General features: G+C 56.0%; 85 protein-coding genes, 2 tRNA genes and 1 CRISPR repeat array (1 of these 88 only partly in view). Of the genes, 45 read left to right on the top strand and 42 right to left on the bottom strand.

Going from position 1 to position 115,343, the window contains the following annotated elements:
• The first annotated feature begins 143 nt into the window (after positions 1–143).
• Entirely contained in the window at positions 144–1,130 is a 987-nt protein-coding gene (locus CAUR_RS15810; RefSeq protein WP_012258854.1) for a hypothetical protein, read from the top strand.
• A 147-nt stretch (positions 1,131–1,277) separates the two neighbouring features.
• Positions 1,278–1,985, top strand: coding sequence for a CehA/McbA family metallohydrolase (locus CAUR_RS15805; RefSeq protein ID WP_012258853.1), 708 nt, complete (start codon positions 1,278–1,280; stop codon positions 1,983–1,985).
• A 40-nt stretch (positions 1,986–2,025) separates the two neighbouring features.
• On the opposite strand, the gene CAUR_RS15800 is transcribed toward CAUR_RS15805, so the two are convergent.
• The 7 genes from CAUR_RS15800 to CAUR_RS15770 form a co-directional block, all read right to left on the bottom strand.
• Entirely contained in the window at positions 2,026–3,906 is a 1,881-nt protein-coding gene (locus tag CAUR_RS15800; protein ID WP_012258852.1) for a hypothetical protein, read from the bottom strand.
• Positions 3,907–4,798: 892 nt separating this feature from the next.
• A complete protein-coding gene (locus tag CAUR_RS15795) occupies positions 4,799–5,623 on the bottom strand; it encodes an SDH family Clp fold serine proteinase (RefSeq protein ID WP_012258850.1) in 825 nt (274 codons plus the stop codon).
• 21 nt (positions 5,624–5,644) lie between these two features.
• On the bottom strand, positions 5,645–6,343 hold the full coding sequence (locus CAUR_RS15790; RefSeq protein WP_012258849.1) for a rhomboid family intramembrane serine protease: 699 nt from the start codon (positions 6,341–6,343) through the stop codon (positions 5,645–5,647).
• A gap of 183 nt (positions 6,344–6,526) precedes the next feature.
• The gene (locus CAUR_RS15785; RefSeq protein WP_012258848.1) at positions 6,527–7,006 is read right to left on the bottom strand and encodes an SRPBCC family protein; all 480 of its coding nucleotides are present in this window, start codon (positions 7,004–7,006) and stop codon (positions 6,527–6,529) included.
• An 11-nt stretch (positions 7,007–7,017) separates the two neighbouring features.
• Positions 7,018–7,683: a hypothetical protein gene (locus CAUR_RS15780; RefSeq protein WP_242604944.1), complete on the bottom strand. Its 666-nt coding sequence runs from the start codon at positions 7,681–7,683 to the stop codon at positions 7,018–7,020.
• Between the two features lie 385 nt (positions 7,684–8,068).
• On the bottom strand, positions 8,069–9,367 hold the full coding sequence (locus tag CAUR_RS15775; protein WP_012258846.1) for a hypothetical protein: 1,299 nt from the start codon (positions 9,365–9,367) through the stop codon (positions 8,069–8,071).
• 12 nt (positions 9,368–9,379) lie between these two features.
• A complete protein-coding gene (locus CAUR_RS15770) occupies positions 9,380–10,129 on the bottom strand; it encodes a VOC family protein (RefSeq protein ID WP_012258845.1) in 750 nt (249 codons plus the stop codon).
• Between the two features lie 138 nt (positions 10,130–10,267).
• Between CAUR_RS15770 and CAUR_RS15765 the strand changes: the two genes are divergently transcribed.
• The 13 genes from CAUR_RS15765 (at position 10,268) to CAUR_RS15705 (ending at position 21,283) form a co-directional block, all read left to right on the top strand.
• The gene (locus CAUR_RS15765) at positions 10,268–11,260 is read left to right on the top strand and encodes an MDR family oxidoreductase (protein ID WP_015909335.1); all 993 of its coding nucleotides are present in this window, start codon (positions 10,268–10,270) and stop codon (positions 11,258–11,260) included.
• Complete coding sequence (locus CAUR_RS15760; protein WP_012258843.1) at positions 11,257–11,763, top strand: arsinothricin resistance N-acetyltransferase ArsN1 family A; 507 nt, start codon at positions 11,257–11,259, stop codon at positions 11,761–11,763. Before CAUR_RS15765 ends, CAUR_RS15760 begins: the two co-directional genes overlap by 4 nt.
• A 139-nt stretch (positions 11,764–11,902) precedes the next feature.
• Positions 11,903–12,943, top strand: coding sequence for a phosphate/phosphite/phosphonate ABC transporter substrate-binding protein (locus tag CAUR_RS15755; protein WP_012258842.1), 1,041 nt, complete (start codon positions 11,903–11,905; stop codon positions 12,941–12,943).
• A gap of 72 nt (positions 12,944–13,015) precedes the next feature.
• Positions 13,016–13,801 carry a phosphonate ABC transporter ATP-binding protein gene (phnC, locus tag CAUR_RS15750; RefSeq protein ID WP_012258841.1) on the top strand — a complete coding sequence of 262 codons (786 nt, stop codon included), beginning with the start codon at positions 13,016–13,018 and terminating at the stop codon, positions 13,799–13,801.
• Positions 13,791–14,579 (top strand): phosphonate ABC transporter, permease protein PhnE, encoded by a 789-nt coding sequence (gene phnE, locus CAUR_RS15745; protein WP_012258840.1) that lies wholly within the window; start codon positions 13,791–13,793, stop codon positions 14,577–14,579. Before phnC ends, phnE begins: the two co-directional genes overlap by 11 nt.
• Positions 14,579–15,406 carry a PhnE/PtxC family ABC transporter permease gene (locus tag CAUR_RS15740; RefSeq protein WP_012258839.1) on the top strand — a complete coding sequence of 276 codons (828 nt, stop codon included), beginning with the start codon at positions 14,579–14,581 and terminating at the stop codon, positions 15,404–15,406. Before phnE ends, CAUR_RS15740 begins: the two co-directional genes overlap by 1 nt.
• 4 nt (positions 15,407–15,410) lie before the next feature.
• On the top strand, positions 15,411–15,830 hold the full coding sequence (gene phnG / locus CAUR_RS15735) for a phosphonate C-P lyase system protein PhnG (RefSeq protein WP_012258838.1): 420 nt from the start codon (positions 15,411–15,413) through the stop codon (positions 15,828–15,830).
• Positions 15,830–16,465 (top strand): phosphonate C-P lyase system protein PhnH, encoded by a 636-nt coding sequence (gene phnH, locus CAUR_RS15730; RefSeq protein ID WP_012258837.1) that lies wholly within the window; start codon positions 15,830–15,832, stop codon positions 16,463–16,465. The genes phnG and phnH overlap by 1 nt, the downstream gene beginning before the upstream one ends.
• Positions 16,466–16,483: 18 nt before the next feature.
• The gene (locus tag CAUR_RS15725) at positions 16,484–17,647 is read left to right on the top strand and encodes a carbon-phosphorus lyase complex subunit (RefSeq protein ID WP_012258836.1); all 1,164 of its coding nucleotides are present in this window, start codon (positions 16,484–16,486) and stop codon (positions 17,645–17,647) included.
• Between the two features lie 3 nt (positions 17,648–17,650).
• Positions 17,651–18,520, top strand: a complete 870-nt coding sequence (locus CAUR_RS15720; protein WP_012258835.1) for an alpha-D-ribose 1-methylphosphonate 5-phosphate C-P-lyase PhnJ — start codon at positions 17,651–17,653, stop codon at positions 18,518–18,520.
• Positions 18,510–19,352 carry an ATP-binding cassette domain-containing protein gene (locus CAUR_RS15715; RefSeq protein ID WP_012258834.1) on the top strand — a complete coding sequence of 281 codons (843 nt, stop codon included), beginning with the start codon at positions 18,510–18,512 and terminating at the stop codon, positions 19,350–19,352. The genes CAUR_RS15720 and CAUR_RS15715 overlap by 11 nt, the downstream gene beginning before the upstream one ends.
• 15 nt (positions 19,353–19,367) lie before the next feature.
• On the top strand, positions 19,368–20,054 hold the full coding sequence (locus CAUR_RS15710; protein WP_012258833.1) for a phosphonate C-P lyase system protein PhnL: 687 nt from the start codon (positions 19,368–19,370) through the stop codon (positions 20,052–20,054).
• A gap of 8 nt (positions 20,055–20,062) precedes the next feature.
• A complete protein-coding gene (locus tag CAUR_RS15705) occupies positions 20,063–21,283 on the top strand; it encodes an alpha-D-ribose 1-methylphosphonate 5-triphosphate diphosphatase (RefSeq protein ID WP_012258832.1) in 1,221 nt (406 codons plus the stop codon).
• Here the strand turns inward: CAUR_RS15705 and CAUR_RS15700 are convergent.
• Positions 21,221–21,733: a hypothetical protein gene (locus tag CAUR_RS15700; protein ID WP_012258831.1), complete on the bottom strand. Its 513-nt coding sequence runs from the start codon at positions 21,731–21,733 to the stop codon at positions 21,221–21,223. The two genes, CAUR_RS15705 and CAUR_RS15700, sit on opposite strands and share 63 nt — an antisense overlap.
• 283 nt (positions 21,734–22,016) lie before the next feature.
• Here CAUR_RS15700 and CAUR_RS15695 point away from each other — a divergent pair, with 283 nt between their 5' ends.
• Both CAUR_RS15695 and CAUR_RS15690 read left to right on the top strand, forming a co-directional pair.
• Complete coding sequence (locus CAUR_RS15695; RefSeq protein WP_015909334.1) at positions 22,017–22,433, top strand: hypothetical protein; 417 nt, start codon at positions 22,017–22,019, stop codon at positions 22,431–22,433.
• 165 nt (positions 22,434–22,598) lie between these two features.
• Positions 22,599–25,898, top strand: coding sequence for a sensor domain-containing protein (locus tag CAUR_RS15690; protein ID WP_012258829.1), 3,300 nt, complete (start codon positions 22,599–22,601; stop codon positions 25,896–25,898).
• A gap of 507 nt (positions 25,899–26,405) precedes the next feature.
• Here CAUR_RS15690 and CAUR_RS15685 read toward each other — a convergent pair.
• Positions 26,406–27,434, bottom strand: a complete 1,029-nt coding sequence (locus CAUR_RS15685; protein WP_012258828.1) for an AAA family ATPase — start codon at positions 27,432–27,434, stop codon at positions 26,406–26,408.
• A 66-nt stretch (positions 27,435–27,500) separates the two neighbouring features.
• On the bottom strand, positions 27,501–27,644 hold the full coding sequence (locus CAUR_RS15680) for a hypothetical protein (RefSeq protein WP_157866462.1): 144 nt from the start codon (positions 27,642–27,644) through the stop codon (positions 27,501–27,503).
• Between the two features lie 795 nt (positions 27,645–28,439).
• Here CAUR_RS15680 and dps point away from each other — a divergent pair.
• The 3 genes from dps (at position 28,440) to CAUR_RS15660 (ending at position 30,968) form a co-directional block, all read left to right on the top strand.
• Positions 28,440–28,931 carry a DNA starvation/stationary phase protection protein Dps gene (gene dps / locus CAUR_RS15670; protein ID WP_012258826.1) on the top strand — a complete coding sequence of 164 codons (492 nt, stop codon included), beginning with the start codon at positions 28,440–28,442 and terminating at the stop codon, positions 28,929–28,931.
• Between the two features lie 28 nt (positions 28,932–28,959).
• Complete coding sequence (locus CAUR_RS15665) at positions 28,960–30,252, top strand: sugar ABC transporter substrate-binding protein (protein ID WP_012258825.1); 1,293 nt, start codon at positions 28,960–28,962, stop codon at positions 30,250–30,252.
• Between the two features lie 149 nt (positions 30,253–30,401).
• Positions 30,402–30,968, top strand: coding sequence for a zinc ribbon domain-containing protein (locus CAUR_RS15660; protein ID WP_012258824.1), 567 nt, complete (start codon positions 30,402–30,404; stop codon positions 30,966–30,968).
• Between the two features lie 242 nt (positions 30,969–31,210).
• On the opposite strand, the gene CAUR_RS15655 is transcribed toward CAUR_RS15660, so the two are convergent.
• From CAUR_RS15655 to gatB, 3 genes are all read right to left on the bottom strand, one after another.
• A tRNA-Leu gene (locus CAUR_RS15655) sits at positions 31,211–31,296 on the bottom strand.
• A 41-nt stretch (positions 31,297–31,337) separates the two neighbouring features.
• On the bottom strand, positions 31,338–32,393 hold the full coding sequence (locus tag CAUR_RS15650) for an SH3 domain-containing protein (protein ID WP_012258823.1): 1,056 nt from the start codon (positions 32,391–32,393) through the stop codon (positions 31,338–31,340).
• The gene (gene gatB, locus CAUR_RS15645) at positions 32,390–33,844 is read right to left on the bottom strand and encodes an Asp-tRNA(Asn)/Glu-tRNA(Gln) amidotransferase subunit GatB (protein WP_015909331.1); all 1,455 of its coding nucleotides are present in this window, start codon (positions 33,842–33,844) and stop codon (positions 32,390–32,392) included. Before gatB ends, CAUR_RS15650 begins: the two co-directional genes overlap by 4 nt.
• Before the next feature lie 1,268 nt (positions 33,845–35,112).
• Here gatB and aceB point away from each other — a divergent pair.
• Complete coding sequence (aceB, locus tag CAUR_RS15635) at positions 35,113–36,711, top strand: malate synthase A (protein ID WP_012258821.1); 1,599 nt, start codon at positions 35,113–35,115, stop codon at positions 36,709–36,711.
• 728 nt (positions 36,712–37,439) lie between these two features.
• Positions 37,440–38,363 carry an NAD-dependent epimerase/dehydratase family protein gene (locus tag CAUR_RS15630; RefSeq protein WP_012258820.1) on the top strand — a complete coding sequence of 308 codons (924 nt, stop codon included), beginning with the start codon at positions 37,440–37,442 and terminating at the stop codon, positions 38,361–38,363.
• A gap of 134 nt (positions 38,364–38,497) precedes the next feature.
• Here the strand turns inward: CAUR_RS15630 and CAUR_RS15625 are convergent, their stop codons facing one another.
• Positions 38,498–38,914, bottom strand: a complete 417-nt coding sequence (locus tag CAUR_RS15625; RefSeq protein ID WP_012258819.1) for a DUF3054 domain-containing protein — start codon at positions 38,912–38,914, stop codon at positions 38,498–38,500.
• 21 nt (positions 38,915–38,935) lie between these two features.
• Positions 38,936–40,297, bottom strand: a complete 1,362-nt coding sequence (locus tag CAUR_RS15620; RefSeq protein WP_012258818.1) for an alpha/beta fold hydrolase — start codon at positions 40,295–40,297, stop codon at positions 38,936–38,938.
• A gap of 118 nt (positions 40,298–40,415) precedes the next feature.
• Here CAUR_RS15620 and CAUR_RS15615 point away from each other — a divergent pair, with 118 nt between their 5' ends.
• Entirely contained in the window at positions 40,416–41,255 is an 840-nt protein-coding gene (locus CAUR_RS15615; protein ID WP_012258817.1) for a pyruvate, water dikinase regulatory protein, read from the top strand.
• A gap of 85 nt (positions 41,256–41,340) precedes the next feature.
• On the opposite strand, the gene CAUR_RS15610 is transcribed toward CAUR_RS15615, so the two are convergent.
• A complete protein-coding gene (locus tag CAUR_RS15610) occupies positions 41,341–42,399 on the bottom strand; it encodes a proline racemase family protein (RefSeq protein WP_012258816.1) in 1,059 nt (352 codons plus the stop codon).
• Positions 42,400–43,166: 767 nt separating this feature from the next.
• On the opposite strand from CAUR_RS15610, the gene ppdK reads away from it, so the two are divergent.
• The 3 genes from ppdK to CAUR_RS15595 all read left to right on the top strand — a co-directional run bounded on the left by ppdK (position 43,167) and on the right by CAUR_RS15595 (position 49,187).
• A complete protein-coding gene (gene ppdK / locus CAUR_RS15605; RefSeq protein WP_012258815.1) occupies positions 43,167–45,797 on the top strand; it encodes a pyruvate, phosphate dikinase in 2,631 nt (876 codons plus the stop codon).
• A gap of 222 nt (positions 45,798–46,019) precedes the next feature.
• Positions 46,020–47,516 carry an acyl-CoA synthetase gene (locus CAUR_RS15600; RefSeq protein ID WP_012258814.1) on the top strand — a complete coding sequence of 499 codons (1,497 nt, stop codon included), beginning with the start codon at positions 46,020–46,022 and terminating at the stop codon, positions 47,514–47,516.
• 6 nt (positions 47,517–47,522) lie between these two features.
• Entirely contained in the window at positions 47,523–49,187 is a 1,665-nt protein-coding gene (locus CAUR_RS15595) for a S1 RNA-binding domain-containing protein (protein WP_012258813.1), read from the top strand.
• Between the two features lie 3 nt (positions 49,188–49,190).
• On the opposite strand, the gene CAUR_RS15590 is transcribed toward CAUR_RS15595, so the two are convergent.
• Positions 49,191–49,274: transfer RNA gene (locus tag CAUR_RS15590), tRNA-Leu, on the bottom strand.
• A 149-nt stretch (positions 49,275–49,423) separates the two neighbouring features.
• Between CAUR_RS15590 and CAUR_RS15585 the strand changes: the two genes are divergently transcribed.
• Genes CAUR_RS15585 through CAUR_RS15565 form a run of 5 tightly spaced genes read left to right on the top strand, consistent with a single transcriptional unit; the run spans position 49,424 to position 56,967 of the window.
• Entirely contained in the window at positions 49,424–51,916 is a 2,493-nt protein-coding gene (locus tag CAUR_RS15585; protein ID WP_012258812.1) for a mannose-1-phosphate guanyltransferase, read from the top strand.
• A gap of 45 nt (positions 51,917–51,961) precedes the next feature.
• Positions 51,962–52,792, top strand: coding sequence for a lamin tail domain-containing protein (locus tag CAUR_RS15580; protein WP_012258811.1), 831 nt, complete (start codon positions 51,962–51,964; stop codon positions 52,790–52,792).
• Between the two features lie 57 nt (positions 52,793–52,849).
• Complete coding sequence (locus CAUR_RS15575; RefSeq protein WP_012258810.1) at positions 52,850–55,504, top strand: protein kinase domain-containing protein; 2,655 nt, start codon at positions 52,850–52,852, stop codon at positions 55,502–55,504.
• A 15-nt stretch (positions 55,505–55,519) separates the two neighbouring features.
• Positions 55,520–56,170, top strand: coding sequence for an adenylate kinase family protein (locus CAUR_RS15570; RefSeq protein WP_015909330.1), 651 nt, complete (start codon positions 55,520–55,522; stop codon positions 56,168–56,170).
• 38 nt (positions 56,171–56,208) lie between these two features.
• Positions 56,209–56,967: a 3-hydroxybutyrate dehydrogenase gene (locus CAUR_RS15565; RefSeq protein ID WP_012258808.1), complete on the top strand. Its 759-nt coding sequence runs from the start codon at positions 56,209–56,211 to the stop codon at positions 56,965–56,967.
• Between the two features lie 32 nt (positions 56,968–56,999).
• Here CAUR_RS15565 and CAUR_RS15560 read toward each other — a convergent pair whose 3' ends face one another.
• From CAUR_RS15560 to CAUR_RS15475, 13 genes are all read right to left on the bottom strand, one after another.
• Positions 57,000–57,935 carry a bifunctional riboflavin kinase/FAD synthetase gene (locus CAUR_RS15560; protein WP_012258807.1) on the bottom strand — a complete coding sequence of 312 codons (936 nt, stop codon included), beginning with the start codon at positions 57,933–57,935 and terminating at the stop codon, positions 57,000–57,002.
• A gap of 18 nt (positions 57,936–57,953) precedes the next feature.
• Positions 57,954–60,854 (bottom strand): DNA mismatch repair protein MutS, encoded by a 2,901-nt coding sequence (gene mutS / locus CAUR_RS15555; RefSeq protein WP_012258806.1) that lies wholly within the window; start codon positions 60,852–60,854, stop codon positions 57,954–57,956.
• A 229-nt stretch (positions 60,855–61,083) separates the two neighbouring features.
• A CRISPR array of direct repeats spans positions 61,084–74,367; the repeat unit is 37 nt; unit sequence GTTTCAGTGCTCTACCGTGAGCCGAAATTGTTGAAAG.
• Positions 74,368–74,670: 303 nt separating this feature from the next.
• Complete coding sequence (gene cas4 / locus CAUR_RS15525; RefSeq protein ID WP_012258805.1) at positions 74,671–75,279, bottom strand: CRISPR-associated protein Cas4; 609 nt, start codon at positions 75,277–75,279, stop codon at positions 74,671–74,673.
• Entirely contained in the window at positions 75,266–75,523 is a 258-nt protein-coding gene (gene cas2, locus CAUR_RS15520; protein ID WP_012258804.1) for a CRISPR-associated endonuclease Cas2, read from the bottom strand. Before cas2 ends, cas4 begins: the two co-directional genes overlap by 14 nt.
• Before the next feature lie 11 nt (positions 75,524–75,534).
• Positions 75,535–76,548, bottom strand: a complete 1,014-nt coding sequence (gene cas1 / locus CAUR_RS15515) for a CRISPR-associated endonuclease Cas1 (protein WP_012258803.1) — start codon at positions 76,546–76,548, stop codon at positions 75,535–75,537.
• Positions 76,549–76,872: 324 nt separating this feature from the next.
• The gene (gene cas6 / locus CAUR_RS15510) at positions 76,873–77,874 is read right to left on the bottom strand and encodes a CRISPR system precrRNA processing endoribonuclease RAMP protein Cas6 (RefSeq protein ID WP_012258802.1); all 1,002 of its coding nucleotides are present in this window, start codon (positions 77,872–77,874) and stop codon (positions 76,873–76,875) included.
• 2 nt (positions 77,875–77,876) lie between these two features.
• Complete coding sequence (locus tag CAUR_RS15505) at positions 77,877–80,231, bottom strand: CRISPR-associated helicase/endonuclease Cas3 (protein ID WP_012258801.1); 2,355 nt, start codon at positions 80,229–80,231, stop codon at positions 77,877–77,879.
• On the bottom strand, positions 80,209–80,946 hold the full coding sequence (gene cas5b / locus CAUR_RS15500) for a type I-B CRISPR-associated protein Cas5b (RefSeq protein WP_015909329.1): 738 nt from the start codon (positions 80,944–80,946) through the stop codon (positions 80,209–80,211). The genes CAUR_RS15505 and cas5b overlap by 23 nt, the downstream gene beginning before the upstream one ends.
• An 8-nt stretch (positions 80,947–80,954) precedes the next feature.
• The gene (gene cas7i / locus CAUR_RS15495; RefSeq protein WP_012258799.1) at positions 80,955–82,046 is read right to left on the bottom strand and encodes a type I-B CRISPR-associated protein Cas7/Cst2/DevR; all 1,092 of its coding nucleotides are present in this window, start codon (positions 82,044–82,046) and stop codon (positions 80,955–80,957) included.
• Between the two features lie 26 nt (positions 82,047–82,072).
• Positions 82,073–83,575: a CRISPR-associated protein Cst1 gene (locus tag CAUR_RS15490; RefSeq protein ID WP_012258798.1), complete on the bottom strand. Its 1,503-nt coding sequence runs from the start codon at positions 83,573–83,575 to the stop codon at positions 82,073–82,075.
• A 71-nt stretch (positions 83,576–83,646) separates the two neighbouring features.
• Entirely contained in the window at positions 83,647–84,609 is a 963-nt protein-coding gene (locus CAUR_RS15485; RefSeq protein WP_012258797.1) for a helix-turn-helix transcriptional regulator, read from the bottom strand.
• Between the two features lie 61 nt (positions 84,610–84,670).
• The gene (locus CAUR_RS15480) at positions 84,671–85,681 is read right to left on the bottom strand and encodes a DUF4352 domain-containing protein (RefSeq protein WP_012258796.1); all 1,011 of its coding nucleotides are present in this window, start codon (positions 85,679–85,681) and stop codon (positions 84,671–84,673) included.
• Positions 85,682–85,793: 112 nt separating this feature from the next.
• Positions 85,794–86,003 (bottom strand): helix-turn-helix domain-containing protein, encoded by a 210-nt coding sequence (locus tag CAUR_RS15475; protein WP_012258795.1) that lies wholly within the window; start codon positions 86,001–86,003, stop codon positions 85,794–85,796.
• A gap of 544 nt (positions 86,004–86,547) precedes the next feature.
• On the opposite strand from CAUR_RS15475, the gene CAUR_RS15470 reads away from it, so the two are divergent.
• Complete coding sequence (locus CAUR_RS15470) at positions 86,548–86,907, top strand: hypothetical protein (protein ID WP_015909325.1); 360 nt, start codon at positions 86,548–86,550, stop codon at positions 86,905–86,907.
• Between the two features lie 94 nt (positions 86,908–87,001).
• Here CAUR_RS15470 and hisS read toward each other — a convergent pair whose 3' ends face one another.
• Both hisS and rlmN read right to left on the bottom strand, forming a co-directional pair.
• Positions 87,002–88,318, bottom strand: coding sequence for a histidine--tRNA ligase (hisS, locus tag CAUR_RS15465; RefSeq protein WP_012258794.1), 1,317 nt, complete (start codon positions 88,316–88,318; stop codon positions 87,002–87,004).
• 45 nt (positions 88,319–88,363) lie between these two features.
• Positions 88,364–89,494, bottom strand: a complete 1,131-nt coding sequence (rlmN, locus tag CAUR_RS15460; protein ID WP_012258793.1) for a dual-specificity RNA methyltransferase RlmN — start codon at positions 89,492–89,494, stop codon at positions 88,364–88,366.
• Between the two features lie 108 nt (positions 89,495–89,602).
• Here rlmN and CAUR_RS15455 point away from each other — a divergent pair, with 108 nt between their 5' ends.
• Complete coding sequence (locus tag CAUR_RS15455; RefSeq protein ID WP_012258792.1) at positions 89,603–89,980, top strand: hypothetical protein; 378 nt, start codon at positions 89,603–89,605, stop codon at positions 89,978–89,980.
• A gap of 80 nt (positions 89,981–90,060) precedes the next feature.
• Here the strand turns inward: CAUR_RS15455 and rocF are convergent, their stop codons facing one another.
• Together rocF and CAUR_RS15445 are read right to left on the bottom strand one after the other, a co-directional pair.
• Positions 90,061–90,969: an arginase gene (gene rocF / locus CAUR_RS15450; protein WP_012258791.1), complete on the bottom strand. Its 909-nt coding sequence runs from the start codon at positions 90,967–90,969 to the stop codon at positions 90,061–90,063.
• Entirely contained in the window at positions 90,966–92,171 is a 1,206-nt protein-coding gene (locus CAUR_RS15445; RefSeq protein WP_012258790.1) for an ArsA family ATPase, read from the bottom strand. Before CAUR_RS15445 ends, rocF begins: the two co-directional genes overlap by 4 nt.
• A 172-nt stretch (positions 92,172–92,343) precedes the next feature.
• Here CAUR_RS15445 and CAUR_RS15440 point away from each other — a divergent pair, with 172 nt between their 5' ends.
• The gene (locus CAUR_RS15440) at positions 92,344–92,859 is read left to right on the top strand and encodes a histidine phosphatase family protein (RefSeq protein WP_012258789.1); all 516 of its coding nucleotides are present in this window, start codon (positions 92,344–92,346) and stop codon (positions 92,857–92,859) included.
• An 18-nt stretch (positions 92,860–92,877) separates the two neighbouring features.
• Entirely contained in the window at positions 92,878–93,642 is a 765-nt protein-coding gene (locus tag CAUR_RS15435) for an SIR2 family NAD-dependent protein deacylase (RefSeq protein WP_012258788.1), read from the top strand.
• Between the two features lie 300 nt (positions 93,643–93,942).
• Here CAUR_RS15435 and CAUR_RS15430 read toward each other — a convergent pair whose 3' ends face one another.
• On the bottom strand, positions 93,943–94,608 hold the full coding sequence (locus tag CAUR_RS15430; RefSeq protein WP_012258787.1) for a hypothetical protein: 666 nt from the start codon (positions 94,606–94,608) through the stop codon (positions 93,943–93,945).
• A gap of 198 nt (positions 94,609–94,806) precedes the next feature.
• Between CAUR_RS15430 and CAUR_RS15425 the strand changes: the two genes are divergently transcribed.
• From CAUR_RS15425 to CAUR_RS15410, 4 genes are all read left to right on the top strand, one after another.
• Positions 94,807–95,070 (top strand): PspC domain-containing protein, encoded by a 264-nt coding sequence (locus tag CAUR_RS15425; protein WP_012258786.1) that lies wholly within the window; start codon positions 94,807–94,809, stop codon positions 95,068–95,070.
• Positions 95,071–95,189: 119 nt separating this feature from the next.
• Positions 95,190–96,074: a fructosamine kinase family protein gene (locus tag CAUR_RS15420; protein WP_012258785.1), complete on the top strand. Its 885-nt coding sequence runs from the start codon at positions 95,190–95,192 to the stop codon at positions 96,072–96,074.
• Positions 96,075–96,190: 116 nt separating this feature from the next.
• Positions 96,191–96,610 (top strand): NUDIX hydrolase, encoded by a 420-nt coding sequence (locus CAUR_RS15415; protein ID WP_012258784.1) that lies wholly within the window; start codon positions 96,191–96,193, stop codon positions 96,608–96,610.
• Positions 96,611–96,719: 109 nt separating this feature from the next.
• Positions 96,720–97,163 carry a hypothetical protein gene (locus CAUR_RS15410; RefSeq protein ID WP_012258783.1) on the top strand — a complete coding sequence of 148 codons (444 nt, stop codon included), beginning with the start codon at positions 96,720–96,722 and terminating at the stop codon, positions 97,161–97,163.
• A gap of 211 nt (positions 97,164–97,374) precedes the next feature.
• Here the strand turns inward: CAUR_RS15410 and CAUR_RS15405 are convergent, their stop codons facing one another.
• On the bottom strand, positions 97,375–97,614 hold the full coding sequence (locus CAUR_RS15405) for a hypothetical protein (RefSeq protein WP_012258782.1): 240 nt from the start codon (positions 97,612–97,614) through the stop codon (positions 97,375–97,377).
• A 641-nt stretch (positions 97,615–98,255) separates the two neighbouring features.
• Positions 98,256–98,411 (bottom strand): hypothetical protein, encoded by a 156-nt coding sequence (locus tag CAUR_RS21275; protein ID WP_162015887.1) that lies wholly within the window; start codon positions 98,409–98,411, stop codon positions 98,256–98,258.
• Between the two features lie 842 nt (positions 98,412–99,253).
• Between CAUR_RS21275 and CAUR_RS15395 the strand changes: the two genes are divergently transcribed.
• Complete coding sequence (locus CAUR_RS15395; protein ID WP_012258781.1) at positions 99,254–99,721, top strand: type II toxin-antitoxin system VapC family toxin; 468 nt, start codon at positions 99,254–99,256, stop codon at positions 99,719–99,721.
• Between the two features lie 278 nt (positions 99,722–99,999).
• Here the strand turns inward: CAUR_RS15395 and CAUR_RS21270 are convergent, their stop codons facing one another.
• From CAUR_RS21270 to recO, 5 genes are all read right to left on the bottom strand, one after another.
• Positions 100,000–100,656 carry a hypothetical protein gene (locus CAUR_RS21270; protein WP_015909324.1) on the bottom strand — a complete coding sequence of 219 codons (657 nt, stop codon included), beginning with the start codon at positions 100,654–100,656 and terminating at the stop codon, positions 100,000–100,002.
• A 218-nt stretch (positions 100,657–100,874) separates the two neighbouring features.
• Positions 100,875–103,673, bottom strand: a complete 2,799-nt coding sequence (locus tag CAUR_RS15385; protein ID WP_012258779.1) for a C1 family peptidase — start codon at positions 103,671–103,673, stop codon at positions 100,875–100,877.
• Between the two features lie 74 nt (positions 103,674–103,747).
• Positions 103,748–104,569, bottom strand: a complete 822-nt coding sequence (locus tag CAUR_RS15380; protein ID WP_012258778.1) for a purine-nucleoside phosphorylase — start codon at positions 104,567–104,569, stop codon at positions 103,748–103,750.
• Positions 104,570–104,631: 62 nt separating this feature from the next.
• Positions 104,632–105,321: a PH domain-containing protein gene (locus CAUR_RS15375; protein WP_012258777.1), complete on the bottom strand. Its 690-nt coding sequence runs from the start codon at positions 105,319–105,321 to the stop codon at positions 104,632–104,634.
• A gap of 45 nt (positions 105,322–105,366) precedes the next feature.
• On the bottom strand, positions 105,367–106,122 hold the full coding sequence (recO, locus tag CAUR_RS15370) for a DNA repair protein RecO (protein WP_015909322.1): 756 nt from the start codon (positions 106,120–106,122) through the stop codon (positions 105,367–105,369).
• Between the two features lie 284 nt (positions 106,123–106,406).
• Here recO and smc point away from each other — a divergent pair, with 284 nt between their 5' ends.
• The 5 genes from smc to drmA form a co-directional block, all read left to right on the top strand.
• Positions 106,407–109,967, top strand: a complete 3,561-nt coding sequence (smc, locus tag CAUR_RS15365) for a chromosome segregation protein SMC (RefSeq protein ID WP_012258775.1) — start codon at positions 106,407–106,409, stop codon at positions 109,965–109,967.
• Positions 109,964–110,584, top strand: coding sequence for a nucleotidyl transferase family protein (locus tag CAUR_RS15360; RefSeq protein ID WP_012258774.1), 621 nt, complete (start codon positions 109,964–109,966; stop codon positions 110,582–110,584). Before smc ends, CAUR_RS15360 begins: the two co-directional genes overlap by 4 nt.
• A 68-nt stretch (positions 110,585–110,652) precedes the next feature.
• Complete coding sequence (locus tag CAUR_RS15355) at positions 110,653–111,621, top strand: DNA cytosine methyltransferase (RefSeq protein WP_012258773.1); 969 nt, start codon at positions 110,653–110,655, stop codon at positions 111,619–111,621.
• On the top strand, positions 111,618–112,301 hold the full coding sequence (locus CAUR_RS15350) for an HhH-GPD family protein (RefSeq protein WP_012258772.1): 684 nt from the start codon (positions 111,618–111,620) through the stop codon (positions 112,299–112,301). The genes CAUR_RS15355 and CAUR_RS15350 overlap by 4 nt, the downstream gene beginning before the upstream one ends.
• Positions 112,302–112,694: 393 nt before the next feature.
• Positions 112,695–115,343, top strand: partial view of a DISARM system helicase DrmA gene (gene drmA, locus CAUR_RS15345; RefSeq protein WP_012258771.1) — the 5' portion only. 1,395 nt of this gene lie beyond the right edge of the window; 2,649 of the gene's 4,044 nt are visible here — the first part of the coding sequence; it begins with the start codon at positions 112,695–112,697; its stop codon lies beyond the right edge, outside the window.

Genomic DNA, 115,343 nt, shown 5'->3' with positions numbered 1-115,343 from the left:
GCTGGCTGGCGAACGGTCTCCTCTCTGAAACGTGAGCCTCCAACAGTTGTTCAACTCCCTGTAATCTTTCGGTGGTGAGAACGTCAACCATCATCGTTCGTAGGGATGAAGCCGTTTTGTCGGTGACCCATAAGGAGACTCCTATGACGATGATTAACCGTTCACGCCTTACCATCTTCGCGCTGTTGCTGACCGGTATCCTGGGGAGCATTATCGCTATTTGGAGCTGGTCGGCCAATGCCCAAACCGCCAGTCTCACTGTTTCACCAACTGTTGCCCGGCAAAACACGACGGTGACGCTGTACGGCAGTGGTTTTGTGCCCGGCGAGAAGGTGAGTATCTGGATTACCTATCCCGACTACACGGTCTATGGGGTGACGGTGCTCACCATCGATGAGCGTGGTCAATTCAGTCACCCGTACCTTCCCGATTTTCTCGGCGCAACGTTTACCCCAACCGGGCGCTACACTTACACCGCTCGCGGCTGGCAGAGTGGTCGCGAAGCCTACGCCAGTATCGACGTTGACATTGCCCCTGCACCCGGCACTACGGCCGGTGTTCAATTGACGGTTGATCGGGCAGTACAAACGCAAGGTAATACCTTCACGTTCAGCGGTAGTGGGTATAAACCCGGTGAGCGGGTTGCACTCTGGTTACGGTATCCGAACAACGCAGTTGCCGATCTCGGTGTACAGATTGCCGATGGTCAGGGGCGGATTGGGCTGGCAATAGACAGTAACGGTGTACCGGTCGGTCGGTATGCATTGACGGCACGCGGCTTGCAGAGTGGTGGTAATGGTATCGTTGAGTTTGAGGTACAGGTTGGCGATGCTCTCCGCCCACGCGGTACTGCCGGGTTGGAGGTAGGACCGGGCAGCAGTCAGCAACGCAGTGCAGTGTCATTACGCGGCACCGGTTTTCTCCCCGGCGAGGTGATTACGATTTGGGCTACCCGACCTGACTACTCGACCGAGTGGCTCGGTGATGTGACGGCAGCAGCCGATGGTTCGTTTACAACTGAACTGTATCTGAGTGAGCAGAATCCGGCCGGGCGCTACGCTTTCAGTGCGTATGGTAATCGGAGCGAGCGACGGGCAGTGGCCGAGTATACGTTGCTTCCGGGTCGCTAATTGTTTACCTGTTGTTTATCTGCGCTTGATCCATTCATCACAAGTTCTTGAACAAAGCGGGCTACACTAAGTACGGCAAAGATATCCTGATCGTATGATCAGGGTTGACATGTGTGCCGCATCACAGAACAAGAGGGAGTGTAGCCCGTGGAATCACTACTCACCGCTGCCGATCTCCACATTCATACTACAGCCAGTGATGGTACCGCCTCGCCAGAGGCGGTTTTATCGTATGTAGCAACCGAAACCGATTTGCGGGTGATTGCGATTACCGACCACGATACGCTACGCGGAGCACTCTACGCCCGTGAACGGGCATCGCACTATGGCATTGACGTGATCGTTGGCTGTGAAATCTCGACGCGCAGCGGCCATCTGCTGGCACTGTTCATTGAGCAGCCAGTTCCGGCGGGTCTGAGTGTTACAGAAACCGTCGCACGGATTCATGATCAAGGTGGCATGGCTTTCGCTGCCCATCCTTTCGGCATGCTGGTACCTTCCATTGGACGACGGCACCTGCTTGGCCCGGAGCGGACTGATGTTGATTGGATGCAGCTTGACGGTATCGAGGTCTTCAACGCCAGTCTGTGGAATCCGATGAACAATGAGCGAGCGGCCCGGTGTGCTCAGCGATGGGGGTTGACCCACATCGGCGGTAGTGATGCACACAATCTTACAATGATTGGTGCCGGGCGCACGCTCTTTGCCGGCACCGGCGCAGCCGATCTGCGGCGGGCATTACAGCGACGTGCTACGCTGGTGCACGGCAGGTATTGGGGATGGCGCGGGGTTGCCGGTGTGGTGCGCGAGCGTGTATGGCGACAGTTCGGGCGACCGGTCGAGTCTGTATCATAAATGTATGACCATGGCCCGGCCTGGACGCAGACGCTGTTGTTTAGCGTGCCCACTCACCAATCGCCGGCCCGGTCTCGAAAAAGATATCAGGTAACAGATTCAGCCGTCGGCTCAGCCAGGGCAAGGTAGTTTGCAGCAAGTGACGACGCACCGGCGGCGGGAGCAACGCACCGGTCTTTGGGCCAATGCGCACTACCCCAGCGCTTTGACGGCGAAGCAGCGTGACAATCCAGGCTGCAAGCTTTGCCCGGTGCCAGACCAGGGCAGGTGAGCGTTGCCAGGTAGCGAGAAAATCGGTCAGTTCATCAAGTTCGAGTGGCGGGAAGTCGGTGCGCTCACCCCAGTGTTCCCTGTGGTGCTGGATGGCCGCGACCAATGCCTGCGCCGCGGCGTCGAGTACAGGACGCCGGCGTGATTTCACCGCTGCCGCCAACGGCAACAGGAACGCCCGCGTGCGCCAGGCGATTGTCAGCGCATCGTGCAAATATACGAGACTGGTCACGATCTGTTGGGCCAGAGGGTCCGACGAGGGAGCTGTAGCAGCGACGTGATCGCGAAGACGCTGCGCCTGCTGCACTGCCTGTTCAGCCCGGTTTATCACCGGCTCGATGGCAGTCAGCGATTCGGCAAGGTATACCCAGACCGGCAGCGCGGCTGTGGGATGCATCCACCAGACCCAGAGCAACGAAGGGGTCACCATCCCTTTGACGTTTGTCAATGCCGGTAAGCGTCCGAAATACCACCCCTCTTCGATCAACTGCTCAGAAACGAGATAAGCGGTCGCAACAGCTTCGGCAAATGGCGGACTGTAGTTCGCCAGTCGCTGCGCAAACCAGGTACGCACGAAAGCTTCAGCATCAATATCGGGCTGACGGGCAAGGGCTGCGGTCACCGCACTGCTGACTTCAGTCCAGAGGTTCCAGCCGTTTGGTCCGAGTGTCGCACCCCCGCCACCCCAACCACCGGTGCTGTTCCATGCCCAGATACCCACGCACTGCGGACTGGTTGCTGCGCGGCGGATCGCAGCGCTGTGCAAATGAACCACACCAGCCGGAACCAATCCAAATAACTCATATTCGCGACGATTCTGCACTTCGACCAGTTGACGAGGGCCGGGCAAGCCCAGGGTTGGATTGGGCGGCAAGAAACGAAAGAAATCAGCCGGTGTATGTTTGATCGAAACCAGGAGATGTGGATCATGCTGATCGGCAAATACTGCCGCATAGCGGGCCGGCGATGAGATGAGATCACCCGCCTCACCGATTCCCAGCGTCCAGGTACGTATGACCAGGTGGCGATCAAAGGTTACGCACACCGGGAGTAATGTGGCGATCAGGTGACGGATCGTCGCAACATCGTGATACAGCAGATGGCCGGTATAACCGGCGAGATCATGAGCACCACCAGTCTCACCGATCCGGATTATCACACCCTGCACCATTGGCAGGGCGGAAAAGAGATCGATGAATGCGGCCTGATTGATCGCTGCCAGACGAGGATTATCGGCAGTGAGCGCACCGGCGACCTTGCGCAACTCAGAGGTCATCCACTGCATATCAGTGGTGACGTAGACCGGCATCCCACGGTTCGCCGCCTCAGTGAGAAGTGGCCACAAAGCCTGCCGGTAGGCCAGTGCCCGTAGCCGAAAAGGGCTATCGGGTGCATAGTATTGCCGGGGTGCCTGATCGAAGGTCACCAGGTGCGCCAGGTTGTCGATCACAATACCGGTGTAGCCCTGAGCCTGCACCGCGTCCAGATATGCCAGGGCGCGCTCAACGCCACGTTGCAGGCGAGCCTGATCAACGTAAGGCGGAGCGGGTATATCTATTTGACTGAACGGAAATGACGACCAGTTCCGCACCGGCGCAGACTGATCGACGAATGGACCACTAATGTCTACCAGACGAAGTGCGAGCGGCATTGTCAATCACCGTTACGTCGTAGTTAAGATATTGTTAACTGAGTATTATATTGTGTCGATACCAGATTTCAAGCGGAGATTGCTTATTGAACATTCACAGTTTGTTAGCGGTGTCTTAATGAAGAAGAGTGCTACCGGGTGTGCTATCGGCGAGCCGTTGGTGGGTTGGTGGGGGTACACTGAATGGTTCTGTGCATTCTGTTGCAGTGCCCGGGTGATGGGTGGTGAGCATAGCATGCTGGTGCTGTATCCGGCTGTGATCTGCGACACGCCCCCACCCCAACCCGCCCCCGCTAGGGGAGGGAGTCTGTGGTGCGATCCTACTGTCGCGATCTGATGCAGGGGCGCGAGGCACTGTTGGTGCGCCGGAGGCGCGCACTCCCAGCGTATGCAGACACGCCCCCCAACCCGCCCCCGCTGGGGGCGGGAGTCTGCGGGGCAGGGTGGTTCCCGCTGTTGCGATCTGATGCAAGGGCGCGAGGCACTGTTGGCGCGCCTCCGGCGCGCGCTCCCAGTGTGCCGAATGAATGTGCTCTACGCGCAGGTCGTTCTCGTGGCCCGCAGGGAATCCGCTATGACCTGTACCGGATTATGAGCACGGCTGGCGCGGCAGTATGGCTGCCGCACTCCACACCACGCACTACGGGCAACCCGGTATGGAAACGGCATCCTCCCCGAAACGTGATTTAACAGCGTGCGAAGCGAAAACGCCGGTTCTGCACCAGGATGTGGTAGAAGGGTGATCTCGGATCACGGGTTGTGAACGCTATTACACCAGGTCTGATCCAAGGAGACGATAGTGTTCTCAATACCGGGCGAGAAGGAGCTGGTGAAGAGCGATTAGCGTCTCGCTCTTCACCCAAAGTACAGAAGAAGCCATCACCGATGTGCGTCAAACACTCGACTGACGTGAGCGCGGTGCTGGGATATACTCAACCGATGGCCGGCGCTGAGCCGTTTGTGGGTAGAGCGCCATAATCTGATAAATCTCTTCTGGCACTTCGGTGCTGATCGGCAAACCCAATTCGCGGGCTTCGCTGACCGTAATCGGATAATCGTGTGTCCATACCCCACTGGCCAGGGTGTGAGCCACTTCTTCGGCCCGCTCAACCGGCATCTTGTCACGCAGTAGCTCACAAACGGTGCGCTTCACCTGGCGAATAGCCTTTTCGGCAATATCGGCCATCATCAACGTCTCGTCATCAATCTCGCTCAGTGGTTTGCGTTCAAGAACACTCAGGATCGAAGCTGCCGGATGCTGGCCCAACTGTGGATCAACCGGCCCCAACACGGCATTCTCGTCCATCACAATCTCATCGGCAGCCAGCGCAATCAAGGTTCCGCCAGACATTGCATAATGCGGAACGAAGACGGTTACCTTTGCGGCGTGTTTGGTGAGGGCACGGGCAATCTGTTCGGCAGCCAGCACTAACCCACCCGGTGTGTGCAGGATCAGATCAATCGGAATATCGCGATCTGTCATCTTAATCGCCCGCAATACCGCTTCAGAGTCTTCGATGTTGATATAGCGTACCAGTGGAAAACCGAGCAGACTCATGGTCTCTTGACGGTGGATCAGGACAATCACCCGACTCTTACGCTTGCGTTCCAACTGTTCGAGCAGACGCTGACGTGCGGCGTCGAGCATACGCTGCCTGATCACCGGCTGCAACGATGAAATGATGAAGAACAACCACAGCAGTGACAAGAAATCCATACCACGCTCCTCACATTACACTCACCAGGGATAATACTCGTCCAGATAGTAGCGCCGTACATAACGCCGCTGCCGAAACAATGGTGCCAGCACCAGCCCGGCCACAAATCCACCAATGTGCGCCCACCACGCTACGCCACCCATCTCCTGAACGTCGATGATGATGGAGAAGAGACCATTTGCCAGTTGCGAAATAAACCACAGACCAAGGTACACGATAGCCGGTACTTCGACCAGCCACGGCAAGAAGAAGATCGGTATCAGCGTCACTACCCGTGCCGTCGGGAAGAACAACAGATACGCTGCCAGCACACCACTCAACGCACCACTGGCGCCAACGGTAGGGATCGGCGAAGTCGGATTGAAGAGGATGTGAGCAAATGCGGCGGCTACGCCACACAGCAGGTAGAAGATTAGATAACGCTGACTCCCCATCCGATCTTCCACATTGTCGCCGAAGATGTAGAGGGCCAGCATATTGCTGAAGAGGTGAAACCAGCCGCCGTGCATAAACATTGAGGTGAAAATGGTGAGTAGTTGGGTGGGATCGAGTGGATTGGCAAGAAAGCGCGCCGGTACGAGGGCCAGGGTCGCGACCCAGGCTTCGGTAAGCCGTTCATTTCCGACCATCAACAGGAAGACGATAACATTCGCTGCCAGCAATGCCCAGTTCACTGCCGGAAATGTACGGGAAGGGACGGTGTCTGTAAGGGGAAGCATACGGTTCCTTTCTATTCCATCCAGTACTGGATTGTCATTCAATGATACGACAGGTCTGGCATGGAGATATTGAACGTACAATGAATTGGACGTGAGGAATTGTCCGAAACGCGACGTAATCCGCCCGATACGATACAGACACGCCAGCGATTGTAACAAGTCCTGGATACACGCCCGATCACTTTATGGCTGAAACTGCACAGCCTCTCGCTGCTCACATATCTGACGCAAGCGCACCATTTGGGCCTGGGCGTCCAGCTTCATCAATGGGGCAACGGTCAACGGCCAGATCAGATCAAGCCCGGGGACACGTAACCGATATTCAACCCGGTTATGGATCAGCGTTTGATCGGATCGCTCTTGCCAGGGCAGCCACTGCCAGGCATCGAATCCCTCCCAGAAACCGTCGAATGCCCACAGCACCAGTCCAGGGCGACGTTCCACGACTACGTAACCGGCTTCGAGCAGCGGCCCAACCCCGGTAAGGCGCAGCCGCCAGCGTGCGCCGCGCTCAAATTGCCAGCCATCGAGCGGTGTGAATTGAACTGCCGGCGACATCCAGCGTTTCATCAACGCCTCGTCGGTTATCACTCGCTCAACCCGTTCCATCGGGGCGGTGACAACGACAAACTCCTCAAGCAGATGGGGAAATGGTGATTGCATCGGTTACCCTTTCACGAACCTGATGCCAGCGACCAGATACCGAAATTGTCGAAATGGACTTCGACCCCACCTTCAGCATTGTAACAGGCCGTCGAGACACCTACCCGCCCTGCACCCAGGGTATTGTCGCGCAGATCGGCAGCCAGCGCATCGTTGATAAACAGCCGAATCCGCTCACCCTGTCTGATCACCCGTAACCGATTTTGATCGCCTACCGTCGTGATACGGCGCGGGTCGCCTTCTGCCAGGATGACCGGCTCACCTTCTGCCAGGATGATGGAGAGACGATAGTAGTCGATAAAAAACTCAAACTTGTAGAAACCAACGTTGCGTTGTTGGGCAAAGATCAGGCCGCAACTCCCGTCACCGCCGCCACGAGCAATCCGGCAATCAACTTCACCGATAAAGTCGGTGAATGAACTCAATTCGTACACTTCGTATGACGTATCCTTGCCTGACCATAATACCTTAAAAACCCCATCTTCGATCAGGTTAAGCTCAATGTCCTGGAAGACACCGGTAAACCAGGCATTGCGGTTATCAACAAATTCATCGTAGAAGACGCGCTGAGCATCGGCAAAAAGGGCTGTTAATTCAGCTTGCAGTGCCGTGGCTGTTTGCGTAGCAGCCATTTGCACCAGCGCCTGGGCCGTGCGCGCCTGAGCGGTCTGCGTCACGGACACAGTGTCGGATGAGGGAGATTGACTGTCCACACTCCTGATAGCGGTGGGCGATGGCGGGAGTGATGTCACTGACGCTGTGGGCGCCACCAACGGGGCAACTGGCGAGCGACGGCTCATCCAGGTGACGAGAGCAGTGCCACCTATAACGATCACCAGTATGATCACAACAAGGAGGATTGTTGGTTGCCTGCCGGTGCGGATAAAGGACGGTACCATTGCTGATAACGCCGCGTCAGTTGGAGATGTTGTTTTGTTCGATAGTTGCGTGCCACAGTGAGGGCATACCTGTGCATCGTGTGGCACTGCTGAACTGCATTGTGGACAAGAACGTTCTTGTGACATGGTTTTATGTATACTTGCATCGCACGTGAGTGCTCTTCTACCCGCTGCGCACACTACCCATACTGACACCGGCCAGGCTGCCACCGATAACCGTTACCGGTACGCCGGCCATTGCCTCATATTCCATAGCAATCCGTTTAATATCAGCTTCGGCATCATTACGGGCAAAGACGACCAGTGTTGCCTGTGATGCGGCCACCGGTTGGCGCACACCGAACACGGTCGAACTGCTCATCCGGGCGGCAAGGGCATCGGCGTGGGGGTCGGTCAAACCGAGTGCAGCCTGTTCCCAATGGCTCTGCGTCAGCAACTCACCGATCAACCGCAGATCGTCTTCGCGCTGGGTGCGATTTGCCGCTGCCCGCAGCAGGGCCAGAATAAGCCGTGTACGCTGCTGCTCGGCAAGGGCAAAACCTGCCAGTGCCGGCAAGAAGGAGCCTGCGTTTTGTTCGCCGATCACAGCGGGATGCGCGGTCAATGCAGCGAGCAGACGCTCACGGCCATCGCGAACAAAATCGGTTAGCTTCAGCGCAGCCAGTCTGGTGCCGGGTTCACTGTTGACAATGCCCCCCTCGCCGATGATCTGATCGAGGAGCGCCAGTGCTGCTCGCAACCGTGATGGCAGTTGACGCGCCTCCTCGCCAACGCGCAGCGTCCAGATCGCGCAACCTGGAGGAAGATGGACACTCCCACCAATTGAGGCTGTGTGTGGTTGGACGACCATCACTTCGTTTGCCGGGGCGCAGACGGTGGTCAGCGTACCGATGAGGTCGAAGCTGCGACTGTCGATCTGCCGCAAGCCTTCGGCACAGGTGATCGCCAGTTCGCGTGGCGCGAGATGAACCTGATACGCCGAGACCAGCGCCTGCGCGAACGCGGCGATGACGGTTGCAGCGCTACCTGGCGCCGCCTGTGGCTGTAGCAGGATTCTCGCCCCGCCACCGAAGCGAACAAATTCTTCCCGCATCAAGGCAACCCAGGCCATCAACGCCGGTTCCCACCACGGACTGCGGGGTGGGCAATGACGGTCGATTTCGTTTACTGCGTCGGCGTATTCACGTGGTCCACCTGGCAGGAACAGAGCGGTGCAGGGGATCGAGTCGGTGCGCTGACCAACCCGAATCCGAATGATCGGTTCGGGATCGGGCTGAAGGGCCACCAGCACGCCACCGCCGGTTGGCCAGAGCAAGGTTTGGATACCGGCTTCAGCGACGATCCCACCTGACAGATCAACCCATCCCGGTGCCCGCACCAGGGTAATCGAGCGGTCACGGTCGAAAAATCCACCTCGCTCGGCACGCACCCGTTGGCCGAAACGATCAAACTCAGCAGCCACGCACGTATTATCCTATTCTACACGGGCAGCCATAATCGTCGCCCCGAGCGTCGTCGTGAGATCGGGAAAGTGCAACCCCTTCAACGTGATGGCACAAATGCCTTCGCCGCGACGAGCCAATCGATCAAGTACTTGTTGATCGCCTGAATCAGGGCCGCGCAGCACAATCTCGCTCTCACCCAGCGGAATCCGTGCTTCAGCCGGGGCCGCCTGCGGCGTGATGCCTAACAGCATCGCATAACGACCAGCACTCGCCACCGGATCAACCACCGCCACTATCACCTCGGCAATCCCCCGTGCGCCATTTGTGTGTCCCCAGAAATCGGCATCGGGCACGCGCAGCGAACGGTCGGTTACATCACCGCACAAAAACGGCAAATCAGGGCTGGGTGGCCAGGCCGTCTCCCAGGCCAGACTCAACCCATCGGGGCGGATGCGCCCGCCGGCCACCGGGCCATTCATGATCAGCCCACGGTCGGCTGCCGCAGCGACGGCAATTGTGGTATTGACCGGCAACAGAGCAAAATCGATCAACCCCGGCCCGGCGGCGACGTGTCGCCACCAGCGATGTTCGGGGGCAGGTCGGCGAAATGCGAGTAGTTCGAGGTAGGTACCGTCGGGGAAGCTGATCAGGGCATTGTGGGTCGCACCATCGGCGTGTTCGCCACCCGGCGCAACGACAAATCCGGCAGCGGTGTATGCCGCTACCGCCGACGACAACTGCTCAACCAAAATGACCACGTGATCAAGCGCATGGATCATACGAACTCCGTGACGGGTGATAAGGCGGTTCCAGTTGGCAAAGATTCCTTCCTTCATTATAATCGACAGTACAGCATGCAGATGATGGGTCAAACAAGAGAGTGACTCTCCCCGATGAGGAGCAAAGGAGCCGGCGAGATGAGCGAAGAACGCTTTACAGCACTGGTCGTAGAAGAGGGAGGCGATGGTCGGCGGGTGGAGTTTCGCGAACTACCGCTCAGTGCCCTACCTGCCGGGGACGTTCTGGTCAAAGTTGCTTATTCGACCCTCAACTACAAAGATGGTCTGGCAATTACCGGTAAAGGCAAAATCTTGCGCAGCAGCCCATTAGCACCCGGCATCGATTTTGCCGGTACCGTTGTTGAGTCTGCCGATCCGCGTTACCGTCCTGGTGATCCGGTTGTGTTGACCGGTTGGGGCGTTGGTGAGCGACACTGGGGTGGCTACAGCCAGTATACTCGTGTCAAAGGTGAATGGCTGGTGCCATTGCCAGAGGGTATGAGTCTCAAGCACGCCATGACCATCGGCACAGCGGGATTCACGGCAATGCTGTGCGTGCTGGCGTTAGAGCGGCATGGCTTCATCCCTGGGCGGGAAGTCCTCGTGACCGGTGCCGCCGGTGGGGTGGGCAGTGTTGCCGTTGCTTTACTGGCTAAAGCCGGGCATCAGGTTGTGGCCGCAACCGGTCGTCCTCATGAAGAAGCCTATCTGCGTGAACTGGGAGCAAGTGCCATTCTTGACCGCAGTGTGCTCAGTGGCCCTGGCCGACCACTCGAAAGCGAACGCTGGGGCGGTGCGGTTGATACGGTCGGTGGTGCCGTACTTTCCGGCGTCTTGCGCGCTATGGCGATGCGCAGTGCGGTTGCTATTTGTGGGAATGCCGGTGGCGCCGAGTTTACGACGAGCGTCTACCCCTTCATCCTGCGCGGCGTGACCATGATCGGCGTTGAGTCGGTGATGGTGCCGCGTGAAGAGCGCCTCGCGGCCTGGGCGCGATTGGCGCACGATCTCTCACCCGATCTGCTGGAACGGATGACAACCGTTATCCCCTTCGCCGACCTGCCGGCGTATGCCGAACAGATTACCAACGCCCAGACTCGTGGGCGGGTGGTGGTGGATGTGAACCGATGAATAGTGTTTTTACGCGCATGGCAAACCCACACGATGCGGCAGCGATTGCTGAAATCTACAACCAGGGCATCGCCGACCGCATCGCTACCTTCGAGACCAATGCCCGCACTGCGCAAGACGTGGCGGCCTGGTTCAACGACCGCTTTCCAATCGTGGTGACGATTGTTAACGATCAGGTGGTGGCCTTCGCCGCTACGTTTCCGTACCGGGCCCGTGAGTGTTACGCCGGTGTCGCCGAGTTTTCGGTGTACGTGGCCCGTGAGTGGCGCGGACGAGGTATCGGTCGGCTGACGATGCTGGCCCTGCTCGAAGCGGCGAGCCGGGCCGGTTTTTGGAAATTGCTTTCACGGGTCTTTGTGGAAAATACGGCCAGTCGGGCGATGCTGGCTTCCGTTGGCTTCCGTGAGGTCGGTATCTACGAGAAGCATGCCCGTCTTGATGGTCGCTGGCGCGATGTGGTGATTGTTGAGCGGTTGATCGAAGAAAATGTGAGAGACGAGTGAATACCTCTTAGTCAGACTTTCAGCAATTCTTATTAAAGAGTCTATATATTTATAATCTTTGCATAACATAAGCTGCCTAGACTGCATGAGGCGGTGCAAAGGTATCGCCTGGTTCCCTCTGGTAAGGAGAAATTTCGATATGCGGTCTATGCGGCTTTTGTTCGTGATCCTGGCGGTTGCTGTTGCATTAGCAGCGTGTGGAAACAGTGGGACAGCGTCAAATCCAAATTCACCAATCATCTTCGCGTGGTTACCTAACGAGTCGGGTTCAGAGCTGAGAGATGCTCGTGAGGCTATCGGTGCAGTTGTTAGCGAGACGCTTGGCCGCCCGGTAGAACATCGGACAACAACAGACTACCTTATTGCTGTTGAAGCGTTGGCGAACAACACCGCCCATCTCGGCTTCTTCGGTGCCGAAGCCTACGTACAGGCACACGACAAGAACGATAAAGTCATTCCACTCGTCATTCCAAGCGGCAGTGATGGTCGGTTAGAGACAGCCGTCTACTACAGTTGGCTGGCCGTCATGCGTGGTCAGGAAGGAAACTATCAGGAGAACGGTGTCTTCAAGATTGACAATATCCAGGGCAAGCGCTTCTCCTTTGTGTCGAGCAGTTCGACATCCGGTTTCCGTGTGCCTTCGGCGGACATCGTGCGATATTTCAGCCAGCAGGATAAGTGGAAGGCACTGACGGCAGACGATCTGATTGAGGGTGGTAACGGTAAGTTCTTCAGTGAAGTTCTGTTTGGCGGATCACATCAGGGGTCGGCAGTAAATCTGCTGTCAGGCAAAGTTGACGTGGCTGCATTTTGCGATGCCTGTGTTGCCAACTATGTAGAGCTGGTTGAGGGTGAAGCAAATCGACCCGGTGCTGTGTATCGCGTACTCCCTAACGCTGATGAACCGTTCGATAAGTTTCCCGGCGCTGAGTTTGTACTCATTGCATCAACGCCCGTTCTCAACGCTCCCTTCGTCGCTAACAGCAGTATGTTGAGCGCTGATGAGATCAAGCGTCTGCAAGATGCATTGACCTCGGATGCCGTAGCGAATAACCCTAAAATCTTCGCTACGAAGGAGGAGATAGACGCCGGTTTCAAGCCACTTTTCCGCAAGACCAACGCCGAGCGTTTTCTGGTTGTCGATGACGCCTTCTTCAATCCAATTCGCGAGCTGCGCTAATTAACCAGACGTTCGGATTGAAGCCGACGTTATGTCGGCTTCAATCCCACGTCATTCTAAGAGGAGATAAGCATGCCTTTGCTTGAAGCAGACGCTGTAACCAAGCGCTACGGCACTGAAACGCTGGCTCTGAACGAGATTACCTTTGCGGTGCAGCCCGGCGAATTCGTTGCCATCATTGGCCCCTCTGGTGCCGGTAAATCAACACTGCTCCGCTGTATTAATCGACTTATTGATATTACCAGTGGTGACATTCGTTTCGATGGAGTGAGTGTTCCCAAATTACGCGGTCAGGCGCTCCGCCACCATCGCACGCAGATCGGTATGATTTTTCAGCACTACAATCTGGTTAATCGTCTCAGCGTGCTGGAAAATGTTCTGCACGGACGCCTGGGTTACAAGAATACGATTCAGGGTATTCTCGGTCTTTACAGTGAACAAGAGAAACGAGAGGCTGTGCGTATTCTGGAGATGTTGGGCCTGGAAGAGCAGATGTACAAACGTTGTGACCAGTTGAGCGGTGGACAGAAACAACGAGTCGGCATTGCCCGTGCGCTGGTTCAACAACCCAGAATGCTGCTGTGTGATGAGCCAATCGCTTCACTCGATCCGAGTTCGGCCAAGATCATTATGGATACGTTGCGCGAGATTAATCGAACGTTGGGGATTACTGTTCTGGTAAATCTACACCAGGTTGATGTTGCTCTCCACTATGCAGAACGAATTATTGGCATCAACCGGGGAAAGATTCTCTACGACGGAGTACCCCAGGCCCTGAGTAATGCACAGATTTATCAGATCTACGGTTCGGAGGCCGGTGAACTTATTCTGGATTTGAAAGAGCGCTATGCAGCCTGAAACCTTCTTTCGACGGCGCCGCATGCAGTCGATACTCTTCTTCGCGGCTATCTTCGGCTTCACGTATGGTAGCATCTTGCTTACCCAGTTTGATGTGGTAAAGGGATTGCTTGCTGTGCCGCAATCGTTTGCCTGGGCGGTCAGCAATTTTATCCCCGATGCACGAGCCTGGTCACGTTTGCCGACAATTCTGACCAGATTGCAGGAAACTGTGCTGGCGGCAATCGCTTCTTCGAGTATCGCTGCGGTTTTCGGATTAGGACTGGCGATCCTCGGTGCGAATACGACCCGGCCGCATCGCTGGCTTAGCCTGCCGGCCCGCGCTATCGCCAGTATCTTTCGGAATATTGATGTCTCGGTTTGGGCCCTTATTCTGCTTTTCTCGTTCGGGCAAAGTGGGTTCACCGGTTTTTTCGCGCTCTTTTTTGTCTCGCTGGGCTTTATCACCCGCGTTATGATTGAAACCATCGATGAGGTTGGGACTGAGCCGGTTGAGGCACTGCGGGCAACTGGCGCAAATTATGGTGCCATCATCAGTCAGAGTGTTATTCCATCCTGTCTTCCCCAACTGATTAGCTGGCTGCTCTATATGATCGAGACCAATATCCGCAGCGCCACGCTGGTCGGCATTCTCACCGGAACCGGTATCGGTTTCTTGTTCGATCTCTACTTCAAAAACTTCAGTTATGGCTCGGCCAGCCTGGTCGTGCTGGTGACAGTAGCAGCAGTTTTGTTGATTGAAACGGTATCGAATCACATTCGGAGGATCATTCTCTGATGGAAGCCACTCAACCCGCGCGAATTCGAGTACGTCCGGCCAACAAGGCGAATCTGGTCATCCAGGGAACGCTGATTGTGCTGAGCATATTGACTATTTACGGCTTGCTGACCCTTGACACGCGCAATGTTGATCCCGTAGCCGCATTTGGTGATATGCTCAACAGTTTTCGCATCGTCTTTCTCGAAGCGCGTCTGGATAATCTAAACTGGTTTGAATTACTGCGGGAGCTGCTGATTACTGTCTGTCTCGGTTTGCTGACAACGGTGTTTGGCGCTGGGATCGCCTTTTTTCTTGCACTCATAGCAGCTCAGAATCTTGCCCCACTGCACGTCACTAACGTGGTGAAAGCTGTGATGGCGTTTATACGTGCAGTTCCAACAGTACTTTGGGTCTTGTTTTTTGCCGTAACGACCGGGTTGGGCAGTGTGGCAGCAGTTATTGGCATGACCTTCCATTCGATCAGTTATCTGGTGAAGGCATATGCCGAAACATTTGAAGAGCTTGATCCGGGAATACTGGAAGCCCTGCGCGCCTGTGGTGCCAATTGGTGGCAGACCGTGTTTCAAGCGGTAACACCGTCCACTGCTTCTGCCCTGCTCTCGTGGACATTTGTGCGCTTTGAGATCAACTTTTCAGTCGCGATTGCGATGGGTGCAGTGGCCGGTGCCGGCGGGATCGGATTCGATATGTTTATGGCCAGTGCCTTCTATCTGAATCTCCGCGAACTCGGTATGTTCACGTATGCAGTGCTGATCTTCGCGATCCTGCTCGAATGGGGTGCAACTCACCTGAAAGCGACGGTTGGCAAGATAGAACAGAAGTGATCCCATGCTAACGCTATCGCACATTCTCAGTTGCAGTCCACCGCACCTGGTTTGTGAATTGGCCGATCAGGTGCTGGCATGTTACGACCAGCACGCGATCCGCTTTATCAGCGGTCCCCGCTATGTACTGGTACAGTTGCGTATGCGCGACGGTGTGGCCGAAACCCTGTTCAACGCCGGGGAGATTCTGGTCACCGAAACCCGCCTGGAGCTGAATGGTCAGTTTGGGTTTGGAATGGTCATCGGACGTGACCCCGATCACGCTACGGCCCTTGCCATCCTGGATGCCGCGCTCCGTATGCCGGGCGATCCCCATGCCGATCTCAGACCGAAGATTGCCGCACTTGGTCACCAGCTTGGCACAGCATACGAACGCCGGTTCGCCGCCGCCGCTGCAACGCGGGTAGATTTCGAGACATTCTGATGATGACGATTGTCGCTTCGCCACCAACACCAATTGAGCTGTTTAACAGTCGCGCCTTCCGGGTATTGCTCGATTGTCTGGCCCGTCCAGGGAAGATCGGCCAGCTCCCGCCACCGCCCTATAGCGACTTGCCGCCACTACCCGATGGCAGGCCGCCGAACACAACGGCAGTAGCTGCCTGTATGAGCCTGCTTGATCAGCGAGTGAGTTTCGTGCATGCACATGATAACAGGTGGCTCACTGACGACCAGCCGCTGTCTCGCTGGATTACACTCCGCAGTGGTTCACGAGTGGTTGCACCGGCCATCGCCGATTTTGCTCTGCTGCACGATACCTCCAGTCTTTCGCGCTTGAGCGAGCTACAAGAGGGATCGCTGATCTACCCGGAACAGAGTTGTACGGCGTTTCTCTGTGTGTCAGATCTGGTAGCTACCGGTAGCACCTTCCGCCTGACGGGGCCGGGTATTGCCGGCATTGCCACGGTCGGGATAACGTCTCACACCCCGATCCAGATAGAGCTATTACTTGCCCGGCGAGATCGCTTTCCGTTGGGGATCGATCTCTTTCTGATTGACGACAATGGTCGCTGCCTGGGCATACCACGCACAACCCGGATATTAATACCAACGAGCTAACCAATTCGAGGAGCAACCATGGGATATGTTGCCGTTCGTGGCGGTAGTGAAGCCATCAGCCGTGCCGAGGAGCTTGTCACCTGTTTACGGCTGTTGGGTGGCAGTACACCGCTCCAGTTACCCCAGATTCGCGATCAGTTACGCCACGCGGTGAGCCGGGCAATGCACGAAGGTGCGCTTTACGCGCCATTACTGGCCGCGCTGGCCCTGAAACAGGCCGAGGGAGATAGCATCGAAGCGGCGTTTCTCCTGCGTGCCTACCGCACAACACTCCCACGTGTTATGGCCTCGCTTCCGGCTTCTGGACGCGACATCTCGTGTCTGCGTCGCATTTCGGCTTCTTTCAAGGACATCCCCGGCGGTCAGATATTGGGACCGGCCAGCGATTATCTCATCCGGCTGCTCCAACCTGATCTGGCTCACGAAACGATTGTCGATGTTGCACGAGCGGCTGAGCAGTACGCTGCTCTTGTTGAAAAGGGAGGGATTCGTTCCGGTGAATGGGGGCGGTTTCCCAAAGTTGCCGATTATATGCGGCAGGAGCAGATGATTGTTGATATTCCAGCCGACAGTGAGGAAACGGAACCGTTCGATATTACTCGTGAACCGTTGGTCTTTCCCTGTCCGCGCAGTGCCCGGCTGCAAGCTCTGATGCAAGCCGACACCGGTAGTCTGATGTGTCTGGCGTACAGTAGTGTGCGCGGGTATGGCGATGCCCATCCGGCATTGGTGGAGTTGCGTTATGGCTACCTGGCCATTCAGGTCGCGCACCCGCTTACCGGCGAACCAATAACCATTGGCGAGATTGAAGTTACCGAGACCGAGGTGGCCTCGAAAGCGCATAGCGTTACCAGTCGCACCGGCACCCCGCGTTTCAATGTCGGCTACGGCTTTGCCTTCGGGCAGAGTGAGCTGAAAACCATGAGTATGGCTATTCTTGACAGTGTGCTGACCCAGGCCCGTGCCGGTAGTCTGGCGGGAGAATCAGGCCCTGCTGCCGATGAGGAGTTTGTTCTGCTGCACACCGATGGCATTGAGGCCAGCGGTTTTGTAGCGCATTTCAAGCTACCACATTACGTCACGTTTGCCGCCGATCTCAGCGTGCTTGACCGCGCCCGTGATCATCACGCACAGCAACAGAGTCGCCTGCACCAGTTGGTTGATCAGGCACTGACGGAGTAAGGTATGATGGTGAATGAGTCTGCCGACCAGTTGTACAGTTTCGCGCTTCTTGATGAAGATGCGAAGCGTGAAATTCGACGGAGCCTGCTCAAGGCTGTTGCGCTGCCCGGTCACCTCATACCTTTTGCCAGTCGCGATCTACCGATTGCACGCGGCTGGGGCACCGGTGGTCTTCAGATCACGCTATCAATCATTACGCCAGATGATACGCTGAAAGTCATCGACCAGGGTGATGACGAGAGTGTGAATGCCGTCAACCTGCGGCGATTGATTCACCGCACAACCGGCGTGGCTACCACGACCGATACGGCTGCAGCGAGCCTGATCCAGACCCGTCACCGCATTCCCGAAGAACCGCTACGGGCCGATCAGATTCTGGTCTTGCAGGTGCCGATGGCCGATCCATTGCGTTGGGTTGAACCCAGCCTCGAACGTGCGATCACTATGCACGGTGAAACCGATTACGGCAAGATGTGGGTGTACCTGTACGAGAGTGTTGTCCGGGCCGGTGATTTACGGATTGCCAGCCAGTACCCGGTTATTGTGAATCACCGCTACATGATGGATACAACCCCCATTCCACGCTGGGATGTGCCTAAACTGCATATGGCCGAGACGCTCTATCTGTTCGGTGCCGGGCGCGAGAAGCGGATCTACGCTGTACCGCCACATACGCCGGTCGAACCATTGCAATTTGAAGACTATCCCTTCCGCACCGAATATCGGCCTGGTCAACGCTGTGCGCGTTGTGGTGCCGAAAACACCTTCCTGACGTCACACTTTGTTGCTGATGCAAATGGCGGACGTTGGGAGATGACCTGTTCCGATGTTGCATTTTGTGCTAAACGACAGGGTGAACAACGTGATCGATGAAGACTGGATCTTGCGCGTAGATCATCTCTACAAACACTTCGGCCCAACCTGTGCCGACTGTCACCAGCTTACCGGCCCCACACAGGGACGCTCCCGTTGTCCGCGTTGTGGCACCGTGTGGGCATGTGTGGACGTGAACCTGCAACTGGCAAAGGGCGAAGTACTTGGCATTGTTGGAGAGAGTGGCAGCGGCAAAAGCACACTCTTGCAGATGATCCACCTTACTGTACAACCCGACCGTGGTCACATCTGGTACCGTGCAGACGGCGAGACAGCACACGATCTCACGACTCTGAACCGCTACGAAGCACGGCTGTTTCGGAATACCCACCTTGGTATCGTCTACCAGCGGCCAGAGCTTGGGCTGAACATGCGCTTCTCGATAGGCGGGAATGTAGCCGAAAAACTGCTTCTCGCCGAATGGCGACACTTTGGTCGTATTCGCGCACGTACCACCGAATTGATGGTGAAAACCGAACTTCCCCCTGAGCGCATTGACGATGAACCACCCACGTTTAGTGGTGGGATGCTCCAGCGCGTCCAGATCGCCAAGGCGCTGGCCAGCCGACCCACCATCCTGCTCCTTGACGAAATCACCAGCGGTCTGGATGTGTCAGTACAGGCTCGCATCCTCGACCTGCTGCGTCGGATTCAGTGGGAAGATCGCATCACCATGCTGCTGGTATCACACGACCTTGGCGTCGTTCGCCAACTGGCTCGACGCACGATTGTGATGAAGAATGGTCACATTGTTGAAGCCGGTCTTACCGATCAGATTCTGGAAGACCCGCAGCATCCGTATACACAGTTGCTTGTCTCATCAGCCCTGTAAAGGTGATCTCAATCTATGCAGCCACTGCTCGAAGTAGACCATCTGGTTAAATCCTTCACCCTGCACCTGATCGACGGTCGCACAATTACACCGGTGCGCGATGTGAACCTGACAGTGCATGCCGGCGAACACCTTCTCATTTATGGTCGCAGTGGAATGGGCAAAACCAGCATTCTGAAGTGCATTTATCGCACCTATATCCCCGACGCTGGTCATATCTGGTTTTCCTCAGAACAATTTGGGCGGATTGATCTCAGACTGGCGGCGGACGATGTCATTTTGCATCTCCGCGAACGCGAAATTGGGTTCTGTTCACAGTTTTTGCGCGTTCTGCCACGGGTATCGGCCCTTGACACTATCTGTGAACCGCTCTACCGCCAGGGAATGGATCGCGCCACAGCCAGACACATCGGACAGGAATGGCTGGAACGGCTGGGCATTGCCCGGTCGCTATGGCCGGCCAGTCCGGTCACGTTTAGTGGTGGTGAACAGCAACGGATCAATCTGGGCCGGGCATTCATTGCCCGACCACGGCTGCTACTGCTCGATGAACCTACTGCCAGTCTTGACGAAGGAACTAAACGGATCGTGATTGAGATGATCCAGGCTGCCCAACATGATGGGACAGCGATTATCAGTGTCTCTCACGATCTGGCCGGCCTGGGGGCGTATGCCGACCGTAAGTGGACGTTTAACGAGTGAGGTGGTGTGTGCAGTTTCTGCTAGCGAATGCAACCATCGTATTGCCTGACCGGGTAGTCGATAGCGGATGGGTGCTGGTTGAAAACGGTAAAATCGGCTCCATCGGACAGGGTAGCTATCCACAAACACCGACCGTACCCCAATTCGATCTCAGTGGTTCCTACCTGCTACCCGGCCTGGTCGATCTGCACTGTGACATTATCGAAAAACTGGTACAGCCGCGTCCTGGGGTTGAAATTGAGGTCGGGATTGCGATCCACGCTGCGGATCGGCTCTTACTCGGTTGTGGCGTCACCTGCCAGTTTCATGCGCTGTCACTGGATGATGCTGAATTTGGTGTCCGGAGCGAACGCTTCGTCTACGATTTTCTTCACCGCCTGTCCAGCGAACGGCACTGCGGGGCACGGCATCTGGTACACGCTCGGGTCGAAATCAGCAGTGATCGCGGCCTGGTTGCCCTCAAGACGATTGCCGGTCATCCGTTGTTGCGCCTGGTCTCGATCATGGATCACAGTCCAGGCCAGGGTCAATACACAACCGAAGCTGCTTTTCGGGCCTATGTAGCGCAGACGACCGGACGCAGCGCTGATGAAATTGATGAAATTCTGGCCCGTAAACGGGCCGCACAGGCCGACATTCCGTATCGGATTGATCAGGTGGTGCGCATCGCTCGCGATCATGGCTTACCGATAGCCAGCCACGATGACGACTCGCCGGAGCGTATTGCCCGATGGGCAGAATCCGGCATCCACATTACCGAATTTCCAACGACGATGAGTGCAGCGAAGGCCGCCCATACGAGTGGGATGTCGGTTGGCATGGGCGCACCGAACGTTCTGCGTGGCAAATCGAGTGGCGGAAATCTGAGTGCATTGAGCGCGATTGAAGCCGGTGTCGTCGATTGGCTCTGCGCCGACTACTATCCGGCTTCACTCTTACCGGTTATCTTTCGCCTGGCTGATCGCGGTACCCTGAGCCTTCCTGCCGCAGTAGCCCTGGTCAGCTACAACCCGGCACGGGCGGTCGGCCTCGATCACGTCATTGGCAGTATTCAACCGGGACGCAGTGCCGACCTCATCTGCGTGCGCCTGATGCCAGACCCGGTTGTCCAACAGGTCTTTGTCGCCGGCATACCTGTGTATACGTGGACAGAACAACACAACCCCTTACCCTTTGCTCACCACAACCGGCCTGACAGACCACTGCCGCCACCAGGCCCAAACCTGTAACAAGGCCCAACGAATAAGCCCTTCAGGAGCGAACGCACACAACAACGCAACCGGAATGCCACTGAGCCAGCGCCCCCACTCCGGCGGTGGCATTCCATCAATCGCCAGCATACCGGTGTAGCGAATGCTATAGCCGTTGAAGGTACCGATGGCTTCGATCCCAACCAGGGCCAGCCAGAAGATCAGGGCCGAGACACCCCAGCGGCGGGTCAGCGTACCGGTTGGCCACAAGAGCATTTCAAGCAGGCTAATCAGAACATACCCTACACCGAGCAAGATAATAGTGACGTAACCACTACTCTGTAAGGTAGAAATGAGCCAGATGACAAAACGCTGAAAACCTTCACTATGACCGAGCAGCCATTCGGTTATCAAAACATTGCTCCCGAACCACCATAACCCGGCCAGTGGCAGCAGAAGGACAACCAGAAACGGTTTGAGATAACGCATAGACCTGTGTACACGGTATCAAAAGCATTCATCTTGTATCAGTATACTGCAATACCGGTGTGCGATGATGAGGGTATTGCGAACAGATCTGGTATTAGAACGAATACAATCACAACGAGAGCTTTCCATGCATACCCATCACCCGGATCATCGGATAGATCGCGTTTCCAATATACTTTCGCACACCGGTCACTTGCCCACATCACCCTGCACTGCATTGCAGGAAAACACAGTATAATACATAGTAGAATGTAGTTCATAGTCCGTCTACATAACAATGCCTATGTCAGCGCTTACCGACACCCTTGACCGTGTATTTGACCGATTACTCTTCCTCTCGCCACCACCGGCATCAACCGAAGTACCGCTGAACAATGATGTGGGTGACGAGGAAGAAGTAGTGCCGGCAACGCCAGGCGAGCGAGCCTTTAGTTTCTCACTCTTCATCTCAGCGACCCGCTGCACGCTTCAGTATGTGCTGCTACCGGTGGTATTACCGCTGATCGGGTTGACGACTGATATTTCACTCCCCCTCGTTATTGTGCTTGATCTACTGGCAATAACCATGCTCGTGCGCAGTTTACGCTACTTCTGGCAAACCCGTCACCCGCGCCGTTTTGATATGCTCCCACTCTCCAGTGTTATTCTGTTTATCATTCTCTTTTCATTAGGATTCGATGTGTGGCAACTACTGACCTGATCGCCAGAAATGTAGCTGAGCACACCGATGCCTGCTCCTGCTTGATTAACAATTTATTCATGCAGGAGCAGGTATCTATTTCTGTATACACTCTTGTAACGTCATGCAGTAAAAGCGGTATACTCGTGAGGTCGGTAAAGAAATCAGCACATTATCACTGCCAGTATGACTGACAACACTATCTCGTCTCAATTCGATTATGATGACATCGCAACAACCTGGCGAGGTTTGTTGGAATGTATTGCTGAAATCATTGTTATTCTTGATATTGATCATACTATTCGTTTTGTTAACCAATCCTTTATTACTCTACTCGACTACGAACCGATTGCGCTTCTTAACCGCCACTTCTGCGAATTAGTGCATCCTGACGAATCCACTGCTGTCGAACAACATCTCAGTCAACTGACAGTCGGTCAATATCAATCTCAACCCTTGCGGGTGCGGTTGCAGCATCACGACGGGAGCTGGCGTATCTTTGAATTGCGGTCGTGTAATCGCCAGCAACATCCCGGCATTAACGGCATTGTGCTGAGTGGCTACGACATCACCCCATTGCTGGCTGCCGATTATGCATTACGTAGCCATCATGTGTGCTACCGCCAGCTCCTCGAACTGGCACCAATGATGATTATCATCAGCAGCCTGCCTGATGGAATTATCCGCTATTGCAATCCCGCCGGCGCACGCATTTTTGGTGTGAACACCCCTGAAGAGCTGTTGAACCGTCCGATTACCGAATTTTTGGCTGCTGACGAACACGCGATTATGTGGCAACGCCGGCAGGCATTACGCAACGGTCAACCTCTTCCTCCTATGCTCTATCACATCTATGCCCGCGATCATGTGGTGCGTGCAGTTGAGGTACAGGGAGTTCTGATCGAAGGTGCAGGCGAACCGCAAGTACTGTCTTTTGGCTACGATGTCACCGACCGGATTGAAGCCGAGCGTCGCCTCCACCTGCAAGTCCACGTCTTGTCCCAAATCAACGAGGCGGTGATTGTCACTGATCGCAGTGGTGCAATTGTCTATTTGAATGACATGGCCGCCTATCTTTACGGCGTCAATCCCGCCGAGGTGCTGGATCAACCGCTTTCACGCCTGTTTGTCGCTGAGCCATTACCCGCGCAGACCGTCGAATGGAACCCGCTCAGCCATACGCCAGGATGGCGCGGTGAACTCCTGCACCGCTTACCCGATGGTCGCACGATCATCGTCGATGTCAGCATTGATCCGCTTCACCACGATGAACTGGCAAATGGTGGTACGCTGATTGTTGTCCGTGACATTACCAGCCGCAAACAGGTTGAGGAGCGCCTCCGCCTGCTCGAGTCGGTTGTGATCCATACCAATGATGCTGTACTGATCCTTGATGCAGAGCCGTTATATTCACCCGGGCCATTTATTCGCTATGCGAACGCAGCCTGTAGCCGCCTGACCGGCTATGCCACCCATGAGTTGATCGGACGTAGCCTGCGCATTTTGCACGGCCCCGCTACCGATGTGATGAGCCTGCAAACTCTATGGCAGGCAATGGAACAGCGCAAACCGATTCGCCTTGAATTGCTCTACTACACGCGCATCGGTGAACCAATCTGGGTTGATCTGAGTCTGTCACCGGTCACCGATGATTATGGACAAACTACCCACTTTATCGCGTTACATCGTGATATTAGTGCGCAGAAACTGGCAGCATTCCTCGAACATGATCGCTCAGAAATCCTGGCGCTCCTCCTGCAACATAGTCCAGTAACCACAGTTCTGACCAGGCTGGTGGAGTTGATCGAACGGCAACGACCGCACTGGCTGGTATGGGTAGGCATTGACGGGCATGCAACAGCTTCAAGTGAACGACTACTCGATGAAGCTGAACGCCTTGAAGCACGCATTCGACAATTACTTGCCCATCACCATCGCACCACAACCCCAATCTCGATTAATGTACATACCCACTGGACTGAACTGAGCCAGTACGGTGTTACCGGCTGCTGGCTCTGGCCACTCGCCGGTGATGATGGCGCACTGGCTATCTTCCACACCCAAACCGACTGGATGCCAGAACGTGATCAGTCGCTGCTCCGTGTTATTACCGATCTGCTCAACCTGATCGCCGATCATACCCGACTGAATGCCCAACTCCACTATCAGGTGCGCTACGATCCTCTGACCGGTCTGCCGAATCGCCATCTCCTCCAGGAGCGGATCGAGCTGGCATTGCGTGATGCACGTGAACGCCGACATACGGTTGCTTTGCTCTTCATCGATCTCGATGGCTTTAAACAGGTGAATGACTCGCTGGGCCATCCGATTGGTGATCGCTTCCTGAAACACGTCAGTCAGGCATTTGCCGCCTGCGTCCGTCCACAAGACACCCTTGGTCGGATGGGTGGTGATGAGTTCTTGTTGCTGATGCCCGATTTGCCCGATGCCCGGCTGGCCGATATTGCAGCTCAACGTCTCCTCGATGCATTGCAGACGCCGTATATCCATGAAGGACAGGAGCTGCGTTTGACCGCCAGTATCGGTATCAGTCTTTTTCCACGCGATGGCGTCGATAGTGTGACGCTGCTCAAAAATGCCGACAGTGCAATGCATCGGGCAAAGGAATTTAAACGAAGCGGGTTTTTACACTACCGGCCCGAACATAGTCGCCGTGCTCATACCCGGCTGGCACTGGAAGTTCAATTGCGGCGCGCCATTGAACGTCAGCAACTGATCGTCTACTACCAGCCACAGTACGATCTGGTTACCGAACAGGTTGCCAGTGTCGAGGCACTGGTGCGCTGGCATCATCCACAACGCGGACTGATCCCACCGGGTGAATTTGTCCCTATTGCCGAAGAGAGTGATCTGATCATCGAGATCGGTTCCTGGGTGTTACGCGAGGCATGTCGCCAGGCTATGGCCTGGCACAAGGCCGGCTACCCTCTCTTGCGCATCAGTATCAATGTGTCGGCCCGGCAGTTACTACGACCCGAGTTTGTCTCTGAAGTGGCTGCGATCTTACATTCCAGTGGGCTGCCGGCAAACTGGCTTGAGCTGGAGATCACCGAAGGAGTGATGCTCGATGACCCAATCTATGCTGCCCGCCAGATTGATCAGTTACGTCAACTTGGTATACGTATCGCGCTCGATGACTTCGGTACCGGCTACTCTTCACTGGCCTATCTGCGCCAGCTTCGCCTCGATGCACTGAAAATTGATCAGGCGTTTGTGCGGGCCATCGACGAGCAAAGCAATATGGTCACCAACAGCCGTGCACTCCTCCGCGCAATCATCAACCTGGCCCACAGCCTGGGTCTGGCAGTGATCGCCGAGGGGGTTGAGACACCTGAACAACGCTCGGCGCTGATCAGCATGGGTTGCGACATCCTGCAAGGCTACCTGTTTGCGCATCCACTCCCGGCAGATGAGGTCTGGCCTACCATTTTGCGCTTACAGAATGGTCGTGCCCCGGCAGATTAAGTAGTTTACCAGAAGTTACCGCTCGTGATCGCACCGTCACACTAACGGTGACCTGTGTGCAGAGACAAAGAACGGCGTTTCCACCGGGCAAGCCGTTATGGAAACGAGCAGCACCTGCATCCATCTGCGCTGAAATCATCCACTGGATTGGTTGCCTTTCCCTCTCGTCATGCGCGTGCCGCACAGTTTGGCGTGCGGCAGCCATGCTGCCGCGCCAGCCGTACTCGCGATCCGGCGCCTAGGGTAGCGGTACCGCTGCGGGTCGAGGGTGCATCTGCGCCGGAGGGAATACTGCTGCCCAGACCGGATTGCCTGTGACGCATCATTTGGCGTGCGGCAGCCATGCTGCCGCGCCAGCCGTACTTGCGATCCGGCACAGGTCACAGCGCGAACCATGTCGTTACGTGACTCTCGTCTCAGGCACGGAGACACCACCGCTCTGGCACATGACCGACCGGCCATGCTTCCACATACCCGGTTGGACTGCCGACAAGCGACACACAACCATCACCCCGTCACTCCCTCACCCTCTACCGGCACCGGTATCTGAGCCAGAATCTGTTCGAGAATGGCGGTCGTCGTCTGCCCACGCAGACGCGCCTCGGCGGTCAGAATGAGCCGATGGTTAAGCGCCGGTACCACCATCGCCTTCACATCATCCGGCAACACAAAACTGCGTCCCGCCATCGCTGCTCGCGCCTGTGCCAGATGAGCGAGCGCCAACGAACCACGTGGACTCGCACCGAGTTCGATCTCGGCCCGCTCACGGGTCGCCCGCGTGATCGCCACCAGATACTGCCGTACCGGTGGATTGATCGCAACCCCACGCACCGCTTCCTGCAACCCTCTGACTTGCTCTGCACTCACAACCGGCGCTAACGACAGATTACCCGCTGGTGTCAGCGACCGCTGCACAATCTCTTCTTCTTCCACTGCACTCGGATACCCCATAGCGACCTTGATTAAAAACCGATCAAGCTGCGCTTCCGGCAACGGAAAGGTACCCTCCAGCTCTATCGGGTTCTGCGTCGCAATCACCAGGAAGGGACGCGGCAACGGGCGCGTCTCACCATCAATCGACACCGTCCGCTCCTGCATCGCTTCGAGCAGCGCACTCTGAGTGCGCGGCGTGGCCCGGTTAATCTCATCGGTCAACACAATCTGGGCAAAGATCGGACCGGGACGAAACTGAAACTCACCGATCTTTTGGTTGAAGAACGATAGCCCGGTTACATCAGACGGCAACAAATCCGGTGTAAACTGAATCCGCTGAAACGTACATCCCAACGTACCGGCCAGCGTGCGCGCCAGCGTCGTTTTACCAGTACCCGGCACATCTTCAAGCAGCACGTGACCTTCGCATAGCAAAGCGGCCAGTAACAAATCAATGATCGCTTCCTTACCGACAATAACACGGCCAATTTGCTCACGAATCGCGGTCGTGACCCGATGAATCTCGGCAATTGCTGTTTCGGAAACTGTTGACACAACGAATACCCCATTCCAAATCGAATACCAGGGTTGCCCACAAGACATGCCTGGAGCATCGGCATTATACTCGCTCTTGCGCAATGTGTGCCTCGCTAGTGACAATACCGTATGCTACCTTCCCCACGGCATCGTCACATAGTACCCATCAGTTCCCCCCAAACCGGTCGCAAATATCGGATGACCGGTTGTTACCAGCGCCCGTGAGCCGGCAGGAGTGAAATTCATCGCCACCGCAATCCGATCTGCGGTTATCACTATGTATTCTTTCCAGGTGTTAAGCCGGCCTGATCCAGCACCGGCACCGCAATGCGCTCTACACGGGCCTCTGCCCCCAGCCCACCCCTCAGAGCGAGAGGGTTGCACCAGCGAATCGCATCTTTGCCATCACGACACGTTTCGTTCTTTCCAGATGTTGAGCCGGTTTCATCCAGCACCGGCACCGCAATGCGCTCTACACGGGCCTCTGCCCCCAGCCTACCCCTCAGAGCGAGAGGGTTGCACCAGCGAATCGCATCTTTGCCATCACGACACGTTTCGTTCTTTCCAGATGTTGAGCCGGTTTCATCCAGCACCGGCACCGCAATGCGCTCTACACGGGCCTCTGCCCCCAGCCCACCCCTCAGAGCGAGAGGGTTGCACCAGCGAATCGCATCTTTGCCATCGAAACATGTTCCATACGTGTAACCCAAGTTGCCACCTACACGGTGAGCAGGCACGGAAGCTGACTGCCAGGATCGGCGCTATGTTGCCCTCAACACCGTGTGGCATTACCGCATAAACGATGTGAGGAGCAGCCAGTTCTTATGGACGCACTTCATCACGCCTCATGGTAGCAAACCAGGTTATGCACATCCTCTGTGTCCTCCGTGTCTCTGTGGTGACAAAGGTAGCAACTTGAGTTACGTGTAGTATAACCCCCGGACTGGCAAAACTACCCTTACTCTGGTATGATGAAAGCATCAGTGATGACACCCTTTCCTGCTGTCATCGCCACAACCAACCGTCATCACTACGGTTTTGGGTAAGACGAGAAGAGGAAGGAGGGAAGACATGGCACAGACTACGGAATTTGCTACCCGTATAGACATTCCCGTCGAGCGCCGTCGCTCGCTGATTACTATGCTCAACCAACAACTGGCTGACACCTTCGATCTGATGAGCCAGGCCAAACAGGCGCACTGGAATGTCAAAGGGCCACAATTTCTGGAACTTCACGAACTCTTCGACGAGCTTGCCGCTCGGCTGAATGGGTTTGTCGATCTGCTGGCCGAGCGCATTACCGCATTGGGCGGGATGCCGCTAGGTACCGCTCGCATGGCTGCTGCCGCATCGCGGATACCCGAATACCCCACCGATATTACTGACGGCCTGAGCCATGTGGCGGCGCTCGCCGACAGGTTTGCCGCATATGCCCAAACCACCCGCCAGGGGATCGATTTTGCGACTGAGCTAAGCGATCAGGCAACGGCTGATTTGATGACCGAGATTGCCCGTGCTATCGATAAAGACCTCTGGTTCCTTGAGGCACATCTGCAAGGATAACAGCGTACACCTACGGTCTATCAGTGCCATGACGCTGTTATGCGTCGTGGCCCTGATCTGCTCTGCCTGTGCTGCTGCGCCACCTGCACCAACCGCCACCGCCGTGGCATCTCCTGTCGCGATCCGTTCCACACCAACACCATTTCCAACCAACACCGCGATTCCAACGGCGACACCGGCACCAACAGCAACACCCGCTCCCCGTCAGCTTACTGTTTGGGTGGCAGAACCGGTCGCAGCACAGGCCGTTGTCGCGGATGCATTGCAGCAGGCAGCACAGATTGCAGGCATCGAAGTGCTGATCGTTCCACGCGATCCAGACGGCCTCTTGCTGAGTCTGGCTACCGACCGTTTGCTTGGCTTACCCCCACCTGACCTGATCTGGGCCAATCAAGAGGGGCTGGTCGGGCTGTTAGCCGATCAGTCACTGGCGCCATTGGACATCGATCTCCCCGCCGATCTCTTACCCGGCCTGCGCAGCCTTGCCGGTGAATCCACCACGGTATGGGGTGCACCAATCACAGCCCAAGATATGCTCCTCTTGCTGTATCAGCCCGACCGCGCATTGCCGACAACAGCCACCGATCTCGTCACGGCAGCCCAGACCGCACGCACTCCAGAGCGAGCCGGTTTTGTGCAGGGTTGGGGCGCAGCGCGCTGGATGGCCCCGTGGTTCTACGCTGCCGGCGGCTCCTTCACGACTCCCGATGGCAGCGAACCGACGCTTGATACACCGGCAATGACGGCCACCCTGACCCTGCTGCGCGACCTGTACCGGGCCGCGCCTCGCAATGGTGACAGCTACGCCCGCGGTCAACGTCTGCTGGCGCAGGGAATGGCGGCTTACGCGATTGATGGCGACTGGGCATGGCAGACATATCAGACGATCAGTGACACCTTTCAGATTGGAGTTGCCCCATTGCCGGCCTTTGCCGGCGCTCCGGCCCAACCTTTAATCGGTGGCAGTCTCCTGATGCGCCATCGCGCTGGTCAGGCTACCACCACCGATATTACTGCCCTGCTCAAGACCCTCTATCAACCGGAGGTTCAACTACGCCTGAGTGCAGCACTAGGGAGGCTACCCGCCCTGAGCAGCCTGCTTACCGATACCAGCATTCAATCCGATCCACGACGTGCAGCAGCGGCAGTTCACGCTGCAAGTGCCCCTGGCCTACCACCCACACCGGCAGCGCGTTGTGCTATCTTCGGTGTTGAGTCCTACCTGTACAGCGTCACCATCGGCGACATAGCCCTCAACGAAGCACCCGCCCTGATGCAACGGGAGGCGTTGGCCTGTCTACGGCGAATAGTGCAACCATAGCCGGGCCATGAGCGTCATACTGACAGACATGCCGGACTCTTGCAGAGTGCAGAACGAGGCGAAGCAAACCGGGCGCACGGGCCTTTAGCCCACCTGAGTTGACCGAATCGTGACCCTGCACTTCACGGTAAGCATAGAAAGGGAAGGCTATGCATTGCCCCCGCTGCAACACAGTATTACCCGATGATGCTCGCTTCTGCATCGAATGTGGCACTGCGGTACGTGTAGCAACCGGTGAAACCATTCAGCTACCACCGACGGCTGATGCAGCCATTACTTGCCCGGTATGCAGCACCGCCAATCCACCCTATGCGCGCTTTTGCGTGTATTGCGGCGAAGCCATTCAGCGTAGTGCCGGACAACCAGCCAGCAACGTGCCACGTACCGTCTCCCCACCTCAACCACGACAGGCACGTCTCGACGAGTTTGATGCAGGGATTACCCTGTTGCTCATCGGTGCTGCACTCCTGATCCCGGTCATCTTCCGGCTACCACCGATGATCTGGCCCAACTTTCTCATGGTACTCGGCATTGCCCAGATGATCATTCACCTGCGGCGGGGAACACTTACCTCGGGCATTCGTAACGCCATCTGGCTGTTCGGGCTAGGGGTACTGTTTCTCATACCACGACTACTGTTACCCGGTTTGTTCTTGCTCGTTGGCCTCACCCTTCTGCTGGAAAGCTGGCGCTGGACACGCCGGACTCCTTCGTAACAGGATTGTAGGGGCGGGTTCTAAACCCGCCCCTACCGCACCCGCCCCTACAGCCGGGTTCGCCGGACGATCTGCGTCGTGCATAGACCCGATGGCAGGAAACTGTCATGAAGATTTAACATTACCCTACGCTCAGAGTTGCTCTGATGTCATCGCTCAATAGAATAACCGTGCCATCAGACTTCGCCCCACTCTGAACAGAATCAGAAGAGCGACCATGATGGCCGCTCTTCATCGCACCATGGTGCCGGAGACGGGACTCGAACCCGTAAGGGGTTTCCCCCAGCGGTTTTTAAGACCGCAGCGTTTGCCTTTTCGCCACTCCGGCGCACCATACCGTAACTGTTCGGCTTCCCATTATACCACTATTTACGGTAATGGTTGTAACAACTCTCCGGCACACCATCCCTCAATACCGGCACTCCGCACCTGCCACCACGTCAGTCCATCGCGCTCAACCGGGCCGGCAATAATCTCCACCTCGGTTCCGGGTGCCAGAGCAACTCGAACTGCCGCATTGGTCCCCGGCTCAACCCGAACATTGAGAGCAGGTATTTCGCTACTGACAGTCGCTCTCCTTCCAACTGCCAGTCCTGTCGGAGCAGCAGTTGGTGGTGCTTCAGTGGTTGGCGTAACGTCTGCAAATGCAGGCGACGGCGTTTGTCCGGTAATCGGTGTTTCGCCTGGTGCTAATCCCGGAGCCTGACCGGTCGGTACCGGCGACAACCCGCCAACAGTGACCGTCGGCAACACCGATGGCGTTGGGTTTTGCAGGAAGAGGGCAACTGCCATACCGATCACAAAAATGCTCACAATAATCAAGGTGGGAGCAATCCAGCCCGGCACAACCGGCACACGCTCATTGCGAGCCATCGGATCGGACAGACCCCGATCACCGAGTGCCCGGATCCGCCGTGCATCATCGTACTGCGTATGGCGATCACGGAGACGTACCTGCACCGGCTCATCGTCAGGCAGCGTTGTCCGCGCCTGCAAGGGTCGGGTTGATCGAGGGCGATCCGGTTCGGCTGGCGGTACAACCTGCACCCCATACCGGGGTAACAGCATGACCGCCAGCCGCTGATAGGCCGCCAGAGTCTCACCGGTCACCGCCAGATGCTCGCCACGGGCGATCCGACCACGCAGTCGATGCAGACGCTGGACAGCATCAACCTCCTCTGGACTAAGTGGCGCCTGATCAAGCGTCTGCATCGCCGTCAGGACACCGGCAAAAGGGCCGAGCGCTGCCGATGATCTGATGCGCAAAAGGTGAGCACGCAACGTATCCTCAATCGCACCATGCAGGCTGAGCAGGGCCAGTTCCGGTACCTCGCGACGCGCTCGCGCCAGGGTGTATTTTTCCCGCGCCGACTCCATCAGCGTGAGTGGATTGACTGTAGTAGACTCGTCACCGGCCAGCGTCATTGCAGTTCCGCCTCTAACAATTCACGTACCCGCTGGGCATTCGCCTGCCCCTTTGTTGCCCGCATGACCATACCCACCAGAAACTGGATGGCCGTTGTCTTACCCTTGCGATATTCAGCAATCGCTTTTGCCGCTTTTTCATCGGCCAGCGCTGCACGTACTGCTTCCAGCAAGGCGCCATCATCGCTAATCTGCGTCAAACCACGCTCGGCCACCAGTGCTGCCGGATCGGCGCCGGTCGTAAACACCTCCTCGAAGAGCTGCCTGGCCACGACGCGGGTAATCGTGCCCTGCTGTACCAGATCAATGAGCGTTGCCAATCGCTGTACCGGCATCCGTTCGATCAGCACCGTTGCCGGCTCGCCCCGATCCTTCAGCAAACGGAACCCTTCGTTCAACACCCAGTTCGCAACCTCTTTTGCGCCATCAGGACGGTTAACTGCTGCGACTGCCGCCTCGTAATAATCGGCAATTGCCCGTTCCTGCGTTAGCAAATCGGCATCTTGCCACGATAGGCCGTGGGTTGCCATCAGCCGTGCCCGGCGGGCATCGGGCAGCTCAGGTAATTCAGCCTGGCGAGCAGCGATCCATTCTGGCGAAAGCACCAGTGGCGGAATGTCAGGCTCGGGAAAATACCGGTAGTCATGCGCGTACTCTTTCGAGCGCTGCCCTTCGGTACGGCCAAGATCCTCTCGCCAGCCGCGCGTCTCTTGCTCGACAGTACCACCGGCTTCTAAAATGCGGATCTGGCGCTCGATCTCATACGTCAATGCCCGTTCCACAAACCGGAACGAATTGATATTCTTGATCTCAACCTTCGCCCCAAAGCGTTCAGAGCCTGCCGGGCGGACACTCACGTTGGCATCACAGCGCAATGCACCTTCTTCGAGATTACCACTGTTGGCACCAATCCAGACCAGAATTTGCCGAATCTTCTCGAACGTCAGGCGCGCCTCTTCAGGAGTACGAATATCAGGTCGGGTAACAATCTCCATCAGTGGCATTCCACTGCGGTTGTAGTCAATGAGTGAGGCACCGTCAGGACTGTGAATCAGGCGACCGGTATCCTCTTCGATATGCAGCCGCTCGATACCGATGCGACGCACCTCACCGGCAGCAGTCCGTATCTCGATAGCACCATCGCTACAGAGTGGTTCATCGTATTGGGTTATTTGAAAGCCCTTCGGCAGATCGGGGTAAGGGTACGACTTGCGGGCAAAGATTGAGCGCTCGTTCACCCGACAGCCGAGCGCCAGCCCACAGAGCGCTGCAAGCTCTACCGCACGGGCATTCAGTACCGGTAGTGCACCAGGGAGACCGAGACTCACCACCGATACACGTGTGTTCGGCGGTGCACCGGCATAATCGGTACTGCATCCATCGAACATCTTCGAGGCAGTTAACACATGAGCATGAATCTCAAGACCAATAGTGGCGATATACTCTGGCATAGGCTTCCTCGTGTAATGGTACATCGCCTCTATTGTACCCGGTTTTTCGGCTTATGGCGCGACTACGTGGTATATACGGGTAAATGATTGGAGTGCGGAAGCCGTGCTTCCACACCGACCGTGATCGACGCCACGCGCGTGTCGCACCGAGCATCCTGCCGGTCATAGAGAAGTCTTCCTACCTGTCCCCGCCAGCTTGCAGGGCGGGCAGAACGTTCGAGCGTATAGCAGGGATAGGACTTGAGGACGACCAGAACGTCCTCATCCCCGCTCCTTCTCCTGCAGTGCGGAAGTGGGGAGCATTGAGCGCTGCGCCGGAGTTCCTGGTTGCGGTGGACGTTGTGGTTGCTCAACTCAAGTTGTTACGTATGCTGTGAGCAGACCACGGCGGCTGACTGCCAGGCTGAACAGCACGACCTTGCACGCAACACCATAGAGTGTAACCACATGCGCGATGTGAGGAGCCGCCAGTTCCTGTAGATGTCATACGTCACCCCTCACGGTAGCAATCCGGGTTACACCCATTCTCTGTGTCCTCCGTGTCTCTGTGGTGATAAAGGTAGCAACTTGAGTTAGAACTTATGTCATAAAAAGCTGTCCTATCGCGCTCTAATAACCATCTCCAGTGCCATCACGTGCTGCATTGGTTGCCTTGCTCGCCCATCATCCGTGTGTTGCGTCGTTTGGAGTGCGGCAGCCATGCTGCCGCGCCAGCCGTGCTTACGATCCGGTGCGTGGCATGCTGTTGATCCGGCTGGTCACGCGGATGCGGTGTGCCTGTCACGATCCTGGAGTCGGTCGGTAGAATGAGATAACTTCTGGTAGATGTTTTTTGAAACAAGTTCTAGTATAATCCAAGTTGCCACCTACGCTGTGAGCAGACCTCGGCGGCTGACTGCCAGGCTGAACAGCACAACCTTGCACGCAACACCATAGAGTGTAACCACATGCGCGATGTGAAGAGCCGCCAGTTCCTGTAGATGTCATACGTCACCCCTCACGGTAGCAATCCGGGTTACACCCATTCTCTGTGTCCTCCGTGTCTCTGTGGTGAGATATAAGGTAGCAACGAGGAGCCGCCAGTTCCTGTAGATGTCATACGTCACGCCTCACGGTAGCAACCCAGGTTACACCCATCCACTGTGTCCTCCGTGTCTCTGTGGTGATATATTTCGGCACACACAACCTTGCCGCTGCACAACGTGATAACCGATTTCTGGTATAATGACTGGCGAAAAGGTTTTTCACATTATGAAAGGAGGGTTTGCATGACCACCTCCCGGTTACCGGCTGGCGTGACGATTACCGCACCGATTACTCCCGCATACGCCGAGATTCTCACTCCCGAAGCACTGGAATTTCTGGCCACACTCCACCGCCGCTTCAATACCCGTCGTCTGGAACTGCTTGCCCGCCGCGCTGAACGTCAACGCGCAATTGATGCAGGCGAGCGACCGGATTTTCTGCCTGAGACAGCCCATATCCGCGAGAGCGAGTGGACGATTGCCCCCATCCCACCCCAGATTCAGGATCGGCGCGTTGAGATTACCGGCCCGGTTGACCGTAAGATGATCATCAATGCGCTCAATTCAGGGGCAAAGGTGTTCATGGCCGATTTTGAAGATGCCAATACGCCAACCTGGCAGAATCAGGTTGAAGGCCAGATCAACCTGCGCGATGCTCTGCGTCGTACCATTACATATACCAGCCCTGAAGGCAAGCACTACGCCCTGAACAACAATCCGGCCATCCTGTTTGTTCGCCCGCGGGGCTGGCATCTCAACGAAAAGCATATGCTGGTTGATGGTGAGCCGATCTCTGGTGCTATCTTCGACTTCGGTCTCTACTTCTTCCACAATGCCCAGACTGCCATCGATGTGCAGGGTGGCCCCTATTTCTACCTGCCCAAAATGGAGAGCCACCTCGAAGCACGGTTGTGGAATGACATCTTTGTGCTGGCCCAGGAGTTGCGCGGCATTCCCCAGGGAACTATCAAGGCCACGGTCTTGATCGAAACGATTCTGGCGGCGTTCGAGATGGACGAGATTCTCTACGAACTGCGCAACCACTCAGCCGGTCTGAATTGTGGACGCTGGGATTATATCTTCTCGTGTATCAAAAAGTTCCGCAACGACCCCAACTTCTGTCTGGCCGACCGGGCACTGGTTACGATGACTACCCACTTCATGCGTTCATATTCACTGCTGGCGATCAAGACCTGTCACCGCCGTGGCGCCCACGCGATGGGTGGTATGGCGGCTCAGATTCCGATTAAGAACGATCCGGTTGCCAATGAAGCAGCGCTGGCAAAAGTGCGGGCCGACAAGGAGCGTGAAGCCTCTGACGGCCACGATGGCACCTGGGTGGCCCACCCCGGTCTGGTTCCGGTGGCGATGGAAGTGTTCGACCGGCTAATGCCAACGCCGAACCAGATTAACCGTCAGCGTGATGATGTGCAGGTAACTGCTGCCGATCTCCTGGCATTTGGGCCGGAAAAACCGATCACCGAGCAGGGTATGCGCCTGAATATCAACGTTGGGATCCAGTACCTCGGCGCCTGGCTGGCCGGCAACGGCTGTGTTCCGGTCTTCAACCTGATGGAAGATGCCGCCACCGCCGAGATTTCGCGTGCCCAGATCTGGCAATGGATTCGCAGCCCGAAGGGTGTACTGGAGGATGGTCGCAAAGTGACGGTGGAACTCTTCCGGCAGATGCTGCCTGAAGAGCTGCACAAGGTTCGTGAGATACTCGGTCCCGCCTACGAAGACGGTCGCTACGAAGAGGCTGCCGAGCTGTTTGACGAGATTACAACCGATCCAGAGTTTGTGGAATTCCTGACCTTACCGGCTTACGAACGGATTCCGTAACTAGTGTCTGGTAACCTGTCAGAAACGCCATGCAGGGGTAGAGATTGCTCTACCCCTGCATGCTTACCGGATTTAGCCGCTGTTCAGAACCTATGCGAGGCAATCAAGCGGGCAGACGGTGAAGGGACTTGCCTGCCTGGAGAGTAGATCACTTCGCAGGAATAACCGCATCGTTGGTGTGGTGAGCGGACAAGTGTTCCTGAGCCTGTGCGATGGTGGGTAGCACGACCGCACAGCTTTTATGAAATAACTCAAGTTGCCATCTATGCTGTGAGCAGGCCACGGCTGTACAGCACGATGTTGCACACAACACCGGATGGCGTAACCGCATGAACGATGTGAGGAGCAGCCAGTTTCTATGGACGCGCTACGTCACGCCTCACGGTAGCAACCCGGGTTATGCCCATCCTCTGTGCCCTCCGTGTCTCTGTGATCACAAAGGTAGCAACCTGGATGAAATAAGTTCTACCATCAGAGCGTGGAGACTCCCTACCTCTCCTGTAGTAACAACCTCCTGCCCGGATGTTTAAAACCTCTACATTCCAGTCCACCTATTGCCCAGCTTTTGTCAGGTAAATTTCCGCTAGCGACTGTGGGTATCACGTGCTACAATAATGAGCAACCTGCTGCACCTTCACAGACAAGCACCGCATCCACCGATGTGCAGCCTGCTATGACAGTCGGGCGGTGTCAGTGAAGTCACCCGCCCCTACACGACGAGGTGACCTATGACTCATTACTTGATTGCCGGCGCGGCGGGATACATCGGTTCGCGACTGGCAGCGCGTCTCTTAGCCGCCGGCCATCGCGTGCGCGGTCTTGTCTACAGCGCCGAAGATCCAGTTGTTGAACGCCTTGCCGCTCGTGGGATGGCAGTCTGGATCGGTGATCTCACCCGCCCCGAAACCATCGATGGGATTACTGACGAGATTGACGTTGTTTTCAATCTCACGAACCGGATGCCAATCGATAATCCGGCACTGCTACGCGCCCTCTACATTGATGGCAACCAGCATCTGATTGCGATGTCGGTCCGCTCTCGCACGGTGCGTACCTACCTGTGGGCGTCGAGTATCGCCGCCTACGGCGATCACGGCGAGAGCTGGGTTGACGAAGATAGCCCGGTTGCACCCTCTTATCCGCTTGGCTCCATCTTTGCCACCGCCGAACAGACGGTATTGCAGGCAGTACGAGCCTATCGCTTCCCGGCCATTATCTTGCGTATGGCTACCGTCTATGGCCCCGACCGTGATCCACTTGAAGCGATTGCCAGTGGTCAGTTAACGATTTACGGTAATGGACGCAACTTCGTCCCCCATATTCACGTTGACGATGCAGTAGAGGTATTATTGCGGGCTGCCGAAGTTGGTCAAATCGGTGCGATTTACAATGTCGGTGATGACGAGCCACTACGCCTGATCGATCTTGTCAGTGAAGTGCGACGCCGACTTGGGATGTTGCCACCACGCACGTTCGATCCCAATGTCGGGCTGCGCGCCGGTATCGACCGCTCGGTGATTGGGGCATTAACCGCATCGGTTCGCCTGAGTAATGCCCGTATGCGTCACGATTTGGGGATCGAGTTGCACTATCCCGGTCTACGCTACTGGATCGAGGAGCGATTGCCGCTTGAGCTGGCAGTTGGGGTGTGACAGGTGTATCCTTCTGAGACGGGCGGCTGAGTCGCTGTCGGGGAGGATGAATGAACAGCGCGTTTCGTGCTCTCGCGTTATGAGGCTGACCGGCGGGCACCGGCCACGCTTGCCCGCCGGTTCTGTTGCGTTGCTTATGATATCGTCCGTCGCATCATCCACCAACTGTAACCACCCCGCCAGATGATCAAGAGGGCAGCCACCGTCAGAAAGGTTACCAACGCAAAACTGAACGGGCTAGACCGGCCAAGCTGAAACCACCGCAACAAAAGACCAACCGGCAATGCAACCAGCCATGTTCCCAACGACAGCCCGATCATCCGTAAGGGTGGGTGCTGGCGGAGTACTCCTGTCCACGGTGCAACCAGCAGCCAGCCAACGAAGAAGGGCCAGGCTACGCGCACCGCCGCGAGTAGCGGCTGCTCATCGGACAATCCATGCGAGCTGCGCCCCAACAGCGCAAATATGATGAACACCAGTCCATCACCGCCAATCAGTAATCCAAGCTGAGGCCACGATAGTTCGCTGAAACGATGCTTTGTTGTTTCCATAGGATGCTATTCTCGCTATGTCTACTGTCTGAGTGCCTGTAACTGACGTACCAATCCCTGCTGTTGCCAGTTTGCCAGCCGCAAGCGTAAAGCCAGGGCAGTAGCAATATTCCAGAGTACCGCATTTCCAAGCGCCGGATCGTCTTCGGCCAGTGCCCGTAACCGTTCGCGTCGCAAGGCCAGAATCGTTACTCCATCTTCACCGGCCCGCAGATCGGCACTTCGCCTGCCCCCATCGAGGAGTGACATCTCACCGGTAATTTGACCGGCAACAACCGTCATCAACAGGCGTTGACTATCTGGATCGCCCTCCAACGGCGGACTCCAGACCTCTAATGAACCTTCCTGCACCAGATAGAGATCGGTCGATTCCTGATTGGTGCGATCCACCAGAGTGCCGGGTGGATAGCGGCGTCGCTCTAAATGGGCGGCCAGCCGGGTGCGTTGAGCCAGACTCAAACCGCTACCGATTTGCGAGTTCGCCAGAAACTCCGTAATTTGGGTCGTCACCTCGGCAGGCTGCACCAGAATGTCCGGTTCACCAACAATCGAGGGTAAACCCAGGTAACTGGCAATATAGCGCAGCGTCACGTCTGGCGTCTCAAAGTGTGGCCAGTGTCCGGCTTTTGGCACAATCCGCAGATCGGCACTACGCCATTCATCGGCGATCACACCTGCATCACGCAACGGCACCGTATTGTCTTCCGCCCCCCAAATAACCAGCGCCGGCGTCTCCAATTCGCGCAATCGTCCGCTCAAATCCTGATTACGCATCGCCACAAAACATTCGGCCCGCACCCGACCCTGCCCCGGTCGCCGGGCATCAGCCCGCAGCCGCAGATAGTCGGCCTCGCTGATTGCCGAACGCTCGGCAAATGAAGCCGGTTTCATCAGGCTGTCGGTAACATAGAGCATCGACGGCTCAAGCAGCGCGAGTAGTCGGCTAAAGAGCGGAAAACGCTCAAGCATGGTGATCGGTGAGACAAAGGTGTTGATCCAGAATGATAACCGCCCGGATATGGTCGGGCAGAGCAAGACCATCCGATCAACTAACTGGGGAATCTGCAACGCCAGTGTCGCACTGATCATCCCCCCCATCGAATGACCGACCAGCACCGCTGGATGTTCGCTCAAGCCGGTTATCAGGCGACCGATGATCTGCGCATAGCGACCAATTGTCGCTCGTTCACGCAACGGTGGCGATTCACCATAGCCAGGGAGATCGACGGCAATGCAGCGAAAACGCCGACTCAACAGTGGAATCAAAGGCGACATCGCGAACGATGAACTTGACCAGCCATGGATCAGGATCGCCAATTGGGCATTACGCGGCCCGGTATCAATGGCATGGATTTTCGCGCCGTCGATTGAAAAGATTTCCATAAGTCATGCTCGCTGCGTTATGTCCGCTTTTAGTGGTATCATATCAGTATACGCATTATTTCGTCTACAGCAATTGTGCCGGATTTTCAGCGCTGTACGCATTACAGGACGCTTGCAAATGAGTGACCAGCCAGTCTCGCAAACCGCACCTCCCCTCTACATTGTTTCCGGCGGTGCCGGCGCCGTCGGCGAGCAGGTCGCCCGACTAACCCTTTCGCAGTTTGAAGGGGCTGAAGTGCCCTTAATTATTATCCCTAATGTGCGCGACCTGAGTCAGATTGCCGAGGTGGTTGAACGAGCAGCTCATCAGAACGGAACGATTCTGCATACGCTGATGGAACCCTCTCTCCGTCGTGAACTGATGCGGCTGGCCCGTGAACGTGGTGTCGCCGAGATCGATCTGGTCGGTAGTGTATTGTCGCGCCTGGCCACCGTGTTGCGCAAAGAACCGCTCGGAAAACCCGGCCTGTACCAGCCCCGCCGCTCGGCCTACTTTGAACGACTCGATGCGATTGAATACACCGTTGCGCACGACGACGGTAACAAACCTCACGAGCTACATCAGGCTGATATTGTGCTGGTCGGTATCTCTCGTGTCGGCAAAACCCCGCTCAGTATGTATCTGGCCGTGTTGGGCTGGAAAGTTGCCAATGTCCCCCTGGTTCGCGAAGTACCACTTCCGGCTGAACTCTTCCAGGTCGATCCCCGACGGGTGATTGGCTTAATCGTGGAAGCCGAGCAGATCACGGCCCGCCGCCGCTGGCGCCAGCGCCGGATGGGGGTCAGTATTGGCGGCAATTATACCAGTCTCGATGCAGCTTACGACGAAGTGGAATGGGCCAGAAGAACGTTTCGGCAGCACGGCTGGACAACAATCAATGTCACCGACAAATCGATTGAGGAAAGTGCTGACGAGATTATCACTCTGATCTCACGCCGCTTCAGCCAGCTTCCCTGAACGCAGGTCAGGATTGGTGATGGGTGTTGCTTCTGCACCGACCACACCTATCAAGTGCGGTCGGTGCGCTCGTCGCTGTGCTACATCACGGCGATCCGATCTGCGCGACTAAAAAGCCACTCCCTAACGGATCACGCGGATCGACAATAAATTCGCTTCGCCCGATCACAAATGCCCGGCCACTCACTTCGGGGATAATGGCGGGGTACGAACCGACCTGGGTACAATCCACCACCCGCCCGCTAAATGTGCTATGGCGGCCCAAAATGCTCTCGATCACAATCTCCTCGCCGGCGGCTATTTCGCCTTTGGCATAGTGAATAGCCAGGCGCGCCGAAACGCCCGTACCCGTCGGTGAACGATCTACTTCAGCATTGGCAAATACGCAGATATTGCGACTATGGTGAGCGGCATCTTCGGGCTGGTCGGTCAAGATCGTACCGTACAGAAAACCCAGGTCTGGATCGTGAGGATGATGGAGCGGTAGAACATCGCTCACCGCCCGCTTGATTGCTTCACCTGCCACAACCAGCGCCGCTGTCTGTTCTGGGGTTACCCGAAGCCCAAGCTGGGCTGCCGGCAGAACGGCATAAAACGCCCCTCCCCACGCCACATCGCACACCACCTGACCATAACCCGGTACATCAACCTGTAGATCGCGTGCATATACAAATGATGGGACGTTACGAAATGAGACCCGGATTACTCTGCCGCTTTCAAGGTGCGCGGTTGCCTTCACCAGCCCGGCAGGTGTATCGAGAGTGACCATCGCCTGATCACCTTCTCCTACCACCGCGCCACTCTCGACCAGCACAGTGACGAGCGCAATAACGCCGTGACCGCACATCGTGCTGTACCCTTCGTTGTGCATAAAGAGCACGCCAGCGTCGGCTTCGGCACTCACCGGCGGCGTGATCACACAACCGTACATATTGAAATGACCTCGCGGCTCCCACATCAATGCTCGCCGGACATGATCGAGGTGATCGCGCATAAAACGACGGCGTTCGAGGATCGTTGTCCCGATAATGTCTGGTAGACCGCCGGTGACAATCCGTAACGGCTCACCGGCAGCATGAGTCTCGATGGTCGTCAACCGTAACGTATCTGGCGGAAACCGCAACCGATCCCAATCTAACTTCATGGAATCCATCTCCCTTCTCTAACAGAAACAGCACGTTGCACCGGATCATCCCCTGCTTGTCTGAGGGTATGCGTAGTCGCTTGCACGTCGTTGCACAAGGCAATAGACGGCAGACCCTGCCACCGCCGGGGCAATAGCGCGGATGAGGTGGTTGCAATGAGTTGAACTCATCACAAACATCAAGAAACAGCAAAACCACGCTCTCACCCGATCTCGCTTGCGCACCAGTCATACAGCGTCCAGAAGCCATGCCTGAACACGCACCGGATTGCCACTTCCCTTGACCATACGATTGGTTCATTGTATGATAGCAAACACATTCTCGCCACCGGTAAAAGAGTCCATACAACACACTGTTGCGCTGCGACGCACAGGTAGATGGTCAATACATCTATCTTTCGACGCCTGGCAACGCATCACGAGGGGTAAAAACCTTGCGTGAGGCTGGTTGAGCCAGTTGGGATGCGATCAGACGTTTGGATGTATTCGGAACGAGAACGGTTTGTGGATCATATCCACATTGCATATTTCAGAGCGTACCACAGTTGTGATACTGTACGGTACAGTTGCGTTATCTACCATTGTATTCTCGTACTATTTCCCTACCATGAAGGCGAGGCGAAGCCGGCTAAACAACATGAAACCCAGGTATAGGTGGCGGAAGGAAGGGTTTTTGTGTGTTACGCAAGTCGCGTAGCCCGGCATCACTATCACTGCAAGCTCACCAGGACTTCACAAAGCTGCCTTGTTCAAGGAGGAAACAGGTTATGACAAAGAAGTGGGTCTACCTCTTCCGGGAAGGAAATGCGTCGATGCGCGATCTCCTTGGCGGGAAGGGGGCAGGTGTCGCCGAGATGACACGAACCGGGGTGCCAGTTCCACCCGGTTTTACAATCACAACCGAAGCGTGCAATGCCTATTACGAAAACGGCCAGCAGTTCCCCGAAGGCATGTGGGAACAGGTACTGGAAGGCTTGAAAGATATCGAGGCGCAAACCGGCAAACGGTTTGGCGATCCGTCCAACCCTCTCCTGGTCTCGGTGCGGTCAGGCGCCAAGTTCTCGATGCCGGGTATGATGGATACGGTACTCAACCTCGGTCTAAACCAGCAGACTCGCGAAGGGCTGGCGCGCCTCACCAATAATCCCCGGTTCGCCGCCGATGCCTACCGCCGCTTTGTCCAGCTCTTCGGCAAGATTGTGTTGGGTGTTGACGGTGATCGCTTCGAGCACGAGATGGACGAAGCGAAAGGTCACGGTCAACGCCAGGACACCGATCTAACCACCGAAGAGTTGTTGGCGCTGGCCGAGAAGTTCAAAGCGATCATCAAGGAAGATGTTGGTGTCGATTTTCCCGAAGACCCCTTCGAGCAGTTGCGCGCAGCGATTGCCGCCGTGTTCCGCTCATGGAATGGACGGCGCGCTGTCGATTACCGCCGCGTTAACAAGATTCCCGATAATCTCGGCACGGCAGTCAATGTCCAGGCCATGGTCTTCGGCAATATGGGGAATGACTCGGCAACCGGCGTTGCCTTCACCCGCAATCCCAGCACCGGCGAGCCGGAAATTTTCGGTGAATATCTGGTAAATGCCCAGGGTGAAGATGTCGTCGCCGGTATTCGCACACCACAGCCGATCAGCAAACTGGCCCAAGAGATGCCTGAAGTCTACGAGCAATTCCATCAGATTGCCAAGCAGCTCGAACGGCATTACAAAGACATGCAGGATGTCGAATTTACTATCGAGCGTGGCAAGCTATGGATGTTGCAAACCCGTACCGGCAAACGCACCGGCGCGGCTGCGGTGAAGATCGCCGTTGATATGGTCAACGAGGGCTTGATCGACCGGGCAACTGCTGTTCAGCGGGTTGATCCGCATGCACTCGATCAATTGCTCCACCCCATGATCGATCCTGCGGCTCGCAAGGACGCCCATCCTCTGACTGTTGGCCTACCGGCCTCACCCGGTGCTGCGTCCGGTAAAGTGGTTTTCGATCCCGACGAAGCCGAGGAGCTGGCCAAAACCGGCGAAAAGGTGATCCTGGTGCGCGTCGAGACTGCACCCGAAGATTTTCACGGCATGGTGGCCGCGCAGGCTATCCTGACCGCCCGCGGCGGCATGACGTCGCACGCTGCCGTGGTTGCCCGTGGCATGGGCAAACCGTGCGTTGCGGGTGCCGGTGATTTGCGCATTAGCTACGCCGACCAGTTAATGACCGTGAATGGGACAACGATCCGCAAAGGCGATTGGATTACCCTCGACGGCGGTAGTGGTGAGGTCTTCGCCGGCAAGATGCCGACGGTGGAACCCGAACTTTCGGGCGATTTTGCCACCTTGATGTCGTGGGCCGATGAATTCCGCAAGCTCGGTGTGCGGGCCAATGCCGATATTCCGCGCGACGCCCGTGTTGCCCGTCAGTTCGGTGCCGAAGGGATCGGTCTCTGCCGGACTGAGCACATGTTCTTTGAAGGTGACCGGATCGATGCCATGCGCGAGATGATCCTGGCCGACACGGTAGAAGAGCGTCGGGCTGCGTTGGCCAAGATCGAACCGCTTCAGCAGGGCGACTTCGAGGGTCTGTTCCGCGAAATGGCCGGTCTACCGGTGACGATTCGCACCCTCGACCCACCGCTGCACGAATTCCTACCCCATGATGACGAAGAGATCGAGGCGCTGGCCAACAAGCTAGGCGTCGATCCGCGCAAGGTCAAGGCCCGGGTTGAAAGCCTGCGCGAGGCAAACCCGATGCTGGGTTTCCGTGGTTGTCGGTTGGGCATCCTCTACCCCGAAATCACCGAAATGCAGGCACGGGCGATCTTCAAGGCGGCTGTCAAAGTCAAGGCGGAAGGGATCGATGTCCATCCCGAAGTTATGATCCCACTGGTCGGCCATGTGAGCGAGTTGAAGCTGCAAGAGGAGATCGTGCGTCGGGTTGCCGCCGAAGTCTTTGCCGAAGCCGGGATTGAAGTTCCCTACCTGGTTGGCACGATGATCGAGCTGCCGCGGGCTGCGCTGGTGGCTGATGAAATCGCTCAGGTGGCAGAATTCTTCAGCTTTGGCACCAACGACCTGACCCAAACTACGCTCGGTCTTTCACGAGACGACTCAGGGCGCTTTTTGCCGATCTATGTCGAAAAGAAGCTGATCCCCGATGATCCGTTCCAGACCATTGATCAGCGTGGGGTCGGGCAACTGGTGCAGATCGGTACCGAACGGGGCCGGTCAACCCGACCTGATCTGAAGGTCGGTGTCTGTGGTGAGCACGGCGGTGATCCGGCCAGTGTCGAGTTCTTCCATCGGGTTGGCCTGAACTACGTCAGTTGTTCACCGTATCGGGTGCCGATTGCTCGACTGGCGGCTGCCCAGGCCGCACTCGGTGAAGCAAAGCGCGACAAGTAACGGGACTGTTGCGCCCTCTTTAACCCCCACAGAACGGCGAGGCTCGCGAGAGCTTCGCCGTTCGTCGTGATCTTGTAACTCACGATGATGACTGCCCTCGCTATAATGCAATACAACAACAGCAAACGTACTCTTAAAGCTGACCCGCAACAATGGAATGGGGATAGGCAAACCCATCAAACAGACCTTAGTTCGTGTTCGCCTGATACTGTGGAGTTACTCATGTCGTTATCACCGATTGTCGCTACCCTGCTTCAACACGCCGAGACAACACCACATCGGCCATGTATCGTTTTTGACCAACATCTGATCACCTATGCCGATCTGGCCCGGGCAGTGGCCGGCTGGGCAGGTCGCTTTCACAGTCTGGGTATTAATCGAGGTGATCGGATTGCCCTCGCGCTACCCAACACGCCGGCGTTCATCGCTGCCTATTTCGGTGCCCAACTGGCCGGTGCAGCAGTCGTCCTGATAAATCCACAGTATCGCCACACCGAATTGAGTCATCTGCTGTCCGACTCAGAGCCGGCAATTGTTGTGGCCACGACCGAGAATGAAGCCTTCATCACGGCAGCAATGCCAGAATCGCGACCACATCTGCTCAAACCATTGGCAGAGCTATGCGGTGCGCCACCTGCCGACCCTGGGCTGTTCACACCACCCGCCGCTGATGAAATGGCACTCATCGCCTATACATCAGGCACAACCGGTCGAGCCAAAGGTGCAGTCCATACACACGCCAGCCTTGCCGCAAACTGCGCTGCAATTAGCACAGCCTGGCGCTGGACTGAACATGACCGCTTGCTCTTGATGCTCCCGCTCTTTCATGTCCACGGCCTGGGTGTTGGCGTTCACGGTACCATTCGGAACGGCGCCAGTCTGGAACTGCATAGCCGTTTCGATGCTGATGTTGCGCTCCAACGCATGCACGATCCGGCGATCACCCTCTTCTTTGGCGTACCCACGATGTATATCCGGTTGATCGAAGCTGCCCGCCACCAGGGAGTGCCGGAACATCGCCTGCGCCTCTTTGTTTCTGGATCAGCTCCACTCAGCCCGCAGACATTTGCCGATTTTGCCAGTCTTTTCGGTCAACCGATACTCGAACGTTACGGCATGACCGAAACCGGAATGAACCTGACCAACCCTTACGCTGGCGAGCGGCGGCCCGGCAGTGTTGGCATGCCCTTCCCTGGGCAGGAAGCGCGCATTGTTGACCGGACAACAGGTCAACCACTCCCAACCGGTCAGATCGGTGAGATTCAGGTGCGTGGGCCACACCTCTTTCGCGGCTACTGGCGAAATCCGGCAGCCACCGCAGCCGCTTTCACGGCTGATGGCTGGTTTTATACCGGCGATCTCGGCTTTGTCGATGACGATGGCTATTTCCACATCACCGGACGCAGTCGCGACCTGATCATTAGTGGTGGCTACAACATCTATCCACGCGAGGTTGAGGAGGTGCTTGCCCAACACCCGGCAGTAGCTGAATGCGCAGTGTACGGCGAAGCCGATCCTGACCTGGGTGAAGTACCGGTAGCAGCGGTTGTGACCAACGGCCAGGCAGTTACAGCGGCTGACCTTATTGAGTTCTGTCGAATGCATCTGGCTGCGTACAAACGGCCACGACGCATTCACTTCGTCACGTCGTTACCGCGGAACGCGCTCGGTAAAGTGCAACGACATCTGCTGGCGGACGCGGTATCTAACCACAGGTAACTGTATATGACAGACCTGGATGACTACGAAGGCGATCCTTACCGCGACCGTGACCGGCTCAGCGAGCTACTCACCGATCAGCTCGAAGAACTGGCACGGGCGATCCATTCGCCCGATCAACTGGCCCGTGCCCGTGCAGCCAGTCGTCTGGTCACGCTCGATGTTGATCCAGAGCTGGCCTTACCAGCTCTTCATCATCGGCGAGCAATGGTACGCGAAGTGGCAGCCGAAGCAATTGGCTACAGTAGCAAGCCACTTTCACCAACCGTGATTGACGCGCTGCTGTCAGCTATCGATGATCCCAAACCATTTGTGGCTGCCGCAGCGATCAGGACGCTAGGCCGACGGCAGGTAGCGCTGGCCCATGCCCAAATCGCTGCCTGTCTCGACGATCCCGAACCACCGATTGTCGCCGCGGCCATCACAGCGCTGGCGCGACTTGGCGATCACACGCTAACGGTCACCTTGCCGGAATTTCTCAACAGACAGCATCTGATCATCCGTATTGCTGCCGCCGAAGCTGCCGGCATACTCCGGTCAGTTAATGCTGTTCCCGGCCTCCTTCGCCTGCTCGAAGATTGCATCGACGCCTGGCACGAGCGCCAACAGCATATTCCCAGCCGGGCGGCCAGTGTGGCCATGCAGGCGCTGGCCCGGCTCCAGGCGCGTGCTGCGATTCCGCTGTTGGTTGAGATTGCGCGCTACGTTGTCGGCCTGCGGACGCTGGCAGTACGTACTCTGATCCAGTTACAGGCCATCGAGGCAGCACCGGCCCTGCTCCCGTTGCTCAACGAGGAAGGCCGTCATCTCCTCAACGAAGTCATTCGGTTCTTCCACATGACCGGCTATCGGGCGGCGGCACCAGAACTACGGGCATTCCTGGAGCGGGCAGTTGTTCGTCACCGTCCTCTGATCAAAAAGGTTCTAAACATCCTGGTCGAATGGCAGGACAAAGAGGCGCTCCCGATCATCAGCAACCTTGCCACCAACGACCAGAGTGCCGAGGTACGGGCATACGCGGCGCAGTGTGCCGTGTTGCTTCAGTCGCAATCCGCGTCACCAGCATCGTCATTCAACAACGGCATTGTCCCAGAAACAGTGCTCTCTGAGACGTACAACGAACGTATCCGCCAACGCCGACAACGACTCGCCGGCCTGACTATTGGTCAGATTGTCAATGGCAGCGTTTTACGTGTCCTCCGCTACGGGGCAGTGATTGAGCTGGGTGGCATTGAGGGTTTCGTCCATGTCGGTGAGATCGACTGGCGCTGGATCGGTGATGCACGCCATGCGTTACACCCAGGCCAGGAGATACAGGCCGTCATTACCGGCATCGATGAACAGCGCCTCCGTGCCAATCTCAGCATGCGCCGCGTCCACCCCGATCCATGGCTGGCGGTCGCACAGCAATTGAATGCAGGTATGCAGGTACAGGGGACAGTAGCCGGCATCACCGATTTCGGCATCTTCATCGAACTGCTACCCGGTGTCCAGGGCCTCGCTCACATCAGCCAGATTCCGCCTGATCAACAGCCGCTGAAGCAAGCTTTCAGCCTGGGAAGGAGGGTACAAACAACCATCTTGAGTATTGACCACGAACGACGACGGATCGCCCTCAGCCTGTACACAAAGCTACAACAAAAACCGTGCAGCGTTAATGCTGCACGATAAGAATGGTGGGGACGATGGGAGTTGAACCCACACGCCTTGCGGCACATGATCCTAAGTCATGCGCGTCTGCCATTCCGCCACGTCCCCGCTGGCGAGTATAGCACGAGAGGCGGTTTTCGGCAAGAGGTTGCCGGTCAGCTTTGGAGCATGATATACTAAAGATGTTTGTGCGGAAGCAGTTCCCCGCTACGAAGCGCAATTATCGTCGCGGTATCATATAGTTTGCAGGAGCCGCCATGAAAGCCGTTGTGATGGCCGGCGGCGAGGGCACTCGCCTGCGACCACTTACGATTAATCGCCCCAAGCCAATGGTGTCGCTGGTCGATAGACCGGTGATGCAGCATATCATTGAATTACTCAAGCTCCACGGGATTACCGATATTATCATTACAGTGCAGTATCTGGCGAATGTTATCCAGGACTATTACGGTGATGGTAGCGCGTATGGCGTCAATATCACCTATTCGCTGGAAGAAGTGCCGCTCGGTACTGCCGGTAGTGTCAAAAATGCCGAACATTTATTGACCGAACCATTTCTGGTTATCTCTGGTGATGCACTCACCGATTTCAATCTCTCGCAAATTATCGAATATCACATGGCCTCTGGCGCTACAGCCACCGTCACCTTGACCCGTGTTTCCAATCCGCTCGATTACGGCGTTATCATCACCGATGAACAGGGGCGCATTCGGCAGTTGCTCGAAAAACCGAGCTGGGGAGAAGTCTTTTCCGACACGGTCAACACCGGTATCTATGTCTTCAATCCCGACATCTTCAGCTACATCGAACGCGGCAAAGTAACCGACTGGTCAAAAGATGTCTTTCCGCGCATGCTTCATCGTGGTGACCGGCTCCAGGGCTACATCGCAAACGGGTATTGGACAGATGTCGGCACTATCGAGGAGTATATGCGAGCCTGCGGTGATTACCTGTCGGGCAAGGTAAATCTGCCGCGCGTCGGGCACAACATCGGTGGTGACATCTGGGTTGACCGCGATGCCGAAATTGCGCCCGATGCCCAATTACACGGGCCAATCTATCTCGGCCATGGCGCCAAGATCAAGGGTGGCGTGATCATTCACGGGCCATCCGTCATTCGCGATTACACCATTGTCGATAGTCGGGCCAACATCGACCGCTCGATCATCTGGCGCAATTCGTACATCGGTGAACGGGCGGAATTGCGTGGGGCGATTGTGCTTCGTCAGTGCAACATTCGTTCACGCGCCATGATCTTTGAGGGCGCCGTTATCGGTGACGGCGTGCAAATTGGCGCGGGCGCCGTTGTCCAACCCAACGTCAAAATCTGGCCCTCGAAAGAGGTTGACGAAGGCGCGACAGTTACCTCTAGCATTATCTGGGGTAGTCAAGGCCGGCGCGTCCTCTTTGGGCGCTACGGCATTACCGGCCTGGTCAACATTGAGATCACCCCAGAAATGTGCGCCCGCCTTGGTGCAGCCTACGGTGCCACCCTGCCGCGTGGCGCCACGGTAACCATCAATCGTGATGCGCACTTCACGCCACGGATGCTGAAACGGGCGATTATTGCCGGCCTGCCTTCGGCTGGGGTGAATGTCTGCGATTTGCGTAATGTGCCGATCCCGATTGCCCGCTACTACACCCACGCCAGTGGCGCCGCCGGTGGCGTCCATGTGCGTATTTCACCATTCGACAATCGGGTCGCCGAGATTAAGTTTTTCAATCACCTTGGGTTGGATATTAACAGTGCAACCGAACGCAAAATCGAGAGCACCTTCTTCCGGGAAGATTACCGGCGAGCCTATCTTGATGAAATTGGGCGTATCTTCTACGGTGAAGACGTTGAAGAGACCTACCGGGCCGCATTTATGCGCGCACTGGGCCAGAATGCCGCATTCGGGAAAGGCTTTCCCATCGTTATCGATTATGCCAACACCAGTACCAGCACCGTCATGGCCGAAATCTTACGGCGCATGCAGGCCGATGCGGTTGAGCTGAATGTCTATCTCGACGAACGGATGGTCTTTCAGACGAGTGCTGATTTTGAAGCGGCGATGAATCGGCTGACCAAGATCACACCGGTTGTGGGAGCACAATTTGGTGTGAGGCTCGACCCTGGCGGCGAGAAGATTTTTCTGATCGATGATCAGGGCCGGCGTCTCCATCCCCTGCGAGCACTGGCAGCAATTACCGCGCTGGCAATGCGGGCAAACGGTGGCGGAGTGGTTGCTGTACCGGTGACAGCACCACGCGCCTTTGAGCAGATCGCCGCCCGTTACGGCGGCAGCATCATTCGCACACGAGCCAATCTGGGCGCATTAATGAATCTGGCGGCTGAACGCGCCGATCTCCTGCTGCTAGGTGATGGCACCGGTAATTATATCTTTCCCCATTTCTATCCCGTTGCCGACGGTATGTTCGCTATTGCACGCCTGATGGAGCTGCTTTCGCTTAACCAGACGACTCTAAGTGAGGTACTGGCGGATTTGCCGCCGTACTACCTCTGGCAAACCCGCGTTCCGTGTCGCTGGGAAAGCAAGGGTAAGGTGATGCGCATTCTCAACCAGCAATACCACGAGCGCCACGGCGAGCAGATTGACGGCATCAAGATTGAACTGGGTGAGGAATGGGTGCTTATCCTGCCTGACCCGGATGGGCCATTCTTCCACGTCATTGCCGAGGGAGTTAGCGAAGACCACGCCCGTATCCTGACCGACAAATATGCCGGTTTGGTAACCAGTTTGCAGTAGTGCTGTTCGTGTGATACCGCGGCCTGATGTACAGAGGAGGGTGCGATGACTAACCGCACACACCACGACGATCCGCTTTACAACGCGATTGCAGAGACAACAGTTCAAGTCGGTCGATTTGGTTTTGCGCTGCTCCGCTTGCCACTCGGTCTTTTACCGAACCAAAGCCGCACACATATCGAGCGCGCTCTGTACGAGTTGAGTCGCGGGTTTGCCAGTCTGCCCGGTGATTTTGCCCGGATCGTCGAGCCTGAGATCAAACGTTGGGCAGAGGACGCGCCGGCACCCTCAACCAGAAAACCGCAGCCCGCAACCGAACAACATCTGACCGTGATGATCACACCTGAGCCGGTGACAGCAGTGGGGTCATCCACACCTGAACCGGTGACAACACCGGGAGCATCCACACCTGAACCGGTGACAGCACCGGGAGCATCCACACCTGCACCCGATAATGAACCCATTGAAGAAGATGTGGCCGAGCTACTGACCGACGAAGTCGCCGAGTCGATTGTTGACATCGAGCGCCTGGTTGCTGAACCGCCGAACGTGAGTATTACGTATATAGAGTATGATCCGCCGGGAAATGATCTGGAAGGTGAATTTGTGGTCATTACCAACGCTTCGCACGAAACGGTTGATCTCACCGGTTGGACACTGGTGGACGAAGGTAACAAACACACCTACACCTTCCCGGCTTTTACCCTTGCTGGCGGCGCAGAAGTGAAGCTGTGGACAAAGAGCGGGACGGATGATGCCGCCAATCTGTATTGGGGCGCACGACGCCCGATCTGGAACAATACAGGGGATAGTGCAATATTACGCGACGCGAATGGTAACCTGGTTAGTCGTTATACCTATGCAGCCGGTGCGTAACAATTCGCTTCGATAATGGTGAACGCGCCTCTGCCAGGTTGAGTGAGAGTGGGGGTTATGAGCGAATTATCTCTGGTAGGTCAAACCATAGGTCGGTTCGAAATACTCTCTGAATTGGGACGCGGCGGGATGGCGGTGGTTTACAAGGCCCGACAGACCGACCTGGATCGGATTGTGGCACTGAAGATTTTGCCGCCGGGTTTAACCAATGATGAGAGCTATATCGCTCGTTTCCGGCAAGAGGCGCGTAGCGCAGCCCGTCTGGAACATCCGCACATCATGCCGATTTACGAAGTCGGTGAAGTGGCGGGCTATCACTATATCGCGATGAAATACATTCAGGGACGTACCCTGAAGCAGTTGTTGCAACAAGAGGGTGCATTGCCGGTGGCACGAGCGGCCCAGATTCTCGCTCAGGTTGGCGAAGCACTCGATTATGCTCATCGCCAGGGGATTATTCACCGCGACATTAAGCCCTCGAACGTTATGATCACCGATGAGGGGTGGATCTACCTGACTGACTTCGGCCTGGCACGGGGCACGGGAGCCAATAGTAGCGGTCTCACCATGGCCGGGACAGTTATGGGCACGCCTGAATATATGTCTCCCGAACAGGCCCAGGGGCTGCCCAATGTCGGCCCACCAACCGATATCTATGCGCTGGGAGTCATGCTTTATGAGCTGCTCACGGGGGCATTTCCGTTCAAAGCGGAAACGCCGATGGCGATGCTGGCGGCACGACTTGTCCACGCTCCCATTCCACCCCGTGACGTGCGTGGCGATTTACCTCCCGCAGTCGAGGATGTGATTATGCGGGCGTTAGCCCGTAAGCCGGAAGCACGTTTCGCTTCAGCGGCGGAAATGGTCGCCGCTCTGCGCCAGGCCGTTGGTTTGAGCGAGCGTGAACTGAGCCGCCCGCTCACTCCACAGCGCGGTATGCCGGCTGTTTCCAATGCAGGTTCTCAGACACCACCCGCTTACGGCCCAACCACACCGGCATCTCAACCGCCAGCCTACGGCCCAACCACACCGGCATCTCAACCGCCAGCCTACGGCCCAACCACACCGGCATCTCAACCACCCGCTTACGCACCGACAACACCGGTAACGCCACCACCAGTTTACGTTCAAACACCTGCCGCACCGGCAACACATCCGTACAGTGCCAGCCCATCGGCACCGACCCCACACCCGTTTAACGTACCGGCAACACCAGCGCCAACCGCCGGCAAACGAACACCGGTTGGCCTGATTGTGGGCTTGATTGTTGGCGTTCTGCTCATCGGTGGTGGCCTGACCACCTTCTTCCTGCTGCGTCCGACGACGCCACCGGTTGCGACCAACCCTGCCGAAACGCATATCAGTGAAGGAGATGCAGCATTGGCGCGGTCGCAGGGGTTAGACGATGCGATTACGGCTTATCGGGCTGCTGTAGCCGCCGATGCTGCCAACCCGGTGGCACATAGCCGGCTGGCATGGGCGTATCTGGCCAAGGGCGACTGGGAAGAGGCACTTACGGCGGCAAAGCCGTTGGCTGGCATCAACGATGGCGCAGCGCAGGCTATTGGTGAAGGGATTACCGGTTATATCTACTTCCAGCTCGGTGATGTCGTGCAGGCACGTGAGGCAAGCGAACGTGCTATTGACGCCGATCCATCTTCGGCTATTGGCTACGCCTTACGCGCGGCGGTGCTGGCAACCAATGCTGCCGACAGCCGAAATGACAACCTGATGAGTGAAGCGTTCACGGCTATCAGCGATGCTGAAGATCGCCTCGCGACTGCCGATCCTTTGACAAAAGCCTTTACCCAGGTCTTGCTGGGATGGGCGTTTGGGCAGGATTACACCCTTCGTCAGGACGCCAATGTACTCGACCAGGCGATTACCAGCCTCGAACAGGCCATCGATGCCTACCCTGCCCTGGCCGTCTTCCACTACGAACTGGCAACAATTTACCTCTCAGCGGCTCGTGATTTTGATAGTGCCAGGAATGAGTTCAATGCGGCATTGGCCCTCGATCCCAATTTCAGTCCGGCTCAGGTCGGGCTGGGCTGGGTCGCCTACTTCAACAGCCAGACGGACGAGGCCGAAAAGGCGTTCAATCAGGCACTAGACTTGAACGATGATGAAAGTTTTGCTCTGCTTGGGCTGGGACGATTGGCGTTCGACGACAACGATATGCAGCAGGCCATCGACTATTTCAAGCAAGTGATTGATGCCAATCCCTACTCCGCAGTGGCCCATGCATTTCTGGGTGAAGCGAGCCTCTTCGCGGGCTATGATGCAACCGACGAGAATGTCCAGCGCGAACTGTATCAACAGGCGGAAACGGCCTACCGTGCTGCCATTGCCCGCGACGATTATTTTGGATTTGCATATAATGGTCTTGGCTGGATTCTGCAATACCAGGATCGCTATGCCGAGTCGATTGAAGCGTTTGAGAAGGCGCTGCAACTCGACAATGAAAATCCAGAGATTTTCAATGGTTTGGGATGGAGCCTCTTCCTGAGTGATCGCTACCCGGAAGCTGAGTCGATGTTCAAACGCGCTATCGAACTTGATTCATCATACACGAGTGCCTACTTCGGATTGGGTCGCACCTACGAAGAGCAGGGACGATGGGACGAAGCACTGGCAACCTTCCAGACTCTGAAACAGATTGCACCCGACTACCCTGGTCTCGACGACGCTATCAACCGTGTTTCAGGCTAAACAACGAACAACATCGTGACAGGACGAACGATACTTTTGATAGGACCGCCTGGTGCCGGCAAGACCACTATTGCCGGCCAACTGGCGCAAGTGACCGGGATGGCGGTTATTGCCACCGGTCAACAACTGCGGGCCGAGATTCGTGCTCAGAGTGCGCTCGGTCGGTACATTGAGCCATTACTCGAACAGGGTCAACTGGCACCGGATAGCGTCATGGCGGAACTGATGCGGAACTGGTTGCAGCGCATTCCTATTGATCAAGACTGCCTTCTCGACGGGTACCCGCGTAGTGTCGCGCAGGCACACATGCTGGAGACAATTCTGGCCGATCTGGGACGACGAGTAGACGCAGTGATCGTGCTGACCCTGGACGAGGCGACCATAGTACACCGACTGAGCGGTCGCCGGATTTGTCGGCGAGATGACGGCCAGGACATCACCGTCCATATCGATGATACAGCAAAGATTGCCCAATGCCTGGCACGAGGTGGCACCCTGGTACAACGAGAAGATGATCATCCCGACGTGATTCGCACACGTCTACGCCTTTACGAACAAGAGACTGCACCCGTGCTGAATTACTACACCGGTCGCGTGCCTGTTCATTATGTCAATGCCGATCAATCGCCAGCAGCCGTTGTTGCCCTGATTCGCGACATCATCTAGCTATATTCGCTATGTCATAACCAAAGGAGGTTACAACGATGGGTGATAAGGTTGCACTCATCACCGGCGCCGCCAGTGGCATCGGCCTGGCCTGCGCCGAGCGATTCGCTGCCGACGGGTATCGGGTTGTGCTGGTTGATCTGCCGGGTGCCGCCGGCGAAGCAGCCGCTGAACGGCTGGGTGGCATCTTTGCCGGCGTTGATTTAGCCACGCAGGCCGGGTGCCGGCAAGCGGTTGATGCAGCGCTCAATGCATATGGTCGGGTTGACGTGCTAATCAACAATGCCGGCTTTCAGCATATCGACGCTATCGAAGACTTCCCTGAAGAGCGTTGGGAGACAATGATTGCCGTGATGCTAACGGCACCGTTCCGGCTCACCAAATACGTCTGGCCGGGGATGAAAGCCAACCGCTGGGGACGGATTGTCAATATTGGTTCGGTACATAGCCTGCGTGCCTCACCGTTCAAAAGCGCCTACATCTCGGCCAAACATGGCTTACTCGGTCTCACGCGCACTGCCGCACTTGAGGGTGGCCCTTACGGCATTACCGTCAACCTGATCGCACCGGCATACGTCAGAACACCGCTGGTCGAGAAACAGATCGCGGATCAATCGCGCACACGGGGCATTCCCGAAGATCAGGTGATCGAGAAAATCATGCTCGAACCAGCCGCGATCAAGCGCCTGATCGAACCGGCGGAGGTGGCCGGACTGGCGGCATTTCTCTGTTCAGATGCAGCAGGGGCGATAACCGGCTCCGTGTACGAAATGGCGCTGGGGTGGACGGCACGTTAGCAATTGATCGCGGGCAGGATCAAGCCTGCCCGCTACGAACTCGTCTCCAACCCCAGAATCGCTCGTGCCTCGGCGACATCACTGGTAATTTGCGCCACCAGATCATCGACACTATTGAACTTCCGTTCATTCCGCAGCCGAATCAACAATTCAAGACGCAGTGGCTGATCGTACAGATCGCCTTGCCAGTCAAGCAGATGTGCTTCAACCACCCGTTGCGTTCCGGCAAACGTGGGACGCACCCCAATGTTCGTCACTGCCGGCACCATCGTCGAATCTGGCAGATACGCACGACAGGCATAGACCCCATTGGCCGGCAATACCACATCACTACTCACCTGAACATTCGCGGTAGGAAAACCGATCTGGCGGCCACGACCATCACCGCGGGTAACAACACCACGGAGCGCGAACGGACGACCAAGCAAGGCACCGGCACCGGCTACATTACCGGCCAGCACCAACTCACGAATACGCGACGAGCTGACCGGGATGCCGGCCACCGTATACTTACTCAGAGCACCGACTGCAAAGCCCAACTCACGACCAATCTCCATCAGGCGCGGAATATCGCCTTCGCGTCCCCGCCCCATCGCAAAGTCCTCGCCGACCCAAATCTCGCGCACCGGCATAGCTGCCACAATCCGCGCCATATACTCGGCAGCGGTCAAATTGCGAATAGCGGGTGTGAACGGAGCAATAACCAGCAAATCCGGTTCAAGCCGACGAATCTGCTCAATCTTCTCGTCCAGATCACTCAACAACTGCAACGGCTGACCGGGCTGTAACACAGCCCGTGGGTGCGGTTCCCATGTCAACACTGCACTTAGCATATCAAGGGCACGTGCCCGTTCAACCGTCGTCCGAATCAATTGCTGATGACCCAGATGCACACCATCGAAACGGCCAATCGTCAACACCGTCGCCCGGTTGGCCAGGCCGGGAGTAAGGTCACGGGCGATCTGCACAGATGTCTTGCTCCATTTCTATCCCTGCCCGGCCAGCCGCTGAAGTTCGGCCAGCCGGTTTAACGCTTCAAGTGGTGTCAGCTCCTCGATGCGAAGCCGACGTAAATACTCTACCACCGGATGCGGTGCCAGATCAAAAAACGACAATTGCATCCCCTGACCGGTTTCCTGCGCCGGCACAACGACCGGTGCCGGTGGGGCAGGTGGTTGGGCAGGTGAGGATGGCGGGCGCTGACCCTCAAGATCGGCCAGCAAGGCACTGGCCCGCCGAATCACCTCTGGCGGAATACCGGCCAGCTCAGCGACGTGGATGCCGTAAGAGCGATCAGCGCCCCCGGGTCGCAATTCATGCAAAAAGACCACCCGACCATCACGCTCCACCGCCGCCATATGATAATTACGGACACGAGGCAACTCACGTTCGAGCGCGATCAACTCGTGGTAATGGGTCGCAAACAGCGTCCGACAGCCCAGGCGCGGATGATCGTGAATATACTCCACGACGGCACGGGCAATCGCCATCCCATCGTAAGTACTGGTACCACGGCCAACCTCATCGAGAATGATCAACGAGCGCGGCGTACTTTGCATCAGCAGCGCTGCCGTCTCGGTCATCTCGACCATAAACGTACTCTGGCCGGTTGCAATATCATCTTGAGCACCAATCCGGGTAAAAATGCGATCAACCAGGCCAATCTCAGCCTCATCAGCCGGCACAAACGAACCAATTTGCGCCATCAGCGTAATCAAAGCCACCTGACGCAAAAACGTACTCTTACCGGCCATATTCGGCCCGGTGATAATCAAAATCTGTGCCTGTTCGCCATCAAGATCAATATCGTTCCCGATAAACGGCTCACTCAGAGTACGTTCCACCACCGGGTGGCGCCCCTGCTTAATCCGCAACACCCGATCAGTGCGCAATCGTGGTTGCACATAACGACCACGCACAGCAACCTCGGCCAGCGCTGCCAGCGCATCAATACGCGCAACCGCCGCAATCGTAGCGCGCAACCGATCAAGATGCGGTTGCAACTCATCGCAGAGCCGCTGAAAAATATCACGCTCAAGATCGACCAGCTTCAGACGGGCATCACTCAACAGCCCTTCATAGTACTTCAACTCTTCGGTGACATAGCGCTCGGCGTTGACCAGCGTCTGCTTACGTTCGTAGTGGGCCGGGATCAACTTCGCATCAACAGCGCGCGAAATCTCGATATAGTAACCAAACACCTGGTTATAGCCCACTTTGAGCGAACGGATACCGGTTCGCTCGCGCTCCTTACTCTCCAGACGATCAATAAACTCCTGAGCGTGGCGACTGGCCCGAATCAACGCATCGAGACGCTGATCAAAACCGGGGCGAATCACCCGCCGGGGCCGTTCGCCACCCTCTTCGGCTGCGCGCAAATAATTCGACGAACCGAGCAACGCCGGCGGATCATCATCAAGCGCCCGTTCGAGCAGGTCAAGCACATCGGCGCAGACATCGAACACCAGCGGCGGCTCACCGGGCATCTCAGCAGCGAGCAAATCGGGCAACAGCGCCTGCACCGCCTGCGCAACAGCGGGCAACTTACGCAACGCCGCCCGCAACTGCGTCATATCACGCGGCGTAGCGACCGTGATACCCTGCGCAATCCGATTGAGTGCCCGCTCCATATCGGGCAAATCGGCGAGCGCCGAACGCACCTCCAGACGAGCCATCGTCTCAGCCACCAGACGAGCGACGGCGTGCTGACGCACCTGAAGCGGTTCGATCACAATCAACGGCTGCGTAATCCAACGGCGCAACAAACGCGCCCCCATCGCAGTACAGGTACGATCAAGCACCGCAATCAACGACGCCTTCGCTCCCTGGCGACCACCACTCTCAAGCAGCTCCAGATTACGGCGGGTCTGTGGATCGAGCAGCATATACGCGCCGGTATGATACACCCGCAAAGCACGCAACTGACTCACGCGCTGGCGCTGAGTGACCTGCGCATACTGCAACAACGCACCGGCTGCCCGGGTCGCAAGTGGACGCCCGTCCAGACCGCACACCGCCAGCGACGGCAGCGCCAAATGCTCACACAACACCTCAGTCGTCGTCGCCAACTCCCAACGCCAAAGCGGCCACTCCGTCACATACCCCTGCGTCCAACTCGCCGCACTCGCACCTTCCAGACGGCGAGCGACCCGCTCGTGGGGCAACAGAGCCTCACGCTCCTCCTTCGTCAGGGGTGCCAAATCCTGACTAAGGCGGGCCTGCACCGGCTCCAGATTAGGCAAGCGCAGTGCCTCATCATCAGGCACCAACACCTCAGCCGGTGACAGCCGGGCCAGCTCGGCCTGCAACTGCATCAACGCCCGGGCATCGGTAAACTCTGCCGCAGCGAACTCACCGGTAGAAAGATCAGCATAAGCCAGACCGACCTTACCCTGTTCAACAATCACCGCAGCGAGATAATTATTGGTACGGTCGGGCAGCATAGCCGGATCAATCACCGTCCCCGGCGTAATCACCCGCACAATCGCCCGCTGCACCATCTTCCCGCTACTCTCGACCGGCGTCAGCCCGGCGGCATAGACCGAGCGCGGTCGTGTATCATTACGCATCGCCTCAGTCTCACTCAACTGCTCAGCGATAGCGACCCGATACCCGCGCGCGATCAACTCAGAAACATAGCGATCCACAGCGTGATAAGGCATCCCGGCCATGGGCGCATACAACTTCTGCTGATCCTTGGGCAAACGCTTATCAACCGCATACTCCTTGCGCGTCAGCGTTATGTCAAGTAATTCAGCAATCAACTTCGCATCATCATCAAACGTCTCATAAAAATCACCAAACCGAAAAAGAAGGATCGCATCAGCGGCCTCCTCCTTCAGCTTACGATACTGTCGATACCAGGCGTGCAACTCAATAGTAGCCATGGGAATTATCGCAGAACACCTTACAGCAAACGCGGCACGATCATGCTCGCGTAATGATAGCACATTCTGGTAGGGGAGTGGTTTCGGTGCGCTCCTGAGTGGGGAAGGGGGAATGGGGAATAGGAAATAGGGAATAGAAAATAGGAAATAGGGAGTAGGGAATAATAGCGGTTTCAGGGTTTTACGGAAGCCGATATTGTTGAAAACCTATTCCCCACTCCCCTTCTACGTTTCAGTGCTCTACCGTGAGCCGAAATTGTTGAAAGACGTGAAGTGTTACATACCCATCCGCGAGCAAGCGGTTTCAGTGCTCTACCGTGAGCCGAAATTGTTGAAAGCGGAAGGGTTAGAGTGCGGAGAGTGGGAGACGAGCGAGTTTCAGTGCTCTACCGTGAGCCGAAATTGTTGAAAGGAGATGGGGAAGACGAAGAGCTAGACGAAGAAGAAGGTTTCAGTGCTCTACCGTGAGCCGAAATTGTTGAAAGGCGCGTATCTTCGACGATCCGGCGCTCGGTGACAAAGCGTTTCAGTGCTCTACCGTGAGCCGAAATTGTTGAAAGTTGTGATTCAAAATTGCCTCAGCTTCCTTCAAAACGGTTTCAGTGCTCTACCGTGAGCCGAAATTGTTGAAAGTGGAGAATAATGAAGACCTACCGTTCTAAAACAGCTGTTTCAGTGCTCTACCGTGAGCCGAAATTGTTGAAAGAGAGCGAAAGATTTGCAGCAGTGCTGGATCGCCCGACGTTTCAGTGCTCTACCGTGAGCCGAAATTGTTGAAAGCCATTCTTAACCGAGTTGTATACCTTTCTGATGGCGTTTCAGTGCTCTACCGTGAGCCGAAATTGTTGAAAGTTCATCAAGATTTCTCAGATTTCCCTCTTGACAAGTGTTTCAGTGCTCTACCGTGAGCCGAAATTGTTGAAAGCTGGTGGAACGAACCATTGCCTCGCTGCCCGACAGCGTTTCAGTGCTCTACCGTGAGCCGAAATTGTTGAAAGGAGAAGACGACAAAGGGCTGGCGGGCAAGCTTACCGTTTCAGTGCTCTACCGTGAGCCGAAATTGTTGAAAGCGGGGATTCAGCGATGTCCCGACCCGCTCGTTCGCGCGTTTCAGTGCTCTACCGTGAGCCGAAATTGTTGAAAGGTGACGGAGATTGAAGACGGAACGCTTGCGATCGAGTTTCAGTGCTCTACCGTGAGCCGAAATTGTTGAAAGTCGGCGTTTACGGCGCGTTGCTGCTGGCAACGAAAGGTTTCAGTGCTCTACCGTGAGCCGAAATTGTTGAAAGTCGGCGTTTACGGCGCGTTGCTGCTGGCAACGAAAGGTTTCAGTGCTCTACCGTGAGCCGAAATTGTTGAAAGCAATAGGATTGTATCGTTCGCGCCGGCAGTAGTCCCGTTTCAGTGCTCTACCGTGAGCCGAAATTGTTGAAAGTCAACCCCAAAATCTGCCGGATAATCAAGCCTGTAGGTTTCAGTGCTCTACCGTGAGCCGAAATTGTTGAAAGTCGGTTTATCCCTCCCGATCCGCCTACGGGTACAATGTTTCAGTGCTCTACCGTGAGCCGAAATTGTTGAAAGGGCTATCACGTTCGTACCCTGTCGCAAAGATGAGTGAGTTTCAGTGCTCTACCGTGAGCCGAAATTGTTGAAAGCGAACCGCGTCGCGGAATGTCGATATACGCATCGCGGTTTCAGTGCTCTACCGTGAGCCGAAATTGTTGAAAGTCGACGTTCCGCTCCTAAACACACGCTTAGAGAGCGTTGTTTCAGTGCTCTACCGTGAGCCGAAATTGTTGAAAGGCGCGTATCTTCGACGATCCGGCGCTCGGTGACAAAGCGTTTCAGTGCTCTACCGTGAGCCGAAATTGTTGAAAGTCACCTTCCTTTGCCGAGTGCCAGGCCTATTCTGGTCAAGTTTCAGTGCTCTACCGTGAGCCGAAATTGTTGAAAGACATCGCTCCCGACACCAACCCCGACATCCACAGCGAGTTTCAGTGCTCTACCGTGAGCCGAAATTGTTGAAAGTGAGCGATGTTGCCAGCGGTATTTCCTCCGCGTACGGTTTCAGTGCTCTACCGTGAGCCGAAATTGTTGAAAGTCGATTGACTTGTGTTCGTTATGACGACAGTAGAAGTTTCAGTGCTCTACCGTGAGCCGAAATTGTTGAAAGCCGCAACGAGTATGCGGATAGGGCATTATTCCATTTGGTTTCAGTGCTCTACCGTGAGCCGAAATTGTTGAAAGCCTGTGGGTGATCCCGACTCCATTATAATTGGGATGGTTTCAGTGCTCTACCGTGAGCCGAAATTGTTGAAAGTGAAACTGCGCCGGACGGTTCAAAATTGCTGCGAGGTTTCAGTGCTCTACCGTGAGCCGAAATTGTTGAAAGACGGCAAAGGTTCCTCGATGTGGAACGTTTTTCGGTTTCAGTGCTCTACCGTGAGCCGAAATTGTTGAAAGAGGTTGATGATCTCGTAGCCAATCGGTGACTTAATCCGTTTCAGTGCTCTACCGTGAGCCGAAATTGTTGAAAGAACCTCACTGCGTTGATGACGCCTTCGTGTGTGTAGTTTCAGTGCTCTACCGTGAGCCGAAATTGTTGAAAGTTTGGTTGCTTTCGGCGTCTAGTTACAACGAGTACGTTTCAGTGCTCTACCGTGAGCCGAAATTGTTGAAAGCGACTTCGCCGTTAGCCTTCGCCGCGCTATCGAGCGCGTTTCAGTGCTCTACCGTGAGCCGAAATTGTTGAAAGCAACTCTGCCTTTAACGCCTCAATATCGCTATCATCCGGTTTCAGTGCTCTACCGTGAGCCGAAATTGTTGAAAGCTATCTGCGTAAACGAGCCATCACCGCGCGAGAGGGTTTCAGTGCTCTACCGTGAGCCGAAATTGTTGAAAGGTATCTTGACACACAGGGTACGGTTATTGATCTACGGTTTCAGTGCTCTACCGTGAGCCGAAATTGTTGAAAGAGTGAAAGTATCCGCTCCGACCGCGATACGTTTTGCCGTTTCAGTGCTCTACCGTGAGCCGAAATTGTTGAAAGTGATTATGGTTGGCCACACCCGCGCCGATAATCCAGTTTCAGTGCTCTACCGTGAGCCGAAATTGTTGAAAGAGGGGAGTGCTAAATGCCAACGGTAACGATTAGTGAACGTTTCAGTGCTCTACCGTGAGCCGAAATTGTTGAAAGGAAATATCAAATCGTTACCATCTTGCTCAAACGTCTCGTTTCAGTGCTCTACCGTGAGCCGAAATTGTTGAAAGATTGTGTGTAAGAACTGGGCATATTACCCAAATATAAGTTTCAGTGCTCTACCGTGAGCCGAAATTGTTGAAAGAGGTTGATGAGAACCCCAATTCCACTCTCGACGTCCTCGTTTCAGTGCTCTACCGTGAGCCGAAATTGTTGAAAGCAATATATAAATCGCACGTCAGGAGGCGTCGTACAAGTTTCAGTGCTCTACCGTGAGCCGAAATTGTTGAAAGCAGCATCGTTGCCGCTGCCGTCTGCGTCATCGCCCCAGTTTCAGTGCTCTACCGTGAGCCGAAATTGTTGAAAGGTGAACGCCTGTGAGACCCCAGCCGGGTCGATCTCGTTTCAGTGCTCTACCGTGAGCCGAAATTGTTGAAAGTCACTGCTCGTAGTAGCAGTTACTACGCGACTGCTGCAGGTTTCAGTGCTCTACCGTGAGCCGAAATTGTTGAAAGACGACGCACGCGCAGCAGCGACAGTCGCTTGTCAATGTTTCAGTGCTCTACCGTGAGCCGAAATTGTTGAAAGCGGCGACAACGACAGCAGCGACAGCGACAGCGGAGACGAGTTTCAGTGCTCTACCGTGAGCCGAAATTGTTGAAAGTCACACGCAGTTGCTATTCACCTCCCGCGTGTTTAGTTTCAGTGCTCTACCGTGAGCCGAAATTGTTGAAAGGTCAAGTTGCGATGTGTCACGTGGTGATGTGTCACGGTTTCAGTGCTCTACCGTGAGCCGAAATTGTTGAAAGCGTTCAAACGGCCATCCCTGAAGTGCATGTAAAGAGTTTCAGTGCTCTACCGTGAGCCGAAATTGTTGAAAGACGCGAACAACGCGAGCATCGAAAAGAGCATTGCGATGTTTCAGTGCTCTACCGTGAGCCGAAATTGTTGAAAGGTAGCGCAGCCTTGACAGCTCCGCCAGTGCCGCCCCCGTTTCAGTGCTCTACCGTGAGCCGAAATTGTTGAAAGCTGGGCGTACCGGATCAGGCTTCCCGGCGGCGACAGTTTCAGTGCTCTACCGTGAGCCGAAATTGTTGAAAGCTTGGCAGCAGTACGGTATGTTGATCGACAACCCGAGTTTCAGTGCTCTACCGTGAGCCGAAATTGTTGAAAGTTGGCACCGCGTCACGCACAGCTTGCCGCTCCCGATGTTTCAGTGCTCTACCGTGAGCCGAAATTGTTGAAAGACGATCACATCTTTGCTGCATTTATCTGTTGGGCAAGTTTCAGTGCTCTACCGTGAGCCGAAATTGTTGAAAGTCCCGGACCTGAAGGAAGCACTATGCGAGTTCACGAGTTTCAGTGCTCTACCGTGAGCCGAAATTGTTGAAAGAACGCTTGTGCTGTCGCAACGATCTCTTTCCAGAGGTTTCAGTGCTCTACCGTGAGCCGAAATTGTTGAAAGCGCGCTGCACGTTACGCAGCGCACTGCTTGCGTTGTCTGTTTCAGTGCTCTACCGTGAGCCGAAATTGTTGAAAGTGCGCCCTCCTACGTCGCCGGATCGAGTACGCCGTCATGTTTCAGTGCTCTACCGTGAGCCGAAATTGTTGAAAGTGGTCGTATTGAGCGACTCAATCACGTGTAGCGCGTGTTTCAGTGCTCTACCGTGAGCCGAAATTGTTGAAAGCCGCTGGCGCACCAATCGCGCGACGATTGCCAAACAGGTTTCAGTGCTCTACCGTGAGCCGAAATTGTTGAAAGCCGGGAAGGACCAGTCCTCGCCGAGAATATCGGCAGTTTCAGTGCTCTACCGTGAGCCGAAATTGTTGAAAGGCAGACAAGTGCGCGCTCGAAAATTGCTCGAAAAAGTTTCAGTGCTCTACCGTGAGCCGAAATTGTTGAAAGCCAAAAATTAAGCACATAAGCCGCCTTGACATTACCGCGTTTCAGTGCTCTACCGTGAGCCGAAATTGTTGAAAGGCGTTGTAAACATAACTTGGCCTCGTGATGTCCACGGTTTCAGTGCTCTACCGTGAGCCGAAATTGTTGAAAGGGCTGGGGTCGCTTCAAGCGCGGCCTTATCGAGACGGTTTCAGTGCTCTACCGTGAGCCGAAATTGTTGAAAGCGGCCTCGGCGCGGGCGATGCGTGATGTAACATCACCAGTTTCAGTGCTCTACCGTGAGCCGAAATTGTTGAAAGTGTGCCCATGGCCGCGTAGCCGGCAGCGCCGGCTTGTTTCAGTGCTCTACCGTGAGCCGAAATTGTTGAAAGATGTAATGAGTGCAACCTCAACACGACTACAGTACTGTTTCAGTGCTCTACCGTGAGCCGAAATTGTTGAAAGGTCTTTCTCGAGCACTATCGTCGAGGCGTTTTCGAGTTTCAGTGCTCTACCGTGAGCCGAAATTGTTGAAAGGCGGTGTACTCGTTGAGCTGTACGCGATGAACGAGCAGTTTCAGTGCTCTACCGTGAGCCGAAATTGTTGAAAGACGAAAACAAGATGAAGAGAGCGGGGGGTGAAAAAAGGTTTCAGTGCTCTACCGTGAGCCGAAATTGTTGAAAGCCGGTGGTACACCGGCGATGTAACACGTCTTCGCGCCGAGTTTCAGTGCTCTACCGTGAGCCGAAATTGTTGAAAGAACGCCAGATAACCGCGCTATAGTAAACCCGCGTTAGCGTTTCAGTGCTCTACCGTGAGCCGAAATTGTTGAAAGGTAGCAAGGAATTGGTATGACACAGCGACAATCACGAGTTTCAGTGCTCTACCGTGAGCCGAAATTGTTGAAAGCTGACCGTGCCGGCCCTGCGCGCGCGCTATAACGCAGTTTCAGTGCTCTACCGTGAGCCGAAATTGTTGAAAGGGGGATCACTCCCCCTCCTCTTTTTTTTTATCTTCGTTTCAGTGCTCTACCGTGAGCCGAAATTGTTGAAAGAAGAAAGGATAAGACCATGAACAACGTCACCGTTTATGTTTCAGTGCTCTACCGTGAGCCGAAATTGTTGAAAGTTGATCGCTTGCCAGAGCAAAACCTGCAACAATGTTGTTTCAGTGCTCTACCGTGAGCCGAAATTGTTGAAAGGTGTACACCACACACTTGCGCGTAGCAACGTTACCGTGTTTCAGTGCTCTACCGTGAGCCGAAATTGTTGAAAGGGGATGATGAGAGATAGGGGAAAAAAAGAAGATAATGAGAGTTTCAGTGCTCTACCGTGAGCCGAAATTGTTGAAAGCATCATCCGCCACCTTTCGGTCGGTCATGGCTGCGGTTTCAGTGCTCTACCGTGAGCCGAAATTGTTGAAAGGCTCCCATTGCGCCGTTTGCCGGTCATTGAGCACGGGTTTCAGTGCTCTACCGTGAGCCGAAATTGTTGAAAGGGAGCACGCCAAGCATGAAGAGGAGCGGCAGCAGAAACTGTTTCAGTGCTCTACCGTGAGCCGAAATTGTTGAAAGCGCAGGGGTGACGGCAGCGCTTACCCTGTTGCAATCGAGTTTCAGTGCTCTACCGTGAGCCGAAATTGTTGAAAGGTATCGTACCAGCCGTAATAGCGTGATGGACGCACGGTTTCAGTGCTCTACCGTGAGCCGAAATTGTTGAAAGATAAACTGCGACTGCACGCGCAACTCCCCGCCCGGACGTTTCAGTGCTCTACCGTGAGCCGAAATTGTTGAAAGAGCGGTATGATCGCTGGTATACCGATGCGTTGGAGGTTTCAGTGCTCTACCGTGAGCCGAAATTGTTGAAAGCAGATGCACCCCTCGCCGCGACTGCACGCACAACGTGTTTCAGTGCTCTACCGTGAGCCGAAATTGTTGAAAGTCAGGATGCCGCCAGCCACCAACCGCTGCAACGCCTGTTTCAGTGCTCTACCGTGAGCCGAAATTGTTGAAAGGCGGCGCTCGGCAGCAAGCGCCATGCCGAGGGCATCCGCGGTTTCAGTGCTCTACCGTGAGCCGAAATTGTTGAAAGGCATTAGCTCGCCCTCCCGTGTCGCAGCAACCGTTATGTTTCAGTGCTCTACCGTGAGCCGAAATTGTTGAAAGGCAAACTCGCGCCAGCCGAACGCGCACGACTCAGGGTTTCAGTGCTCTACCGTGAGCCGAAATTGTTGAAAGGCAATCGCGGCACCAGCTCGACGACCACGTCGACGGTTTCAGTGCTCTACCGTGAGCCGAAATTGTTGAAAGCAAAAACGCAGCAATCTGAGCCGCGCGGTCCGGCATCTCAGGTTTCAGTGCTCTACCGTGAGCCGAAATTGTTGAAAGGAGGAGCTGGTCGAGGAGATCGCGCAGACGCTGGCGTTTCAGTGCTCTACCGTGAGCCGAAATTGTTGAAAGCGGTAGTCGAGAGAAGCAATGAGATTCGAATTCGATGTTTCAGTGCTCTACCGTGAGCCGAAATTGTTGAAAGGTCCAGCATCCCGACGTGACCCTGCCCTCTGCCGAAGTTTCAGTGCTCTACCGTGAGCCGAAATTGTTGAAAGCTGCTCATCAAGCGCGATTGCCCGCAACGCATCGACCGTTTCAGTGCTCTACCGTGAGCCGAAATTGTTGAAAGATCCGTGCATCACTCAGGCAGTACGCTGCAATATAAGTTTCAGTGCTCTACCGTGAGCCGAAATTGTTGAAAGACAAAAAACAAAAGCCTCATCACCACAGTGTAGTGAGGTTTCAGTGCTCTACCGTGAGCCGAAATTGTTGAAAGTAGTATCCATACCACTCCCCGTAGGGATAGTATATAGTTTCAGTGCTCTACCGTGAGCCGAAATTGTTGAAAGTTATTTCGATTGTTCCCGTAAAATTGACACCTTCGAGTTTCAGTGCTCTACCGTGAGCCGAAATTGTTGAAAGTTCAAGTTAAACGATTAAGCGATTGTATTTTAGCACGTTTCAGTGCTCTACCGTGAGCCGAAATTGTTGAAAGGCTATTGGCAGGCCTTTTCATACTATTAATCTTTAGTTTCAGTGCTCTACCGTGAGCCGAAATTGTTGAAAGTTTGAAGTATTCGGTCCAAAAAGATATGTAAGGAAGTTTCAGTGCTCTACCGTGAGCCGAAATTGTTGAAAGACGGTAGGCGCCGGGGTAGGGCTAGGCAGTGGAGTGTTTCAGTGCTCTACCGTGAGCCGAAATTGTTGAAAGCAAAAAACAAAAGCCTCATCACCACAGTGTAGTGAGGTTTCAGTGCTCTACCGTGAGCCGAAATTGTTGAAAGAAAGGTAATAGCCAGGGTTTAATGTAACAAAGTCATCCCGTTTCAGTGCTCTACCGTGAGCCGAAATTGTTGAAAGGCCATACATCACTTCGTTCTGCTCGATTGCTTCGACACGTTTCAGTGCTCTACCGTGAGCCGAAATTGTTGAAAGCGCACAAATGGTGCAGAGCGCGGCGGGTGATACGTGTTTCAGTGCTCTACCGTGAGCCGAAATTGTTGAAAGAACGGGCGCATACCGGAAGAGCATCACGCCACACCGCGTTTCAGTGCTCTACCGTGAGCCGAAATTGTTGAAAGAACGAGAATGCGGTGTTTAACATTGTGACCAATCACAGTTTCAGTGCTCTACCGTGAGCCGAAATTGTTGAAAGAGGCTGCTGGCCGGCCTCTCGCCGCAGGCGGTGTACGTTTCAGTGCTCTACCGTGAGCCGAAATTGTTGAAAGAGATATTAAGAGATTAACATGTATACGGTTGAAATACTCGTTTCAGTGCTCTACCGTGAGCCGAAATTGTTGAAAGACGAGACAGTTGCATAGTATCATTCCTTCCTAACTAACCGTTTCAGTGCTCTACCGTGAGCCGAAATTGTTGAAAGGCGCGCAACGCTGCTGCTCGCAGCGCGGATTAAGCACCGTTTCAGTGCTCTACCGTGAGCCGAAATTGTTGAAAGGTGAACGCAGCAGCTATCATCTTGACTGGCATCTGTTTCAGTGCTCTACCGTGAGCCGAAATTGTTGAAAGTCAACAGCCCTGACGTAGCGCGATAACGGCAACACTGTGTTTCAGTGCTCTACCGTGAGCCGAAATTGTTGAAAGTCAACAGCCCTGACGTAGCGCGATAACGGCAACACTGTGTTTCAGTGCTCTACCGTGAGCCGAAATTGTTGAAAGAAGAACGCCAACGCCAGCGCCAACGCCAGCGCCAGCGCCGTTTCAGTGCTCTACCGTGAGCCGAAATTGTTGAAAGCATGTCGATGGTATTACCAGAATGACCCGCACATGAGTAGTTTCAGTGCTCTACCGTGAGCCGAAATTGTTGAAAGTGTGTGCGAATGAGCACGTGCTGAACGACATTAGTGTTTCAGTGCTCTACCGTGAGCCGAAATTGTTGAAAGCCGTCGCCGTTGGAAAAAGGTTCTTAGCAAAAGCAAGTTTCAGTGCTCTACCGTGAGCCGAAATTGTTGAAAGATGACTGTAACCATCCATTCGACGCTCATACTGTCTCGTTTCAGTGCTCTACCGTGAGCCGAAATTGTTGAAAGATAAACTGCGACTGCACGCGCAACTCCCCGCCCGGACGTTTCAGTGCTCTACCGTGAGCCGAAATTGTTGAAAGTTATGATCGAAGTGACGTGTAGCGCGTGCGAAAAACGTTTCAGTGCTCTACCGTGAGCCGAAATTGTTGAAAGGCGATTTCAACATCCGCTCCCGTTACCAAACCATTACGTTTCAGTGCTCTACCGTGAGCCGAAATTGTTGAAAGGAAGCAATCCATACGCGCGCGAACCCATAAAACTGGAGTTTCAGTGCTCTACCGTGAGCCGAAATTGTTGAAAGTCTAACTCTTCGCGGATGTTGGCCAGTAGCCGTTCGGGTTTCAGTGCTCTACCGTGAGCCGAAATTGTTGAAAGATAACTACATCATTGTGCCGCCTTATTCGGTACGAACGTTTCAGTGCTCTACCGTGAGCCGAAATTGTTGAAAGCCAACCGGCGACTGTTTGATCACCACTTTGCACCGTGTTTCAGTGCTCTACCGTGAGCCGAAATTGTTGAAAGCACGGTCGGGCAGACGCTACAGGCCGGCCTTGCCGCGGTTTCAGTGCTCTACCGTGAGCCGAAATTGTTGAAAGCGATGTTGATTATGTCGCGTCGCTGCTCCGTCTGCTGTTTCAGTGCTCTACCGTGAGCCGAAATTGTTGAAAGTGTGTGCGAATGAGCACGTGCTGAACGACATTAGTGTTTCAGTGCTCTACCGTGAGCCGAAATTGTTGAAAGATTACGTCAACGTCATATTACGACCACATTACGTCAGTTTCAGTGCTCTACCGTGAGCCGAAATTGTTGAAAGGGTTGCCGCTTGTAGAGGCGGCGGCTGCAAGTGATACACGTTTCAGTGCTCTACCGTGAGCCGAAATTGTTGAAAGCCGTACCGCCGCTCGATGTCGTCTGCGGTAAACCGCTGTTTCAGTGCTCTACCGTGAGCCGAAATTGTTGAAAGGCACCGCATCGCTGGCCGTCGCGTAGCGCACGATGGTGTTTCAGTGCTCTACCGTGAGCCGAAATTGTTGAAAGACTGCTGCGTAAGCTTGAGCCGGCCCAGCTCACTTGCCGTTTCAGTGCTCTACCGTGAGCCGAAATTGTTGAAAGCTGAAAATCTCTCAAAATACCCCTTGACAAACTCTTGCGTTTCAGTGCTCTACCGTGAGCCGAAATTGTTGAAAGTCGCCGTCAGTCTCGTCAAGCTCAAGCTCAAACGCGTTTCAGTGCTCTACCGTGAGCCGAAATTGTTGAAAGGAGCAGGCGCAGCAAATTATCGACAACTGGAAGCAGAGTTTCAGTGCTCTACCGTGAGCCGAAATTGTTGAAAGGATGCAGCAGATGCGCGCAACGCTGCGAGCAGCAGCGGTTTCAGTGCTCTACCGTGAGCCGAAATTGTTGAAAGGTGAGGATCACATCGTCCGTGCGCAAGCGCTCGGCAGTTTCAGTGCTCTACCGTGAGCCGAAATTGTTGAAAGGCGCCGAGCCAGCGCGCCGAGCGCACCCGCTCACCGTGTTTCAGTGCTCTACCGTGAGCCGAAATTGTTGAAAGAGCCGGCGGCAGTAGTGCCGACATCGCCGCAAAACGCGTTTCAGTGCTCTACCGTGAGCCGAAATTGTTGAAAGCCGCTGAGCTTCCCGACCAGCGAGGCAACGAAAAGCAGTTTCAGTGCTCTACCGTGAGCCGAAATTGTTGAAAGCTACCGCTACCCCTACTCCGTCGCCTACGCCGGCCGGGGCGTTTCAGTGCTCTACCGTGAGCCGAAATTGTTGAAAGCAGAAAAAGATACGCCGACAATCCGTAGCACAGGTATGGTTTCAGTGCTCTACCGTGAGCCGAAATTGTTGAAAGCCGCAAACTAAGGAGCTGCTAATCCTTACGGCGAATGGTTTCAGTGCTCTACCGTGAGCCGAAATTGTTGAAAGGTCTTCTTCCCCCGTCCAAAAGCAGTTCGTGACCGAGTTTCAGTGCTCTACCGTGAGCCGAAATTGTTGAAAGCGCTGCCTCCGCCCTGATCCCCGTCGCAAGACAGAGGTTTCAGTGCTCTACCGTGAGCCGAAATTGTTGAAAGGGTCTTGTGAGACCAGGCCGGTGGTGACGTTAGATGTTTCAGTGCTCTACCGTGAGCCGAAATTGTTGAAAGTACGAACCGCAATTAACCGCCATTGCCGAGCAAACGTTTCAGTGCTCTACCGTGAGCCGAAATTGTTGAAAGTCCGTTGCCGTTTTCACCCACTGCTGTGAGCGTTCGGTTTCAGTGCTCTACCGTGAGCCGAAATTGTTGAAAGTGAATGGTTCGGACCGTTCCCGTCCAGAGAGCGAATGATGTTTCAGTGCTCTACCGTGAGCCGAAATTGTTGAAAGACGCCTGTTTCATCGAGTACACTACAACCAGTTGTGGTTTCAGTGCTCTACCGTGAGCCGAAATTGTTGAAAGCCGGCCAGTATTTCCTTAACGCCGTTCTCGGCGCCGTGTTTCAGTGCTCTACCGTGAGCCGAAATTGTTGAAAGTGGTGGCCAGAACGTCAATCCGGCCAGATAACACACGTTTCAGTGCTCTACCGTGAGCCGAAATTGTTGAAAGTCAGGCAATGTTCGTCGCTCGGCGGAGATTGCGCTTGTTTCAGTGCTCTACCGTGAGCCGAAATTGTTGAAAGATTGCGCTTGGGTACGCCGACGATGCGGAATTTTTGAGTTTCAGTGCTCTACCGTGAGCCGAAATTGTTGAAAGTGGTATTCTACCGCACGTACAGTCGCAAACGTGACGAGTTTCAGTGCTCTACCGTGAGCCGAAATTGTTGAAAGGTGTTGTGTAGGTCGGTGGCAATGCGCACGAAGTCGTGTTTCAGTGCTCTACCGTGAGCCGAAATTGTTGAAAGACATTCGGAGCATGGGTTTGATCAGGCTCCGTATGGTTTCAGTGCTCTACCGTGAGCCGAAATTGTTGAAAGCGCCAGCAGAGGTGCAACGCCGCGAGGGAAATGATGTAGTTTCAGTGCTCTACCGTGAGCCGAAATTGTTGAAAGCATTTTTTTCTTGATCAACACTCGGCGGCCTATTATGTTTCAGTGCTCTACCGTGAGCCGAAATTGTTGAAAGCTACGTTTTATAAACAACTCCCGGAACGCGAAAAGAACGTTTCAGTGCTCTACCGTGAGCCGAAATTGTTGAAAGGTGTTGTGTAGGTCGGTGGCAATGCGCACGAAGTCGTGTTTCAGTGCTCTACCGTGAGCCGAAATTGTTGAAAGACATTCGGAGCATGGGTTTGATCAGGCTCCGTATGGTTTCAGTGCTCTACCGTGAGCCGAAATTGTTGAAAGGCTGACCATCAAGTGCGGCGCGTGCCAGCAAACGCAGTTTCAGTGCTCTACCGTGAGCCGAAATTGTTGAAAGTCCGCCGACCATAGCCAGCTATCGCGGCTGATTGCGTGTTTCAGTGCTCTACCGTGAGCCGAAATTGTTGAAAGGCGCTGGTATGTCGGTCGAACTGGACACAACATTACAGTTTCAGTGCTCTACCGTGAGCCGAAATTGTTGAAAGCAAACACGCGCAATTTTGTTGCGCGAAATTAGCCGCGGTTTCAGTGCTCTACCGTGAGCCGAAATTGTTGAAAGGCCGCTGCCGCCTGCGTCATCTGCGTCATCGCTCCAGTTTCAGTGCTCTACCGTGAGCCGAAATTGTTGAAAGTCCCGCACCCGTGGAACCAGCTCGACGACCACGTCAACGGTTTCAGTGCTCTACCGTGAGCCGAAATTGTTGAAAGCTACTCCGTCGCCTACGCCGGCCGGGGCCGGTGGCAGTTTCAGTGCTCTACCGTGAGCCGAAATTGTTGAAAGCCAACCTCTCTATTCCTACCCATGCGCTGTGATCACTCTCGTTGGTCGTTGTAAGCATCTCTGGAGCCTTCCTATACGTTCATTATATCTGTCCTGGCCGGTTGTGCAAGGGTTTGTTTGGGGTTGTGTTCGCAACTCCAGGTTTGTTCAGAATCTCGTCCGGGTTGCGAAGTGCATCGATCTGTCTCTGATGCGTTATCTACTCATTGGACGTAGAGCAACTGAGTACCAATACGCTGTTGATGACGGCTTTCGGTACTCAGTTGCGAATCGACTACGTATATGACTATTCTCAGGGTCGATCTATACGACGTCGTTGCAGAAGCGGCGAAACTCGCAGTTGACGCAGAGTGCCCGGCTCGACGGTGGCGGTGGTAGCGCTTCAGTCCGAATGGCTTTTTGCACCGCAGCAATCGTTTCGATTACGTTTTTGCGTAATTGGGGGCTGATTGGGACTTTTTCCGCTTTCCGTAATGGAATGTGGTATATCCATCCGGTTTCTACCGGTAAACCCCACGTCTCTTCTATGAGAAGTGCGTAGGCGCCTACCTGAAGTTTGAAGTGCGGCCCGGCATCCTGCTCGCTATCTTTGTAGTCAACCACGACTATTTTTGCTGCCGGGTCTGACCGGTTGGGTACTGCAATTGCCAGGTCGAGGATTCCTCTGACGCCAAGTCGCTCTGACCGTAGATAGACGTGGAAGAAACGCTCTCCGGTTTTCAGGCCATATGTGCGAAGTGAACGCCGCTCTTCCCGGTCTTCCTCAGCACGGTGACTCGCAGCTCCCTGACGCATTAAATCTGTCTTTGGACGAATGGCAGGCAGGCAGTAGGTGTACCACACAACCCGCGGACAGTAACGCCACTGTTTGATATCGCTGACTTCAATCGTATCAAGATCAGGCATCGTCATATTGCTGCTCCAGTATGCGCCGATCACTCCAGGTTTTGCTGTCGAAGACGAAAAGTTGGACGTTTGCGGTATGACCTTTGACCCGCCGGGTTATTTCGCCGAATAGTGCCCGTTGATGGGTCCGGCTGAGATTCCCGGCGAAAGCACTATATTGAATTCGTTGCAGGCCATAGTCGAGGCAGGCATCAGCGACTCGCTGTCTTGCCCGATCATTGGGAATGTCGTAGATGACAAGACATTGCATCGCGGCCCTCCTTACCATCCCATGATGAATGGGGTGTAAGATTCACGCTCTCCCCGCACATACGTCGCAATGTGTCGCGCCTGACACTGGAGAATATGACGTAGTGGCTGACGTTTGCCTTCATACGGCTCTGTCGTTTCAAGCCGCTCTAAGACCTTAGTGGCAATACGTTCACGGGTTGGCTGGTCAAGTCTCCCATCTTCCTCACGCCCGATCTGCCAGCCACGAGTGATCTGCCCGAGGAGTGTCCGATCTACAACTGCTTGCCGGAATTCCTCGATCAGGTCGAGGACCAGACTGGGTTTTCCTGGACGATCTGCATGTAGTAGGCCAGCATAGGGGTCAAGACCCGCCAGTACTATCGCATGTTCAACCTGACCGTAGAGAACACCATATCCGTAATTGAGTACTTGATTAAACGGATCGCTCGCACCTCTTGTTTCCCGTCCTGGCCAGTTCAATGCCGGCGGTATCAGGGACCCAATCGCCTGCCAGTAGCGGGCTGCATAACGTCCTTCGATGCCCATTAATGCGTCACGAATGTCATCGACGGTCTCTCCATGCAGCCGCTCAACGGCAATCTGATAATCGACAACTTCTGCCGCAGTCGCCATGAGCAGTTCATATATTTCCGGTGCGGTTCCTTTACGATTCTTCGCAACATAGCGGAGAAGATTCGCTTGATTGCCGAGTTTGCCTAATGTGAATGCACGGGCAAGGGCGACACCAGCCGGGCCGTCATACGCGCGCAGTTGCGCCCGCCGGGTCAGAACAGTTCCGGTGAGGCCGGCACTGTACAGGCTGGCTTGCGGTGTACCATTGCTGCTAATGAAGTGAATCGGTATTCCCTCTTCACTACACGCCCGGATTGCATCACTACTAATGGCAATGCCTCCACCGGCGATAATTACCTGGCGCAGGTGCATGATCGGCACTTCTTTTTGCCGTTCGTTGTCCTTTGTGACCCGTAAACGGCCCTGATGCTTGCCAATGAAGCTACCTCGTTCATCGACGATGAGTTCCATGGTATAGCCTTCCTTTCAGGATAGAGTGCTGGTGTCGCCTTAGAAAGGGCAACAGTGATCGATTGTTAAGGTTCAAGTGCTCTTTTTCAATATACACATGTTTGCGCATGATGCAAGGAGATACGATACGAATATCTTTGCCATCGTGCCACACATAGACGATGAACCCGTGGGAATGTTTCCTGGCGCAGGGTGGTGGCAAGCGCCACCACCCCAACGCGCAATATGTAGACGATGACCCCACCGAAACGTTACTTCAATTGTTAAGGTGCAGAAGCAACAAACGCAGGTCAGGCCGGGTTGTCGCCGTTGCCACCATTGGAGCTACGGCCAGACCGGCATGCCCTGGAGAGTGTACCAGCCATCACCCTTGACTGCATTGCGCCCAACATGGATCAGGCTGCCCCATACGATGAGTTCACGCAATTCCGCCAATGGCCCACGAAAGGTTGCACTGCCGATCAGGCCACCAACCGGTGTCCGCCGTTGCTGGCGCGACGAGACGCTGACGACGTCGATCCAGCGCGTTTTGTCGGCGGTGACGGTCACCTGTTCGGCAAGGGCCAGTAATCCGCGAAAATCGATGGTGAGTGGGCCATCGCCGTAAGCACGCGACAGATCATCGAGCCGACGCATCAGGCGTTGGATAAGTGGCCGTAAGGCGATGGTCTTGACCAGACGATCTTGATCGATGAGCCGCATGGGGGTATGGAAGAAGAGGGTGATTTCTTCAGTCGGCAACCGCGCCGCGTAGTCACGTACTGCTGCTGCGTCAATCGGCAGACCGGGAAAATACACAGTTCCGCCGGGTAATGGGTAGAGCGTCTGTCTGGCTCCACTCAGAGGATGGTACGCCTCAATAGAGCGGAGAGCAATGCGGCCCCGCCGTCGGCGCAATTCGTCCAGTTTGACCCCGATGCCATCACGTTCCAGTTCCCGCACCGCCATCACGATGAAAGGGAACAGGTTTTCGGCATGCCCAAATAATCCCAGGCCAAACCGGATGGTATCGCCTGGCTGAAAATGCATGCTCTCACCCTGCCGGGCGTGCTGATCATCGGCGAGCGGCGGACGCACGACATACGGACGGGGCCGCTGGTCACTGCCTTTCTCATCTTCACTCCGCATCGGGGCGACCAACGCGGCAACCGGGCAACGACTGTAGAGGGGGCAATCGGCACACGTTGGTGCTTCTTTGTTGGCACAAAAGCGTGTCCATAGCGCATTGGAAACCGCACCGCGTACCGCTGGCCCACTTTGCGCCGCCAGGACAACCGGGGTTTCCGCCGTCGCGGTGAAGATGAGGTGATGTACGGTAAGTGTCATACTTAACTCCAATCTGGATCAATGACCGTATCGCCAAATGAGAGACCATTACGCGAGTCGTAGGGCGTTTGCACAACCCAGACTCGTCGCTGACCGGTCTCTTCCGCAGGTCGCACCTTACCCTGACTGCGTAAGATGGCGAACCGCTGTTTGCTAATGCTGACCAGATAATCATTCGCCTCGATAAAGCGCTCTTCGACCAGCAGACTGACATAGTCGCGCTCGAAGCAGGCCGGCACCACGTCCACACCGTCAAACATCTGCTCGAATTCATCTTCACGCTGGGCATCGCTCTGGAACGGACAGAGGCCGTTGATGATCTGTTCAACTTGCCGGCTTATGTTCTGATACGCTGTCAACCATTGCTCACGCAACAATGGGTCGGCATAGATGGTATCCAGCCAGGTCTGTACTGCGGACTCATCGACAATGTCACCATGATGACGTTCGAGTTCGGCCAGCGTGACCCGCACGATGTGACCGGCCTGTTCGGGATCACGATGGCGACCATAAACTCCCTGGCCATCGTTGGGCTGACGGAAGATGTAGACGGGACAGATTCCTTTCGCTGCCCGTCGATTAACCCGCCCGAAGCGTTGCAAGAGGGCTTCCAGTGGCGCCGGATCACTGTAGAGAGTGTCCAAATCGATGTCGAGGCTAACTTCGACCACCTGGGTGGCCACTAGCGCTAACGGTGGCCGCCGGGCGCTATCGCTGCGACAGCGCTCAACGATTGTCTGCTCCAGCCGATTGCGATCTCCATAGGTGAAGCGACTGTGGATCAGGATGAGTTGCTCGTCGCTCAAACCAGCCTGCATTAGCAGATCACGCACCATCTGCGCCCGTGCGACCGTATTGACACAGACCAGAACCTGTTTCCCATCACGCACTGCGGTGACAATCTCGGTGATAATTGCAGGATCGGTCAGCTCGCCATCACGCAGGTACAACTGATGACGACGGAAGCGGGCAAAGATGTCTGGTGTGGCCTGAATGATAGTTGGCGTATCCAGCACATCACTGAGCTGTTCGAGAATGAGAGTCGGGAAGGTAGCCGACATCACGAAGAAGCGGGCCGCAACATGCCGGCGCAAATAGCGCATCAAGCCGGTGATAAGGGCCAGTCGTTCTGGTTCATAGGCGTGAATCTCGTCGAAGATGAAACCCGCCCGTGCATAGTCGGTCAGCATGGCCTCAAAGCCGCGCAGTTGAAAGAGAGCTTTGAGCAGTTGGTAGGGACTGAGTACTTTGAGGGGACGGGCATGTAAGAGGTTGAGATTCTTCTCCCACTGTACCTTGCGCACCGTCGTTGCAGACCATTCCTCGCCATCCCGGAAACGGGCGTAGAGTGCCTGGGCAGCTCGACCGTGCTGAAGACCAACAACATTATTCCCGAAGAGTCCGCATAGTCGGTCGTACATTGCGTTCATACTGGCCTGATAAGGAAGTGTGTAGAAGATACGCGCCGGTGGGTTACTGCCATCACCCAATGCCCAGGCCAAAGCAGCCTCGGTCTTGCCACTACCGGTTGGCGCCATCAACAACACGTGCTGCGCACTCGCACCGGCACTTGCAACCTGATGAGAATATGTTTCCCGTCCGGCAGGAATAACTGCTTGCCACGAGTGGCGTATCGGTTCCGGTATCCGCTGGAGATGCGCCGACGCCATGTGATCGGCAGTGGTGATCAGGCCGCGCAACAAAATACCGGGAATACGGGCAGTGGTTGCTGTGCCCGCAGCAGTCAATATATCTACCCACTGGTGATAGACCGATAGCCAGTAACGGATGCGTCTGGCATCAATGGGATGTGATTGCGGGCTGATTTCCGCAACCACATCCGCCATCCCCAGCTCGATACGCCAGGGATTCGCGCATTCGCCAAGCCAGCGATGCAGATGATCAGCAGTAGCCGGTTGCAGTTCAGCGCAAAGATCGCTTAGCGGATCTTTGCGCAACCCGGCAGGGTACAGTTCACGAATTTCCGGTGCATCACGGTGGTGCGACACAATCGCCGCTACGACCCAGCGCTGTTCTAACTCATTCAGATCATGCGCAATCGCATCGACAAAGGCCAGCGAGAGCACTTCGTGACGATGCGACCATGCCGGGCCACCACGCAACCGTCGCTGAAAACCTGCCGCCGCCTTCCCGAAATCGTGGAGAAAGGTGGCCCAGTACAGGCAATGCCACAGGCGCACCCCGCCTGCCAGGTCTGCGAGGTTCGGTCGCAACCGATAGAGATCGGCCAGTCGGCAGAGAACATCCCACGTATGACTGGCTAATGTCTCTCCGCCGTACTGCTGACTCTTGGCCAACAGATCTTCCTGCCAATCAGGCCATGGCAAAGGCTTCATCGTCTGCTCCCACAAAGGTATGAAACCACAAACCGAGTGGCAATCCATCAACAACCGGTGCTGTTGGATCACTCCAGTATGTTGCCGATTGCTGACCAAAACGCAGCATCTGCCTGGTTGTAATCCGTTCGGTCAAGACCAGATAGCGGGCGAAGCTGGGCTGCCGACGCTGACGATAGTTAATCCAGCGCGGCATCAGCGTGACAACACCCGCCGGGGCCTGGGTAGCCATGGCAAAGGGCAACAGGGTATGCTCGAAATAGACCTGATCGGCCTGCTGGAGATCGACAATGTCGATGTGGGTATAGGCTGCCAGGTCTTGTGAACGACCCAGAACCACCGGGTAGCGCGGAAAACGAAAGGCATCAATCCACTCCGGTCGGTTGAGGTAGAGGGTCAACCGCGGAAAGAGCAGGAGCTGGCGCTTGAAGGGATTGATGTTCCCTTCAAGCACCTTGGGTTCGCCGCCGGGCAACTTTCCCGATGACGCCGAGAGCACATGAATATGCTCAAGGTCGTGCCCTTCACCGGCAGCGGTGAAATGGTAGGCAAACGCCAGTCCTGCTGGATCAACCCAGTCGCCCAACGCGCTACAGATGTGCCCATAAATGGTTGCCGGCGGCGGCAATGGAAAGCTCGGCTGTACCCCCAACATAAAGTGAGGATAGCGAAATGAAGTTGTCAGAGCTTCGAGCACAATCTTGAGCGCCTGCATAATCCCCCCTAATCCAGCCATTCAGGATGTGTATCACAGTCCTGAATGAAGGCGGCAAAGGCTTCGCGCGGATGACTCAGGATGATGTGTGGCAAACCTTTCGCCGCAGCTTCTTCATTATGCTGAGTAACAAATTGCTCAAAAGCTGCCCGTGCCTCATCGAGATACCCCTTCACCCACCCCACATAGATCGGCGAACGGATGCCATCGGCGAAGACACGCAGGGCTTCCTGTAAAGCGTCAATCTTGATCTCTGGTAAACCATTACGCTGCGCACCGACGGTATGGTGGAAGACATGATTACCACCCGTGGTAACGGCAAAGATCACCAGCGCCGGGCTGACATCGGTGTAGTGTAGGGCTTGTTTCGCACCACCCTCCAATTGCGCCATCCCGGCAAAGAGGGCTTTTACGCGGGCCAGGCGCTCTTGCTTCGGCAAGCGGTACGACTTCTCGCTTTCGAGATGCTCGACACCGGCCACATCCTTCACCAAACGCACCCGCTCATCGTCGAGGTTGCGAAAACCAGTACGATTGCGGTACGAGAAGGTACCACATGCCCACAGGTCAAGCGAGAAGAGACCTTTCAGCGTGGTACGATAGAATTGATGCTCATGAGGCACCGGATTTCCTTCGTGCCGCGACATCACACCAAAATCACTGGTCGGATTGACCGGTGCAATCGAGACCAGTGTACTCACCCGGAACGGTGAAGCGCGGGTAACTGTATCTGTCACCGGCGTAGATTCTTCCAGCAAACTCATCTGCTCCCGACTCTTTTTCGCCGTCTCACCTTTGCCCGGTGCCCGCATATACCCGAACAGATCATCGTCCCAGTAACGAATCGGGTTGGCGTCGGTGTAGGCAATCTTCTCTTCACGGAAGATCGGCGATGAACGCCACTCCGGTACCCGCCGTTCGAGCGTTGTGCGTAGCCAGTAGCGAAACGCCTGCGCCGACACATAGGGAAAATTGCCGGCTTTGGTGGTAATGACTTTGACGCCGACCGTGTTCTCTTCACGCTCACCTGGAATCGAACCGAGATTGTTGAGTGCCGACGCCGGCGCATCAATCAAGAATAAACCGGTTACGAAGGCCATGGTTGTTCCTCTCCTTTCTCCATTAATTATTCGCTAACAGCAACTTCCGCATCATCTGGAACAGCATCAGGATTACCGGCAATCCAGTCTCGCAACTGTTCAACCATACGGATCAACACTAGATCGCGCATCAAACGCCAATCGCTGCGCAACACCTCCTCACCTTCCATAAAGACGGTTAGAAAACTATCAAGAGTGAAGAGCGTTTCGCGCCCCTGCGTATAGCGCGTGTAGTCGATATTCGTCCTGTTGAGCAGGCTCAGAAAATGGTCACTCCGCTGCACGGTGAAGAACTGACGGAAAAAGCGCTTCCCGCCTTGTTTGCGGGTGTAGTCGGCGAGTTTATCGCCCAATTCCTTCACAATCGCCACTCGATCATCGGTCATAAGCATTACCTCCTGCACAAAGAGTTCAACCAGCGGCCATGAAACAAGGTCAATATCCCGACGGAGTGAATAGTCGCGACGGGGGTCATCAGTAGATCGATTGGTAGATCGATTCACATCAGGGATGCGGAGAAAATAGGTACGCACAAACTGCGCTGCCTGTGCCGGGAGTGTGAACAAGTCTTCGTACAGATAGTTCACCCGCGGTTCAGCCGGTTCGGCAGCCTTCCCACGCTTCCCGGTCGGCGTCACGCGCTGCCAGCTTCGGGCAACCAGCTCATTCCAGAGGTTGCGATAGGTCGGCGTATACACCGCAAGCAGAAAACCGGTAATCTGGAGCGGTAGATGATACAGCTCCAGGAATGGTGATTGACCGAAGTTAGAGAAATGGTAAGCCGTGATCGTCGTCCGTTGCGCCCCTTCGAGTTGCTGGCGCATAATATCGGCCAGCGTCTCAATCAGCAATGTCCGCAAACTACGCGGGGAACCGGGTAGTTTCTCTTCACCGGCAGCCTGCGCTTTTGCCACGTCGCTCAGGTTACGCTGCAAAAACCGATTGGCAAACGCAATCGTCAACCGCTCATCATCACAATGCACAGCGAGCAGATTATTGCCTACCCTGGCACAACCCAACGGCATCGCCTGCAAAGCCAGAATCGCCTCCGGTGCCATCGGCAGACCGGGGTCGCCGTTAACAAAGAAATTGATCGAATCGTCGCCTTGCAACAACGGCATCTGCGCCCGCCCGACCCGTCCGGGTTGCAGTTTGCCCGACAACTCAAATGCTGCCGCCGGCAAACCGGTGAAGAGGCAGGTTTCAAGCGCTCTGGCTGCCTCTGCCCACTGCCGCAGATGCCGTTTGGCCCAGTAATCACGTTTTTGACGTGCATTAGCCTGTTGGTCAGGCGACAAGCCGGGACGGTCTGGGTTAAACGCCGGCTGGACAAACCATGCATTCGTGGTAAGCGCTACTGTCAGAAACCTCTGCAACGGCTGCCGCACATAATTTGCCTCAATGTAATCGGCAATACGTTGAAAATCACCGGCATTGAGATCGGCAACACGTTGCTTCCCGACAAACGCCGTCATTGTGGCAAAACCGACATCAACGAATGGATGGCCGGTGTAGCGTATCTGATTCATGCTTGCCCTCGTTATTCAAACATCTACTACCAAAACGCAGTCTATCATCCCAGCCTGCACTATAGTTGCAGTTACGTGTACAGTGCTGCGGCTTTTCGCAACTCATCAGCAACCATCTGCACCAGTTCGGGTGGGGATAGCACCCGTGCGTGCGAGCCATAGCCCAACACCCAACGTTTGATCTCGCCGAGAGCACCGCTCTGAAAGCGCAGGATCACTCCACCATCAGGCTGATCTTCAAGCTGCTGGGTCGCATGCCATTGCCGTTCTCGAATATACGGCGCCTGCTCACGGTCAAACGCAATCTCGATCAGCAATGGCTGGGTACCGCCTTCAACGACAAAACCATTGCGGAGATACGCTGCGATATCAATCTGTGGATTGCGAACAAACCGTTCATGCCGGCGAACCTGCCATTGCCTGATTCGGTAGAGCGCAAATTGGCGCAGTTCACCACGGAGATGATCGAAGGCAATCACATGAAGATCGCCACGCGCCAGAAAGAGGTGGTACGGCTCTATCAGACGGTGGGTCAGTTCCTGCCGGCTGGCAGTGAAATAGGTGATTTCAACCGGATAGCACTCGCGAATGCATTCGTGCAACACCTGCACCAGTTCGGGATCAACCGCAGCCAACGCACCGGGCTGGAACGTGAGATGAGCCAGTAATGCATCAGGATGAACCACTATCTGCTCTGTAATATAGGCTTCCATGCGCTGTAAAAGACGACGGAGTGGCGCTGCAAATGGGGTTCCCAGATACCGTCGACTCAATTCGGTACTGATCAGAAACGCCAGTAATTCACCCTCGGTGACCTGTAACATCGGCATGACCCACGTCGGATCGCGATAGTAATAACCACCATTGCGACGACTGTAGGCCAGCGGTGCCCCAATCCGTTCGCGCAGGTAAGCCAGGTCAGCAAAAATAGCCCGCTCGCTCAACTCAAAGCGAGCACAAAAATCAGCTACCGACGGGTAGGTTCTGGAGCGGATGAGCGAGTCTATCGTAACCAGTCGTTCCAATCGCGACATACACACGCTCCTTTGCAGGTGAAGAGGGTGGATGCCTCTTCACCTGCAATCAGCACAGCAGCTACGGTAAGCGGATTGATACCGGTGCACCGCCGATCACATCAGGATCGAAAACAAAACGTAGCTCAGATGCGTCAACCGGCACTTCAAAACCAATCTGACCACGTACCGTTTGAGCGGCAGGGAGTTCGCCATCAATCCTGCCACCCGTCGCCAGCGAAGTTGCCGTAATATCCCCGGTATAGCGATACCCTTGCGCATCTTTGATCCAGGTTTGAATTGAAGAAAGGAAGCGGGAACGCGCACCACGATTCTCAATTGTTACGTCAACCAGCACAAACCGGTAGCCATCGTCTGGCTGATTGAAGCGGTCGCCGGAAGGTGATGTAACCTCATTGACCGTTATGACCAGATCACCGACCTGAACCGATTCACCGACATTGAAGGCAGTGATTGGCTGCTCGCCAGGAATGGTTGCCGGCGGCTCTTGCCTGACCGGATCATCACCAAGGGCAACCGAAACCGTACCACCGCTGAACAGGTTGCCATCGAAGGTTAATGTCAGCCCATGGGCATCCTCCGGGATAGAAAATCCTGTCCATCCTCGCAAACGCTCACCAGGAACCAGCACGCCACCGAGCTGACGATCACCGATTGCAGCCGTCGCACTGAAATCGGGAGTATACTTGCGAAACTCAGCATCCTTGAGCGACAACTGCCATAAGCCGGAAACCGATTTTGGCGAGTCACCCTGATTAACGACTACCATCTCGACCGCAATGAACCGCTGTCCGGGATCAGGCTGGACAAAGCTATTACCCTCTACAACCTGCCAGCCGAGAACAATCAGATTCAGACTATCTATGCTGATAACATCGCCGATGTTGAAGACCTGCGGTTGCGCCGCATCCGCAACGGCAGTTGTCTGCGATACAGGTGCTGATTGCTCTCCCTGAGCGGGCGATGTGGCAACGAGCGATGGTGTCGCCGCACCACCACCACAGGCCAGAACCATCATCAGCACTCCCACTGCAATCCCCATAACAGGCCATGAACGGTAATGTGGTTTCATCGTCTGCTTCCTTTCCGATTGTGATCCATCCTGTTCTCTGATGTGAGTTATAGCACCCGACTCTCCCAAAAATGGCAACAGCATCTGAATGTTGTTGCGAGTGCCGACACAATCACCACCATCGTCGAAACATATGCAACCGACCCTCTTCGTCTTCACTCAACAACAATCCTCGTTCTTCCAACAGCGGCAGATCACGGATCACGGTTGAGCGCGGCACACCCAGGCGATACGCCAGTTCAGCCGCAGTCAGTGGTGTTTCGGCCAGCAATGCTTCATACTGATCGAGACGTTGCTGTTTTCCCTGTTTGCTACCAAACATCGTCACCCTCCGGTATAAAGACCATGTCAGCCTGCGTTGACCGGAGTTTGTCAGCGACGTGTTGCAAGTACTGCAACAATCGGCTCTTCTATCATAGCAAAATATCTGTTCACAAATGTGGATTTTAACCTGATAAATTAAAGCATTTTTTGGCAAGAGAGGTTGAGAAGGTTGAGACAGACTTCGACCTGGAAAAGCGGAGGTTCAGGTCAGGCGGGCTAAAGCCCTACCGGACAGCATTGAAGTGCCGGCGGGGCTGGAGGTCATGCAGGCTGAAGCCCTCTCTGACGGCATGGAAGTGCCGGCGGGGTTGGGGGTCATGCGGGCTGAAGCCCTACCTGACAGCGTGGAAGCCCCTGCGGGGCTGCTATGCATTACCCACATGTCGCGCTGCGTTAGGCCGGGCTGCACGTGCTCCCCGTGACGCAGGCTTCCAGCCTGCGTGGAGGCATTCCTCTCCACCGCTGTCAGGTGCTGGCCGTGGCCGCTGGTGCGCAGGCACGAATCTCGTACAACGAAACGTCTACGCGCAGGTAGCGCATGCATGCCGGACCGACTCGATGATCGGTATGAGCACATTCAGCCTCCCCCGCTGACCTTACCGTTGTGCGCTCTGCTGCGCATGCCGGACCGACTCGATGATTGGTATGAGCACATTCAGCACCGCCGTGACCAGGATGGGGAACGGTATGCCACGCGCCGGATCGTGAGTACGGCTGCTGCGGCAGCATGGCTGCCGCACTCCAAACTGCGCGACACGCGAATGCCAAGCGGGTACGGCAATCCATCCAGCACGTGCCGGCACGGCTGGAGCAGCGCGTTGCCACTGGGCCAGTCGTCCACAACAGCACCCATAGCGATCATCCCCGCCGATACGCACGTGGTTGACACCAGTTATGGGTAATGCATAGACGGGGCTGGCGGCACCTTTCTGCGCCGCCAGCCCCGCCGGCCTTCCACGCATTGAGGCAGGGTTTTAACCTGCCGAGACGTGACACTTACTTACCCTCGCTCAACGCCTCAGCCAGCAGACTGATAGCCGCTGCACGGGGAAGCGAGCGTTGTTCACCGCGTTGTAAATCTTTGATCACAACCTCACCACGGGCCAGTTCGTCGGGGCCGAGGACCAGAGCAAACCGCACCCCACGCCGGTCAGCCTCCTTGAACTGTTTACCGATGTTCCCTGGTTCAAGTGCGATAAGGGTATTGATACCTGCTGCCCGCAGCTCAGCCGCCAGCCTCAGACTCTCGGCAACCTGTTCTGCGCCGAACAACGTCACAAATGCGAGAGCCGTTGTCTGCGGACGCGGGCCGAGGTTTAGCTCGATCATCACATCGTGCAGGCGGTCAATACCGAAGGCCAGCCCAACCGTAGGAATGTTGCGACCGGCAAACAGCCCGATCAGGTGATCGTAGCGACCACCTCCAAGCAGTGAACCCTCCGGCCAGTGCGGGGTAATCGCCTCAAAGACGACTCCTGTGTAGTACGAAAGACCGCGCGCCAGGCGAGGAGCCACCCGATACTGCTCAGCCGGAACCCCCATCGCCATCAGACCGTCCAGGACGGCACGCAGATTGGCAATCGCTGCTACTGCTCGCTCATCGGCGGCCAGTTTTTGGGCAAGTGCATCCAGAACTTCATCTGCCGTACCATCAATTTGTACCAGCTCCAGAATCTGGTCAGCCGCAGCAGGAGTCACACCAGACTTGATCAACTCAGCCCGCACACCATCAGCGCCAATCTTGTCGAACTTATCGATGGCACGATAGACACCGCCGGCAGCCTCTTCGGACAAACCGCTCACACGGGCAATACCACCGATGATCTGACGGTGATTTAACAGCGTGACAAAACCGGGAAAACCAAGCGCAGTCAGGGCTTCACACAACATCGCCACAATCTCGGCATCGGCCAATGGCGAGGCACTCCCGACAATATCGAGATCAAACTGGTAAAACTCTCGATACCGACCACGCGCGGGGCGTTCACCGCGATAGCTCGGCCCATACGCATATCGGCGCCAGGGTAATGTTAATTGCCCGGCGTATTGAGCAGTCACACGCGCCAACGGCACCGTCTGATCGTAGCGCAGAGCCAGACGGCGGCCACCATGGTCTTCAAACCGGTAAATCAGCTTTTCTTCATCACCCAGCTTGCCTTCCAGCGTCTCGGCATACTCGATGATCGGGGTCTGCAAAGGCTCGAAGCCGTGACTTTCACTAATGCGCGTCAGCGTATTGACGATGTATTGCCGTAGCATCATATCTGCCGGCAGATGATCGCGCATTCCTTTAACATTTTGAATCGGCGCCATACAACTCTCGTCTGTGTACAAAGAGGAATCTCGAACTCGCAGGTGTCATCCGGTAACGTTGCGTGCTGGTATTTCTTGTTCTACCGTGTTCAGTGGCACACTATGCCGACCGGCCAACTGACCACACGCCGCAGCAATTTCTACCCCTCGCTCAACCCGCACGGTACAGGGAATGCCGTAATCGGTCAAAATTTGCTGAAACGTCGTCACACGCTCCCACTCTGAACGGCCAAGCGGCGTGCCAGGAACCGGGTTCCACGGTATCAGATTGACGTGAAAGAGCAGCGGACCACGCGGTGCCGAATGTCGGAGCAGGCGGGCTAGTGCGATTGCCTGATGCGGATGGTCGTTTTTGCCTTGCAACAGCACATACTCGAAAGAGACTCGCCGGCGCGTTTTGGCAATATAGTTGCGGGTGGCAGCCATCAGATCGGCGATTGGATAACGCCGATTGACCGGCATCAATTCGCTGCGCAGAGCGTCATCGGGCGCATGCAGCGAAATTGCCAGATTGATCGGTAAGCGTTCATTGGCCAATCGCTCGATCCCCTTGACCAGCCCTACAGTGGAGACGGTCATACTGCGGGCACCGAGGTTAAACCCCTGCGGATCGTGCAATCGCTCTACCGCCTGCCACCAGCGGTCGTAGTTGGCAAATGGTTCACCCATCCCCATAAAAACAAGGTTACTGACGCGACCGGTCGGACCGGCCATACCCATCGCCCGTAGCTCCTGTGAAGCCCAAATTGCCTGAGCAACGATTTCGCCACTGCTCAGGTTGCGCAGAAGACCGAGCTGACCGGTGGCACAGAAGACGCAGCCCATACCGCAACCGGCCTGCGTTGACACACATACCGTTGAGCGGTCGGGATAGACCATCAATACGGTTTCAACAACAGCACCGTCGGGCAAGCGGAAGAGGGCCTTACGGGTCATCCCATTGTCACCGATCTGCACCTGTTCGCAGCGGAGAGTCGAGAACGGTATCTCGGCGAGCCGGGAACGCAGAGCGAGCGGCAGATCGGTCATCTGATCAACCTGGCGGGCAAGGTTGACATACAGATGCCGGTACAGTTGACGGGCACGAAAGGCCGGTTCTCCCCAGCTTTGCAGGAGTTCGGTCAGTTCAGACAGGTTGTAATCATACAAACAGCGTTGTTCCATAGCATAGTGCATTGTACCACGTTGCCGTAAGGCGAGCGCAGCAGTTTGTTACCAATGGGAACCAAATCGCACGTGCCGGCGTTTCAGAGTCGGTAGTTGTTTAGTGAAAGAGGAAAACAAATGCTGCGTCGAATCATCTTACTCGTTATCGCCGGACTGATGTTGATCCTTACTGCCTGTACCACGGCAACCCCGACACCACGAGCAGGGATCGTAACTATTGAGCGGGTTGATTTTGCCGTGCTCGAATCCAATCCACCCCAGGTGCAGGCACATATTGTCGGGTACCTGGGAGATGGCTGTACGACGTTTGCCGGAATCAATCAGCGCCGTGAGGGTAATGTCATCACAATTACGATCAATGCCGCTCACAGCGGCGCCGAAGTTTGCCCGGCGATTGCGCCGTTGCTCGATCAGCGGATCATGCTGGAAGGGCCTTTTACAGCCGGTCAGTACACCGTGATCGTCAATGGGGTCGAGTATCAGGTGACGATCTAGTGCCTGGACAGACAATGTCGGGCGGGTTGGAAGCCCGCCCGACATTCACTATTGCGACAGTATAGGCCGGTTCTCCAGCACTACAAAATACGTTTACCTAACGCTGACAAAACCAGATCGACGGCCAACTGCGCAGTCGCGTTACGCTCATCGAGGATCGGATTAACTTCGACCACATCCAGACTACGCAGCGCACCACTCTCGGCGATCAGTTCCATCGCCAGATGTGATTCGCGAGCCGAAATCCCACTGCTTACCGGTGTACCCACACCGGGCGCCTCGCGCGGATCGACAACATCGAGATCAAAACTGAGATGAAATCCTTCAGTACCGGTCGTGGCAATTGCCAGCGCCCGCTCCATCACCGTTGCCATCCCACAGCGATCAATCTCGTGCATGGTAAAGACGGTGATCGGCGAAGCGCGCAATGCTTCCCGCTCCAGCGGATCGAGATCGCGCACGGCAATCAATACGACGTGCGCCGGATCGAAAGCCGGTATGCGACCGGCAAAACCGGTGAGCGTCGGATGCCCGCGTCCGGTTAACACAGCCAGCGGCATGCCGTGAATATTGCCACTCGGTGTCGTGTGTTCATCGTTAAAATCGGCGTGGGCATCAATCCAGATCAGACCAAGTCGTCGCTGCCGCGCACTCCCACTGGCGGAACCGATAGTTAAACTATGGTCACCACCCAGAATGAGGGGCAGCATCCCCTGCTGGACAATATCGGCCACCTGCCGGGCCAGCCGCCCACACATATCGGCAATCGGCTCAAGATAGCGCAGGCGTGAATCAGGTGGTGGCGGTGGGGTCGTCTCGACCATCGGCACCGTCAGATTGCCGAAATCAACCACCTGATAGCCCAACTCGCCCAGTCTTCGGCTCAGACCGGCGTAGCGAATGGCACTCGGCCCCATATCGACGCCACGCCGTCCGGCTCCAAGATCGATGGGAACGCCGAGAATTGCAATCTGTGATCCACTACTCATGAAGGGGTCGACTCCTCCTGGGCATCCGTCTTCAGCGAGAGGGTCTCTGGCGGGCCGAAGAAGACTTCGAGCACACCATTGCGGAAATAGGCCCGCCGTGCCGGACGTTCGGCCAGCGTCGTCGGCAAGAGCATATCACGGCGGAAATTGCCAATCTCGATGAACAGCTCATCACCGCGCTTCGTCATCGACACCTTACCGATCTCGACGTGCGGCAACGGCAAGCGCAGCACATACTCATCGCCCTGCTTGACAATCTCCTGGGTTTTACCGATGAAATGGACTTTCACCGGATCATCATCGCCGAACAGACGACGACCAACCATGGCCAAATCTTCAATACCGGCCAGATCACGCGCAAAGTAGGGGCTTTCCCAAATCGGCAAGGGGCGGAAGAGATCGTAGACCATTTGCCGATAACCCTGCTGAATACGGGCCAACTCCTGCATAAAAGCGCCTTCGACCTGATCGACCGGCAGCACCCGATTGAGCACGACTCCATCAACCGGATAGCCGAACAGCGCCAGATAGGTCGAGGCACGCTGCGCCTCTTTAATCACCATCCGCTCAGGGTTCACCACCAGGCGATAAGAGCTGATCTGTGGATCGGTCAGGGTTGCCCGCAGCGCTTCGACACCTTTTGTTAGTCGTTCAAGCTTGGCAAAGACATCGGTTGCCGGGACTAATTGTTTGACCAGTGGACGCGCCACCTTCAATGTCGTCGGCTCCCAATCCATCACCCGCGCTGCGTACCATTGAAAGGTTTCGGGCATCGTCAACAGGCGAACGGTCTCTCCGGTAGGCGCCGCATCCACAATCACCACATCAAAATTACCTTCACGCGCCTGGCGGCGAATATGGAGCAGGCTAACCACCTCTTCCATACCAGGAATGATCGCCAGCTCCTCGGCTGCTACTTCATCAACTCCGCGCCGGCGAAGCAGGTTACTCAGATAGACCCGCAACTCACCCCAATGCTCACGTACTTCGTCGAGCACATTAATCTCTTGCCCCCACAACCGTTCGGTAATCTGGGTAGGCAGCGAGCCTAACGGTGTATCAAGCGCATCTGCCAGACTATGGGCTACATCGGTGCTCACGACCAGCGTGCGATACCCTAATTCGGCAGCGCGCACTGCCGTTGCTGCCGAAGTGGTAGTCTTGCCGACGCCGCCTTTGCCGAGATAAAGGATCAACCGCATTGATGTATCCTTCTGTATCGGAATCTGAAGTAATGGACAACCGGTTCGCTCATTTGTTGATGCGACGCCGCATCAATTGTATATGTTGCAGTACGCGCCGTCAATCCTGTATGGTACACTATTGATGATGATACGTGATCATTGTTACTACAGCAAGATGTAAGGAAATTCAGTGCTTTCCGATCTCTTTCTTATTCGCCACGGTCAACCTGTTCACAATCCGTCTATTCCGTACCAGTTACCGCCAGGGCCTGATCTGTCGGAACGAGGGCGTGTTGAGGCTCGCCAGGTCGCGAACTTTCTGGCCGATAAAGGGATTGAGCAGCTCTTGGTCTCACCATTTGCCCGTACCACCCAGACGGCTGAGGTGTTGGTTGATGTTCTCAACATACCGGTCGCCTTCACCACCCTGGTGCAAGAGCATGCACCGGGCGAAACGTTCGAGCAGGTACGGGCGCGGATACGTGAGGTTCTGGCCGGACTGGCCGATTCGCCATACCGGCGAATTGCCATTGTCTCGCACGGTTCACCGATTCGGGCATTCCTGCTCGAATTGAGTCACGATCAGATCGATCTGCGTCATCACGTGTACCCTGGGGGCAATCCGGCCCCTACCTGTGGCATCTGGCACGTCACCTTTACCAACCAGCGGGCCAGCCGATTCGATCTGGTGTTCAAGCCGTCCTGAACGTAGCGGAGGCCGGTCATGAACGATCTCGATGATGTCATCACGATACTGGCTACAGCTCTATCCACGGCCCGTCATGTCACCGTGCTGACCGGTGCCGGCGTATCGGCTGAAAGTGGTATTCCAACGTTTCGTGATGCTCAGACCGGTCTCTGGTCACATTTTGACCCGGAGGAACTGGCTTCACCGGCAGGTTTTGCCCGCAACCCAGCACTGGTCTGGCGCTGGTACGCCGAGCGACGGGTGAAAGCCTGTACTGCCCAGCCTAACCCGGCCCACCATGCCCTGGCCGATCTGGCGACCCTGGTACCAAGGCTCACGCTGGTTACGCAGAATATTGACGGATTACACCAGCGGGCCGGTAGCCCACAGGTGATCGAACTGCACGGCAACATCCACCGTGCCCGCTGTACGGTCGATGGTTCAATCCATACCACCTGGGATTACGACGAAGAGCTACCGCAGTGCCCCAACTGCGGCGCATTGTTGCGCCCTGATGTGGTCTGGTTTGGCGAATATCTGCCACCTGGTGCCCTGGAAGCTGCTTATGCTGCAACCCTCGACTGCGATGTCTTCTGCTCGATTGGGACATCAGGGGTTGTCGAACCGGCAGCCTCACTACCACGCATTGCCCTGTCACGGGGCGCGACTGTGTTGATCCTCAACCTTGAACAAACCACTACCGCTCGCTCACCACTGTTCACCGTGTACGGAAAGGCCGGTGAAGTGTTACCGCGCCTGGTAGCAGCGGTGCGATCAATGCGTCGGCAACAGGGTGAATGAATGGCAATACTGGCTGTGTGTTCACCTGGAGCAACTCTCTCTGTGGGTCGCTTGTGTACGACCAATAAGATGGCAAATACGACACGTTGATCTCGCGCCTTGCCAGACGAATGCCCGGTAGGAGTGCCCAATCGTGCGTCACTACCGGTACGTCTGGGCCGAATCAGGGTTATCGTGACGGCGCGATCATCAGGTTATGGGTAAAGCCCGGCGTGATAGGATCAGTCGAATCGTGCAATAGCAGTGTAGCACAGGCCGCAGCCTGCGCTACACCCTATCTCCTATTTCCTATCTCCTCCCCTACTGCATTGCAGTCGTCGCCGCCTGGCGGAAGGCATCAACTGCGGCATCAATCACCCGCTGCGGATCACCACCTGCTGAAGTAACAATCGCCCGTAGCGTCTCACCGTTGCGGAGGCGCGAGCGGATGGTTGCCTGATCAAGGCCGGTCTGATCGGCAGCGGCCTGGATCAACCAGCCTAACGTGCTCCGCTGCGAAACCTTCGCAGCCCGGTTAGCCAGTTGGGTACCCAACGTCGTGTCGTTCACCAGAGTTGTTGCCCGATCCCGGATCGAGGTCAAAAGCTGATCGGCTTCCGCCTGGGTCAACCGTCCATTAGCCACCGCTTGATCGAGCCGGGTCTTGGCCGCATCAACGACTGCCTGCACCAGCGCATCGCCACTGCTGCCATTGGCGGCTGCAATATCGGCCAGGCTCCGCCCATTCTGCAACTCCGTATGAATGGTTGTTGTATCAAGTCCGGTAAGCGTACTCAACGTGCGCACCAGATAACCGACACTGACCATTCCCCATCCACGCCAGCCACCACCGCGCCCATAGCCCAGCTCGACCGTGGTCGGATTCGCCTCGACGACTTGAGCCGCACTAACCGATACCGACTGATACCAGAGCAGGGTCAACGCCAGCGCAGCGCCGGCAATACTACTGACAAGTGTTCGTTTCATCGTCAAACCTCCCTTGCTATGCTGTGTTGCGACTTCATCACGCCAGAATGATCCGGCGACATCTTCAGGGTAACGCACGACTTTGAAGAACTCGTGAAGTGGTCGTGAGAAGATTGTGGAGACGGCTGCAACAAATGGCAATCATTCACGTCGTATACCCAGGAAACGGGAACGACTTTGAAATCAAGGAGGAACATCATGGGAACCAACCGCCTAACCCGTAGCGCAACCGATAGCATGCTCGGTGGCGTATGCGGTGGCATCGCCCGCTACTTCGGTATCGACAGCACCATCGTGCGTCTGGTCTTTGTCCTGGCCGTTCTGAGTGGTCTCAGCCCGCTGATCTACGTCATTCTCTGGATTGTGATGCCGAAAGAGGAGCTGGCATTGCCAACCACACCGGCTCAAGACCCGACCGGCGAGTGGAAGTATGACCCGTACACGGGACAGAAACTCAACTAGCCGATCTACACAACAACAGCTCTGACGTACCGATACGCCCTTGCGTTGGATTATTGACGCAAGGGCGTCGGTCTTTTATCATTGACTCGTGATTATGGTTAGACACGTATGATGCAGATATGACCTCGTTGCCGGCACATGTCACCAACCCAATCATTGCAGCGCTTGGGCAACCAATCGAAGCCGTCGAACATCTCGGCGGTAGTTTTGGTGCTCGCCTGGCCCGGATCACCATTAAAGGTCAGCACTTCGCGCTCAAGTGGGCGAACAATGGCGCACCGGCTGCAATGGTGGCTGCTGAAGCGCATGGCCTGCAAACACTGGCAGCAACCACGACCATTCGCGTGCCGGCAGTTATTCTGGCCTGTGCAGCCGATGGGCAACAACCGGCAATCCTGCTCAGTGAATGGATCAGCAGCGACGGTCATCCACTCGATGCAACCAGACTCGGCGAGCAACTGGCGGCACTGCACCGTTGCACCGCCGCCGCCTATGGCCTGGAACGCGACAACTTTATCGGCGGGACACCGCAACGCAACGGTTGGAAGACTGATTGGATTACATTTTTCCGTGAACAGCGCCTGTTGCCGCAGATCGAACTGGCAGAACGTAACGGTCTGCTACACCCACGACGGCGCCGCGCACTTGCATACATCGTTGACCATCTTGACGATTGGCTCGGTGGTGTCGTTCATGTGCCATCACTTATCCACGGCGATCTATGGAGTGGCAATGTGCTAAACGGACCTGGTGGTACACCGGTCCTCATTGATCCAGCAATTTCCTACAGTGATCGCGAAGCCGAACTGGCCTTCACCGAACTCTTTGGCGGTTTCTCTCCTCGCTTCTACCAGGCGTATCAGGCAGCCTGGCCACTTGAACCCGGCTATCGGGATCGCCGCGATCTCTACAACCTGTACCACCTGCTCAACCACCTCAACCTGTTCGGCGAAGGGTATGGTGCCCACGTTGACGCAATTATTCACCGCTACGTGAAAGGGTAATCAACACCCCGTCGTTCCGAGTTTTCTCCCAAAATGATGTATGATATGGAAATAATTGATGTAGACACATCTACACTATCAAATATGATAATTGGTCAAAAGAGGGTCAACTTGACATGAAACCAATCCACGGCGTCGGCGCCGTTGTGTATCGCATTCAACCCGACGGCACCATCGAGATTTTGCTCATTCGCAAACGAAAAGGATTCTGGTCATTACCAAAGGGCAAACTCAAGCGCGACGAACCAGCGCTGGAAGCGATTGTGCGCGAAGTGCGCGAAGAGACCCACGTAACTGCTGAGGTGGTTGATATGCTGGGCAGTATTGACTACCTGATCAGCGGGCCACGCGGTCAGCAGCGCAAAATTGTTGATTACTACCTGCTGCGTGCGATTAAGGGACGCGCCCGACCAACGGGCGGTAGTGAGCAGATTGTGGCCGTCGATTGGGTGCCACTTGCCGAAGCTATAGATCGCCTTCAGCGTCCACGTTTACGGGCTATCGTGCGTGCAGCGCAGACCCTGTTCAGCGGCTGATCGCCATCACCGCTGCACCGGAAGTGTCAACCCAATTCAGCATCAATGCACAACTGAACGAGGACCATGACGTGCTATAATCAAGGTACACGACCAAAGGAAGGCACGTATGGACGAAGTTACCGCCAGCCAGCTTGCTCGTCGGATCGCAGAGCATCGGCCAGCCCTCGCCAAACGAGTTGCCGGACGATTGTTACGTGCATTCCCCGAATTAACCCACACCCTGCGCCTGGAAGAGAATTACGACCCGGTCGAACGGATGGCCAGCGTGGCAGTGCAACCGTTCGGTGATCTGGTGCGGGCAATCTTGTTGTTCAACACGTTCGAGATCGCCGAAACCGAATTACGCTGGGCACGGGGCGTATTGCCCCGCTGGGGAGTTGCGTATGAGCATACCACAACCATGATTCGCTGGTATTTTGAAGAGCTGAGTCAACTCCCTCTCTCGCCAGCCGAACGTCTGGTTGTGATGGAGGTTGAGCAATACCTGCTTCATTTGATAGCACGTATCTATCACTCAAACGAACCAAACCATCATCTGGTGAAAGCCTGATGGGGTAGGGTCCTCCTAATAGAACCAGACCAAATCAGCAACAACAGGGGCAGGTTGAACACCTGCCCCTCTCTTTGTTTACAAATCCATAGCTATGACCATTACAGACTGGACGGATAAGACACTCAGCAGCAGGACGTTTCGAGACAGTCTGACGGTGTATAGCTGTACGTCAGACAATCGTCACACCTTGCCATCAACAATGTCAGGCTCAGGCAATATTGGTTGGCTCGTCGTGCTGGAGCAACAACAGGCTACCACGGAGTGCGACGAGATCGGCTTCTGACAGCGATACCAGCAGTTGATCGTGAACTGAGGTCGCGCCATTGAGAAGTAGTAATGTCTTAAAGGCAAGTGGCCACGTCGGATCGGCAATCTCGGCGTGTAGGGGTTGATTACCGGTAAAAGGAAGTTGCGGTAACGTGTATGGTGTGCGACGAGCGGCGGTCATGGGTTCTCCTCTCAATCTGTATTACTGGTAGTGTAGTCGGAAATGATCTGTACGTCAAGAGTCAGGTAGAAGAACTCAGAACACGCTATCTAACGTTGCCGCGACACTGCATCTGAGTACTGCACCACTGTGCGCCCACTGTGTTATCTTCCTGAGCGCGCGAGCCTCCGCCTTACCCACCACCCACCCACGCTCCTGACCAACACTGAACCATTTGCACTCGCCTCCAGCCTATGCATTACCCACACCTGGTATCAACCACGTGCGCATCAGCGGGTATGATCGCCATAGATGCTGTTGTGGGCAACTGGCCCGATGGCAGCGCACAGCTCCAGCCGTGGTATCACGTGCTGAATGGGTTGCCTTACACGCGCATCGTGTGCGTGGCGCAGGGTTTGGAGTGCGGCAGCATGGCTGCCGCACCAGCCGTGCTTGCGATCACGTGGAGGGCGCAGCGGTTACCCCGCAGCTCTGCGCCCAGTGGGATCACGTTTCAGTGGAGATACCGTTGCCGACCGACATTACCCGTGGCGCGACGTTTGGCGTGCGGCAGCCGTGCTGCCGCACCAGCCGTGCTCACAACCTAGCGCGTGGTTCGCCGTTCCCCCTTCTGGTCACCTATGCATTACCCACACCCGGTGTCAACCACGGTTGTACCAGCGGGTATGATCGCCATAGGTACTGTTGTGGGCGACTGGCCCGGCAGTGCGCAGCTCCAGCCGTGCTATCACGTGTTGAATGGATTGCTGCACCCGCTCGTCATGCGCGTGGCGCATGGTTTGGAGTGCGGCAGCCATGCTGCCGCGCCAGCCGTGCTCACGTTCCGGTGCGTGGTACGCCGTTCCCCCTTCTGGTCACGGGGATGCTGGATGTGTTCATAACGATCATCGGGGCGGTCAGGCATGAATGCGCCACCTGCGCGTAGAGGTGTTGTTGCATCAGGTTCGTGCCCGTACACCAACGGCCACGGTCAGCACCTGCCGGCGGTGGAGATGATGCCTGTACGCGGGCTGGAAGCCCGCGCCACGGGGGCGCTTGCAGCCCGGCTAATGCAGCATGACATGTGGGTAATGCATATCTCCAGCGGGATCAGGCTGGGGTGAGGGCGTGTCGCATACCATCGCTGAGAACAGCGCACGCATGACCCGCTTCCATTGATCACTCCGGTGCTGTCCCTGGATGCAACTGCACGTGAAAGTGTAGGGGCGACGCATGCGTCACCCTTCTCAACCGGCAAATGGAACAACCACTACTTGACCTGGACGATGCAGTGAAGGATGATCACCAGAAAGAGTCACCCATCAGGAAAATAATTCGCGTCTGGTCAAGGGGCCAGGATGATGCAAATACGACTATCTCTTGATAGGAGAACAGCAACGTGATACCCTGTAATTGGGCAGCGTAGGGGGTAGCATATCGTGAGGAGGCGGTAGTGAAATGACGACGGATCAATTAACTAAGGTTCGCGAACTCATACGGCAACTCTCTTTTCAAGAGAAGTTGTACTTACTCAATGATCTGACAATGCAGGTAATCCAACAATCGTCCTCGGAAGTAACAACTCCAGAACCGCGACCACTCCCAAGCATCCATCTTGAAACATGGCCGAACAACCTGCCCCTTCGGCGTGAGGAATTGTATGACGATCGCGGACGCTGATCCAATCTTCCTGGACACAAATATTTTGGTGTACGCCAGTGTAGATACCTCGCCGTTCTACGATCTCGCCCGGGCGGCGATTACGGCTTTCGAGGCGCATCACACGCCACTATGGATTAGTCGTCAAGTCCTACGGGAATATTTGGCGACGTTAGCTCGCCCACACATCGGTATTCCAATCACAGAACTAACTGCTGCGGTGCGCCAGTTTGCGGTGCGCTTTCACATCGCCGAGGAAAGCCCATTAGTCACAGCCCAACTTCTTACACTGCTCGAACGGGGCTATAGCAGACAAATCCACGATACAAATATCGTCGCCACAATGCAGGCATTTGGGATAAAGCGGATTCTGACGAATAATCCAGATGATTTTGCACCTTTCGCATCGCTGATCACAGTGATACCACTTCTATCGTTGGCATCCCAACTGCCAGAGCAGGCAGAATAGAGCCTATTTCAAAAACATCTACAAGAAGGTATCTCATTCATTTCTGACAGATGACATGATCGAACGAGTACGGACATCATTCCCGTGACCAGCAGGATCAACGACATGACACGTGCCGGATCGTGTGTACGGCTGGTGCGGCAGCCATGCTGCCGCGCTGGAGTTTGGCTGTTTTGTGGACGCAGGAGAGATGACTAGAGTCGGGAGCAGACGCTGGTGACTCTCGGTTGCGTGCTGATGGATGGGTCGTTTGGGGGGTGAGAAGGCCGCTATCCCCCCTATGCCCTGGCCGCCCCGAGTGCGGAGTTGGACAGGGCGATGATCGGGTGCGCTTGGTTCAGCCAATCGTCCGTGGACGTCGTCCAGCGCGACCGACATGCCGCCGTGCCCCACAGGGCAGCCCGGTAGCTGCGCCACCGGGTGGTGAAACGCCACCGCTGCGCTCCCCGCCACCAGCGTTCCGGTCGGGTGGGGCCACGGATCCACCCCCACGTGCGATAGCCGGCCAGCACCAGCACCGCGGCGACCCAGCCACGCCACGGCCCACCGACCACCGCTGACCGCTGGTTCCCGCCCTGGTTTTGACCGACCCCAACGCCGGCGTTCAGCTCGCGATGAGCGACCTCCAGGTCCCAGCGCTGCCAGACCCAGGCCAGGATGTTACCCACGGACAGGGGTACCACCCAGTCCGTGTCCGTTTCCACCGCATTGACTAGAGAGAAGGCCGGCGCACGCCGTCCCAGGCGCGGACGGCGCTTCCCCTGCTGCCAGGTCGCCCCGCCACTCACGACCAGGAAGCGCGGACGGTCGTGGCGAGTACCACCGGAACAGTGGCCGTGGGGGTGGGGGACTGCTTCCTGGGCATCGCGTGCCTCCTGACTGATGGTCGTGGTCATAACCTTGTACGATACCATATACCATGCTGGCACCCGCATGGCAAGTCCCTCCCAGAAAGGGCCAAACTCCAGGGGCGACGCATGCGTCGCCCCTACGACTCACCGGTAGCACACCTGGTAACGCTTCACCACTGGACAGTAGGGGCACGGCATGCCGTGCCCCGACAACTCGCGTTCCCAGAGGACAACCTGTTCAGACATCCTGATCATGCGCCAGTGGCGCACGCTGCCAGCGTTCTTGCGAAGCAAAGACCCTCTCAGATCGCCAGCCGCGCTGCCGGATCACCGAGCAGCATATAGTTGCGCGCATCATTCCGCGCCATCCAGAGCGTCGAAAGCTCACGCGGTTCGGGTTGCTTGCCGAACTTGATGTTCTCCAGCTCTTCAGCCAGGGTGAGCGAACGGGCGGCCTGGATGATGTTGAACTGATCGGTCGCACTCCCCAGTCGTTTCCCGGTTACCAGACGCCCGATCACATCTTCAAAGCTCTGGGTTTGACCACGCGCACCATCCATGCTGAAGCCATACGTCCAGGCTCGTTCAACATGGCCAACCACACCTAGCGCACCGCGCAATAGCATCTGCTGCGGCAGTTGGGCAACGAACGTGAAGGGGGCAATAATTGGGCGACCTTTTTCGGGGTCGAAAATGAATTCGTCTTGCTGCGGACAACCGGCACCGTAACAGGCAAAGATCAGGGCAACCATCCCCTCAAGCGAAAGATTGGTCGGCAAGTCTTCCGCCGCAAACCAGTGCTCGCGCTTGATCCCACCAAAACCGGTCCAGTCTTGCGTCACGAGCGCGCCTTGATAGGGAATAAGCTCGCGATCAGTGGCCGGTAATCCCAGTCCATGGGTAGCGCTAAAGAGGATCGCCGGCGGTTGATTGCCATCGCGCAGGGCCAGTTCGAGATTGCTGCGTGTCGCATCCCCGGCCAGCAGGAGCCGTTTGGCAAAACCCTGTTTTTGCGGTAACCCACGCTCGTGCCATTTAGCCAGCGGGGTTACCAGTTCGAGCGCACTACGCTCGGTTGATTTGTCGAGATCGTGGCGCGTGCCGAAATAGACAATCTCGCGCCGCAGACGAATCTCTCGTGCTGCCCGCCGTTCGTAATCAACCAGCCGTTGGGCATAGGTACGATAATCGGCGTAGCGATGATGCCCACGTTCATCCGTAAAACAGAGCCGACCTACACCCCAGAAGATGTCGAGTTCGTATTGGAAATTGAAACTGATAAACGCGCGGTCGTTCTCAGCCAGTGGCCCTGGCCGGGCGGCGATTAGGAGATAGAAGGGTACACCCTGACTCGGCTTGACAGGGCCGGCCATTGTACCGTGGCGGGCCAGCCAGGCGTTCACCCGTTCACCGGGGCGATGCACCAGGACTGGCGCACGCTGCTCCCATGGTTGCTTCGGATCGGCATAGCGCCCGGCCCACTCGGCACAGGTTTCCCCCTGGCGAAAGTTGACTGCCGGTAGTACAATCCCCTGCTGCTGCGCCCGATGTTCAATCAACGGCCAGAGCGCCTCGATCAGACGCACATCGTCGGTTGCGCTGACCACCAGCGCCCAGCGCGCCTGCGCCAAATCTTCCTGATCGACCTCGGCGACGACACCAAAATGCTTTTCTTCGGCTTCGTTGCGGGTTTTGTGGAGCGCGTGCAGGTCTTTCGGGTCTTCACTGTGCTGCGCCAGTTCACTGGCTCGCTTTGCATCAATGCGCAGGAGTGGCTCGCCACGCCGGCCATCGATGCCGTTTGGATACAATTCATCGGGACTTTGATCATCGGCCACCAGGATCAGCGGGCCGCTGTAGCCGGTCACCACCGGCACTGCCGGCTCTGCGGGAGCGACCGGCACGGCTTCGGTGTCCGCCACGCTTACCGCCGATTGGACACCGGCCAGGGCCTGTACCCGCTCGATCAAGGCGTCGAGCCGGCTCCGCAGGGCCTGCATCTCGGTCAGGATGGCTGTGAGTTCGTCAGGTGCAGCCTTGCCCAGCACAGGAGCGACCGGTTCCGGTTGTTCAATAATCACACCCGTGGCCACCAGGGCGGCCAGGCCCTCATCAAAGATCAGTTGGTACGGTACGTAACAATATCCCGGCCCATCAGGATTTTCACTTGCCCAATCACTGCCCCACGAATTACGCACGATGAAGTAACCGCCGCCGGGTGCCGTCGGATCATCGCGATAGCCCAGCGCACACATTGCGTGCCCACCCAGACGTTGCTCGCCGGGCAATGCCCGCCGCACACGCCCGATCCGACGCACCTGTCCGCTACTCGTCCAATGCTCACCGATCATCAAGCCGATTAACACCGGTCGTCCAGCCGCCAATGCAGCTTTAATCTGTTGCACATCACGCGCCGGCAATTGTTCGACTGCCGCCAGTCGGCGTTGTTTTGCCTCCTGAAATGCAGCCGGACTCGGTCGTTCGTGCCCAGGGTTCTGGTTATCAACCGGCTCTGGCCGGTAGGGCCACGTCTCTTCCCGACACACCCCCAGCTCGGCCACCGCTCGCATCGCGACCAGCGGATTGGTACCAACATCGCCCGGAATCCGGTCACGATCCTTACTAATCCAGTAAATAAACTGCTCGGAAAGATCGGTCGGGTCTTTGCTCAAGATTTGCACCATCGCCGCAATGCTAAAGGCGACGCAAGTATTGCGCGGCCCCTGGCTCACCGGTGGGGGCAGGTTCAACAGTGGCGCCACCTCTGCCGGCAGCCCAACCGGTGGGCTGAACGCCGTCGCATCAACTTCGGGCAGATCATCGAAAATGGCGCCGGTACCAACCGGTTCCATTGCCACATCGACACTGAACGAGCTGGCGTCGGGCACCACATCCAGCGCCGCCATCACCATCGCTCGCACATCATCTTCGCTGCGCCCCAACACCTGCGCCAGCGCAGCCAGACCGCTGCCCAAACCGGTATTGGTGGCCCGTGCCGTCGCCACCAGCTCTTCGACGCTGGTGATCCAATAGGCAGCCAATGCCGTTCGGGTTGCGTCATCAATGGCGGCCACTGCGGTCAATGGTGTGAGTGTGCGCATAGCAAATTCCCATCTCTATTATTAATCTTCCGGGCAAGCCGTGCCGGGCAATTGGGTCTCGTCATCCGGCAACATTACTCCATCCGAGCCAGGATACCGCGCAGCAGAGCGGCAAATTTCGGTTTGGCCGCTTCACCGGCTTCAATCACCTCTTCGTGGTTAGCCGGTGGGCCATCTGGCAAGGCCAGATTCGTTATCAGGGAAAAGCCCAATACCCGCATTCCGCCGTGTATTGCCACAATAATCTCCGGCGCAGTTGACATCCCCACCGCATCGGCTCCCAATGTGCGCAGCATCCGCAACTCGGCAGCACTCTCGAAATGAGGGCCACTCAGCATACAATAGACACCCTCGCGCAACGTGATGCCCAGATCGGCTGCTACTGCGCGGGTCAGCGGCACCAGATCATTATCGAAGGCGCCCACCATCGCCGGAAACCGCGGCCCCAGCCGCTCGTCGTTTGGGCCGCGCAGTGGATGATGGCCGGCCATCCCCGGCAGAAAAATCTGGTCGCTGATCCGCATAATATCCCCAACCTGCCAGTCGGGCCGTAAACCACCGGCAGCATTGGTAACGATCAGCGTCTCGCAGCCGAGGGCACGCAGCACCCGCACCGGAAAGGTTACCTCCTGCATGCTGTAGCCTTCGTAGAAATGAAACCGGCCACGCATCGCCGCTACCGGTTGACCGGCCAGCATCCCAATCGCCAGCTCACCGCGATGACCAACGACTTTTGGCTCGTGAAAGCCGGGAATGTCACGGTACGGAATCACAACCGCATCAGTCATCTCGTCGGCCAGCGCACTCAAGCCGGAACCGAGAATGAGGCCAACCCGTGGCGAGAGGCGCAGCCGCGGGACGATGGCTGCGCAAGCCTGTTCGATATCGTTATACATTGACCACCTGTCTCTATCTACACCGATCCTGACGGGATCAGTAACATCACCGGAACAATAAATCAAATACGGCTGAGCAGATCGCGTTTCTTCGCCTCAAACTCTTCCGGCGACAGAATCCCCCGATCCCGCAGCCGGGCCAGTTCTTCCAACGTGCGCTGAATATCAATCACCCCACCAACCGGTCGCCCGGGTACGTAGCCATCGGTTTCCAGATAGCCATACCCCCGTTCGAGATTATGCTTCGCTTCCAGCAATGCCCGCTTGAATTCCAGTGGCGCTTCAATCCGATCCATCAGATTCGCACCTTCGCTGCCGGACGCAGTGAGTATCTCGATAGTACCGAAATTGAAGATACGCCCGAAAATGCTCTGGCGCAATTCAATATCGTTAATCTTTTCGAGTGAGGAATCAATCACCCGTTTGTTAAAAATCCCACGTATCTGCAAAACCCGACGGTCAGTAATAACAATTTGCTCCGAATTCCAGCGTAAAAAGTCGAGAAAACCACTGATCAGTACAATCACACTGATCACAATACAGATCAGCAAAATCAGATTGCTGACGCTGATATTGCCAATCATCGCTGCCGGATTATTCCGAAACGCCATATTCGAGGCGACGCCAGCAGCCACCAGGATGGCAATCAACGACAATTCGGTCAAGATGTTCACAATCAACACAAAAATGTGCTGGCGGGCAATGTATAGAATTTGCTCTCCCCGCCCGAGCAGGCTTTCTACGTAACTCATGGCCCGCCCTCCTTTGATGTCGGCAGTGTCGTAACCATACCAGTACTACTGTGATGATAACAGATGATCGAGAAACCCGGCTGATTTAAGATCACGTTCGAGCAACAGGCGTAAGCTGGCCCGCAGGAGTGTAGCGGCTTCCTGACGTGTCGCTGGTGAAATACGGAGTGTTTCAGCAGCCGTCACAGGTTGCGCTTGCAGATAGCGCAGCAGGCGAAAGGTCGGCTCGTTCATTGAGAGAGCGGCTGGATCGGCGGTGCGATCACGGGGGCAGAGCACACCACCGAGCGTCGGGCTATACCGGTCGGCAGCCGGCGTCAACAGCTCGTTACAAACCACGCAATAGTGCAACTGCGGACGATAGCCGAGGATGTGGAGCAGGTGTAATTCAAAGCTCCGCAACGTCAGTTCAGGATTGGCGCTGCCATCCAGCGCTTGCAGCGTCTCGACCAGAAGTTGAAACAGGAGCGGGTTTTCTTCCGACTCAGCGGCCAGGCGGTCGTATAACTCGGCCACGTAATACCCACAGCCCAACCGTGTCAGATCGGTACGCAAGACCGGAAAGGCATGCACAATCTGACTCTGGGTAACAATATCAAGATTACGCCCCACGGCAAACATCATCTGCGCGTGGGTGAAGAGTTCGATGTGGCCGGCCAGCCGACTCTTCATCTTGCGCGCACCTTTGGCGATAACCCATCGCTTACCGGTTGGCGTAGCAATCAGGAGCAGACGATCGGCTTCGGCAAAATCGGTACGACGAAGAATAACCGCCTCGCTGCGATACACTCGCTCTCGCATGGAACCTGTCGCCATTACGCGCCGTCGGGCTGTACCGGCGATGCGCCTTGTGCGGGTGTGGTTGATGCAAGTCCCCGTCGGTGACCCTCGTTGACTTGTCAGTCTGACCCGCAAAACAATTACCGTGCTGTCGTTAATCAGGCATGCACAATGAATGCCTTATCCTTGCACGCTGTATTATAGCCGCTCAGAGAAGGCCGATCAAGCGATATTTCACTTTACCACTTCGCCGGTCTGAAGTACAATAGTTCGTCGGTGTGCAAGTATCAGACAACGAAGGATCGATGTACCTCAAACGACTGGAAATTCAAGGTTTCAAGACATTCGCGACCCGTACCGTCTTTGAGTTTCAGCCCGGGATTACGGCTGTGGTCGGGCCGAACGGGAGTGGCAAATCAAACCTGGCCGATGCAGTGCGCTGGGTGCTCGGCGAGCAGAGCATGGCCGCGCTCCGCTGCAAACAGGCCGGCGAGCTGCTGTTTGCCGGTGGTGGCAAGCGTCCGCCGGCAGGACTGGCCGAGGTGGCGTTGACGATTGATAACAGCGACCGCCTCTTGCCCCTCGATTTCGATGAAGTGACAATCACCCGGCGCGTGACGCGAACAGGCGAGAATGAGTATTTCATCAACCGCGCTCGTGTCCGACTGCGCGATCTGTTGGCCGCCGTCGAACCACTCGGCGGTTCCTACACGATTATCAATCAGGGTCTGGTTGATGCCGCTCTCACCCTGCGCCCGTCCGAACGCCGCCGGCTGTTTGAAGATGCAGCCGAAATCGGCGGGTTCGAGCTACGCAAAGCCGAAGCCATCCGTCGCCTGCGCGAAAGCGAGACCAACTTGCAGCGCGTCGCCGACTTGCTGGCCGATCTCGAACCCCGCTTGCGCAGCCTGCGCCGTCAGGCCGGACAGGCCCGCCAGTACCGCGAATGGCAGGCCGAACTCCACACGCTGCTGGCTCGCTGGCATCACGCCGGATGGCGCGAAGCGCAGGCTCAGGAACAGCAGGCCCGGCTGCAAGCCCAACAGGCTGAAGACGAACTGGCCCGCCGGCGGGCCGTGCATGCCGGCGCAATGACCGCTGTTCAGGTACACCGGGCGGCCCTGCGCGAACGGCGTGAAGCGCTCGGCGAATTGCATCATCAGGCGGCACTCCTGCATCAGCAGGCAGAAGCGATCCAGCGCGATCTGGCAATCGAACAGGAACGGCTGGCAGCGACCATCCGGCGCAGCGAAGAGGTCGAACGGCAACTGACCATGCTGAGCGACCGCCGCCAGGCGACGACCGATGAGCGTGATCGGATTGCTGCTCAACTGGCCCAGATCGATCAAGAACTGATGACCATCCGGCAGCAGCTTGCCATGGCCGAACGCGAACAACAGGCAGACGCCCAGACACGAGCGAGTCTCGCCGCAGCCCTCACGACGGCCCAGGAACGCGCTTTACAGGCGACGCGCGCAGAGGCGCGTGTGCTCAGTCAGATTGATCAACTGACGGCCCAGCATGAACGGTTACATGGTGAAATTGAACGACTTGCAGCGACGTTACAGCAGGCAACTATCAATGCCACTACCGCCCAGGCCGCGGCTGCCAATGCGCAGATGGCTTTAACCGCTGCCGCGCAGGAATACCAGGCAAGCAGTACAGTCGTCCAAAGCACCAGGCAGGCCGTCGAACAGTTACGTCAAGCGCGTGCGGCACTCGATGAAGAGCGGGCCGGCTGTCGCCACACGCTGGCCGAACGCGAAGCCCGTCTGGAAGCGCTAACCCGGCTGGCCCGTTCCCACGCCGGAACATTTGCCGGCGTGCGCACCGCACTCGAATGGGCTGAACGTCACGGTCGCCGGTTCACCCTGGTACAGCAACTGATCCGGGTACCACCCGAACTGGAGACGGCCATCGAAGTGGCGCTGGGTGCCCGTCTGCAACACATTGTGGTTGAGCAGTGGCGCGACGCCGAAGATGCCATCGCCGAACTCCGCCGCACCGGCGTGGGCCGGGCCACCTTTCTCCCGCTCGACACCCTGCGCCGTCCAGATCACAGCCGTCGGCCTGCCTTCTCATCCCAGGTCATTGGCGTGGCCTCAGAACTGGTCACCTGCGATCCCGATTACGCTATCGTCGTCGATCAACTCCTCGGTCGCACCCTCGTTGTCACCGACCTGGCAACGGCACGCGCCGAAGTGCGCAATCTCCCCCCTGGCTGGACGATTGTCACCCTGGCCGGCGACCAGGTGCAGAGCGGCGGTGCAGTCACCGGTGGTGCACCAACCAAAGAGAGCGGTGCCCTGCGCCGCGAACGTGAACTGCGCGAACTACCGGAACAGGTTGCCGCTGCCCGATCAGCCCTGGCCGCCATTGACGAACGGCGCCAGGCGCTTGATCAGGAGTTGCAGGCAACCATTACCCGCCTCCGTAACGCCGAACAGGCCGAACGCGAAGCTCAACGGCGGCGCGATGCCGCCCGCAACGCGCTGGAGCAGGCGCAACATCGCGCCCGCCAGAGCGAGCAAGAGCAGCAATGGCTGGTGAACCAACAGGAACGTCTGCAACAGGAACTGACATCGCTAACCGCCCAACTCACCTCCCTGCGCGAACAACAAACTGCGTTGCGCCACGAGCGATCAGTTGCCGAGGCCGAACTGGCAGCGTTGCGCGAAAAGCAAGAACAGCAGGCCCAGGCCGATCGTGCCGGACAAGAGCGGCTGGCCAATCTACGGGCCACGCTGACCGCCGGCGAAAGCCGGCAGCGCATGCTCGCCGAATTGCTTGCCGGCCACGAACGCACCCTGGCCGATCTCACGCGCCAGGCTCACGACCTTGAGGCGACCCTAAACGCGCTCCGCAGCGAACGGATCGAGCGTGAAGCTGGTTACGCCACCATGATCACCCGCCAGCAACAGCTCTTGAGCGACCTGCAAACCCTGCGGAGTCACATCGAACCGCTGGAAGCAGAGATAGGCGCTGCGGAAGCTGAACTGTCTCAGCTTGAAGCAGCCGAGGTTCAGGCAACCAACGACCTGCTGGCTGCGGAAGCCGAACACAGCCGGCTCGTGCGCGAAGCGCAACGCGCCAGCGACCGGCTCGAAACACTCTTCGAGCGCGCCGCTGCCGATGGAGTTGACCTGACGGCCCCACCGCCGGCTGAGGAAGGGCCACCGCTATCCGAACTACCGGCAGCCATCGAAGCGTTACGGGCACGCATCCTACGCCTTGGCGTCGTCAATCCCCTCGCACTGGAAGAGTATGAAGAAGCGGCGAACCGCCATGCCTTCCTGACCAGCCAGGCTGCCGATCTACGGGCTGCCAGTGCCACCCTGCACCAGCTCATTGCCGAACTCGACGAAGCAATGCACAGCCGCTTCGAGCACACCTTCAATGCAGTAGCCGGCGAATTCAGTGCCGTATTCCAGGAACTCTTCGGCGGTGGCAGTGCCCGCCTCGAACTCGTCGAAAGCACCGACAGCGACGAACACAACGGCAAGCGCACTGCGCCGGGCGTAGAGATCATTGCCCGCCCGCCGGGCAAACGACCACAAAACATCGCCCTCCTCTCCGGCGGCGAGCGCACACTCACGGCGGTGGCGCTCCTCTTCGCCATCCTGAAAGTCAACCCCAGCCCCTTCTGCATTCTCGACGAAACCGACGCCGCCCTCGACGAGAGCAACATCGGGCGATTCCGCACCATGCTCCAGCGCCTCACCGACCGTACCCAATTCATCGTCATCACCCACAACCGTGGTACGATAGAAGTAGCCGACACCCTGTACGGCGTAAGCATGGGTGACGACGGAGCATCACGGGTTGTCTCGCTGCGTGTCGCCGAATACGTGGGAACAGCGCCATGATCAATGCCGCCGAATTAAGCGACATCCTGAGTGGTCGAGTCGGATCAATCACCATCACCCCCACTGGTGAGCGGCGGATCGACGATCCGCCGCCGGGGGCCATCCTACCCGGCAGCTTCAACCCATTGCACGCTGGTCATCTCGGCATGCAACGGGCCGTAGTCATCATGACCGGAAAACCAGTCCACTTCGAGCTAACAGTCCGAAACGCCGACAAAGGCGAACTCGCGCTTGAAGAGATTGAACGTCGGATCGCCCAATTCCAGCACCGCCACCACGTCATCCTCGCCGCCGCCCCCCTCTTCGTCCAGAAAGCCCGCCTCTACCCCGGTCGGGCATTCGTCCTCGGCTACGACACCGCCCTGCGCCTCGTAACCCCTCGCTACTACGGCGACGAAGCGGCAATGTTCGCCGCCTTCGCCGAACTGGCCGCAGCCGGATGCCGCTTCTTCGTCGCCGGGCGCCAGATCAACGGGCGCTTCTACACCCTCGCCGATCTGCAACTACCGGCAGGCTACGAACAGCTCTTCACCCCCATCCCCGAAGACCTCTTCCGCCGGGATATTTCTTCGACAGAGCTGCGGGCACAACGCGAGCGGGAGCGGGGAAGTAGCTGAAATGTGGCGAATAGCCCACTCTTCGTATACAATATGATCCTGCTGTTGCAGGATCAGAGAAATCAGGCATGAATACCATTCGAGCTATCGATCTATTTTGTGGTATTGGTGGTAATTCCTGCGGTGCGCGAGCGGCAGGGATCGACATCGCTGCCGGTTTCGACAAATGGGCACTCGCCGGACAGGTATTTCAGGATAACTTCCCGGAAGCACGATTTTACAACGTTGATCTTGCCATCCTGTCACGAAGGCAGATTCACCACTTTCACGAAACAATTGGTCACGTTGATCTTATTCTTGCTTCACCGGAGTGTACCAGCCACAGCGTGGCACGAGGCGCGAGTCCGAAAGACAAGGCCAGCCTTCGCCTTTCCTGGAATGTCTGGCGGTTTGCAGAAGTGTTTCAACCACGATGGGTAGTGGTTGAAAATGTTCCCGCTTTTCGTTTATGGGAACACTACAGACATTTTCTTGAGATCATGCAGCGTAGTGGTTATCGTGTTTTGGAGCAGATGCTGGTTGCCAGTGCATTCGGTGTGCCGCAAAGACGCCGTCGCCTGTATCTGCTCTTCGACCGTGATCGTGAACCACGCGCAGTTGTGCCCTGTCGTTATGAACCACTTCCAGCATCGTATGCGATAAACCTCAATGGCTCCTATCGTTATACACCACTGGTAACTGCAAACCGGGCTGCCCGCACGCTGGTAAGAGCACAGAACGCTATCGATGTTCTGGGCAGGGATACACCCTTTTTGCTCGTGTATTACGGTTCGGACAAAGCTGGTGGCTGGCAGTCACTTGACACACCACTGCGCACCATTACAACCCTGGACCGCTTTGCACTGGTGCGCCCGGACGGTCGTGGCGGCCATGAGATGCGAATGCTTCAGCCGCCTGAATTGAAAAAAGCGATGGGGTTTCCGCCGGAATTTGTCATTAATCACGGTAACCGCAGAGAACAGATTAAGATGTTGGGAAACGCCGTGTGTCCGCCAGTGATGCAGGCTATCGTTCAGACGCTGATTGCTGATACATGACCAACGATACGCTGCTTCCATTCAGCTCCGATGAGGTACAGGCCCTGCGTGTAGCGTTACACCAATGGGGGGCTGAGCATGTACGCTCATTTCCGTGGCGGCAAACGACGGACCCATACCATATCTTACTGGCAGAGATTTTGCTACATCGGACACAGGTAAAGCAGGTTGTGCCGGTATATGAAGCCTTCCTGGCCCGCTATCCTGATCTCACATCGCTCTCACAGGCATCTCAGGGTGACATCTATCAAATGCTCGGTTCACTGGGGTTAACCTGGCGATCCCGGTTGTTCTACGAGATGCTTCAGGCAATTGCCACTCGCTACCACGGCAACGTTCCACGCCGCAAAGAGGATTTGCTCTCCCTTCCCGGTATCAGTGATTACATTGCCAGTGCTGTACGTTGCTTTGCCTGGAACGAGCCAGAGGTTCTACTTGACACCAATACCGTGCGCATTACCGGACGACTGCTGGGCTGGCCGGTCAGAGACTCATCCCGACGCAGCGCACGCTTTCGGCACGCACTTGCTTCGCTCCTCGACCATGAACAGCCACGAATGTTCAACTACGCCCTGCTCGATCTGGCGCACCTGGTTTGCCTGACGCGCCGGCAACCGCTCTGCGCCCAATGCCCGCTCAACACCTGGTGTACCTTCGCAACACAGGAGTCCACGGCGTGACATCCGCTCACGATCTGACCGTCTGTCCATTTGTTGTCGGACCCAAAATTACCGATCTGCATCTGTTCGTGGGGCGAACAGAATAGCTGGAGCAGACCATGAAAAAGAAACAGTTATGTCGTGAAGACGTGCAGAGCACCTCCCGATTGTATTTGAGCGTGGTCAGGAATACTTCCGCGAAATCTGGACTCAGAATCTTGACGAGAGCAGTCATGAACTGCTATGTTACATGCTAACGCCTTCGTGCGTGCCGTTGAATGCCGATCATTAGGCAGTTACCCGCTGACTGGTGCAGAAAGAACGGTTAAAACCTTCCCTGCACAACCCGACAGGTTATGACTTCCAGGTACCATTTATCGGTCTGTATACAGAACGTCTGATCCGCGAGGAACTATGAACATTCGCGATGAACTACTGACTGCGCTGGTTCGTGAAATCCTGGGACCCCGCAATGGACGGTACGAAATCCTGCCGCAAGACGAGGACCCGCGCCAGGAATACATTACCGGTGTGCTGGAGCCGCGTAATGCCCGCTCGCAGGACGAACGTATCGAAGACCAGGTAGATCAGGTCATTGAAGAAACCTCCAGTGAAGAAGATCAGGATAATCAGGGCTTTGTGGCAGCGACAGGCATGTTCTCGCCTGCTCTCGACCCACGGGCATTGCCTCGTTCTATCGGGCTAAGCTTCACGGTGAAGGCAGCACAGGGTGATCCGTATATCGAAATTTGTATCACCTGGGCACGTTATCTGCGCAATACCGACAAAGAGTATGAACGCAAGCCGGAGATGTATCTCAGCGGACCGGTGAATGCCACCCTTGATAGTCAGTCCTTCATGCCAGATAAAGACATCCGTTTACTGGTTCGCTCTCGTCGTGTAGAGGACAGTTACCGCATCAGTATTTTCCTGGTCAATGAGCGTATCGTGCCAGAAGAATCACGTCCGCAAACAGAAGATTATCTCTTTCAGCCGCAAATTCGGGTTCATCTGTCGGCCGGTACACATCTGATCCCGGTACAGATAGCTGAAACAGAATCCACGCTGCTGGCTGAAGAAACCCGCGAAGAAGAGTCGCTGGCTTTACAGTATCGGCATCGCACCGCCCTGGCCCGTGGTCACATGTGTGCGGCGATCTGGAAGGAGATTGACCCGGAAAAGTCTACCGCCTTTGAACGTCCAGCGGAAGCGCCTTTTGCATGGACGGACGCAGAGATTGTGCCGGAGACCGAACGGGCAAAATTCTCGCCCGCCGACGTGCGTACCGAACTTGTCCCAATATATCTGGTTCAATCTCCAGATATTTCATGGAACACCAGTTATGGCCCGTCCCCGGAACTCCGTGCTGAAGTTCTGGCCGAAACGTGGCAACCAGAAGCGTTACGCGCTGCTCTCCAACCACTGGTAAACGGTTATCGTGCCTGGATCACAGAACAGGAACGTGCTGTTCCAACTCTTGATGGTAACTTTCAGATGGCTGCGCAGCGCAATCTGGAAGAGTGTCAACGTACCGCGACCAGGATTCAGGAAGCGATTGACGTGCTCTGTACAAATGAAGACGCACGCCTGGCGTTCTGCTTTGCGAACAAAGCCATTGCCATGCAGGCAGGCTGGAAACATCGCGGACAGACCGGTGGACAATTTACCTGGCGCCCGTTTCAACTGGCGTTTATCATGCTGAACATTCCCCCACTGGTCAATCCACTGCGTCCTGACCGCGAAACCTGTGACCTGTTATGGTTCCCCACCGGTGGCGGCAAAACCGAAGCCTATCTGGGTCTGACAGCTTTTCTTCTCGGCCTGCGCCGTCTTGTCGCCCGCAGGAACCGGCAGGGAGACACCACCGGTGGTGGAGTGGCGGTGCTCTCGCGTTACACGTTACGTCTGCTTACCATCCAGCAGTTTCGTCGTGCTTTGGGGGTCATTACCGCCTGCGAAATCCTGCGTGTCTGGGGACTGAAGGATAACCAACCGGCCGGCTGGCGACCACAGGCATGTCTGCACAAAGACGATTTTCTCTGGGGCGGCGTGCGTTTCTCTGCCGGTCTTTGGGTCGGTGGCGGCGTCACCCCCAATCAACTACGCGGATTTGGTTTTACAAATGCAGGCAATTCCTATTCTTACATTCCTGGCGCACTTGATATTTTGAAAGGCATACGTCAGAACCAAAAGAATGCATCATATGTATCCCAAGGTGAACCGGCTCAGGTCACTCAATGCCCGGTCTGCGGTGCGCTGCTGGCGGTGCCGGAAGAGGGTTTGGGTGAAGGGTCTCATACACTGTACCTGACTGGCATGAATCTGCCTCCAACTGCACCAATCAATATCCGGCATCCCAAACCAAAGGTTAAGATCGAGAATGTCCGTATCCGACACTTCGTCAACACCTGCAGCACGCTGGTTCTACAGATACGCATTGAACCACAGGAACAATGGAAAGCTGAGGAAGTGGATACCTATGTCTGGAATATGCTCCAGCCACTCCTTGGCGCAAATGCAGCATTTCAGGCTGCCCGTCCATCACGTCCGGGTTATTACATCATCAGTGTTACAACTCAGAGAAATTCATCTAAAGATATCGACTTTGAAATCTTCTGTCCTAATCCCGACTGTGAATTGAACCAGCATGCCTGGGCAGAACAGGTACCGCTACCACGCGAGAGCAGGACGGTTCAATGGAGAGGGCAGGTCAACCTGAGGCTTGCAGCACAACGTGAGTCTGGATTACCACTCTCCGATGACATGGACTGGCAAGATATTCCAGAGCCTTTCCGGGAAGCAGGGTACCAAAAACGTTCACGAGCCATCCCTGTTCCCGCTTTTACTGTTGATGATCAGATCTATGCTCGCTGTCCATCGCTGGTCATTTCAACGGTAGATAAGTTTGCCCGTCTGGCATACGAAGGAGAAGCAGCGGCATTGTTTGGTAATGTCACTCATTATCATGCCCGTTACGGTTATTATCGTCAGGGCAATCCCGCCGATCATCTTGCTACATTACCAAAATCGAACAGGGTGGGCTATTTCCGGCACCCCTCGCCA

This window comes from Chloroflexus aurantiacus J-10-fl, from assembly GCF_000018865.1.
Lineage (GTDB): Bacteria > Chloroflexota > Chloroflexia > Chloroflexales > Chloroflexaceae > Chloroflexus > Chloroflexus aurantiacus.
Note: the sequence above shows the minus strand (reverse complement) of the source record. Positions and strands in the feature narration are given on the sequence as shown.

Coding starts and splice junctions, on each gene's coding strand:
- CAUR_RS15810 (WP_012258854.1), top strand. CDS start 144: ATGACGATGATTAACCGTTCACGCCTTACCATCTTCGCGCTGTTGCTG.
- CAUR_RS15800 (WP_012258852.1), bottom strand. CDS start 3,906: ATGCCGCTCGCACTTCGTCTGGTAGACATTAGTGGTCCATTCGTCGAT.
- CAUR_RS15795 (WP_012258850.1), bottom strand. CDS start 5,623: ATGGATTTCTTGTCACTGCTGTGGTTGTTCTTCATCATTTCATCGTTG.
- CAUR_RS15790 (WP_012258849.1), bottom strand. CDS start 6,343: ATGCTTCCCCTTACAGACACCGTCCCTTCCCGTACATTTCCGGCAGTG.
- CAUR_RS15785 (WP_012258848.1), bottom strand. CDS start 7,006: ATGCAATCACCATTTCCCCATCTGCTTGAGGAGTTTGTCGTTGTCACC.
- CAUR_RS15770 (WP_012258845.1), bottom strand. CDS start 10,129: ATGATCCATGCGCTTGATCACGTGGTCATTTTGGTTGAGCAGTTGTCG.
- CAUR_RS15765 (WP_015909335.1), top strand. CDS start 10,268: ATGAGCGAAGAACGCTTTACAGCACTGGTCGTAGAAGAGGGAGGCGAT.
- CAUR_RS15760 (WP_012258843.1), top strand. CDS start 11,257: ATGAATAGTGTTTTTACGCGCATGGCAAACCCACACGATGCGGCAGCG.
- CAUR_RS15755 (WP_012258842.1), top strand. CDS start 11,903: ATGCGGTCTATGCGGCTTTTGTTCGTGATCCTGGCGGTTGCTGTTGCA.
- phnC (WP_012258841.1), top strand. CDS start 13,016: ATGCCTTTGCTTGAAGCAGACGCTGTAACCAAGCGCTACGGCACTGAA.
- phnE (WP_012258840.1), top strand. CDS start 13,791: ATGCAGCCTGAAACCTTCTTTCGACGGCGCCGCATGCAGTCGATACTC.
- CAUR_RS15740 (WP_012258839.1), top strand. CDS start 14,579: ATGGAAGCCACTCAACCCGCGCGAATTCGAGTACGTCCGGCCAACAAG.
- phnG (WP_012258838.1), top strand. CDS start 15,411: ATGCTAACGCTATCGCACATTCTCAGTTGCAGTCCACCGCACCTGGTT.
- phnH (WP_012258837.1), top strand. CDS start 15,830: ATGATGACGATTGTCGCTTCGCCACCAACACCAATTGAGCTGTTTAAC.
- CAUR_RS15725 (WP_012258836.1), top strand. CDS start 16,484: ATGGGATATGTTGCCGTTCGTGGCGGTAGTGAAGCCATCAGCCGTGCC.
- CAUR_RS15720 (WP_012258835.1), top strand. CDS start 17,651: ATGATGGTGAATGAGTCTGCCGACCAGTTGTACAGTTTCGCGCTTCTT.
- CAUR_RS15710 (WP_012258833.1), top strand. CDS start 19,368: ATGCAGCCACTGCTCGAAGTAGACCATCTGGTTAAATCCTTCACCCTG.
- CAUR_RS15700 (WP_012258831.1), bottom strand. CDS start 21,733: ATGCGTTATCTCAAACCGTTTCTGGTTGTCCTTCTGCTGCCACTGGCC.
- CAUR_RS15695 (WP_015909334.1), top strand. CDS start 22,017: ATGTCAGCGCTTACCGACACCCTTGACCGTGTATTTGACCGATTACTC.
- CAUR_RS15690 (WP_012258829.1), top strand. CDS start 22,599: ATGACTGACAACACTATCTCGTCTCAATTCGATTATGATGACATCGCA.
- CAUR_RS15685 (WP_012258828.1), bottom strand. CDS start 27,434: ATGTCTTGTGGGCAACCCTGGTATTCGATTTGGAATGGGGTATTCGTT.
- dps (WP_012258826.1), top strand. CDS start 28,440: ATGGCACAGACTACGGAATTTGCTACCCGTATAGACATTCCCGTCGAG.
- CAUR_RS15665 (WP_012258825.1), top strand. CDS start 28,960: ATGACGCTGTTATGCGTCGTGGCCCTGATCTGCTCTGCCTGTGCTGCT.
- CAUR_RS15660 (WP_012258824.1), top strand. CDS start 30,402: ATGCATTGCCCCCGCTGCAACACAGTATTACCCGATGATGCTCGCTTC.
- CAUR_RS15650 (WP_012258823.1), bottom strand. CDS start 32,393: ATGACGCTGGCCGGTGACGAGTCTACTACAGTCAATCCACTCACGCTG.
- gatB (WP_015909331.1), bottom strand. CDS start 33,844: ATGCCAGAGTATATCGCCACTATTGGTCTTGAGATTCATGCTCATGTG.
- aceB (WP_012258821.1), top strand. CDS start 35,113: ATGACCACCTCCCGGTTACCGGCTGGCGTGACGATTACCGCACCGATT.
- CAUR_RS15630 (WP_012258820.1), top strand. CDS start 37,440: ATGACTCATTACTTGATTGCCGGCGCGGCGGGATACATCGGTTCGCGA.
- CAUR_RS15625 (WP_012258819.1), bottom strand. CDS start 38,914: ATGGAAACAACAAAGCATCGTTTCAGCGAACTATCGTGGCCTCAGCTT.
- CAUR_RS15620 (WP_012258818.1), bottom strand. CDS start 40,297: ATGGAAATCTTTTCAATCGACGGCGCGAAAATCCATGCCATTGATACC.
- CAUR_RS15615 (WP_012258817.1), top strand. CDS start 40,416: ATGAGTGACCAGCCAGTCTCGCAAACCGCACCTCCCCTCTACATTGTT.
- CAUR_RS15610 (WP_012258816.1), bottom strand. CDS start 42,399: ATGAAGTTAGATTGGGATCGGTTGCGGTTTCCGCCAGATACGTTACGG.
- ppdK (WP_012258815.1), top strand. CDS start 43,167: ATGACAAAGAAGTGGGTCTACCTCTTCCGGGAAGGAAATGCGTCGATG.
- CAUR_RS15600 (WP_012258814.1), top strand. CDS start 46,020: ATGTCGTTATCACCGATTGTCGCTACCCTGCTTCAACACGCCGAGACA.
- CAUR_RS15595 (WP_012258813.1), top strand. CDS start 47,523: ATGACAGACCTGGATGACTACGAAGGCGATCCTTACCGCGACCGTGAC.
- CAUR_RS15585 (WP_012258812.1), top strand. CDS start 49,424: ATGAAAGCCGTTGTGATGGCCGGCGGCGAGGGCACTCGCCTGCGACCA.
- CAUR_RS15580 (WP_012258811.1), top strand. CDS start 51,962: ATGACTAACCGCACACACCACGACGATCCGCTTTACAACGCGATTGCA.
- CAUR_RS15575 (WP_012258810.1), top strand. CDS start 52,850: ATGAGCGAATTATCTCTGGTAGGTCAAACCATAGGTCGGTTCGAAATA.
- CAUR_RS15565 (WP_012258808.1), top strand. CDS start 56,209: ATGGGTGATAAGGTTGCACTCATCACCGGCGCCGCCAGTGGCATCGGC.
- mutS (WP_012258806.1), bottom strand. CDS start 60,854: ATGGCTACTATTGAGTTGCACGCCTGGTATCGACAGTATCGTAAGCTG.
- cas4 (WP_012258805.1), bottom strand. CDS start 75,279: ATGACGATGCCTGATCTTGATACGATTGAAGTCAGCGATATCAAACAG.
- cas2 (WP_012258804.1), bottom strand. CDS start 75,523: ATGCAATGTCTTGTCATCTACGACATTCCCAATGATCGGGCAAGACAG.
- cas1 (WP_012258803.1), bottom strand. CDS start 76,548: ATGGAACTCATCGTCGATGAACGAGGTAGCTTCATTGGCAAGCATCAG.
- cas6 (WP_012258802.1), bottom strand. CDS start 77,874: ATGACACTTACCGTACATCACCTCATCTTCACCGCGACGGCGGAAACC.
- CAUR_RS15505 (WP_012258801.1), bottom strand. CDS start 80,231: ATGAAGCCTTTGCCATGGCCTGATTGGCAGGAAGATCTGTTGGCCAAG.
- cas5b (WP_015909329.1), bottom strand. CDS start 80,946: ATGCAGGCGCTCAAGATTGTGCTCGAAGCTCTGACAACTTCATTTCGC.
- cas7i (WP_012258799.1), bottom strand. CDS start 82,046: ATGGCCTTCGTAACCGGTTTATTCTTGATTGATGCGCCGGCGTCGGCA.
- CAUR_RS15490 (WP_012258798.1), bottom strand. CDS start 83,575: ATGAATCAGATACGCTACACCGGCCATCCATTCGTTGATGTCGGTTTT.
- CAUR_RS15485 (WP_012258797.1), bottom strand. CDS start 84,609: ATGTCGCGATTGGAACGACTGGTTACGATAGACTCGCTCATCCGCTCC.
- CAUR_RS15480 (WP_012258796.1), bottom strand. CDS start 85,681: ATGAAACCACATTACCGTTCATGGCCTGTTATGGGGATTGCAGTGGGA.
- CAUR_RS15475 (WP_012258795.1), bottom strand. CDS start 86,003: ATGTTTGGTAGCAAACAGGGAAAACAGCAACGTCTCGATCAGTATGAA.
- CAUR_RS15470 (WP_015909325.1), top strand. CDS start 86,548: ATGCCGGACCGACTCGATGATCGGTATGAGCACATTCAGCCTCCCCCG.
- hisS (WP_012258794.1), bottom strand. CDS start 88,318: ATGGCGCCGATTCAAAATGTTAAAGGAATGCGCGATCATCTGCCGGCA.
- rlmN (WP_012258793.1), bottom strand. CDS start 89,494: ATGCACTATGCTATGGAACAACGCTGTTTGTATGATTACAACCTGTCT.
- CAUR_RS15455 (WP_012258792.1), top strand. CDS start 89,603: ATGCTGCGTCGAATCATCTTACTCGTTATCGCCGGACTGATGTTGATC.
- rocF (WP_012258791.1), bottom strand. CDS start 90,969: ATGAGTAGTGGATCACAGATTGCAATTCTCGGCGTTCCCATCGATCTT.
- CAUR_RS15445 (WP_012258790.1), bottom strand. CDS start 92,171: ATGCGGTTGATCCTTTATCTCGGCAAAGGCGGCGTCGGCAAGACTACC.
- CAUR_RS15435 (WP_012258788.1), top strand. CDS start 92,878: ATGAACGATCTCGATGATGTCATCACGATACTGGCTACAGCTCTATCC.
- CAUR_RS15430 (WP_012258787.1), bottom strand. CDS start 94,608: ATGAAACGAACACTTGTCAGTAGTATTGCCGGCGCTGCGCTGGCGTTG.
- CAUR_RS15425 (WP_012258786.1), top strand. CDS start 94,807: ATGGGAACCAACCGCCTAACCCGTAGCGCAACCGATAGCATGCTCGGT.
- CAUR_RS15420 (WP_012258785.1), top strand. CDS start 95,190: ATGACCTCGTTGCCGGCACATGTCACCAACCCAATCATTGCAGCGCTT.
- CAUR_RS15415 (WP_012258784.1), top strand. CDS start 96,191: ATGAAACCAATCCACGGCGTCGGCGCCGTTGTGTATCGCATTCAACCC.
- CAUR_RS15410 (WP_012258783.1), top strand. CDS start 96,720: ATGGACGAAGTTACCGCCAGCCAGCTTGCTCGTCGGATCGCAGAGCAT.
- CAUR_RS15405 (WP_012258782.1), bottom strand. CDS start 97,614: ATGACCGCCGCTCGTCGCACACCATACACGTTACCGCAACTTCCTTTT.
- CAUR_RS21275 (WP_162015887.1), bottom strand. CDS start 98,411: ATGGCTGCCGCACTCCAAACCATGCGCCACGCGCATGACGAGCGGGTG.
- CAUR_RS15395 (WP_012258781.1), top strand. CDS start 99,254: ATGACGATCGCGGACGCTGATCCAATCTTCCTGGACACAAATATTTTG.
- CAUR_RS21270 (WP_015909324.1), bottom strand. CDS start 100,656: ATGCGGGTGCCAGCATGGTATATGGTATCGTACAAGGTTATGACCACG.
- CAUR_RS15385 (WP_012258779.1), bottom strand. CDS start 103,673: ATGCGCACACTCACACCATTGACCGCAGTGGCCGCCATTGATGACGCA.
- CAUR_RS15380 (WP_012258778.1), bottom strand. CDS start 104,569: ATGTATAACGATATCGAACAGGCTTGCGCAGCCATCGTCCCGCGGCTG.
- CAUR_RS15375 (WP_012258777.1), bottom strand. CDS start 105,321: ATGAGTTACGTAGAAAGCCTGCTCGGGCGGGGAGAGCAAATTCTATAC.
- recO (WP_015909322.1), bottom strand. CDS start 106,122: ATGCGAGAGCGAGTGTATCGCAGCGAGGCGGTTATTCTTCGTCGTACC.
- smc (WP_012258775.1), top strand. CDS start 106,407: ATGTACCTCAAACGACTGGAAATTCAAGGTTTCAAGACATTCGCGACC.
- CAUR_RS15360 (WP_012258774.1), top strand. CDS start 109,964: ATGATCAATGCCGCCGAATTAAGCGACATCCTGAGTGGTCGAGTCGGA.
- CAUR_RS15355 (WP_012258773.1), top strand. CDS start 110,653: ATGAATACCATTCGAGCTATCGATCTATTTTGTGGTATTGGTGGTAAT.
- CAUR_RS15350 (WP_012258772.1), top strand. CDS start 111,618: ATGACCAACGATACGCTGCTTCCATTCAGCTCCGATGAGGTACAGGCC.